Below are 115,343 nucleotides of genomic sequence, written 5' to 3'. Positions count from 1 at the left end.
TCTTTTACAATTATGCCTTTCAATACATTATAAATATCCCCCAGCGTTTTAATCAACCCTTTCTGCATGGATTTGCGCAACAGCAGCAAGGTGCGCACATCGGCTTTTAAGCCATGCGCTCTGAATCGTTCTGGTAGGGAGCTAAACATATCAGTTTAATCGGGATCCGCCAAATGTGTCATCGGCACCTATCATTCTATTTACACGCTCCATATCGGTTTGTGTTTTTATCAGTGCGCCAATGCCTTCTAGTCCTTCAATTTTCTTTACTGCCTCTTTCGGGGCAATGTCACCCATGTATTTTAACCAATTCAGTATTTCACGGGTCGTTGGTGCTCTTTCTAATCCTAGTCTGCGTAAGTGGTAAAAAACATCCAGTGCTACACGCACAACAGCCTCATCTAATTTTGGATGATGCTTTTCAATAATCTGGCTCATCACCTCCTTATCAGGAAAGTCGATATAATGATAGATACATCGGCCTTTGAATGCTGTTGGGAGCTCTTGCTCACGGTTAGAAGTAATGACAATGGCCGGCATTTCTTCTTCAGATATTTCTATGACTTCGCCAGATTCCGGCATGATAAACTTTCGGTGACTTAAGGCATACAACAGGTCATTGGGGAACTCTCTCGGTGCCTTGTCAATCTCATCAATCAACAATACCGAATTAGGTTTACTAAACGCAATGGCTGCGGGACCTTTAACTACATAATCGCCCAAAGCTTCAGGGTTTCTGCCACCATTGGAAAGTTTGGTTTCCAATCCTTTTTCCTCCCGCTGAGCGTTTAGAATTTCAATCTGCGAATCGCGGAGGTATTTTACATGATCGAATCTCGCAACAAACTGCTCCACATTACTTTTAGAACCTACAGGATACACCTCCAAATCTAGGCCTCTATCTTTTGCATAATGAATAGGCAAGTCGGTTTTACCTGTTCCTGGCTCACCTTCAATCAAAAGCGGCATGCCAAGGGTTCGCGCCATGTGAAATGCCTGTGCCAATGCCGGATCACAAAGGTATTTTTCTGATCCTGTCCAATGAGTTGTTTCTGCCATAGTTTTATTAAAACTGTTTGATGCAATAATAGTTCAAAATGGTCAAGAAGGCGTGATCAAGTTGCGCTGCAATAATCAACTTGAAGTTCAGAAAATAAGATTGCTAGCTTTATCTACTTCTGGATGCTGGCTTTTCTCATTTTAAGCAGCGCTTTAATTCTAGATGGAATCTGATATAACGGCATAAATGAGCAGACTAAAATAGCCATTCCCTGACTTGATTGTAATCCGCCTTGTACTTCACCTATTAGGCTTATTATAAATATAGAAACACCTAAACCAAAAATAATAGCAATAATATGTCTTAGCATTGAGAAGTTGATTTAACTTGATTACTGAAAAGATAAAGGTTTTAATCAAAAATTACCACTTAATAGTGGAACGATCGAGAGTGCCCCTTCTGACCTTTAGGGGATTTATCCCTCGTGCCTCAGTCGAAATGACGAAAGATTAAAGATCATCTGACAATCCAAAACTTTCGACCTCCACAACCTCACCAGATTTCATGTCATTAAGATGAATATTGCCAATACGCACACGCACCAAACGTAAAGTGGGAAAGCCAACGGCCGCACTCATTTTTCGTACTTGCCTAAACTTACCTTCATTAACCGTAACTGACATCCAGCTTGTTGGGCCATGGCGTGCATCGCGTATTTTTTGTGTCCTTGGCGGAAAATCTGGTTCGGAATCTAAACGATGCGCTTTGCAAGGTAATGTCTCGTAGGCCTCTCCTTGCAAGGCTATATCTACTCCCTTTTTTAGCGCTTCAATAGCTTCATCAGTAATGATACCATCCACCTGAATATAATATTCCTTTTCTATCTTCTTGCTCAGCACCTGATGACTCACCTTACCATCTGTAGTCAATAGTAATAGGCCTTCTGAATCCTGATCCAGCCTGCCAATAGACATAGTACCTTCAGGAAAATCATGCAGCTCTCCCAATAATTTTCTATTCTTTCGCCTTTTTTCATTGTGCACAAATTGGGAGAGATAACCGTAAGGTTTATGGATAATAAAGTGGCGGTGTTTGGTCATGCACTCTTTGACAGTAATACTAATTCTTGATATAATTTCTCTAGTGTCTCAGCTGCATTAGACGTATAACCCGGGTGCACTTTCGACATTTGGATGATTGTACTTCTGGTAGATGTTATCCATCTGAAGCGGGAAGCAAGATCAAGTTCTGCGATGGCGCCACCCTCCTTTTTGCCCATACAAATTTGCGCTATGGCCTTAAGGTTTTCTTTTACACAATCAAGGTCCAACTCAGGTGAAAATGCCAGTAGCCGTTGAGTATCCAATTGATACTTAGCTTCCAAAAATCGCTCTGCCTTACAATAGAGTATCACACCTACATTAATAAATTCTTCGCGCTCTACCCTGGGCACAACACGAATGACAGCATAGTCAAATAAGCTTTTGTTGTGCATTTTGGGCTTCTTTTATGAATATATCTGAGTGCTTAATACGCTCCATCAAAAATGTAGCATAGGCATTTCGGTACTCATCTTTGGTCTCGAAAAGACTTTCATCATTTAAAAAATCATCGGGAATCAGAGACACAATCTCTTCTATCACCTCCTTAATCAGAATATTTTTAGCAAACTCATCAGCCTCCTCCAGCTTACTTGCCTGTTTCAACAATACATGATTTTGCACTAGTGCAAAAGGTGTTTTAATATGCTCACGCCAATTGCTCCAGTTATGATGAAAATAAAGTGAGGCTCCCGGGTCAATCATCCACAACTCCTTCTTCCACATTAGCATATTGGTATTGCGGTGGGTGCGGTCAATATTTATGAGTAAGCAATCCAGCCAAAGTATCTTTGAAGCCAATAATGGATCAAGTGTGGTAACAGTGGCATCATAAGTAATAGCTCCTGATAAATAATGAACGCCAAGGTTAAGCCCAACACTGAACTTTAGCAGATCCTGAATCTCCTCATCACCTTCGCTGCGACCAAAGCCTTCGGCTAAATTCATAAAAACCAATTCGGGCACTTGCAGTCCAAGGGCACGGGCTAGTTCACCACCTATAAGGTCAGCAATTAGTGCATTGGTACCCTGCCCAGCACCGCGAAACTTAATGACATACAAAAATCCGTCATCGGCTTCAACAATAGCCGGCATTGATCCACCTTCACGAAGAGGCGTAACATAGCGCGTAACATTGACAGTTCTAAGTTCCATTTTGGTTTGGTTCATTTGTGGGCTTAACTGTAAGTTGTAAATATAAGATTAGATATGGTTTTTCGAGTGGAACGTATACAAACAAAAGACCCTGATCCCGGCTAGGCCAGGATCAGGGTCTTCATTCAATTATCTCAATTATTTACTTTATTCTTCGCATCTGTGTTTCTCCAATCAGCCATTTTCTTTCAATTACAGGATTGCCCACGTAGTTGATTCTGCCTTCACCAAAATGAACTACTTCAAGAAAATCAGTGGCGTTGATATTAATAATGTTATCACCAAAGCTTTTGGATTTTACTGCGCTGCTTTCAAAGTTTTCTGCATTGATCTTATTCTCTCCATAAGTGTTATAAATCTGGTTGTAGGTGCTTCCCGAGTTAACGGCAAAGGTGTTTTCTCCATACAGCGCCACTTTGAAGTTGCCTGTGTTTACGCTATTCAACTTAATATCATTTTCTCCATAGGCAATGAACTTCAAATTTCTGGTCGATAATTCACCCTCACAGACCAAATTCTCCTCGCCACGTAAGTCAATTTTCTTAAGTGTCACGTAAGTAATCTTCGCTTTTACCCGAGCCCATTTATACCTTCTGGGCATGTCGAAGTCTCTTTTAAAGAGTCTAAGGTTTATCTCCGCATCTTCCAGGAAGACATGCAAAGTCCGGCCTCTTACTTCTGCTCCCAGCTTATCAGAAGAAATGCCATCGTAGGTAAATTCAATTGCTTCCTTATCTCCTTTTACAAGGGTTACATCTATATAAGGATTGATAATAACCTTTTCGAACCTGCTAAGAGGCAACTCCAGTGTTTGTGCCATTGACGCTGTTGAGAAGCAGATTATGGCAATTAATGTTGTGTAAAGTTTATTCATGATTTTGACCGTTTCCTTCTAAGATGGCATTTGTTATGAAAAGGTTGCATAAGGTAGTAAAAAAATTATCGCTAATTGCTGTATTGTTTCATGAGGACACGAAACAGGGCATTGGATGAGTTAGGGGAACTTTCTGTGAATCTAATTCATCCGAAGACTATCTTCATCATGTCTATAGTCATCGGATGAATGTTTTCTCTAAGGAAAGGTGATATGATTTTAGTGATTGCCATATCAATTACTTATTGCAGGTCATAACAATGAGCACCTTTAGAGATTCAGGCTCAAGGCTGGAAAGACAAAAGAAAAGGCCAGCCTAATAGACTGACCTCTTCACCAATAAGAAAATTTACTGCTCAGGGCTTTCTTATATAGATGTTTCCAAATTCTGATTTTAATTCCTGAAGGGCCCCTCCTCCATTAATGTCGCATGACACCCAGTCCCATTTTCCCGGATGGTCACCAAACTCAAGCGAAGCAAATTTTTGATCCAGATCAGTATATTTCCTTCCGAACTTTGTGCCGGCTTTAATAGTGTTCTTAGCCATTGGTACTTTTATATCCACTCCACCAAACTTGGAGTGCACCTGCAGTTTGCCAGAATATTTCATGATCTCAACCATGCCGTATTTGCTGTAGATATCGAGGTTGATGTTTGATGGCACATAGACCACCAGTTTTATATCCATGATCACCCCATGATTCATAAACTCATACCCATTCGATCCTTTCTCGTCCAAAAACTTGACTACCTCCGGGCTACTTCTGTCATCAGTGTTAAAAAAATACTCTTGTCCTCCTGCTCTTATCATTATCTTCTTTGGCAGGCCTTCAAAGTTTTCAATTTCTGATTTAATTCTAATAGACCCAGCCGCTTCATCAACTTCCAGTTTAAATGCATCATCATTCTGACCTCGATTAATAGTTACCTGAGCTTCAATTTTGATTTCATTTTTTTCCCAACTGCTTACCTGAATAAGCTCTGGCCAGGTAAAATCCAATGACACGTTCTGACCACTTTTGGTAGCTATTGTCTTGTCAACTTTTGTTTGGCATAGGGCAAAGTTTCCCACCCCAGCCAATATTATTAGGCTGATTATGTATTTCATAATTCAATAAGTTAGTGTTCAAATGGTCCCTTCAGACCTGAAGGGCCTTGACTTTATTTCTTTCTCAGGTAGATGCTACCGTGTGTAGAAGATATATTCATATTTACACCACCGCCATTCATCTTGCCATTGACCTTGTTTTGGTTATAGCGTTTCATACTATCAGCGGTCTTCTCAATTTCTATTTCAAGATCAGAATAAATCTCCCCCCAGTTTGTACTAATAGTGAAATTAGCCTTAGTTGCTATAGGAATGCTCAAATCAATATCTCCATGGGAGGAAATTATAGAAATGGGGTTTGACTGATTTATGGTTCCAAAAGCACCATCAATATCTCCATGTACCGTGCTTATTGTCATTGGTCCAGTTACATTTTCCAGTCGCACATCACAGTGTGTAGTTGTTGCTTCTATCTCACTATTTATGTTTTTGAATGAAACAGACTTGCTATAAACAGAACCATTTTCAAAAACTATGGTCACACCTTTAGGTACTTTAATCAGGTATTCTCCTGAACCTGTTCTGGAAATTTGATTAATAGTGGCACCACCAGAAGTTTTTTCAACATTTAATCCTATACCTGTATTATCCTCGAGCCCAAGGCCATTTATTAATCTTAGGCCTTTAGCCCGCTCAGATTTTTCCCGGTCGTTATCACGGTTTGTAATTGTTACAGAACCATTTGAGCTGGCTTCAAATTCAACTTCATCAAGTTCTTTTACTATCAGTTTGCCTGAGCTCATATCGAGCTTATACTCATTCGAATTCTGGGCATTTATCTGCCCAAGTCCTAATGCTATAACCAAACACGTCAGACCTATTAATTTTAACTTTTTCATTTTTTTACTTTTTAGTTGTTCCATTTGATTTTGAGATTGCCTTGGAAGGCTATTGTTATAAACCCGGGTTTCTATGATAATTTGAAGACTCCATAATTGGCCTCATCCCTGACCGCCTCTATATTATCCTCATCTTCAGTGAGCTTTTTAAGTGGCTCAATTGCTCTTTTTTCTTTTAGTTGCACTAACAAATTGATTAATACTATCTGTACTGCTGGCTTATCTTGCGTACTCAACGACTCGATTAATGCCTTGCGCACCTTCTCATCATCTGCATACTTGCTCAATGCCTCTAGCGCTGCCAGGCGCACATTAATATTCTCATCAGTATTCAATGTCTTTACAAAAGCTTGTATAATATCATCATCCATACTGGACATAGCATAACTGGCATTAACAGCACCCAACCTTGAGCTTGCTGACTGGTCATCTAGAGAATTTAAAACAAGTGCCTTAGTGGCAGCCATTTCATTTCTCAGCTTATCCATTTCATCTGTATTTCCTTTATTCATCGAGATGCCAAGAATATACCCTACAGCCAGTATGGCCACCGCAGCGGCTATCTGATACCGCCTTTTATTATTTGATCCGGCATTAATCGGTATCACCTTAGTCTGATTTTCAATTTCATGATCCAGAAACTGCTGAAAATCTTTGCTCAGTTGTGCGGCAGCTTCTAACTCTTTGTCATTATTCATCAGCTTATTCAGCTCCGAATACTTTTCATAAGTAGATTTCCATTCTTGGTCTTCACGTATGTGCTTTTCCACATAAACCTTTAATTCACCCGATAGGTAGCCATCTATATAATCGTTGATTAACTCGGTCATCCTATTTTCCTCCATGATTATATTTTTTCGAGTTCTAAATAATTTTCTTTCAATTGGCCTAAAGCACGGTGCACTTTGGTTTTTATTGCACCCACAGAGGTTTCATAAATGCTTGCTATTTCCTCGTATTTCAGCTTTTGAAATTTGCTCAATATTAATATCTCTTTCTGTTCTGGCTTTAGTTTATAAAGGGCGATGTACAATAATTTCTGCCGCTCATCTTCCACCATTTGATCATCGACTGCTGTCATTTTTTGATCCATTATTTCGAGATTATCATCGCTAAACATCACTTTGTTCTTTCTATAATGGTCGGCATATATATTTCGGGCTATCCTGAAAATCCAGGACTTAAATACCGCTCCGGTTTGATATGTATGCTTATAATGTATCATCCTCATAAAAACATTTTGCGTGAGGTCATGGCCAAGGTCTCTGTCCAAGGTTATCTTCACAAAAAAATTGTACAGGTGCTTATGGTAACGATCAAATAGTTGAGAAGCCTTATTTAGTTCTCCGCCTCTTACCGCTTCCATCAGCTGTTCATCAGTAAGTGTTTTTTCCACTAATTATAATTTTCAGTCTAGAATACCCAGGTCGATACAAATGGTTACAGAGTAATTTAAAAAATATTTTACCAGCCACTGCCCGATCAAATAATTCTTTCCAAATGAGGACTATATATTGCCTATATTGGAGCTATGATGAACCTTTTATAAAATCAAGAATATGATAAAGCACAAAATAATTTTTTCAATTCTTTTCTTCGTTGCTGTTAGCGCCAAGGCTCAAGAAAGGCAAAACCCTGTGGTTTCTCCTTTTGGTGGAATCTATGATATTCCTGAAGCAACTATAAAAGCCGACCCTGAGTTGGAATACAAAGTGGTAATAGATTTAGTAACTGGTAATGAAGATGCCAAAGAATTCAACTGGTCACTGAACAATGTAGCAAGAATGCTGAACCTTCATGCTGTAAGCGGTGCCGATATGAGTAGGATGAAGGTGGTAGTTGCCGTTCATGGCGAAGCAACCTATAGCATCGCCAATGACAAAAGATATAAAGCCAAGTATGGAGTGGAGAATCCCAATAAAGAGTTAATCAAAGCCTTGACCAATGCCGGAGTTACCATTGCGGTTTGTGGCCAGTCGCTTAAAGGTAGAGGAATAGCAACTGATGACGTGTTAGAAGAAGTACAAATTGCTACTTCCATGCTTACTACTGTCACCACCTATCAACTGAAAGGTTATGCTTTATTAAAATTCTAGCTGAATCCTTCCAGTACTTTATCGAGCTTAGGCAGTTGATTTTGTAAAGAGAATTTGTCGGCAAGTTCTCTTGCATTCATTTTACTCTGCTCAAGTTTACCATGGTCTTCTAAATAGGTCGTGAGCCGGTTTAAAAATTCTTTTGGGCTTTTGGGATCATAATAAAACCCACAACCGTGCTCTTCAATAGCCTTTTTTATCCACCCCTTGAAATTGATGACTATCAATTTGCCGCTAGCAAGGCCATCAAAAAACTTATTTGGACTGCCTGTAGCCAATACAGGCACATTTTTAAAAGAAACATAAATGGCATCAGTAATATTTAGAATTTGCCTGACTTCATATTTATCTACCTGATTGGCAAAAGTGATATTCTTCAAGCCCTTGGATTCTGCCAGTGTCCTAATTTTATTAAATCGCGCGCCTCCACCGACAATAAAATAATGAAGATTTTCTACGATCCTGGAAATTTCGGCCACCTCAATAAGATATTCCAGTTCATTGGCCATTCCTACGGTGCCCAAGTATGAAATCACAAACTTATCCTGAACCTGATATTTATTAAGGTAATCACGCTTCTTTTCCTCAGGTTTAAAAAAATCCATATCGGCAAAATTGGTAATGACCTCTACCTCCTTTTCCGGCACCTTTTGTTGGATTGCAGTTTTAATATCTTTGGATAACGCCACAATCTTGGCCGCTTTTCTATAAGCATTGCGCTCTAGCTTTAATGCGATGCTTTTAAGAATTGGATTTTTTATCACCTTAAGCTGAATGGGCGCCTCAGGCCAAAGATCCCCAACCTCAAATACGTAAGGCGTGCCATATCTCTTTTTTGACTTTAAAGCTATTAAGGCGGTACTCAGAGGAGTGGAAATAACATAATTAAGATCAAATTTTGGAAGTTTTCTTATTAACCTGTTGGCTGCCCAGACAAATAAAATGAAGGCGTGAATTCTACTTAAAAAGCTTAAGTGATTTTCATAATAAATAGGCAGGCTATGAACTTCAAAGCCCAAATCGTTTTCAATAGTATATGCCTTATTATTTCTAGCGGTTATAACTGTTACATCATGTCCTTGCTCATGCAGGTGCTTCGCTATGTAGTAGGAACGAATGGCTCCACCAGATTCTGGCGTTTTATAATATTGATGAATAAGACAAACCCTCATTTTTTAGAGACCTTCGCTAGGTTCTTTTCAAAATATCTACAGAAATGAGTGATGTTGCATTCTTCGCACTTGGGAGTTCGGGCCAGACAAACATACCTGCCATGCAATATGAGCCAGTGGTGTGCTCTGGCAATATAATCTTCAGGAATATATTTCACTAACTGCTTTTCTACCTCTAATGGTGTTTTTGCATTTTGTGCGACCAAGCCAAGCCTTTTTGACACTCTAAAAACATGAGTATCAACCGCCATGGCTGGCTGATGGTAAATTACAGAAGCAATAACATTGGCCGTTTTCCTTCCTACACCAGGAAGTTTTTGAAGTTCCTTAATGTCAGCTGGTATTTCAGAGTTGAAATCTTCAACCAGCATTTTGGCCATTCCAATAAGGTGCTTTGATTTATTATTAGGATAGGAAACTGATCTGATGAGTGGAAATACCTCATCAAAATGACTCACTGCCAATAGTTCAGCAGTGGGAAATTTTTCAAACAGAGCCGGTGTAACGGCATTTATTCTCTTATCAGTGCATTGAGCACTCAGAATAACTGCCACAAGCAACTCGAACGGATTACTATAATTTAGTTCCGTTTCTGCCTCAGGCTGGTTTTCAGTAAAATACGCTACAAAATTCTCAAATCTCTCTTTCTTCTGCATTCCTTATTTCTTGGAAAGCAAATTTAGGGATTTTGAGAAATTGAGTATATTATTAATTACCATATCTGATGGAGCCTTTTGGGCTTCATCAAGTCGGTTTTTAACGCCACTGATTTCCTTGTACATAATCTGTAGCTCTGCATCGCAAAGCATTGCTTTTTCTATTTCCTGGCTTTCTTCTTCAGAAGTTTCGTGGTAAACGTACCTGATTACGTCATCTTGGGTAAATGTTCTGATCATAGGCAATATTGTATTGTTTCATTTTCTTCCTAAGATTAATTAAAGCATACCTCATCCTTCCCAATGCCGTGTTGATACTCACACCCGTATTCTCACTAATCTCCTGAAAGCTCATATCCATGTAATGCCTCATAACAAGCACCTCTCGCTGTGCATCGGGCAATTCGTCTATCAACTGCCTAAGCTTTACATGGGTATCCTGCTTTATCTGTGCAGACTCTATGGAGTCTTCAGCAAACTGCAGAGTATTAAATACTGAGCTACCATCTTCGAGTACCACTGTAGGGTAACGCTTTTCTTTTCTAAAATTATCTATCGCCAGATTATGAGCAATTCTCAGAATCCAGGGCAAAAACTTACCTTCCTCGTTATACCGCCCCTCTTTAATCGTGCGTATAGCTTTGATAAAAGTCTCCTGTAGCAAATCTTCGGCTACATAGTTATCCTTTACAATTAAATAAATGGTTGTGAAAACTCTGGACTTGTGCCTGTTAAGCAACTGTTCGAAAGCCTCTTCGCTACCAAGTTTGTAAAGTGACACCAACTTACTATCACTGATCTTATACTTCTCCATTAAGGTTTACAATTTAGTTAACGTAGAGGTCTATATCATATTGTTGCTCCCTGGGGTTTTGGTTAAAATATTTTGGCACTAAGAAGTCAAATCTAAAAAAATATAACTCGAACTTGCAAAACTTTTTAAAAATATTTTCTAATTCGAAGAATATTCACTTGTTTAAAACTTATTAATTGCAAGCTATTTTTTTATCCAAATATTTAATTAGTCTTGCACGTTTTTTTAAATCAAATAAAATTAATTTTTAAATACTCTAATTGGTAATTACTATCTCAATGACATGGAAAAAAAACGAGTCATAAAAAGCCTTGATAATCTCGATCCCGAGCTAAAGACTTTAGTCAAAAAGACTTATCCCGATGGATTTGAAGGTCATCTTATCAGGTTGCAAAATGCAAAAAACGAGCCGTTTTTTTGTGTGCCCCTGGAAACCAGTGATACTATGTATCTGGTTAAAATAGCTGTCACTAAAAATACCGATGGCGGATATGATATTGATGACGAAGAAGACAACGAAAGGGATGAAGACTCAAATGTAGATGAAGCTTCATTCGATGAAGACTTTGAAGACGATTAAGATAACGTTTAGCTGATTTATCTCTCCATTGTATTGTATCTTTGCAGCCGTTTATGCTAGATACACAAGAGAATAGTACCCTTGAATCCCTTGACCCCAAGCAATATATTATTGTAAAAAAGGCAAGGGTTAATAATCTTAAAAACCTTAGTGTAGCCATTCCAAGGAACAAACTAGTGGTTATCACTGGCTTATCAGGCTCTGGAAAATCCTCACTTGCTTTTGATACATTATTTGCTGAAGGGCAGAGAATGTATGTTGAAAGCCTAAGCTCCTATGCCCGACAATTTTTAGGTAGAATGGAGAAGCCGGAGGTAGATTATATCAAAGGGGTTTCTCCTGCCATAGCTATTGAACAAAAAGTAAACACCAGAAATCCCCGGTCTACTGTAGGTACAACAACTGAGATTTTTGATTATTTAAAATTGCTTTTCGCCAGGGTTGGCATAACCTATTCACCAATAAGTGGAAAAAAGGTAACGAAAGACACCGTCACGGATGTGGTCAACTATGTAAATAGCTTTGACAAAGGCACTAAAGTTATGGTGACCTGTCCATTGAAGTTAACCAAGAACAGAACCCTCGATAAAGAGTTTGGAATATTGCTAAGCAAGGGCTACACCCGTGTGCTGATTGATACTGAGACCAGGTTCATTGAAGACCTGATTGAAGAAAAAGTCAAATTGAAAAAGGATGCACAAGTTGAGATTTTAATTGACCGGGCTGTTATTGATGCTGATGATGAAGACACAGTTTACAGAATCTCAGATTCTGTACAAACAGCCTATTTTGAAGGATTAGGTGACTGTTACATTCATGTAGATGGTCATAAAAGGAAAAATTTCTCTGATCGGTTTGAAGCTGATGACATAAAATTTGAAGAGCCCTCGGTTAACTTATTTAGCTTCAACAATCCCTATGGGGCCTGTAGAACATGCGAGGGTTTTGGCAAAGTACTTGGCATAGACAGGGATTTGGTCATTCCTGACAAAAGTCTGTCTGTTTACGAAGGGGCCATCGCTCCCTGGCGAAGCGAAACCATGAAAAAATGGTTAGATCCTTTATTAAAGGATGGTATTCGTTTTGATTTTCCAATCCATCGTCCTTACAACGAGTTAACCGAAGCCCAAAAAGAGCTGTTGTGGGCTGGCAATGAATATTTTAAAGGACTTAATCACTTCTTTCAATTTCTTGAAAGTAAGACCCATAAAATTCAATATAGAGTACTTTTATCAAGATATCGTGGGCGTACGGTCTGCCCTGACTGCCGTGGCACCAGACTCCGTAAGGACGCGAGTTATGTAAAAATAGGAGGTAAGTCAATAACTGATATTGTGCTTATGCCCATTGATAAAGTAGCCATCTTTTTCAATGGGCTGCAACTGGATGAATATGACTTGAAGTTAAGTAACAGGCTGCTTAAAGAAATTAACAACCGACTAGATTATATTCAACAGGTTGGCCTTGGCTACCTTACCCTTAATAGAATGACTTCAACCCTGTCTGGAGGAGAATTTCAGCGTATTAAACTAGCTACTTCTTTGGGAAGCGCATTGGTGGGCTCCATGTACATTTTGGATGAACCGAGTATTGGACTTCACCCCAGGGATACCAGAAGGCTTGTTGAAGTGCTAAAAACACTCAGGGATTTGGGCAACACTGTGATAGTTGTGGAGCACGAAGAGGAAGTGATGAAAGCAGCTGATCAAATCATTGATATTGGTCCTAATGCCGGCATTCATGGTGGCGAATTGATATTTCAAGGAAGAATTGACGAGCTAAACGGTGCCACTGGCCATACTGCTGATTTTCTTCTGGGTAAAGAAGAAATCAATACCCCAGCACAAAGACGGAAATGGAAAGACTCCATTGACATCTATGGCGGTGTTGAAAACAACCTTAAAAATGTAAATGTCAAATTTCCGTTAGGCATATTGACGGCAATAACAGGGGTGAGCGGATCAGGCAAATCAACACTAATCAAAAAATTGCTTTATCCAGCCGTTGGAAAGATTTTAGGCACGGTATCAGAATCAACCGGTAAGTTTGATAAAATGGAAGGTGACTATAGCAAAGTCACACAGATTGAATTCGTTGACCAAAACCCGATTGGCAAATCATCAAGGTCAAACCCAGTCACTTATGTAAAGGCATATGATGCCATCAGGCAACTCTATGCAGACCAGCCTTTATCCAAACAAAGAGGATACAAACCATCTCATTTTTCATTTAATGTGGAAGGCGGTAGATGCGAAACCTGCCAGGGAGAAGGATCCGTTAAAATTGAAATGCAGTTTATGGCTGACATCTATCTTACTTGCGAAAGTTGCCATGGTAAGCGCTTCAAGCAAGAGGTTTTAGACGTGGAATATCACGGTAAGAGCATTGCTGACGTACTTGACTTAACTGTTGAAGAAAGTTTACTTTTCTTCGATGGGAAAACCTCTATAATCAATAAAATCCAGCCATTATATGATGTTGGGTTAGGTTATATCGGGCTTGGCCAGTCATCCAACAGCTTAAGTGGTGGCGAGGCGCAAAGGGTAAAATTGGCCTTTTTCTTAGGCAAGCACAGCAGGGATAGCAAGGAACATATCTTGTTCATTTTCGATGAACCAACTACAGGCCTGCATTTTCATGACATCTCAAAACTAATGGATTCTGTAAATGCCTTAGTAGACCAAGGAAACAGTGTTATTATTATTGAGCACAACATGGAGGTAATAAAATCAGCCGACTGGATTATTGATTTGGGGCCTGAAGGTGGTGAAGCCGGTGGTAACATATCGTTTGCAGGTTTACCGGAAGATTTGGCCAAAGTTCCTAATAATCATACGGCCGAATATTTAGCCCAAAAGCTTTAATTATTAGGATTTAAAACGTTTGCATAACTATCAGAAATAGTATATTTACCGCAAAATTTAACCTATGTCAAGTTTACTAAAATCTATATTTGATAGAAACCCTGGTGAGTCAGAGTTTCATCAGGCCGTTGAAGAAGTTTATGAAACGGTTGAAAAGGTAATTAAGAAAAACCCTAAGTACCAAAAAGCCAAAATCTTTGAAAGAATGACCGAGCCTGAAAGGCTCATCAGTTTCAGGGTGACTTGGATTGATGATAAAGGAGAAGTTCAAGTCAACAAGGGCTATAGAGTTCAAATGAACAGCGCCATTGGGCCATATAAAGGTGGGTTAAGATTCCATCCATCAGTGACTCCTAGCATTTTAAAGTTTCTTGCTTTCGAACAAATCTTCAAAAATGCGTTAACCGGCCTCCCTATGGGTGGTGGTAAAGGTGGTTCTGATTTTGACCCTAAGGGAAAATCTGATGGAGAAGTGATGCGTTTCTGCCAGGCCTTCATGTCTGAACTTTCAAAGCATATCGGCCATAGGTTAGATGTGCCTGCTGGTGACATTGGCGTAGGCGGTCGTGAGATTGGCTACATGTTCGGTGCTTACAAAAAAATGCAGAATGAGTTTACTGGAGTTTTAACTGGTAAAGGCCAGGGTTGGGGTGGAAGCTTAATTCGCCCTGAAGCCACAGGTTATGGCCTGGTGTACTTTGCCCAAAACATGCTTGCCGAACAAAATGACAGCCTCAATGGCAAGACTTGTTTGGTCTCTGGCTCAGGTAATGTTGCTCAGTTTGCAATGAAGAAATTGCTTATTTTGGGTGCTAAACCTGTTACAGCTTCTGATTCTTCAGGCTACATATATGACAAAGATGGTATTTCTTCTGAGAAACTGGATTTCATCATGGAGCTCAAAAATGAGAAAAGAGGCAGGATTTCAGAGTATGCTGATAAGTTTAAGTCTGCCAAATTCATTGCTAATGATGCAAAAGCAGATCACAATTCTCTTTGGGCCATTAAGGCTGATTGTGCTTTCCCTTGTGCTACACAGAATGAGATCAATATCAAAGATGCCAAAAATTTAATAGCTGGTGGTGTTAAACTTCTTGCCGAAGGTGCAAATATGCCAACCATGTCAGATGCCATTGTAGAGTTATTAAAGGCTGGTGTCAACTATGCTCCTGGCAAAGCTTCAAATGCTGGGGGTGTGGCAACTTCAGGCCTTGAAATGGTGCAAAACTATAGCGGAATCTACTGGACAAGAGAAGAAGTAGATACACGTCTCAGAGAGATCATGAAGAGCATCCATGACTCATGTCTACAAGCTTCTAAAGAGTATGGAATGGATGGTAACTATCAGGCTGGCGCCAATATTGCCGGGTTTGTCAAGGTTGCCAATGCTATGGTTGCACAAGGTATTATTTAACGGTAGAACTTACATACTAACAAAAACCTCACATTAACGTGTGGGGTTTTTCTATATTGTAGCTACCTTAAAGACAAAACTACAATAATGCATCCCTCAGGTTGGCTTAGATCGGTTGTTTTTATATTTATTTTAACCTTTTCAGGATCGTTAGTATTTGGTCAAAAAGGTGATTTTTTCCTCACTCACTATTCCCATCAGAGCGAGGCGCTTGATAATATCAACTTTGATATAGCGCAAGATGAAAAAGGAGTGATTTGCATTGCAAACCGCGCTGGAATATTACGTTTTGACGGCAGAAATTGGGAACATATTAATACTCCTTCCGCTGCATTTTCGCTAACCTACAATGCTACAGATAAAACCATATACATTGGCGGCTATGATGGACTGGGCAAATTGGTTCGTAATAAAGAAAATAGCTTTGTTTATGAATCATTAATTGACAGCACCCAGCATATTGGAGAAATTTTCTCAGTAGTAATCAGAGGGGATTTACTTTACGGACTGAGCAACTCAGCCATTGTAAAGTATAACCTCAAGACCAAGAAAACAAGCTCCATAATTTCTAAGTATAGTGGTGAATTATACAAACTTTTTGAGCTTGAAAAAGACGTTTATGTTTCTACGGAGAAAAGTGGTTTACAGAAAGTTGGCGAATCCTCCCTTGAGGAAACAATGTCAAAAAAATTCGACAGAATAAATGTTGAATTTATAGCCAAGCACCCTGAAAAGGAACAATACCTCTTTGGCCTTTTGGATAACACACTTAAACTGTATAATGGAAGCAATGTAGTCAATCTGGATATCAAAGATGATGATGCCTACCTCCAAAATAGCGAGATCACCGATGGGATTTGGATCAATGATTCACTGTCAGCTGTTACTACACTAAAAGGCGGGGTTATCTTTATTAACCACAGAAGAAAAACAATTGAACAGATTGTCAACTATCAATCAGGGCTCCCTGATAACGAGATTTTTGCATTTGCAGAAGATAGCAATGGTGGTATTTGGGTAGCTCATAGTGCAGGTTTTACGAGAATCTCCCCTGGCCTTCCTTTCAGGAATTTTAACAAATTTGAAGGGCTGGAAGGAAATATTTTATCCGTTATAAATCATAATGACAGCTTATATGTTGGCACCAGCATGGGGCTGTATTTTCTTGAAAAGGTTCAGGATTATGAAGACATAGTTTATAAAGAACAACAGGTAATAACTACTACAAAATCAGTGCCCGAGGCTGAAAAACCGAAAAGGAAAAAGGGACTATTTGGTTTTTTGAAAAGTAATAAGGAAGAGGAACCAACCACCAATACTGTCACAACTTCAAGAACAGTTACCCGAAATAAGGTAAGGCAGGAGTTGAAATCCATAAGCTATCGATATAAAAAAGTAGAAGGCCTTAATTCCAAAGTATTCCATTTTATGGCTACAGAAGACAAGTTGTTTTGTGCTGGGCTAGATGGCCTTTATCAAATAAAAAATACTGAAGCCATTGTTATAACCAGAGACCCAATACATACTTTTAGTATCGCCAAAAAAAACCAGAAGGTTTTTGCTGCCACTTATGCTGACGAGCTCAAAGTTTTTGATATAAATACCAATGAACGAGTAATGGCTGATGTGCTCTCTGACTTTAGAGATCATATCCAGCATATATTTGAAGATGACAACGGGCTTATCTGGATTTCTTCAACGGATGAAATTTACTTTCTTGAACTTGATGGCGAAGACATTATTGGCTCTGAACATTACCCTATCACCAACCCTTTCTATTTCAATACATTCGGTGGGGTAAAAGATGAAATGGTTTATTTTATCAACGAGTCAGGCACTTTTTCCATTGACCCTGAAAAAAACACTGTCAACAAAATAGATGACATATCTGCTAAAAAATACTTGACAGGATCTAATGGTGAAGTATGGATATATGACGGTGAGAATTGGACAAAGATTGCGGAAAGTAATTCATCAAAAAAATTAAACCTCTTAAGTGTATTTAAGAATATCAATTACATCTCATCTGACGACAAGGATGACTATTGGGTGGTTACAGAAAATGATGAACTCTACAAGCTCACAGATTCGAACGACAAAATAATCAGCCCTTATGAGCTGTACTTAAAGAGAATAAAAACGCCCTTAGAAAGTCTGCTGCCATATGATAAAATGAAATTTGATCAGGAGAATAGCTCATTGCTTTTTGAGTTTGCTCAGCCAGAGTTTTCTGGAATCTTAGATATAAAATATCAGTATAAACTAGAGGGGCTGAATAAGGACTGGTCCGATTGGTCTGGCAACTATAATATTGTAAACTTCTCATACCTGCCAGAAGGTAACTACACCTTAAAGATGAGGTCTAAAGACATATTAGGGAAGGTGAGCGAAATAGAACCCATTTCATTTGAGATAGTTCCGCCATATTGGAAAAGGCCTTGGTTCTATGCTCTGGAGTTCACCGTGCTAGCCTTATTGCTTTTCATTACAGTAAGGCTAAAGAAGTTAGGTTTCAAATATCGCCTTGTAAGCCGATTGTTAGCTTTGATTACATTAATTATCATTATTGAGTTTATTCAAACAATAGCCGAAAATGAATTTGCTAGTCAAAGCACACCAGTTATCGATTTTTTAATCCAAATTACGATAGCTATTATTGTATTGCCTATCGAAAGTGTTATCCGTAAATTCATATTCAAAGAAAAAAATGTTCAGATTCTCGATTTCATCCAAATTAAAAACAAGAAAGATAAATAGTATCCTTCTGGTAGGTTTAGGTCTTTTTGCTGGTTGTTCTGGTCAGCAAGAAAATAGTGATACAATTAATGAAGAGCCTGACCCCAATCCCGCAGCTGAAGGGTTTAATGAAAAAGAGTCAGATGTAAAAGCCATAGCATGGGCGGATGCTGTAATGACAGCTCAGGGAGGAAGGCAGCAATGGGATAATACTCGTTTTATTCAATGGAATTTTTTCGGAAGAAGAGATTTAATTTGGGATAAACAGACAGGTCGGGTTCGAATTGATGCTCCTAATGACAGCACTACTTTTTTAGTAAATGTTTTGGACGAAACTGGAAAGGTTTTGCTAAGAGGTAAAGAAATAAAAGACCCAGATTCACTGAAAAATCTGGTAAGCACGGCTAAAAGTATCTGGATTAATGACTCTTACTGGCTGGTAATGCCTTTCAAGTTAAAAGATAGTGGAGTAACACTTAAGTACCTTCGCGAAGACACTACCGCTATAGGCGAAATGGCTCATGTGCTGCAGCTTTCATTTCAGGAAGTTGGCGATACCCCTGAAAACAAATATGAAGTATTCATTACCGAAAAAGATTCGCTGGTTAAGCAGTGGGCATACTTTGCCCAGGCAACCCAGGACAGCGCTTCTGCTATCTGGCCATGGGACAATTACAAAGAGTATAATGGTTTGATGCTATCTGCCGATCGTTCTGACAACAAAGGCCCCCATGATGTAAAGATTTTTGATCAGGTGCCGGATGCCGCTTTTGAAGATTTTGAATGGAAAAGCGAATAATTAAAAATCAAAAACTACTTCTAAATTGGACATAAAAGCCTTAAGAAATGAAACTCCCGGAGTAAACGAAGTTATTCATTTTAATAATGCTGGAGCCTCTTTGATTACTCAAAAAACCCTTGATGCACAATTAGGCTATTTAAAAGAAGAAGCGCTTTTCGGAGGTTATGAAACTGCCGCAAAGTATGAAAAACGCATCAATGCCTTTTATACTGAAATAGCTAAACTATTAAATGCCGAACCAGAAGAAATAGCTTATACAGAAAGTGCAACAGTAGCCTGGGAGCGGGCCTTTTTCTCCATTGACTTTAAACCGGGTGATGAGATAGTTTGTGACCATACCTCTTACGCCAGCAACTATATTGCCCACCTTCAGGCTGAACAACGCTATGGAACAAAAACAGTAGTTATTCCAGCCAATCATTTCGGTGAAGTAGATGTTGAAGCACTTAAAACGCTGATCTCTGCCAAAACCAAACTCATTTCTATCACCCATATGCCAACTAATGGCGGACTGGTAAATCCCGCTGAAGCCATAGGCAGGGTTGCTAATGAGCATCACATTTTATATCTATTAGATGCCTGTCAATCTGCTGGTCAATATCCATTGGATGTAAGAAAGATTGGCTGTGATTTCCTGTCCTCCACCGGCAGAAAATACCTTAGGGGCCCCAGGGGCACTGGCTTCCTTTATGCCAGTAAAAAAATACTTAAAAGTATCACACCAATAAATTTAGATTTACACTCTGCGGAATGGAATTCGATAAATAGTTTTAAACAGCTTGACAATGCAAAAAAATTTGAAACCTGGGAGTCAAATATTGCAGCAAAAATCGGGTTAATAACAGCCGTACAGCAAATTAATGAAATCGGTATTGATAAAATTTGTAATAGAGTAACTGAGGTGGCTGACTACCTTAGAGACGAACTATCCAAGATTAAGGAAATAACTGTACAGGATATCGGAAGAGTAAAGAGCGGAATTGTGACTTTCACCTCTTCAAAGTTTACTCCATTAGAGATGAAAAAGTTCTTCTCAGAAAATAAAATCAACACAGTTACCCCTACACTTAGCGGAACTCGTATTGATATGGAGGCTAGAAAACTAGATGCCGTGCTTCGTTCATCAGTTCATTATTACAATACAAAGGAAGAAATTGATACTTTTGCTAGCTTAATCAAGCAGATGCACAGGTAATAATGAGGTTTTCAGTTCCTTTTCTTCTACTACTTATTTCCAATCTTAGTTTGGCTCAGGACGCTGGCCATTCATGGTCCTTTGGCGCTAATCCGTACTATGGTGGGGTGCTGAAATACAAGAAGAACATGAAGCAGCTAGAATATACTAACCTTCATGGTATTGAACTGTATGCCAATAAAATTGCTGATGGAAGTAAAACCTGGCACCATTTATATGGCTACCCACAATGGGGAATTGCGGCTTCATATGTAAACTATGGAGTGCCTGATGAACTTGGGTGGGTAACTTCTCTAACCACCTATCTGGACATGACATCGTCCAAGAAAAAACATAAATGGAGGTTGAACATTGGAACTGGCATAGTCTACAGTTCTGAGAGATTTGATGCTGTCGAAAACAAAGAAAACAAGGCCATTAGCAGTACGATCAGTTATGTGATGCGGGGTACAGTTCATAAAGAGTTTCAGCTAAATGAAAAATGGTTTTTTAATGCTAACCTGGCCTTCAGGCATTATTCAAATGGTAAGCTAAATATGCCAAACAATGGCATGAATTATCCTATGGTTGGTTTTGGCATTAGATACGTCCCACACCCTAAACCGATGCCTGAAAAACAAGATATTCAAATTGACTACAGTCGAAAAATAAGAATTGCTGCTCGAGGGGTTATCTCCTGGCGCGAGGTTTGGCAGGAAGATGTAAAGCACAAAGCCTACAGTTTTGCAGTTTATGCTGGCAAGCAAGTCTCAAAATATAATAGAATCTTAGTTGGTCTTGATGCCACCAAATACGACCAAAAATCTATTGACAATGCCAATAATGTTTATGGACTAAAAAGCAATTTGGGTGAAGATAAAGTGCTGGATAACGGAAATACTCAGGCAGCCGTAACTATTGGCACTGAATTATTAATCAGCAAAGTCTCTGTTATAGTTCAGGGAGCCATATATGTTTATAAACCTCAGGCTTTTTATTCAGGATGGTACCAACGCTATGGGCTCCTATATAATTTCAACGAGCATTTGTTTTCACAAATGACCTTAAAGGCTCATGGCCGAACCGCAGATATGATCGAGTTTGGACTAGGTGTTGCCTTCTGAAAAGCACATTAAACTCGCTGATAACCAAATAATTCGTTATTTTGTACTTTAATGGATTCTCTTGACCTCAGTGCTGCCGATCGAAGATACCGAGCCCTTATGGCAAAGGCTCATGAGGGGATTGTATTATATGACAATCTCGGTGTTATAATTTATGCCTCGGCTTCTGTAAGGAATGTAGGTGGTTTTGAAGACTCCGAGGTTATTGGCATGTCAGGGACAGATTTTGTCCATCCTGACGAAATTGAAGAAACCAGAACAATCTTTGTTAAGGTGCTTCAAACACCTGGCAAAAGCATCACCTTCAAGCAACGGCTCAAACACAAAAAGGGACATTACATTTGGACTGAGACTACACTTTCCAATTTTCTTCATGAACCTGAAGTTGGTGGTATAATATCCAATTTCAGGGATATCACTGATGAAAAAAATGCGGAAGAAAAACTACTTGAAAGCAAAACACTGCTGGAAAGTATTAACCAAAATATTAAGGAGGCTATTTACAGAAGCATTCCAGACCAGTCATTTGAATATGTAAATCAGGCCTTTTTAGATTTATTTGGGTTTAAATCAACGGACGATCTAAATGCCGTTCCAGTTAGCTCCCTTTATGTTGACTCAGTAATAAGAAATCAGATCAAAAATGAGTTGCTCTCAAAAGGGTCAGTAACCAATATGGAAGTAGAGTTTCGCAAAAATGATGGCACAACATTTTGGGGGCTAATTACCAGCACGAGTATGGAAGCTGCTGACGGACACCGGTTTTTTGATGGTGCCATACGGGATATCACCCAGCAGAAAATAGCGGAGGAAAAGCTCCGCCATAGTGAAGAATTTCTTAGCTCTATCAATAGGAATATAAAAGAGGGGCTATATCGTAGCTCAATAGACAAGGGAATGATATTTGTAAACTCTGCCTTTGCAGAAATTTTTGGCTACTCATCTGCTAAAGAGGTACTAGAAACCGATATTAAAGAGTTGTACCTCCACCTTAAAACCAGAAAAGACATTATATCAGAGCTAGTTGAAAAGAAATCTATAAGAAATAAAGAAGTAGAGTTTAAAAGAAAGAATGGCGAAGCATTCTGGGGATTAATGAGTAGCTATTTGATTGTAGATAGTCAGGGAAATGAATACTTTGATGGAGCAGTACGTGACATAACTGAACTAAAAATAGCTGAGCAGAAACTTGTTGAGCTGAACGAAACACTCACCCAACAGAACAAGGCCTTGGCTGAAAGGGAAGATGAGCTCAACAAGGCAATGAAGGAGCTTTCTGATAGAAATTTTGAGCTTGACCAGTTAGTTTATAAAACCTCTCATGACCTAAGATCCCCATTAAGTTCAATTCTTGGCCTGGTCAATGTGGCAAAGATGGATACAGCAACAACCGATAAGTCAGAATATATAGAGCAAATTGGCTTTAGTATCCACCGGCTTGATGAATTTGTAAAATCAATGCTTAATTATGCTAAAGCAAGTCGAATTGATGTACATCTCGAAGCGGTAGATGTTAAGGAAATTATAGAGTCCTGTTTGAAGGATTTAGCATTTTTAGAGACCTACAATAAGGTTAAAACCAAATTTAATATCCAAGGTAAAAGCACTATAAAAACAGACAAACTAAAGCTAAAGATTATCCTTAGCAATATTATTTCCAATGCCTTCAAATACATGGACGATACAAAGCCTGAACCTTACTTAAACATCGACATCAATGCAACAGAAAAGGAAATATTTATCAATATTTCAGACAATGGCATAGGTATAGAGGAAGAGCATCTGCCTAAAATCTTCGATATGTTCTACAGGGCTACGGAGCTATCCCAGGGCTCTGGGTTAGGAATGTATATCGTTAAACAATCAATTGAGAAACTTGAAGGTTCAATTACTATTTCAAGTAAGTTTAAAGAAGGTACAACATTTAATATTTCGTTGCCAAATGGGGATTAATCACTAAGTTGTCGTTTTAAGGTAATCGCACTACCTTTGCCCACTTTCAAAAACACATCAAAATCATGAGCTCAATCGATTACATAAAAGACAATAAGCAAAAATTCTTAGATGAATTATTCGACCTGCTAAGGTTACCATCGGTAAGTGCAGATCCTGCATACAAAAATGATGTTTTAAAAACGGCAGAATTTGTTAAAAACAGCCTTATTTCAGCTGGGGCTGACAATGTTGAGGTTTGTGAGACTGCTGGTTATCCTATTGTTTATGGTGAGAAGATAATTGATCCTAAACTGCCTACTGTTTTAGTTTACGGCCATTATGATGTGCAACCTGCCGACCCGTTGGAGCTTTGGGATTCGCCTGCCTTTGAACCGGTGATAAAAAATGAAAAGATCTATGCGAGGGGTGCATGTGATGACAAAGGCCAAATGTATATGCATGTAAAGGCCTTTGAAACCATGATGAAGACCAATACCCTAACTACCAATGTCAAATTTATGATAGAAGGTGAGGAAGAAGTTGGCTCTGACAATCTGGGAGTATTCGTTAAAAACAATAAAGAAAAACTAGCCGCTGATATCATCCTTATCTCCGACACATCAATGATCTCGTTGGATACACCGTCTATTACCGTAGGACTAAGGGGTCTGAGTTATCTGCAGGTTGAGGTTACTGGCCCTAACAGGGATTTACATTCTGGAGTCTATGGTGGGGCAGTAGCAAATCCTATCAATGAGCTATGCAAAATGATAGCTTCTCTTAAAGATGAAAACAATAAAATCACCATTCCGGGATTTTATGATAAAGTAGTTGAGCTTACAGCCGATGAAAGAAAAGCCTTAAATAGTGCTCCTTTCGACCTTGACGAATACAAAAAGGATCTTAACATTGATGCGATTGAAGGGGAAGATGGGTACACAACATTAGAAAGAGCTGGCATCAGACCAACATTGGATGTTAATGGAATTTGGGGCGGATATATTGGACAGGGTGCGAAAACGGTATTGCCTTCTAAAGCTTTTGCTAAAATTTCTATGCGCTTGGTTCCGAATCAGGTCAGTGGTGAAATAACCGAACTGTTTACCAATCATTTTAAATCAATTGCACCAGATTCTGTTAAAGTAAAAGTAACCCCACACCATGGTGGCGAACCAGCGGTTACCCCTACTGACTCTGTGGCTTATGCAGCAGCAAGTGATGCTTTTGTAGAAGCGTGGGGCAAAGCACCAATACCAACAAGAGATGGTGGTAGTATTCCAATTGTATCATTATTTAAGAAAGAGTTGGGCTTAGACACCGTGTTGATGGGCTTTGGCCTGGATTCAGATGCCATACACTCACCAAACGAGCATTATGGTATAGCGAACTTCATGAAGGGTATAGAAACCATCACGCTGTTTTATAAACACTTCGCTAAAAAGTTTAACTAAAGATAAACCTAAACCCTTTTCAATGTTGAAAAGGGTTTTTTATTTACTGACTATAATCATAAAAATAGCAGCCTTTTTAGTGAATATTTAGAAGTCCAATTGCGTTTACTTAGCATTAAACTATTTGAGATATTAAAATTTTCTCCAATTGATATTGACGTTTTAACCTTTTACTACGTCTATACTTCAAAAGCCCATGGGCTATGTAAACATTCTTAATTACTATGAAATTTTTGTTGACATCAATATTTGTACTCTCACTGCTATTCCCTTCTATGGAAGAGGAAAGTGATATTTGGCTGACCGACTATGAAACTGCCATTGCAAAAGCCAAGGAAGAAAATAAACCAATGCTTTTAAGTTTTGCCGGATCAGATTGGTGCAAGCCTTGCATTATGCTAACCAGGGAAGTTTTTGAAACCCCTGAATTTGAAAAATATGCCAGTGATAATCTAGTGCTTCTGCTGTTGGATTTTCCAAGGCTGAAAAAGAATAAGTTGAGCGATGATCAAACAAAGCATAATGAAAGTCTGGCTGCCAAATACAACAAGACCGGTGAATTTCCATTAGTAGTGTTAGTTGATGCAAATGGTGAAGTAATTGCAAAAACCGGATATCAGAAGGGTGGTGCAGAACATTTCATCGAGTACTTGAACTCTGTATTATAATCAATAAATGCTTAAGTTCTCCACCCTCTTATTAGCCACTATAATTACTTATCTAGCCTCAGCTCAACCCCAGAGTCAGAAGAAAGTATTGCTTTTAATGGGCTCCCGATTTGAACTTACTGCCATTCATGAAAACGCCAATTTGGCCAACGCAGGCATTGAAGCTGCTATTAAAGAAATAACAAGAATTGAGAAATTAATCAGCTCGTGGGATCCTAATTCCCAAACGAGTATGGTGAACCGTATGGCTGGTGTAGAAGCAGTTAAAGTCGATAAGGAACTCTTTGACCTCATTAAACGAGCAAAGAAAATATCGGGACTGACCAATGGTGCATTTGATATCTCCTATGCCTCTATGGACAAAATATGGAAGTTTGATGGCACTATAACTAAACTGCCTAATGAAGAGGAAGTAAAGGCTTCGGTATCCAAGATCAATTATCAGGATATTATACTTAATGAAGAAAAGCTAACCGTTTTTCTTAAAAATGAAGGTATGAAGATTGGTTTTGGAGCCATTGGCAAAGGGTATGCTGCTAACAGAGGACGGAAGATAATGCTTGATTTAGGTATTAAAAGCGGGATAGTAAATGCGGGAGGAGATTTGATTACCTGGGGTAAAGAAACTAATGGAAATGACTGGAGTATTGCCATTGCAGATCCAAAAAACAAAACGCATGTTTTGGCCTGGCTCACTGTTGGCGAAATGGCCGTGGTGACCTCTGGGAATTATGAGAAGTTCATTGACATCAATGGCCAGCGCTACTCGCATATTATAGACCCGGTCTCTGGCTACCCTGTGAAAGGGTTAAAAAGTGTTACCATTATTTGTCCTGATGCAGAGCTCGCTGATGCACTGGCGACCAGCACATTCATATTAGGAAAAGAAAAAGGCCTTGGCCTTATTAATCAGCTCAAAGGAGTTGAGGCATTGCTTGTAGATGACAATGATAACATCTCCACGAGCAGCAATCTGAAGTTGAACTATTATGAAAATAATATATTGCAAGAAACTATAAATCCTACTTTAACAATTGGTAATGAAAAGAATTAGTTGGTTTATGCTCCTGATTTTAGGAGTGGCTGTAACAAGTCAAAGCTGTGTTTCGGTAGCGGCTTATCAAAAAGTGTATCTTAATGACGAAAACATGGAGCTTAACGCAAGGAAAATAGCTGTTTTCGAAACCAATTTTGAAGCATATAGAGAAGGGGCTTCCGGAGCCAATGGGGGTAAAACTGGAGGAGGATGCGGATGCAATTAAGAGTATTAAGTCTCATTTTTTTAATGGGCACCGTGTCGCTTCTTAAAGCTCAAGATGGCGAAACCTTCAAAAAACTTGATGAATCGGAGATCAACTTCCTGTTTAACTATTATGAACAGGACGGTAACAATGCGGCTGTAACTGGCGGCCTGGGCACGGAAGAGTTAAGTAACATTGCCCCCTCATTGATAGTAAACATACCACTGGATACCACCAAAACCTTTATTGGCTATTTTGGCTTTGATAAATATTCATCGGCAAGCACAGATAGAATAGATGATCCAAATTTTCAAGACATCAACCTTTCATCAGCCTCAAGTTCAGACACCAGAAGCTATGCAAACCTCACCTATCAGAAGAAAAATAACTTTAAAAAGGAAACCTATAGCTATAAAGCGGGCATCTCGGTAGAATATGATTACACATCATTTTCTTTGGGTTATGGCTGGGCAAAGTCTTCAAAAGATGAAAACAGGGAGCTTGGCCTAAGCGGAACAGCCTATATTGATACCTGGCAACTGATATTTCCTATCGAGTTAAGGGGAACTCAAGGATTGGACGACAATAAGAAACGACAGTCCTTTAATTTTACAGCCACACTTTCACAAGTCATCAACAAAAAGCTGCAGACTTCCATTTCATCTGAATTGGTCTACCAAACCGGAAGATTGGCAACACCGTTTCATCGGGTATATTTTAATGATGGTTTAACCTTTAATGATCCATCAAAAACCAGAAGAACTGAAAAACTTCCTGATTCAAGATTCAAAATACCGCTTGGAGTACGCCTCAACTATTACCTCAATGACCTGATAGTGTTAAGAGGATATTACCGATACTATTATGATGACTTTGGAATTACCGCAAATACGTTTGAGCTGGAAACGCCCATTAAAATCGTGAGTAGCTTAACGGTTTATCCATTCTATAGATATCATACACAAACAGCTTCAGACTATTTTAAGCCCTTCGGTGAGCATGAGTTAACTGATGAATATTACTCCTCCGACTATGACCTGTCTGCCATCAATTCGTCTGCGTTGGGGTTTGGCTTTAAATTCTCACCTCTTTATGGGCTAGCCAGATTCAAGGGGCCATTTAGTGGCAAAACATCAAGAATTACTAAATTTAAAAGTCTGGAAATTAGATATGCTAACTACGTGAGAGAAGGCAACAATAATAATGATCCCGGAGGTGGAGATTTAGATGCCTATTCCCTTACTTTTAATATGACCTTTACATTCTAATGAAAAAATATTTTCAATCAGTTTTATGTGCTCTTTTAGCACTTGTATTTGTTCAAAACTCATATGCGCAGGTACTTGAACCTTCCAAATGGGAGCATACAACCAGCAAAAAGGAAGTGAACATTGGTGATCAGCTGGACCTGATTTTCACAGCCACCATCGACCCGGATTGGTATTTATATTCTTCAGACTTTGACCCCGACTGTGGGCCTATGGTTACTACTTTTAACTTTGAAGAAGACGCATCCTACGAGCTGGTAGGAGGATTAAAAGCAATTAACCCTATTGAAAAGTTTGATGACATTTTTGAATGCAATGTCAAAATCTTTAAAAAGACAGGCGTTTTCAAACAGACAGTTAAAGTACTTTCAGAGAAAATAAATATTGCCGGAAACTATGAGTTTCAGGTATGCTCAGACATTGATGGTAAGTGCATTCCCTTTGATTATGATTTCGAATTTGATGGCATTAAAGTCTTAGCTAAATCTACTGCGGTTGAACAACCAGCGGCTGAAAAGAAAGAAGAAGTAATAAAGCAGGCATCTGAGCCTGTGATTATACCCGATGCAACGGTAGATGTAGATACAGCTAAAACTATCGAGAAAACCAGTATTGATTACTCAAAAGCAGAAAATCAGGGTCCCATTCTTGATCCAGACCTCGTAATAGAATCGGAGCGTGACAAATCCCTTATCTGGTTTATGATTTTTGCCTTTGTAGCAGGATTGGCGGCATTATTAACACCTTGTGTTTTTCCATTGATACCAATGACCGTAAGCTTCTTTACAGGGCAGGGTAAAAACAAAGGTCAGGCTATTATTTATGGATTATCAATCATTGCTATTTATACCATAATAGGTTCTGCCATTGCGCCTATTATGGGGCCGGAAACAGCCAACCACCTATCAACAGAATGGTTGCCCAACCTTATCTTCTTTCTTGTCTTTGTGGTCTTTGCCATTTCTTTCTTTGGATTGTTCGATATAACATTACCCAGCTCTGTGGTCAACAGCATTGACAGAAAAGCCGACAAAGGGGGGTTAATAGGCATTTTCTTTATGGCTTTCACCTTGGTTTTAGTTTCGTTTTCTTGCACAGGGCCTATTGTGGGTAGCATCCTAGTAAGTTCGGCCGGAGGTGAATTTCTAAAACCAATATTAGGCATGTTTGCCTTCTCCTTGGCCTTTGCCATTCCATTCACATTGTTTGCCATTTTCCCCGGTTGGTTGAGCAACCTTCCTAAATCAGGGGGTTGGCTAAACTCTGTAAAAGTGGTACTTGGATTTGTTGAACTGGCTCTGGCGTTTAAATTCTTAAGCATCGCAGACCAGGCATTCCATTGGGGCATATTGGACAGGGATATCAATATCGCCATCTGGGTGGTAATATTTACGCTGATGGGTTTTTACCTTTTAGGTAAAATCAGGTTGCCGCATGACAGTCCATTGGAAGTAATTTCAGTACCTAGGCTGTTAATGGCTGTTGGCACGTTCACATTTGTTATCTATCTGATTCCTGGTTTATGGGGTGCTCCACTCAAGGCGTTAGCTGGTTATTTGCCTCCAATGTATACTCATGATTTTAACATCTTCGCAAATAAATATAGTGATGACAAATATGAGCTGTGCGAAGAACCAATGTATGGCGACTTCTTGCATCTGCCACATGGCATACAGGGATATTTCGATTATGACCAGGCATTGGCTTGCGCCAGAGCGCAGAAGAAGCCATTGTTTATTGATTTTACTGGTCACGGCTGTACCAACTGCCGTGAAATGGAGGCTGTGGTATGGTCTAATCCTGAGGTACTAAAAAGACTTAAAGAAGACTATGTAGTGGTTGCGCTTTATGTAGATGACAAAACTGAACTACCCGAGGAGCAATGGTACACTTCTACTTACGATAATAAAGTAAAGAAGACCATTGGAAAGCAAAATGCTGATCTTCAAATAAGACGACTAAATAATAATGCCCAGCCATTCTACATTCTTCTCGGTGCTGATGAAAAAGTGATGGTTAGTCCTGTGGCTTATGACAAGGATGTCAACAATTTCATCCAATTTTTAGATGAGGGTGTCAAACAATATAAGGCATTATATTAAGTCCAAGGCAGTCTGTGGGTTAGGATATTTAAATGCATAATTCAGTTTTTTTATAAGTTTACTCGAGTCAACTTTTTTAAAATCCACCTTTTTGTTATTGAATGAGGGTTTTTCCAAGCCTAACTTACTGGCAGCTAGTGTATAATATTCTTCTCTTGACGGATGAATTGGTGCGCATGCGTTAAACACTTCTTCTTTAATCTGCAGAGATAGTATTCTTTTTATAATGCCAATACAATCATCACGGTGAATAAGATTTACAGGGTTTGTAGCACCAGCCAAACCTTGCTTTCCCGCCAAAAATCTCCCTGGATGTCTATCTTTTGAGTACAGTCCACCAAATCTTAAAACAGTTGTTCCAAATTCTGAAACATCAAATACTTGCTCTGCTTCAAGTAGTGCAATCCCTGAATGTGACGACTTAATAATTTCTGCATCTTGTTCTGTGACTACATCATTGTTGTCAAGATAAACTGACGTAGAACTTACAAATATCAGCCAAGGTCGGCTTTTGCTTAATTGCCGTTTTATCTCACTTAATTCAAAAACATATTCTTTTATTCTCGGAGGTATTGTGAAAATTATCAGATCCATTTTCAAAAACTCCGCAGGCAATTGCTCACCTAACTTAAAGAGAAAGGGCTTGATTCCAGCCTTTTCAAGATCTTCAAATTTCTGTGGTTGTGTAGTCGTTCCTATAAGATCGTGGCCATCTTTGGCTAGCTCATTTCCTAAGGGCAAACCGAGCCAGCCGCAGCCTACTATTCCAATTTTCATCAATATTTAAGTGCTATATTATCAGGAAGTTAGCAGCTTGTAGTTATATCTAACTATTAATTTAAATGCTAATCTTAGCATTTTTCTTACTTAATCACTATAATTATCTAATTATTATACTTCTTTGCCCCCGAAATGGGGTAAAGCCATTTTTTAAACTAACCAACATCATGTCAAAAAAGAATATCCCTTTTATTCTTTTGATAGCTTTTTCTGCTATCATTTATTTTACACTCCCATATTTCAACCATAATGTTGAAGTAGCTGAAGCACCAAAAACAACAACCATTGATTCAGCATCGTTAATCAAGCCTGAGCCAAAGATGCTTTATGGAATGGTGGTTGATTCTATGTTTGTTATCGAGGACAAAATCAAGAGAAATCAAAACATTGCAGAAATACTCTTGCCTCACAACGTTACCAATGAAGCCATTTATCAACTGGCTAAAATTTCTAAGGACGTTTTTGACGTGCGCAAACTTGTTGCCAACAAAAAATACACACTTATTTGCGAACGCGACTCTCTTAAAACAGCCAAGGCTTTTGTGTACGAACACAATTCAACAGAATATGTAGTTTTCAATTTAAGAGATTCCATTACTGTAGAAAAGAAGCAAAAGGAAATTCAGATTGTTGAGAAAGGCATAGCCGGAATTATTAGCAGTAATTTATCGATGACCATGGAAGAGCTTGGTTTGTCGCATCAACTGACCAATGACTTTGTAGATGTTTTTGCATGGCAGATAGACTTTTTCAGACTCCAGAAAGGGGATAAATTCAAGTTGATCTATGAAGATCATTTGGTAGAAGGTCAATCTATTGGTAGTGGAAAAATTAAATCAATCTATTTTGAACACTTTGGCAATGGCTTTTATGCCTTTCATTACGATCAGGGTGACGGCATAGATTACTTTGACGAGAAAGGGAATAGTTTAAGAAAAGCATTATTAAAATACCCTTTAGATTTTACGAGGATTAGCTCCAGATATTCTGGCAATAGATATCATCCAGTGCAAAAGCGATACAAAGCACATAGGGGGACAGACTTTGCAGCACCAAAGGGGACACCAATCAGGTCTGTTGGTGATGGTATTGTTGTAGAAGCAAGGTATCAAAAATATAATGGCAATTATGTTAAGGTAAAGCATAACGCCACATACACCACTCAGTATCTTCATATGTCTGCAATCAAATCGGGCATTAAACCCGGCATGAGAATTAGACAAGGTGAAATCATTGGTTTTGTAGGAAGCACTGGTTTAGCAACAGGAAATCACTTATGCTACCGTTTTTGGAAGAATGGCGTTCAGATTGATGCTTTAAAAGTTGACTTGCCCCCTTCTGCACCAATAGAGAAGGAAAATGCTTTAGCATTTAACCTTAAAAAGAACCAAATGCTTAACCAGTTGGAAATGATAAATTTTCCTGAAGAGAACGCAACCGTTTTCGCAAGTGTTAAGTAAATAAAGCTGTCAAAATAGCAAAGGCGAGGCAATTTTGTCTTGCCTTTTTTGTTTAGCTTTAAACTAGTTATTGGTTCTCAATATGCGCCTGCAAAAAATAGTTATCACATTAATTTTTGGACTTAGTGTTAGCCTTGGCTTTAGTCAAAAGGTGGCACTTGTAATGAGTGGTGGCGGAGCCAAGGGCCTTGCTCATGTTGGGGTAATTAAAGCGCTTGAAGAAAATAATATTCCCATTGATTATTTGGTAGGCACATCAATGGGTGGAGTGGTGGCAGGATGCTATGCAGCCGGTTATTCTGCCCAGCAAATAGAAGGAATCATGCTTTCACCACAATTTCAAGATTGGGTAAACGGAGTGTTCGAGAAGGGTTACAATTACTACCTATACAAAGACAAGTCCAATTCTTCCTTTCTAACCATACAGCTGTCTCTCGATTCTATTTTTAATGCAAGTTTGAACAGCAGTTTGGCCAGTGACGTTACACTAAATTTTGCGCTGCCTGAGTTTCTTGCAAAGGCATCAGCAATAGCCAATAACAATTTTGACAGTCTATATGTGCCCACACGAATTATTGCTGCAGATATTTTTACCCAAAACGAAGTTGTTTTAAAAAATGCCAGCCTTGCTTTGGCTTTGAGAACCACATTATCAGTGCCTTTTTTTTACAAACCAATAAAAATTGACAACAAGTATCTTTTTGATGGTGGCATCTACAATAATTTTCCCGTTGACGTTGCCATAAAAGATTTTGACCCTGATGTAATTATTGGATCCAATGTTTCGTCAAAGGTATTCAATGAATATCCGTATGAGAATGATGACAAGTTAATAAACAGCTCACTTTTGTTCATGCTTATTGATAAATCAAACCCAGACGCCATTCCTGATAATGGTGTATACATAGAGCCCAATTTGTCTGAGTATACTGCTTTTGATTTTGCAAAGGCCAAAGATTTGATTGACAGTGGATACAATGCTACCATGAAAAATATGGATAGCATAAAGGCCAAAATTGGGTCAAGACAGACGGCAGCAGAGCTAAAGGTAAAAAGAGAAAATTTTCTGGGCAAAGGTGAGGCGCTCAATTTTTCGCAGATAAATTTTCATGGATATAACTCCAAGCAGAGACAGTATATCAATAAACTATTTAAGTATAAACCTGGTGAGTTACTTAATCTTGAAGAAATAAAAAGAGGCTATTTTAAGCTTGTTTCAGAGGACTACTTCAACACTGTCTATCCTGATATCAGCTTTAATCCTCAATTAAAAAACTACTCGTTAGAATTATTTGGGAGACCAAGAAGTAATTTAAATGTAGAAGTTGGTGGAGCCATTGCTTCCCGAAATATCAGCCAAATCTTTTTAGGAGCTGAATTCTACTACTTCAACAACTATCTACTCAAAACCAGCATGAACTTTTACTCGGGAAGTTTTTATAAATCTGCACAAATGAGGTCCAGGCTATATATGGCTTGGCCTTTTCAATATTATATTGAACCTGAGCTAACTTACAATAATTTTGATTTCCTTAATTCTGATGACATCTTCATTGATGAAGATGCCCCTGCCATACTTGATAGAACAGATAGGAAATACGGTGTAAATGTTGGTATTCCACTTGGCAACAAATTAAAAACTGTATTATCCGGAGCTTTTATCAATAATTCTGATCAGTATGGAAATAATTTAGGCATAACATCTAGTGACACCTTAGATTTATTAAAACTCAGAGGATTCAGAGCAGGAATTTCTTTAGGCAGAAATAACTTTAACCGAAAGCAGTATGCCAATGAAGGTAAAGGCCTCAAAATCTCATTAGATTATTTTGCTATTGAAGAAGATTACAAGCCTGGCACAACATCGTCAGATTATGCTTATACAGATCAAAATGAATGGTTTAAATTCTCAATAAAGTGGGAACAGTTTTTTAAGAAAAACAGATGGAGCACAGGTTACTCTTTTGATGGAGTTTATTCAGGTCAGGGCTATTTTGCCAATTATAATGGCACCCTCATTAACTTACCATCATTTAACCCGCTTCAGGACAGCAAGTCACAATTCTTACCAAATTTTAGGGCCTACAGTTTTGCTGCCCTGGGTATTAAAAATATTCTGTCACTAAAATCAAATCTCGACTTTAGGCTTGAAGGCTATGCATTTAAACCGTTTCAGACACTCGCTCAGGAGAATGACCTGTTGGTCAAAAAAGAAAACACCGAAGATGTTTTTTTTGTAGGATCTTCATCGCTCGTATTACACAGCCCGGTTGGCCCTATTTGTTTAGCACTCAATTATTATGACCAGGAAAACATCAAGTTTGGGGTGTTACTACATGTAGGATTTTTACTATATAATGATTCCTCAATGGGGAGATAAACCCCTTTTACAAACTATTGTGCCATATGCTTTCAAATTAGGTGCCAAATAGGAGGTAAGAAATTGGAATGAAAGTGGTTTTTTTCTATGTTTACCTTCGTAAAATCGACACATTATCATCTCTTATAAAATGAGAAAATTTATACTGTTTTTAAGTCTGGTGTTTTTTGTCCAATTATCTAATGCTCAGGTGGTTCAGTGGGCATCAGAAGTACTGGAATTTTCCTCTGAATTAACACCGGTACAATACTCTGCCCAGCAACTTTTAGGCAAGCCTAATGTATTACCAGCTGGTGGTGAAAACCCCAACGCCTGGACTCCTGAAAGAGCCAACAGGAAGGAGTTTGTAAAAGTTGGATATGCCAATCCTATCCAAATACAGCAAATTGCCATTGCAGAATCATATAATGCAAGCGCCATTTATAAAGTGTTTGCTTATGATGAAGATGGAACGGAGTATTTGATAAATACCTTTAGCCCGAGATCTATTCCTCTTAAGGGGCGTATGCTCAATGTTTTTGTTGAAATGACACCATATAAAGTTACTGCCGTAAAAATAGAATTTGACGGGGCAGCCGTGCCAGAATATTATAGTATAGATGCCATTGCCATTTCTGATTCAAATATTCCAATTATTGCTTCTATTGACATTCCTGAGTTCATCAATCCTGATATTTCAAAAGAACGTCTGGATGAAAATGTAAATAGTAAATACAAAGAATATAAGCCTCTTCTATCTCCTGATGGGCAGACATTGTACTTTTCAAGAAGAAACCATCCGGAAAATGTTGGTGGCACTGAAGATAACGAAGATATCTGGTATTCTGAAAAAGACGCTGATGGCAACTGGCAGCTAGCTAAGAATATGGGTTCTGAACTTAACAATGCAGGCCCTAACTATGTCAGTTCGGTAACACCAGATGGCAAGTCAGTATTGTTGGTTTTAGGCAATCAATATCTTGAAAATGGAAAGATGGCCGCAGGAGTAAGCATAAGTTCAAACGCAAGCGGTAACTGGTCCAAGCCAACGGCCATTCAAATTGAAAATGACTATAACTATTCTGAAAAAGCGAATTTTTATCTTGCCAATAGTCGCAAGGCATTATTAATGTCTGTTATGCGCGAAGATTCAAATGGAGGCAGAGACTTATATGTTAGCTTTCTAAATGCAGATAGCACCTGGACTGAGCCATTAAACCTTTCGAATAAAGTTAATACTGCTGGAGAAGAGTCATCGCCATTCTTGGCATCAGATGATAAAACTTTGTACTTCTCCTCAGATGGCTATAGCGGTTTCGGGTCAAGCGACATTTACATGACCAAAAGACTGGATGATACCTGGACGAACTGGTCTGAACCAGAAAATTTAGGGCCGACCATTAACTCACAATACGAAGACCTCTTTTTCAACATTCCCGGTAATAGTGACTTTGCCTATTACTCACAAGGGGTAAGTGATGATGATTTAGATATTTTCCGAGTTGCCCTGCCGGTATTAAAAAGACCTGAACCTGTTATTTTAGTTAAAGGGAAGCTGATAGATTCCAAGACAGGACTGCCTATTGAAGCCAAAATTATTTATGAAAGATTATCAGATGGCAAGGAAATTGGTATAACAAGCTCAAATGCCACTACGGGAGAGTATGAATTGTTGCTCCCTGCAGGCGAAGTTTATGGTATTAGAGCTGAAGCAGATGGCTTTATAGCAGAAAATATCAAAGTTGACCTGAGGAATTACACTGCTGATGGAGACCACACTTTAGATCATAAAGATCTGAAATTGGTGCCTATAGAGGAGAAAGCCGTGGTAACACTAAATAATGTATTCTTTGACTTTGACAAAGCAGTATTAAAACCAGAGTCGTTTGCCGAGTTAAATAGAGTGGTAGAGTTAATGAAAAAAGAAACTAAGTTGAAAATAGAGGTTGCCGGTCATACTGATAACATAGGTACAAAAGAATATAACCAACAACTATCACTTAGAAGAGCTAATGCCGTTAAAAATTATTTAGTTGAAAAGGATATTGACTCTAGCAGAGTGCCAACTGTAGGTTATGGAGAGGAAAGGCCAATTTCAAGTAATGATGATGAGGAAGAAGGTCGTGCACTGAATAGAAGAGTAGAGTTTAAAATAATTAAGAATGACTAACCATTAATGTTATGAATATGAGGGTTGTAGTATTTTTAATGTTTACAGTACTTAGTTCAGGTGTTTTTGCACAAGGAGATGTAGGTACTGTAGTTGTAAAAGCTACAATAGTAGATGCCAATACTAAGGAGCCTGTTTCTGCTAAAATTAAATACGAGAGCCTTCCATATGGTGGCAACATAGGCGTATTTAGGAGTGATAAGTTTACTTTCAATATGGAAGAAGGAAAGGACTATTTAATAGTTTTAGAAAGCGATGGTTACAGCCCTTATACTGAAACTGTGAAAATTGCTGAAGCTGAAGATGGTGTTATCAACAAAGTAATTGAGCTTCAGCCAAATAGCTTAAACAGACTTATTAGATTGGAGAAACTCATTTTTGCCCTTGGCAAAGCAGCAATTTCACCCGAATCCCATGAAGAGTTAGATGAAATATCTACAATGATGGAAGTAAACCCTACAATGACAATTCAGTTGGAAGGACATACTGATTTTAGAGGGAACGCCAAGCAGAATTTAAAGCTTTCCGAACGAAGAGTAGAGTCGGTTAAGGAATATCTTGTGAGCAAGGGAATTGATAAGAAAAGAATAAAGACCAAAGCTTTTGGGGGAACCCAACCGCTTTCAAGGGCTAACGATGAAGAGTCAAGAACAAATAACAGAAGAGTTGAAGTAAGAATTCTTACAAATTAACGGGAAGCGACAATATCTTTTGCCTTTATAAAGCTACCAACACGGTTAATAGAAACTGATTTTATTTCATCGTCAAGAGATTTATCGTCCATTATTGCCTGAGCCAGGACTATACCAAATTCAACTATTCTTTCCGAATGATAAAAGACCGTTGACTTCTCTAACAAGTCTAAAGTAGGAAGGATATTTCCATTATTAAAGGTGTAAACAGCACGATTATAGTACTGTAAGCCTATAAGTTTATTTAAATCTACGGCATCGTGAATTTTAGCATTAAATGCATATTCTGATGTACTTGCTGAATTGTTCTTAGCATTATATTCCACCAGGCGTTTATCAATCTCTAATTGATTATAAACAAATCCATTGAGTGCATCAGTAGACTCTATTAAGTACTTTGCATCAGCTGTTAATACTTCAAGATAAATATGATAATTGGTTTCAACCACTTTGGTTTTGAAGCCCAACTCATTTAATAACAGCGCATATAACGTAGTTGCAGAAAGGCAGTCATAATCACCTGTCTCAAAAACTTGTGCTAATGGACTGTATTGTACATAATTCTTAAGCACTTTTCTGTGTACTCTGTAAAACAACCAGGAAAGGTATCTTTGATCTGAATTGATCTTATCCAACTTCTCCTTTGCCTCAACCACAAGCGCTTCAAATTTGTTGTGATAATCCTTAGCGGCAGTAGAAGAAACATTCTCGTCTACCATCAATTGTAAATCCAATAGTTGAGCATGCTCACCCTTAACAAATTGATAAAAATTTGTTTTTTCATAATCAGAATGAAAGACGATATTATCAACATTCTGCCCATTTAGCAGAATGCTAAAGGCGAAAATAAATACCGATATGAAAGTAATTCTTCTCATTGTGCTTCCACACTATATACTATTGTTAACATTAAGGTAACATTAAATTAACATTAAAAAAGCTTTAATGTAAGTATTAGTTACAAAATCTTAATTTTTCGAGTAATAATTGGCCTAATATTCATTTTTTGCCAAAATTCAAGAATCCCAAAATCTTTCATCTTACCAGATTGTTAACATTAAATTAACATTGGATGTTCTCACTAAAAAAGTCAAATCAAAAGAGCAATGTTTGACACGGCCTGCCGTTATCTTCCAACATAAATGAAAAAGCTACTCATCTTATCATTGTTAGTTGTTGGTTGTGCAGAGGTTGATATTGATTCAGGCTTAGCTGGCGAATGGCAAATTACCTGGGTAATGGAAGGCGAGTCGAGAACTGGCCTTTTAAGCCTAAAAAACGATCAGACCGGGCTAATAAGTTTGGAGGAAGATATCAATTCAGCCATCCTGCCTGATGCAGAAAATATAAAGGTGAAATGGTCTCACACAAGTAATGCCCTGATTCTTACAAGATTGGACAACGGCTTTGTGCTTAATTATCAGATCAACAATAAAACACCAAATAGTATTGATCTAAGCTTTACAGGTGATATTAACATATTGCTTATCAGGCAATAACACTTAGTTTATCTGCACTTTTAAATATCCAATAATAGTTTATTAAATTTGATTAGGAATTAAACGTTAATCCACACTGTAACCATTATCAAATGAAAAAGCTACTTATCACCTTTGGCGTTATTATAGTTATCATTCTGGCGGCCGCATTTATCATCCCCATTGCATTTAAAGATGATATAAAAGCAGCCATTGACGAGGCCCTTGCAGAATCAGTAAATGCGGATATCGTGTGGGACACCGATGATTTCTCAATTTCACTGTTCACCAATTTTCCTAACGCCACTGCAGGACTAAACAATTTTGGCGTAATTAACAGGGCTCCTTTTGCCGGTGAGATTCTTTTTGCAGTGGAAAAATTTGAGGTAGAGATTGATATCATGAGCCTTTTTGGCGATCAGATTAAGATCAACGGGATAGAGCTCGACAGACCGGAGATTAATGTTATTGTATTAGAAGACGGTTCTGCCAACTATGACATAGCTGTGGCTTCAGAAGAGGTAGAGGTGCCAGAGGAACCTGCCTCCGAGGAGCCCACCAAGTTTAATGTAGGGATTGACCATTGGGCTATAACTAATGGTCATCTGGTTTATGACGATGCCACCCTGCCTTTTAAAATGGAACTGAAAGGATTGAATCATAGTGGTAGTGGGGATTTTAATCAAGATGTTTTTGACCTTTCAACATTAACAGCCATTGACAGTGTTTCTGTAAATTTCGATGGTGTAGAATACCTATCTGACAAAACCTTTAATGCAGATATTGTAATGTCTATAAGCGATAACTATGGTCGCTATACTTTTAAAGAAAACAATGTAGGACTTAATGATTTCACTCTTGGATTCGATGGTTTCCTGGCACTTAATGAGGATGGCAGCATGGATATGGACTTGACCTATGGCACGAAGGAAACGACTTTTAAGAGCCTGTTGTCTCTGGTTCCTGGTATCTATACTGCTGATTTTGGAAGCATCGAAACTGCCGGAAATCTGGCATTTAATGGCTTAGTAAAAGGCAAATACTCTGAAGAGGTAATGCCTGCGTTTAACCTTGCTTTGCAGGTAAATGAAGCCATGTTTAAATACCCCGACTTACCAACTGCCATCTCAAATATAAGTATGGACCTGGCTGTGGTTAATGATGATGGGGTTATTGATAACACAATGGTCAATTTGAAGCAATTCCACATGGATTTTGGCAACAACCCATTTGATGCTAAAATGATAATCAGCAATCTGGTGGATTATAATATGGATGCCAATGTTAAGGGCCAATTGAACCTGGCTGAACTCAGCTCTATGTTCCCGATGGAAGGCATGAGCATGAAAGGCATTTACGCCATTGACCTATCAGCCAAGGGCACCTATGATAGCGTTAGTGGTAAGACTCCTGTTATAAACGCCACCATGAGTATGAAAGATGGTTATGTTAAAACAGCAGAGTTACCTTATGCTCTGGAAGATTTGAAGTTTGCCGCTGAAATTATGAGCCCTACAGGTTTGATGAAAGACTTTAAAGCTGTAGTAAAAGATTTTGGAATGACCATGGATGGCGAACCGTTTGGTGCCAGCCTTGAGTTCTGGAATTTGGATAATTATAATTGGAATGTAGATGCCCATGGTGGTATTGATCTGGAAAAAATAACCAAAGTATTTCCTTTGGACGGCATGACATTAGCAGGTGTTATACGTGCAGACCTTACTACAGCAGGTAATATGACTGACCTTGAGGCAGAGCGTTATGACAAACTACCGACTAGCGGAAATGTGTCTATCAACAATTTCAAATATGTAGATAGCGAACTACCTTACGAAGTGACTATTTCATCTGCAAAGGCATCTTTTGACCCTAAACAAATGGCACTGGAGAATTACTCAGGTACTATTGGGAAAAGTGACATTTCAATGAATGGGTCGATCACCAATTACATTGGCTACCTGTTTGGTGAAAATGAAACGTTAAAAGGAAACCTGAATTTGAGTTCCAATCTGCTAGACCTCAACGAATTTATGTCTGATGAGGAGGTAGCTGCCGAAGAAACGGAAGAGACTCCTGAAGAAAGCATGGGTGTGGTTGAAGTGCCTAAAAATATTGATTTTGTAATGACTTCGGATATTAAAACTGTGGCTGTTATGGACATGTCTATAACCAATGCTAAAGGAAAGATTGTTGTAAGAAATGGCATAGTAAGTCTTGATGGCTTGAATTTCAACTTGCTGGAAGGAGCCTTTGCTATGAGTGGGTCTTATGACCCTACAGACCTTGAAAAGCCTAAATACGATTTCAAGTTTAAGGTTGACGACCTTTCTTCCCAAAAGGCTTTTGAAACCTTCTCAATAGTTCAGTCTTACTTCCCGATTGCGAAAAATGTAAATGGTAAACTTTCAACTGATTTTAAAGTTAGCGGCTTGTTAGATCAGGAAATGTTCCCTGATATGGAGACTGTATCAGGTGGAGGACTTCTAAACCTGGCTCAAGCTAAGGTACTTAACTCTAACCTGCTTAAGGGCATTGGCAATACGGCTAGCATTAGTTCTCTAAGTGCCGATGAGATTAATATTAAGGACATTTTAATGAATGTATCCATTGAGGATGGAAAGGTCAATGTGAAGCCATTTGATCTTGACCTAGGCGGCTATAAAGCCAATATAGGGGGTTCTTCTACCCTAGCTGGTGGTTTGGATTTTAATTTAAAAATGGATGTGCCCGCTGGTAAGTTGGGCAGTGCTGCAAATGACCTGGTTGCTAAATATACGGGAGGTTCAAGTAGTGGCAGCTCTGTTATTCCTTTAACATTCGGTATTGGTGGCACATATGACAACCCAACTTATAAGCTAAAAGGCACCGGCTCAAATGTGAAAGCTACAGATGTTGCCAAGGTAGTGGCAAAAGAGGCCGTTGAAGAGAAGCTCGGTGTTGACCTTGATGAAGAGAAAGAAAAACAGCGTGAGAAAATCATGGCTGATGCCAAAAAGCAGGCAGACCGTCTAATTGCCGAAGGAAAAAGTGCTGCTGACAAAGTTCGTGAAGAAGGTTATAAGCAGGCAGACAATTTAATAAAAGAAGCGGGCAGCAATCCGATTAAAAAGAAAATAGCCGAAGTAGCAGCTAAGAAGTTACGAACAGAAACGGACGAAAAAGCGGCCAAAATAGAGGCTGAGAGTAAAGAAAAGGCAGATAAGCTATTGGCAGAAGCACAGAAGAAGGCGGATGCAGTCTAACCTTAATTTACAACTGATAAAAAAGCATGGCTTCAAACAGTCATGCTTTTTTATTTCTCTTCTTTTTAAAACAAATTATAAATTCTTTTCATCTTAATTGGATAAATCTTTATTCGCAAATATTTATATTATTGTCTAAAATTTCCTACTCAATAAATATTATGAAGTATAGGATCATATTATTGTTTTTGGTTCTCTGTAATCTATCAATTGGACAAGAAAGAATTATAACAGCAAGAGTTATTGAGGCTCAAAACTCATTGCCAATACCTAGTGCCAAAGCAGAAGTTAGAGGATCCTCTGTTAGTAGCATAAGTAATTTTTTGGGGTACTTTCAAATAACAGCTAATGTTGGAGATACTTTAATAATCTCACATCCTAGTTATGTATTTAGCCGGGTAATTATTCCTGATGCAGAATCATTTCAAATTACATTAGAACCAAAATACATTGAGCTAAAATATCTCTCTCTCAATAGTTATCCTTTAGATTCTAACACCACAGAATCCCTAATTCCTGAATTTGTTAGTGATGCTGAAGGAATTGCAACCTATTCGTCTAATTGGGATGGGTTCTATACAGAATTAGGAAATGCAATTCACAATCATCCTTCATTCTCAAAATTTAAAGAACAGTTCGAGTATAAAATTCAATTTACAGTTACCAATAAAGGTAGTATAGATAATGTAAAGTTACTGACCAAGGAATCAACCAGTTCATTTGAATATGAGGTATTTAGCTCTTCACTTAAAAGCCTGAAGCCATGGACTCCTGCTTTTTCTAATAATTTGCCGATTTCACAGCATTTCGAACTGAGTATTTCAAATGGTAACGAATTATTTACAATTGTAGAGCAAGCTGCCGCACCTCCAGGAGGGTATCAAGCATTTTATAATTATGTTGGTCAAGCTCTAAAATATCCAGAACTGGCAAGAAAAAAAGGCATTGAAGGTAAAGTATATATTCAGTTCGTTGTTGACACAGACGGTTCAATAACAGAGGTGGAGGCTGTAAAGAGAATTGGTGGAGGCTGTGATGAAGAAGCCGTAAGAGTTGTAAAGACTGCACCAAAATGGAGTCCCCCAATGCAAAGAGGCAAACCTGTTAAACAAAGAATTATAATGCCCATTACTTTTTCACTTGGCACCCACGTAAAGAGCACTCCTCCTACATTCTACGAACACATTAGTTGGTCTTTAAGGTATCCTAAAGATGGTAGAACTATGGGTGTTGAAGGCACTATGTACGCCATATTTGAGGTCAATGAATTATCAAGTATTGAAAATATTAGCTTCTTCAAAAGCCTAGGGCCAAGTTTTGAAAAAGAAATCTATGCCGCCATTTTACTTGTTCCTCCAGGAGCAATTGCCGAAAGACTTGAAGTTGCTAAACAATACATATTGCCATTTTCATTTGTATTGGGCAGCCAAATGAAGTCACCTAAAGCCGTTGATCTTCCTGACGGAATTAAATTATCTGAAATTGTAGTAACTGCTGTGGGTGTGGACCGCTCACCACCTGGCACGACTATGAGATGGGTTCCTCCTGGGGGTAGGTATGAGTCAATTGAAGATGTGGCAGATAGGAACCCTAATATTGAAAAAATATCTCTGATAAATAAAAATATACATACCATCAGTTCTAAAATTGGTAAACTGCAGCAATTAATCTTTCTCGATTTAGAAGGAAATAGTCTTAGTCAGCTACCAAAAGAGATATCATCACTTAAAAAGCTCAAAGAACTTTACGTTCCAAGTAACAAACTTGTAGCTCTACCAAATAATTTTGGCGCATTATCGAACCTAAAGGTACTGGGTTTAGCAAGCAATAACCTTAATGAATTCCCCTTACAGATAACCCAACTAACCAAATTAGAAATACTAGAATTAAGTTCGAATAATATAACTTCCATTCCCAGTGAAATAACAAACCTCAAAAAGCTGAAAGTATTGTTCTTAAATGACAACAATATTGAAAAGCTTCCAGAGGAGATTTTCACACTAAATAAACTAGAAAAATTGTATCTGGTTGGAACAAAGATCTCTCCTCAAGATCAAAAAAGGCTAAAAGAACACTTCAATAAAACTGAAGTCAGATTTGATTAATCAATTATTTAACAAACCTTACCATCTCCATCTTTTCTAACAACGCAGGCATCTGCACCCATGGATTGGGTATAATTTAGGTCGCTTTTATAAGCTCTTAGGTAGTTAAATATTTGCTCGGCTCCTTTAATCTCTATCTCATTTTCTTTTAGGAATGACTCTCCTTCCTCAATGTCAACTTGCTTGTGAGCCGCAGACATGTCTTGCAATGCGTCTTTTATTTTTTCTCCCAGAGGATCATTCTCATTCTTGTGTAAATACAGCATGTGGTTACATTTCCTTTATTACTAACTCAGTCAGGAGAAAAAATGATCCCAAAACAGAGGTTTTATAAAAAACTAAGATCAATGTACTGATCAAGCATCCAGCCTGTAAGGCTATACCTATTGGCATTACAAACTAAAACCTCATGTTCTACCACATCACTTCTAAAACATACCAAACGGCCAGCAATTGGTGCAATATCCAAAGCTCCATCTGGCAAGAACATTCTTAGCTCTCCACCATCTTCAGGTTGCCAATTTACATTGAGGTAGCATATAAAAGAGATTTTTCTATGTCCACTTTTATTAAACTGGTCAAGATGCTTTTTGTAAAATGCCCCTGGAGGATAAATGGTAAAATGCGTTTCATATTCCTTAATCCCCAAAAAGCATGTTCTATTTAGAAAATCCTTAACTGCATCAATCCTATTAAGAAAAACCTGCGTGGGTGATTTAGCATTATCATTATCAATCCATTTGATAAGGTCCTTTCGCACAGACTGATCCACCGTTTTATTATCCGAATCTCCAATAGCAGCCCTTTTAAATTTTCCATCCTTTTTATGAATGTCAAATACTTCCAAAATAGCATGTATCTCTTCCCCTGATAAGAAATTATCGATAACCGCATAATCCCTGTCGGCCAATTGGTCGGCAATCTGATCCAGGTGTTTCTCTTCAAGCATTGACATTCTGTTAATATCTAAATAAGCTGGCGCGATTTACAAAAAAAATTGGTATGATTATAGTACAACCTTTATTTAATTCTCACGTCAGAAAATAGCATGCAAAGATTAATAATTATTTCGGTATTGGTACTTTTCATATTTTCTTGCACCAGACCGGAAGAGGCTCCTAAATTTAGGAAAGTTGGTGACATAAAAGTAACCAAGGTGACGGGAAAAGAAGCCTTGCTCAATGCCAACGCTTACTTCTACAACCCAAATGATGTTAAGATGACTTTGAGAAAGGTTAATATTGACGTGATTCTGGAAGGCAAAAAAATAGGGACTATCAATCAGTCAAAACGAACAAAAATAGCCGCATTATCTAATTTTACAGTTCCGTTAGATGCCACATTTAATATAGGTGATGTTGGAATGCTTAAGAGCATAATGAGCGTTTTGGGAGGCAAAAAAATGCGTGCTCAATATAAGGGATACATTAAGGCCTCTGTTCATGGCATACCTGTAAGGGTTCCTATTGACTATGAAGAGGATATTCGGTTGCGTTAATTAACTAAAAAGAACTCAACCCTTCGGTTTCTGGCTCTACCATACTCGGTTTTATTATTACTTACAGGAAGGGTTTCCCCATGAAAATTGATAACAATCAAGTTTTCTGGAACACCCAAATCAAGAAGCAACTGTGCTACAGCCTTCGATCTGTTTTCTGAAAGTTCTTCATTATATTCAAGACTGCCCCAGTCATCGGTGTGACCAATTAATTCGAGTTTGGCATTTTTAGCAGCCTTCCACTCGTTAAACATGCCAACAATGGCACTCCGTGCCCGTGGTGTTATCGAATACTTATCAAATTCAAATTCTACCTGACCCAGCAGTGTTTTCTTTGGTATTTTAATTTCCTTTAATTCATATTCAGGAATAAGGTCAGTTTTCTTTGACTCCACTTTTTGTGCAAAATCATTTCTTTGAAAACGCTCCGCCAACTCAACAACAACTTCACCAGTACTTTGAAATGAACCCGCCTCAAGAAATACCCCTGAATCCAAAATAGCGTCACCCACATCAGCTATGGCCAATTTGATATGATACACCTGATTGGGAATGACCTTATAATGAGCCGTTAACACTGTGGTGAACCCATCAAACTGCGTATCATATTTTGGCGGAACTTCCTCTTGAAGGTATTTTTTGTTCAAAATCACGCGCCTATTCCTGACATCCCAGATGTATGGGTCTGTTGTATTGTAATAGGCATTATCGATATAATATTCACTATTCAAACCGCTATTGACTGTATTAACCGTAATGGGTGTTATGCCATCCGGAAGTCTGGCGATATTGGTTTTAGTAATGTTTGTGCCTGAAACAAAAAACCCAAATACATCATTAAACTTAGAACCCACATATTCCAGATATTCTTCAGAGGCAAAGACGTACCTGAATGACAGGTTTTCAGAAATGGTAACAAAATCAAATTCCAAGACTGACGCATCCCAGGTTTTTCCTCTGGCAATAGCCTCCAGGTCCTCGTCCCCCAGAGCTGAACTGGCCCATCCAGATCTCGGGGTTTTATTCGGTCCTATAGCATAGTAAGCATTGCCAGAAGTAAGTAAAATTCCTTTAGAAATGCCTACCTGACTGGTGCTATCTTCATAAATACTTATGGCGTGTTTTTCTCCAGTGTATTTCACATCACCTACTAATACACCATTGCCCAACAGCACTTTTTTAACCATGAAGTCAGCCGTGCGGCTGGTATCAATTACAGTCTGAGCTTTGGTTGCAACTGTGCAAAAAGCACAGAAAATCACCGTTAAGGCGCAATATTTGAATAACCGTTTCAATAAATTTAACTTGGCGGAGACCATCAAGTTAACAAATTATTCTCAGAACTGGTTTCCGAAGGGTTTGAGGAGTCGTTATCTTACCGCAAGTGCATTCATTGTTTTTACAAAATCAATGGTAACTCCATCGGCTTTCACGTGGTTTTGATCCTTTACTATCCAGCCGCCATTTACAATGGTTCCCTTTACCCAGCTACTATCTGAGGCATAGACAATGGTTGACAAACGGTTAGCCGTTGATACAGTGGAAAGTAAAGGTTTCTGCGCATCATAAACCACTGCATCCAATGGTTGTCCTATTTCAAAATAAGCTTGTTTCTGATTACCCATAGCGGCTCTACCGGCCAATTGCGACTGCTTAATGGCATATTCACCACTATCACTTATTTGATGATCAACGAAGGTACTGCGCTGATGAGAGGTTAACCTCTGACCATAATCCAATATTCTCAACTCTTCTAAAGGATTTAATCCTATATGGCTATCTGTACCGATGGACCACCGACCTCCAAGTTTTTGAAATTGCTTTAATGGGAATATGCCATCCCCGAGATTACCTTCAGTGCTCGGGCAAAGCACCACATGGGCGTTGGCATTAGCTATGCCCACCACCTCACTATCAATAAGGTGCGTGGCATGCACCAAATGATAATTTTCTGATACATCAGTATTATGTAAAAGCCACTCAACAGGTCGTTTGCCTAAAAACGCCTTGCAATCTTCAATTTCCTTAAGCTGCTCAGAAATATGGATATGAAAAGGAATAGCCAACTTGTTTTCGGCCAAAAAGGATTTTATCAACGATGGATCAACTGCTCGCAATGAATGGATACCATAGCCTAATGATGCGCCAGCATACCTGTCAGTTGCTTCTCTTGAAGCTTCCAGAAGGTTAAGGTATTCAGCTTCATCCTTTGAAATAAATCGCCTCTGTTTCACTTGTGGCTCCATGCCAAAACCCCCTTTCTGATAAAACATGGGTACGAGGGTAATTTTGATGCCTGCCTTCTCGGCAGCAGCGATTAGCCGCTCTCCATGCTCAGCCAGGTTTTGATATGGCCTTCCTTTAATATCATGATGTAAATAATGAAACTCCGCTACATGAGTGTATCCATGTCTGGCCATCTCGCTGTAAAGCATTGTCGCGACCGATTCCAGATCGTCAGGGCTCATCGTAAGAGCCAACTGGTACATAGCCTCACGCCAGCTCCAAAAATCATCTGCCACAGTTCCAGACTTATGTTTTTCGGCCAAACCAGCCATAGCATACTGAAAAGCATGTGAGTGCGCATTCTGAAAGCCTGGTAATGCATAGCCATTCACAACTTCAGCTCCCTCTATTTTCTCTTGCTGAATGGCAGTTATAATGCCATCATTATCAACACTGACTATGACGTCATCATGCCAGCCATCATTTTGAAGTAATCCAGAAAATTGAAAATGCTTCATTATAGAGAATCCATAACATTTAAAAGTGATGAGAAGGTTGACTTTAGCATGGTTCGCATTTTGTCTGCCCGTGGCTCATTATACTTCATTTCACTATCGTCCATATAGTTGATTTTTGTCATTTCAAGCTGCAAGCCGTGCTGATTCCGTTCTGGTTTGCCAAAATATCGGGTCAAATGGCCTCCTTTAAATGGTGTATTATGATTTACCTGAAGACCACTTTCACTAAGCTCAATTAATGCTGCATTCGACAGTTTTTTATCAGCGCTATTCTGCCCGTTATCACCAAGAATAAGATCAGGAAACTTTTCCTTTCTGATGGTTGGGACGAATTGGCGAATAGAATGTGAGTCCCAAAAAAGCACTTTGCCAAATTCAGATTTTAAGTCATCCAATAAGGCCTGAACTCTATGGTAATAAGGCCAATAATAAGCCTCAAGCCTTCTATCGACTTCCGCCTGATCAGGCTCTTTGCCTTCCAAATAAATATTCTCCCCAGCAAAGGTGGTAGTTGGTGTCAATGCAGTAATAATCCTTCCATCGTCATACAAAGGTTGGCTATCAGGATCACGGTTCAGGTCAATTACCCAGCGACTATAATTTGCATGAATTATGGTAATGCCCATGTCCGAGGCAAAATCATAAAGCTGATGAACAAACCAATCTGTGTCATCAGGAGCAGCAATTAATTCCTGATTGTAATAATCTTTTATTTCATCTGGAAACTGAACACCACAATGCGGTACTGAGATAAGGATAGGAACTCTCTGTGACTTCGGTTGAATTATACTGTAAGGAAGATTTTTCATTTAGCTAATGCGGCCTCCGCAATTTTTCTTTGCTGTTCTGCTTCTATCAAGGCCCTTTGTGCCATTTCATGTGCTAGACGCTCACTTGTCTCAGCGCTTTCTCTCATTCTTTCGGATTGCTCAATAGCTTCCTCTGCCCTTTGACGCCATTCCAATGCTTCCACCAAAGCATTTTCAGCCAATGTCCTTTGATAAAATGCAAATACGATACAGCCTAAACTGACTACCACTAGTAATCCAATTATTATATTCTTACCCATTGTATTTAGCTTTTAGCTTTACAATTCGCTGATAAGATTCATCAATTCTACTCATAGGAATCTTACCTTCTTTTACCAGTTTTTTGATCAGGTTATGCACCGTATCCACCGTCCTGTTTTCGCTCCCCTGTATATTATTTGAGAATATGACTACATCAATACCTGCACTAATGGAAAGCTCCAATGCCTTTTCTAAACCATAATATTTAGTGATGGCATGCATCTGCATGTCATCAGAAAACACCACGCCATAGTAACCCAAATCCTTCCTTAATAATCCTGTAATTATCGATTTAGAAAGTGTTCCTGGCAGTCCGTCCTTATCCAGTTTTTTGTTCACAATGTGGGCAGACATCACGGCATCCACCTGATTGTTCTTCAATAAAGTCTTGTATGGAGTTAATTCCTTTTTATCCCAATATGAAGTAACATCGGCAATGCCTAGGTGCGTGTCTGCCCTTGAACTACCGTGTCCGGGGAAATGTTTCAGCACACTGATTATGCTATATTTGCGCATAACCTCAGTCACTACTTGCGCGTGCATTGCCACGCTATCCGGGTTAGCGGAGTACGATCTTTTTGGCTTTGAGATGACAGGATTACCATCGACTTTAATATCAACTACCGGAGCAAAATTTACATTTATTCCAAGCCCTGCCAAAGTAGTTGCGGTCATTTCAGCATAAAACCTGGTGGTATCTAGGCTCGCTGTTTTACCTAAATATTCTGCATCGACAGATTTGGGGAAACTGTATTTTTCTTTAAGCCTGTTTACTAAGCCCCCCTCCTGATCGATGGCCACAAATAATGGCAATGGAGCATCTGCATTTAAAGCATTGGTGAATTGCTTCAGCTTAACATATGAGTTTTTTGCATCTATGTTTTTTTCAAAATAGATGACGCCCCCGACATTTCCCTTGTTGATATCTTCAATCAGTGCTTTGTTTTCCGAAGGCTGGATTCCACTCACCCCGACCATAAGCATTTGTCCTATCTTAAAATCAAGGCTGTCCTTTAACTGGGCGTTGCCGGTAAAAAATGTGCAGAATAATAGTAATCCTAAAAAATAACGCATGTTAATATTTTTGGTGAATCCCCCACAATATCTGCTCCATTCTTTTCTTTATGGGCGTTGAGCTTGTAGGATAATTGTTATTGATGAAACTAAAAATAAGCATTTTGCCTTTATTGGTAATCAAATAGCCACTAAGACAATGGTTGTTACTCAAAGTACCTGTTTTGCCATAAATATATGGCGGATCAGACTTGTAATAATTTTTTATTGTTCCTGATACTCCACCAGTGGCTAGTAAAGGAAATAACTCTTCCCTGGACTTCATAGTAAGTATTTGCTGCCACAGCCAGACAATACTTCTTGGTGTAATCAAATTATACCTTGAAAGTCCGCTACCATCAACCCACTTGGGCATATCCGGTATTGAATTGAAGTAGGTTTCCTTGATGTAATCAATCCCAATATCTGTGTCTAAAGAATCTGAAACTATGCCTGCTATCGTTAACATTAGCTGTTCAGCAATGAAGTTATCGCTGGCCTGCATCATAACTTTATACAGACTATCAGCAGGCAGGCCCTCTAACGTTTTATAGCTCGCTGGCAAAGGCAAATTAACGTATCTCACAGTTCTATTTAATGTATCTGATAGCAGACCAACGGTTATGAGTGGGTTACTCTTAACTGGCACATTTCGATCCAAAGCTTTATTGATGGCCGGAGTATAAACAAAGGCATTATTTTCATATAGTCTTGAAATTCCGCTTTCCTGAGCCGAATCGCCCATCCAAAAATATTGCTTAAAAAACTTAGGTTCTACTGAAAGATAGATGGATGTTTCTGGCTTGCTCGCCTTAAGGTAATTGCCATATTGAGGCAAAGAAGAGCGCTCAACAGCATAGCTATAGTCATAATCGTCCCAAGCCCAGCCATTACCATAATGCGAACCAGAGAAATTAGCATCTGAGAAGTAAATATCTTTTTTAGAAGACTTTAGAAATTCGTAGGCAGGACTTTCAGGAAGTTCTTCATAAAAAAGTGAAGGGTCTCCACTGCCCCAGAATATCAATGAGTCGCCCTGCTCAAAATAATATAGGGCAGGAACTCTTTCTCCTATTACTTTCAGGCTACTAAATAATGTAAGTATTTTGGTGTTGGATGCCGGAATAAAGTGTTTGTCAGCATTGTGGGAAATTAATGTTTTACCTGTTTCAGCGTCAACAACCAACAGCCCGGCATGATGCCCAAACTCCTGTTCCATAGCATCCATTTCCTTGTAGAATTTGGTGGCTCCGCAGGAACAAAGTGTTAAAAATAAAATTGCCCAGATCCATTTCATCAAGGCAATTTAACAATAGGTTATCAATTAAGAAAAATATCGCTCGTTGAGTATTCTTCTATGGTGCGTTTCATGGCCTACAATTACAAAACCTATGGCGTACACAGACATGGAACTGCCATTGGCCGTACCTGTTCTTTTGAGCATTTCATCAGAAAAGCTGCCGAAAAGGTCAACAGTTGAAGCTCTCAAGTTATTATATTCTTCTATTATCTTATAAATTTTTCGATTTGAGGCATTAGACTCTGGCGCCCACAGCTGTTCGTCAAAACCCGGCAAGTCAGTTTTATCATTTCTTGAAAACCTTAGAGCTCTGTAAGCAAATACTCTCTCAGCGTCTATGATGTGGCTCAAAACTTCCTTGATAGTCCATTTATCCGGGCCGTATTTATAATCCCCAGAGGCCTCAGAAACTGATTTCATCAGCTCTACCATTTCATTGCCACTATTGATCAGTGCTGGAATCAATTCATCATACTGAACTGCCTGAACATACTTTTGATAGAATTCTGGTATTTCTGATAAAGATGGTTTAGACATTTGTATTGTCGGTTTATAGTAAAACAAAAAAAGCCGAATGGTTTCTAATGCCATCCGACTTTTAGATCTTTAATCCTATATTAAGCTTCTTTCCACTTAATAGAGCAGCCTATGGCTTTGGTCTTAGCTGTTTCAGGTTGCTTGCCAGAAAGAAGGGCATCCACAGCATCTTCAAGATATTTCTTGTCTGCTGCACTTGCATCACGGCTGTTATTGTCAATAGCCCCAATGTAGCTTAAGATGAATTTTCCGTTCTCTTTCTTAACCACAAAAACATGAGGAGTATTGGTGGCTCCAAATGCCTTAGCAACGGACTGATCAGCATCCTGCACGTATGCATGCTCATAACCATGCTCCTTTGCATAATCTTTCATGGCTTGAAAGCTATCATCTGGAGATTTCTGTGGATCATTCGCATTAATAGCAATAACTGGGTATCCTTTAGATGCGTACTTTGCATCCAAACCCTTAATTCTGTCACGATAAGCCTTTGAATAAGGACAGGTGTTACAGTCAAAAATCAAGATTGCACCTTTGTCCGCATATTTTGACAATGTAATTGATTCTCCTTTCACACTTTTAAGCGTAAAGTCATTTACTGCATCGCCAAGTTCATAAGTACCCGTAGCAGGTGTTCCGGCAAAGAAGAGTGCCAAAGCAAATACTGATAAAATTTTAGTCTTCATTTTTTTATTGGTTTTATTTAGATATTTCTTCAATTAGTTTTTCAAGTTCTCCTTCCTTTAGCTCATGCTCTACAAAAGCCTTCTCACCTGTCGCATGATTTATAATTAATGTAGCTGGAATAGCCCCAGACCAAGAAGGCTCAACTTTGTCAATCCATGTATTGCCATCTATCTCGTCTAGCAAATAAACCTTAGAAATAATCTCCTTTCGGGCGACAAACTTGTTTACCTTCTCAAGGTCTTGCACGTAATCGATGCTGATCAGGTTTACATTAATTTTATCTTTTAATGCCTTCGCTGTCTGCTCAAAATATGGAAGTTCTTTAACACATGGGCCACACCATGTGGCCCAGAAATTGATCACTTCAATCTTCTCAGATTTGGTTTTTATCAGATTGTCTAGCCCTGCATATTTTATGACTTCTACTGATTGCGCATGGATGCTATAAGATGCGAGGATTAAAAGGAAAATTGTTGAAAATGTTTTAATCATAATAAGAAAACGAAATTTTGTTTTTTATGTTCAGCTAAACAAGTTTAGAATTTAAAAATTGTATTATTTAAAGAATTGTAATTTTGAGATATTTAGTATTGACAAATCTAAAAAAAATTGGTTCATCTGACCATAAAATTAAATTAACATATAATTAACAGTGATTGTAAGCAATTTTTCTTTTCACCACAGGTAGAATTAAAATAATTTAGTGCTCATTCTTCATAATTCATTGGTGTAATATATTCGGCATTTTGTAAAAAAACGGCCAATTAAAAAGTGTCCGTTTAGACAAAATAAAGATTCTAAAAAATCAAAGAAAAGTTTTCCACATTTTGATAAAGTTTTCCACACTCTTTTTTACATGCAACTTATATTTTTGATTATCAAGTAGTTACGTGCCAAAATTTCAATTTTCACTTTGTGGACAACTGGCTACTTGCTTTTTACGATGAAACAAGAATTTCAATTATCAAAACTTTGGAGGTTTTATTTTAGAATAAATATTTTTGGCAAGCATGTAAGTTACTGACAATGACGTTATTCCTTATTAGCCCTTATTAATTTGGTACGATATGTATTAAAAATCCTGGACTTAGATAAAAAACCCTGATACTTTCCATTGTCAATCACCGGAAGGTTCCATGCACCCGTTTGTTCAAACTTATTCATAACAGATTGCATATTTTCATGAGGGTCTACAAAGGCCGGAGGGCTGTGCATTAAGCTACTTACTTTGATGTTTTCTCTTTTCTCAAGATCAAACATAATATGGCGGATGTCATCCAAGGTGATAACTCCTAGCAATTCTTCCTTCTCATTGACAACAGGAAATATGTTTCTAGTCGACACTCGAACAAGGTCAACCAATGCATCAAGGTTTTCTTCAGGGTGTATTGTTAATAAATCATGCTCAATAATTTTTGTCAAGTCGATTTGGCTTAATACCTGGCGGTCTTTATCATATTGAATTAGGTCTCCTCGCTCTATCAAGTGCTTTGTATAAAGCGAATGCTTCTCAAAAAAGGAGCTGGTTGTAAAGGCAATGGCAGAGACCAACATCAAGGGCACAAACAATTCATACCCACTGGTAATTTCCGCAATAAGGAATATAGCAGTCAGGGGAGCATAAAGCACTCCGCTCATTACCCCGCACATACCCACCAATGTGAAGTTGCTCGTACTCACATTGCCCCAGGTAATGATGTTGGTGAACGCAGCAAAAAGGAAGCCGGTAACACCTCCAAGAAATAATGAAGGCGCAAATATTCCACCACTTCCTCCCGAGCCAATAGTTAATGCCGAAGCTACTGGTTTGATTAACACTACACCCAAAATAAATGTCAAAAGCAACCACGCATCCTCTAAATCCCCAAAAAATAGTGACCTGCTAAAAATCTCATTCTCTTTTCCTGCAAGCAAAAGTTTGATGGTATCATAACCCTCTCCGTAAATCGGAGGGAAAACTAAAATAATAAAACCGAGGAGAAGTCCTCCCACTAACGCCTTACCATAAATATCTTTTACCTTGTTTATGAGCGCCTCAATTTTATAGGTCATTCTGGTAAAGTACACAGACACAAGACCACAAACGATCCCTAATAAAATATAGAAGGGTGTATCAGTTGCGGTAAAACTGTCAACAAGCTTAAATGAAAACAGAACATCATCACCTAGCAATGATAAGGAAACCAAAGCCCCAGTTACTGAAGCAATAAGAAGAGGAATGAACATGGCAATAGTCACGTCAGCAAGAATTACCTCCAGACTAAAAATAACCCCTGCCACCGGTGAGTTGAATATGGCAGAGATGGCTCCAGCTGCACCACAGCCAATTAAAAGTGTTCTTTTTTTGTAGTTGAGGTGCATAAACCTGCCCACGTTTGAACCAATGGCAGAACCTGTGACCACAATGGGCGCCTCCAGTCCAACAGAGCCACCAAACCCGACTGTCAGGGCACTGGTGAGCATTCTGGAGTACATCTTTGTCCTGCGAATTATACTCGAATTCTTTGATACGTCATAGAGGATTTGAGTGATGCCATGACCCATTTTTTCCTTTAGTATTACATTGCTCAGTACAACAGTGAGTAGTATACCCAATAAAGGAAATGCAAAGTAGATATAGTTTTGAATAGAGATTAACTCCCTTAACTGATGCTGTATAAAATGAACGGATTCTTTAAGAACAACAGCAGCCAAACCTGAAATTATGCCTATTAACCCAGCCAGAATCAGCACAAAATTCTTGTTGCTGATATGCTTTATTCTCCAAACGAGAAATCGTACTAGTGGCGTTTCATGCTTCAAGAGCCTGCGATTTATTTACAGATTTTTGCAAATTAAAAACAATAGCTTTTATAAGGTAATGTTAGTAGTTTAAAGTTGATCTTTTATTATCAAATGAATAGGATAACCGAACTTTTTAAAATTAAATATCCTGTTATCCAGGCAGGTATGGTATGGTGTAGTGGCTGGAGACTGGCTTCGGCAGTTAGCAATGCCGGTGGCCTTGGCCTTATTGGTGCAGGGTCAATGCACCCTGAATTATTACAGGAACATATTAGAAAATGCAAAGCAGCAACCAGTTCACCTTTTGGCGCAAATGTTCCGCTGCTATATCCGGAAATTGATAAGATAATGGACATCATCGTCAAAGAAGGTGTCAAAATTGTATTTACATCTGCTGGTAACCCTAAAACTTGGACTGCTTTTCTAAAGGAAAAACAAATAACAGTTGTTCATGTGGTGTCCAGCTTAAAGTTTGCACTTAAAAGCCAGGAAGCAGGAGTTGATGCTGTAGTAGCCGAAGGTTTTGAGGCCGGTGGACATAATGGAAGGGAAGAGATTACTACTTTTTGTCTAATTCCTGCTGTGAGCCAAGCCCTAAATATACCAGTGATTGCAGCTGGGGGAATTGCTGATGGACGCGGAATTTTTGGGGCAATGGCCTTAGGTGCAGATGGTGTGCAAATAGGTACCCGGTTTGCCATAAGTGAAGAGTCATCGGCACATCCAAACTTTAAAAGCCGGGTAATTGAAAGTATAGAGGGTGAAACTACCTTAACACTAAAGCAGTTGGCTCCGGTAAGACTGATTAAAAATGATTTTTATGAAGCTATAAATACGGCTGAAAAACACGGTGCTGATGTCGATACTCTGAGATCAATTTTAGGCAAAAGGAGATCAAGGCTTGGGATTTTTGAAGGTGACCTAAAAGAGGGGGAACTTGAAATAGGGCAGGTTTCTGCATATATTAATGACATTAGACCCGCAGCTGAGATTCTTAAAAACATGTGGGTAGAATATGAACAGCTAAAAAGGGACTTCTATGAAAGAAATTCTTAAAATAAAAGAGACTTGTCTCTATATCCATGATCTGGAGGCCGCTAAGTTGTTTTATAATGAGAAGCTTGGATTAGAGATTATACATTATCAACCTGAAAAGCATATTTTCTTTCGGGCAGGCCAATCCGTTCTACTTTGTTTTAATCCAGATGATTCGAAATTAAAAGTATCTCCTCCACCTCATTTTGCAGAAGGAAATCAGCACTTCGCTTTTGAGGTTAAACAATCTGACTACGAAAAATGTAAAGCGAGAATTGAATCGCTGAATATCCACATTATCGATAAGCTAGTATGGAAATCTGGCCAGGAATCATTTTATTTTAATGATCCTGAAGGCAATGTTTTGGAAATAGTGCCCGTAGGCGTTTGGGACTAGTTGTCTATAGCTAACCCAAAACGGTTCATAACACTAGTCTTACTTTTAAATGAAGTTTCATTGGTCGTTTCTTTTGAATAAACATTCTCAATCCAATGTTTATAATCCTTATACTGGACACACTCAGTTAAAAGCTCTTTTTCGGTTTGAATTTTAATGGTGGTATCAAGCGTAAGCCATTCTCTTATGGCCAGTTGCTCATTTAATGGCAAATCACTAATTTTTATGTATTCTATCCCCTTATATACCTTGCCTTGAATCATTCCACTACATTTAGAAATAAAGTAAAGGTAAATATAACTTTACTATTAAAAGGTAACCTGTAAATTAACAAATGGTTAAAACAGGTTATATCTTAATATACAATAAATTGCCCTGAATCCATCGCGCCAATTTATCTTTTTGCCTTCTGCATAAGTACGGCCATAGTATGATATTCCAACCTCATAAATCCTAATACCTTTTATTTTTGAGAGCTTAGCCGTGACTTCGGGCTCGAAACCAAAGCGTTTTTCCTTTAACTTTAAACCCTGGGCAACTGAAGTTTTCATCAGCTTATAGCATGTTTCCATATCTGTCAAATTAAGATTGGTAAACATGTTTGATAAAAATGTAAGTACTGCATTGCCAATTGAGTGCCAGAAAAATAATATACGATGCGGGTTGCCCCCAATAAACCTGCTGCCGTAAACTACATCAGCCATGTCTTCTAAAACAGGCCTTAGCAAGATGTTATACTCTCTGGGATCATACTCCAAATCAGCATCCTGAATTATCAGATATTCACCGGTGGCTTCAGCTATACCTCTATGCAAAGCCGCTCCCTTGCCCATATTTTTAGGTTGGCTGAAATATTTTATCCCAAGCTCTTTATTAGATTCTATGTAGTTTTTTATTGCATCTTCAGAGTTATCGGTTGATGCATCATTAACCATAACAATTTCCTTCTCAATGTTCCCATTGATTTCAACATCCTTTATTTTGTTGAGGATTAGGTGTATGGTTTTCTCCTCGTTGTACACGGGAATTATAATGGACAACTTCTCTACAATCATCTTTTAAATTTTAATAGAAAGGTATCAGGATTTTTGAGGTGCAGTACCTGCTCAAACCTATTAGGATATTGGCGCACTGCGGGCAACAGATATTGTAGAGTGTTTCCATAAACCTGATCAATTACAACATAATCAACTTTCTGCCTTTCCAAATGTGCAAGAAGTTCGGCTGCATCTTGAGTAAATTTGTACCGCATAGTAAAATTATCACCTGCATAGGTGTAGAATAATGACGGTTTACCGCAGCCTACTACTTTGCCTTTTTCATTGTTTTTCATCCATTGAGCCACCTCAAAATATCTTTGCCAGGCCGGTGGAAAAGGTGCTTTGGCTGTTTCATGGAGTTTGACAAATGAGCTTGCGGTTATCAGTAATAAACCCAAACCCAGGTACTGCAAAGCAGGTTTTTCAGCCATTGACCTCTTCAATTGTAGTATTCCGTTGAATAAACCAAAAAACAATATTGGAATTATTGGCACGATGAACCTTACTCCTATCCACACTTCTGGCCAAATCATCAAAATACCAAAAGTGCCAAGCAGGTACCCAACTAATGTCCATCGATATTTATTGGTCTTGTAAATTCCATATCCTATTAAAATCAATAGTATTAACCCAAACACCCACGCTACACCACTGATAGGAGCCCTATAATCCGGGCCGAATGTGAAAATGGAGTCAGGGATCTCTCTTGTTACATATCTTGAAAAGTTGTTTAAAACACGATCGATAAAATCTGACATGGAGGCATCACCTAATCCGGGATTGTACGGGTTAATCAACTTAAGTTGATTCATATAAGATGCCCCTCCCATACTTTGCCCACGGATAAACCAAGGCAAAGCACCTATGACAAAAGCACTTATAAAGGCCCCCATTAGTTTGATTCGCTTATTCAGCAACATATGTAAACAGAATCCTGCCAGTAAGGCTATGCCAAGTGACCGGACATAATAAGCCATTATTGTAGCCAACACAACTATTATCCAATTCTTATCTTTCCAATAATTGCCTTCAAAGTTTATTCTTCCATAAAAATAGATCGCCAGCAACGAAAAAAACATGTACGGTATCTCCGACATGATCAATGATGAATAGAATAACAAGTGGCTATTGAAAATAGCTGTTAAGGTTATAACAAACCCAAGAATATAACTTTCAGAAATTTTGGTGACCAATAAGAAGACCAGCCATAATGAAGCTGCGAGAAAAATTTCATTCAAGACTTTTATAGCCACAATACTTTCTGAAAATATCAGAAAAGTGCTGATGATAACAGGATAGCCCGGAGGGTAATGGTTATTTGGACTTTTAGAGATTTTGGAGATATCAACATATCCTTCGCCTTGAGCGATGGATTTTCCAAGTGAATAATAGCTTGCATTGTCACCCAACAAAGCAAGTTTGTTATCGAAGGAATATGTGGAAGCAAATAGAAAAGCTACTGCCAGCGCACCAAGCAATATCCATCTGCTTTTATATCCTGTGTAGTTACTATTGTTCATTTTAAATTTTAAAGGCGTAAATATAAGGATTTAATCATCTTCCCATTATTCATAAATTGAACTATTAGAATCATATTCAATAGTTTGGTGTTTAGTTGTTTTAACCCAAGAAAATCATGTTATCAATAATACTCAGAGCCGCTCTTATTTCAAGTTTTCTAATGCTTTCAGTCACCAGTTGCCAGAAAAAGGCGAACTCAAACCACAGGGCGATATCATCAGTATCCACTCCTGAGTTTGCTGACTATTGGTATGCCGGAAAAGCCGAGCTCGTTTCATACAATTTGAAACAGTCAAGATATGGTGAGGTGCATGATGGTAAGGCTGTATTAATATTCGTTACCGAGCCCTTTTCTAAGAAGAAGCAAGTAAAGCTTGACAATGGAGAAGCAGCAGGAGAAGACAAGCAGACAGTTTTAAAACTAAATTTTACTAAAAAATTTACAACTGGCATTTATCCTTATTCCATGATGCTGTCTGCTTTCACGCCCGTTGAATTAAATAAATATCCCAACACACCTAAAGTGACTATGAGCTCACAAGAGTGGTGTGGTCATGTGTTTAGTCAGATGAATCTTAAAAAGAATGAATATGAGTTGGCTTCTTACTCTTATTTTGAGCAGGAAGGGGATGCTAATTTTAATTTGGACAAAGCCCTATTGGAAGATGAGCTTTGGAACAGAATAAGGCTAGACTACAAGTCCTTGCCTACTGGAGAATTTGATATTATTCCAGGCCTCTTTCATACCAGGCTACTTCACAAAAATTTAAAGGCTGTAAAAGTGCAAGGTGTTTTAGAAGAGAAGGACACTATCAACTCTTATACAATAATATATCCGGACAGAACGCTTAAAATAGAATTTGAAAGCACATTCCCTTATAAAATATTAGGCTGGGAAGAAACATTCAAAGGTATTGGAAATAAATTACTGACGACTACGGCAACCATAGATAAAACACTTAACACTGACTACTGGAGCAAAAATAATAACAAAGATAAGTACCTGCGAGACTCACTAAATTTGCAGTAGTCATGGCTTTGCTTAAATTTATGAAGTACTAATCTTTATTGAATGTTATCATGCCAAAAGGAGTTGTTTTCATTAGACGGTAAAGCAACTTATATTAATTGTGCCTACATGTCACCACTGTTGAAATCTGTTGAAAATGCAGGCAATATAGGAATAGCAGCTAAGAGAAATCCTGTCCAGGTAACTCCCGATGATTTTTTTAAGGATACAGAGTTATTAAGAGCAGAATATGCAAAACTTATCAATGTTCCTGACCCGAAAAGAATTGTCGTAATCCCTTCCGTGTCTTATGGTATTTCAACAGCAGTAAAAAACATCAAAGTCAAGGCGGGACAAAAAATAATCGTTCTTGCTGAACAGTTTCCCAGCAACTATTACCCTTGGAAAAGACTTTGTGATGAAAATGGTGCTCAGCTAGTGGTCGTAAATGCCCCAAAATCAACTGATCGTGGACAAGCATGGAATGAAGCCATATTAAATTCTATTGATGGCTCAACAGCAGCTGTAGCTATGGCTCATGTTCATTGGGCTGATGGCACAAAATTCGACTTAGAGGCTATTCGTAAAAAAACCAATGAAGTTGGTGCCTTATTAATCATTGACGGTACGCAGTCCATAGGCGCTTTACCTTTTGATATTCAAAAAATTAAACCCGATGCACTAATTTGTGCAGGCTATAAATGGCTACTAGGGCCCTACTCTATTGGACTCGGATATTTTGGTGAAGCCTTTGACAACGGTGTGCCTTTAGAAGAAAACTGGATCAATAGATTTGAGAGTGAAAACTTTGCTGGTCTTGTAAACTATAATGACGACTATCAACACGGAGCATTAAGGTATGAGGTGGGTGAACATAGCAATTTCATTTTGGTTCCTATGCTTCTGGAGTCTATCAGACAAATCAATCAATGGGGTGTTGAAAATATCCAGGAATACTGCAAACAACTTTTGGCTGAAGCAAATACTGCTCTAATGAATCATGGCTATACAATCGAGTCTGAAAAATATCGTGGACACCATTTATTTGGTATCCGATCTGCTGATGCTTCACGAATGGAAAAATTAAAGGTAAAGCTGAGTGAAAACAAAATCTCCGTTTCGGTTCGTGGTGATGCTATCAGAGTATCGCCTCATTTATACAATGATTCAAATGACGTTCAAAAGTTTGTTGATATCCTAACCTCCATATAATTATGAAAACCTTAAAATGGGTCTTGATCAGCATTTCTGTACTAGCTATAGGTTATGCAGCTGGGCCGAGTGTTGATATTGCTCCTCTTACTAAAGACCTACCTACAGTCCCATCGGACCTATATGAACTTGAAAAATTTGTTGATGAAAAAGAAGCGGCCATTCCAAATATTAAACCAGACAATGAAGGGCGGATAATTTGGTACGATTCAGTACCAACAAAAACAGAATATAGCATGGTCTACCTTCATGGCTTTTCAGCCAGTCAAGAAGAGGGTGCCCCTATTCATGAAAACCTGGCAAAAAAATATGGAGCTAATTTATACCTACCGAGAATTACTGGCCATGGGCTTATTGAAGACGAGCCGATGCTCGATTTAACGGCTGAAGAAATGATGGAAAGCGCGAAAGAGGCCATTGCCATAGGTATGCAGCTTGGCGAAAAAGTTATATTGTTAACTACCAGTACAGGTGGTACTTACGGACTCTATCTGGCTGAAGACAATCCTGCTATTGCTGGACTGATCCTTTACTCTCCCAATATTGACATTTATGATGAAAGTTCATTTTTACTAACAAAGCCCTGGGGCTTGCAACTGGCAAGACTAGTCGTTGGCTCAGATTATAATCAGTGGCCGCTTGACAGCATTAGCGCCAACTACTGGACCAACAAATACCGACTTGAAGTGCTTACTGAGTTGCGCGCCTTAGTTGATGAAACCATGACACCAGAAACTTTTGAAACGGTCAACTGCCCTGTGTTTATGGGATACTACTATAAAAATGATGCTGCTCAGGACAACACAGTTTCCGTACCTGCTATGCTCACCATGTATGATCAACTTGCCACACCAGATGATAAAAAAAGAAAGGTGGTTTTTCCAGAGGCAGGGCATCATGTTATTGGGTCACATCTAACATCAGGGGCTGTGGAAGCAGTACAAACTGAAACTGAAAAATTTCTTGAAGAGGTAATTGGACTAAAGCCTGTTGTGAATATGGCCGCTTATGCCCCGCAAACTATTGATGATAAATTGGCAATAGATATCAACAAGTATCTTATTTCAGATTATCTGAAAAGAGAAGCTAAAATAATGACTGAAAAAGACAGAAAGTATCAGTTTTATAAAATTGACCTAAATGAAGATGGTGTGGATGAGATACTACTTCGGTTTGAATCAACTTTCTTTTGCGGAAGCGGTGGATGCACGTATTTGCTACTAGATGCCAATTTTAATACCATTACACAATTTACTGTAATGAATGCCCCCATCTATGTAGAGCCTAAAACTGAAAATGGTTGGAAGTTATTACTGGTAAGAAGCGAAGGTGAATTAAAAGAACTGAAGTTTGAAGGTGGTTCTTACCCTACCAACCCTAGTGTTTTGCCAAAAGCACCATATGATGCTCCTAGTCTAAATGCTCAAGTGCTGTTCGATGATGCCAGTATAAAATCAAAAATTTATACATTCTAAATTTCAACCTGGTTTTACTTTACCGAACTGATCATTGGCATAGTAACCATACATGCAGTGAAGTATACTATACCCGCCCAATCGCTAAGCCAATAGGTTATTGCAAGCGACTGAAGAGTAAAGAAAATAGGAAATAGGAAAATACCTACACAAAACTTTATAGAGGCGACCATGACCGGATCTTTGATGCCTCTTTTTATACTGAACCAAATGCTGAGTGGCAAGATAGCGTTTAAAATAAACGGCAATTTTAACAGCTTTTTGATTCCCGAATCAGATTTAGTCAGAGGCTCAGGTGGATAATTATCCAGATTTTGGAGCCTTAAATTAGTTTCAAATGGATTTAGAAAGTCTGGGTTAGTAGCTGTCAGTCTTTGTAACTGTTCCTTATAAGTACTCTGATCTTCAATATGCGTAATCAGGGTTTTTAACCTTTTAGCAACAGCCTCTTTTAACTTCAGCGAATCTTGTTTGAAATCTCCAGTATAAAGTTTTTTTACATCAATTGGGTCACCAAAATAAAGGCTCACACTACCTCTGTACTTCTGATGATGAGTATAATTAATACCCACAGGCACTACCTTCAAATTCAAATTTCTGTTAACATCAAGTGCCCCTAAGGCTATGCGTGTAAAGCCTTTACTCAATGGTCTGAGCCTTCTGTCAAAGCTGTGGTTTCCTTCCGGGAAAATCATAAACGCCTCTCCCTTCAACAACACCTCCTTGCATCGCTCAAAAATTTCATCATTTAGAAACAGCGAGTGCCTTCCATCCCTGATTCTGTAAATGGGCATCATATATATGAGTGTCAGTAACTTTTTTAAAAAAGGCCTTTTAAAAACATCCGCTCGGGCTACAAAATGTGTTTTGCGCTTATTTTGAGTAACTACCAGCAGCGCATCTACTAATGCATTTTGGTGATTAGCTACAAAAATTACAGGGTCTTTGTCAGGAATATTACTGCTGCCAACCACCTTCAGTTTTTTAAAAAACAGGTTCAACCCAAGGTTGACGTAGTTAAGCAGTAAATAATAGAAAAGGCGATGTATCATGCAGACTGCCAACTTGTTTTGCCAGACCAATAACTACTCAAAATTAGGCCCGATACGATGTGCCAAATGCCCCACCATGCAGTGATCATGGCCATACCGCCAAGTCCATCAAAAAATGTGAAAATGATCAGCAGCCCCAACCCCGAATTTTGAATTCCGGTCTCTATGGTGATTGACTTGCGATCTTCATCTGAGAGTTTAAATAAGGTAGACAGGCCATAACCGCTAATAAATGCCAACCCATTATGAATCAGCACAAGGTATACTATAAGCTGAAAGAACTCCAGGAAAATGGACATGTTGTTTGAAAAGGCGATGACCACAAAAGCCACGAAAATGATGATGGACAATGGCTTGAGCCATTTTTGTAAAAGCGCTGCAGTCTGAGGCTTTTTTTGTCTTAACAGCATTCCAAAAATTAGCGGAAGCACAAGGCTGAGCAATATGACTTTTAATACTTCAGCGCCATCAATACTTACCTGCCGCATGATGGCAGCTGTCGGTTCATATAGACTTGCCCAAAACCCAAAATTGAGTGGGGTAAGCAATAAAGCGGCCAGGGTGGAAAATGCGGTTAGACTTACAGAAAGTGCCACATTACCTTTGGCGAGCGACACCATAAAATTAGAGATATTACCACCAGGGCAAGCCGCCACCAGCATCATACCCAATGCTATGCTCGGCTGTGGCTCCAGCGAAATGATCAAAAGAAAGGTGATTAAGGGCAGCGCTATAAATTGAGAGAAAATACCAATCAGCGCTGATTTAGGTGATTTCAAAAGGCTCGTAAAATCCGCTTTTGTTAAATTGAGCGCTACGCCAAACATGATAATGGCAAGGCACAGGTTAAGCACCCAAAGTGAGCTGTTATTAAAGTTGAGATGAATGCTATCTATGACTCTTACGGTTTTAGTTTATTTTTCGAATATACAATTTTTTAACAAGCGAACGTTTGCGGTTCAATGCGGACAAACTTACCATTTCATGCCCGATATCGGCCAATTTGGGCTCCAATCGCAACTTTTTGGTTTGCAATGCTGTTTAATTATCACTAAATTTTTTAAATTTTCAATTATTTTTAATGCTTGGTTAGTTATGGAGACTGTAGAAACGACATTTAAATTAACATTTACTCCTGAGCAGTATGAGCATGCCGTGGAGTATATTGAAGACATGAAGAAGCACCCGAGAAGAGTGTTTTGGCAGGGTAAAGAAGGTAAAAGTGATCAGGAATTAATCTATTCCCACATTGCGCACAGAATACTTTCTGGTTTTTATAATAACTACGATCCTTCCTTTGCCAGAAGACAGATTGTAGATATGACCAATAGGAAGTCTGCTTGATTCCTTTAATTGCTGCTATATGGCAATTTTAACGCTATCTTATAAACTTTCTGATTTTAATAGAGATCCTATTATATATATGGAGTTAAGCTCTCACAAATCGGAAATATTATCCCCAAGATTAATCCTTCAAGAAACCAGTTCTGATAAAAAATGGATAGGAAAAACAGACAAAAAAAATAACCGTTTTGTCGTGTCTCTTCTTATAAATAAATGGCTTGGTTATAGACGTTCTTTTATTAAGATTTCTGGTGTAGGAAACAAAGAAACTAATGAATTCAAAGTATGCTTTAATCCCTCCATCTATTTCGCAATTAATTACATTGGATTGCCAATATTTATCTTCTTGGTATTATTTGAGTTGTCCTTGGGGTCATTTAGCTACCTTATCCCAATCGGAATAATAGTACTTAATACAATTGTCTTTAATCACGAACTAAGTAAGTCAGAGACTCAAATCGAGTCATTCTTGGAGGATTTGACCAATGCGTCAGAGACTTAATTCACGTTTAAAACTTAATTCCCAAGTCCAGGGCGATATAGTCATTTTTCATTGCTAAATCACCTCCAAGTCCGTCAACGGATTCACTGATTATGTTCACCAATCCGCGGTGGTAGGATATTCCACCAAATACCATGGTGGAAGTGCCTATCTGGTATTCCATACCAAGGCCAGCCAGTAGTGAGGTGTCAAATAACCTGAAGTCCTCCACTATAACATTATCCTTTAATTTCTCTTCTACATTAAACTCCAGTGCGGCACCAAACTGGAAATAAATGCGCTTATCCAACGAAACTTCATTGGTATACAATTTCATCGAAACGGGAATTTGAACGTACTGCAGGTTATACTCCTCTTTGGTTGGTGGTGTGCCTGTGTTTACCTTATCTCTTTGCTCAATTCCTACTCTTTTAGAAGCGTAGAATACTCCAACATTAAAATAATAGTTGTCTGTAAGTTGTATGTCTACAAATGGTCCAGTCGCTATTTTTAGGCCCGTACCATCAGTCTCAAGATCATAAACATCCGAAGTAAAATCAATTCTGTTTGATGATAGTATTGGTGAGAACTGAAAGCCAATTTTGTACTGAGAAAAAGCCGAAAACGATAGTGACAATAAAAGGATAAGAAGCAGATTTTTTCTCATAAGAACATAATTTTTGGTTACTTAGCGAAGTTGTATAAACAATCAATATTAGTCCTACTTTGTCAAGTTACAAAATCAATTTTGATATGTACTTGCCCGGCAGGGAGCAAGGTTTGATTTTCCAACTATGCCACAACTTATTCAGGGATAACGGAAAAAATGACAGCGTAGGATGATACAAAATAAGGGAATAGTTTTGATGATGAAAAAAGCATTTTTGTGTTGTGTGTTTGTGGCTTTGGTTTTATTGTCTTCATGCGGAGATAACGAATATAATGAGTGTGTATTTCAGCCAGATATCAATAATCCTGTTGATATTAAAATTGAACGACTTGAAAACAAATTATTAGATATTGATAACAGGGATTCGCTCCGTGCTTTTTTAATTGCCAACCCCATTATCACCACCTATTTCCTTAATAAAGGCACATACCCTAACGACTCGCTCATGCTTGATGGACTGATGAAGAAATTCAGTAATCCGCATATTGATACACTTCAGATGGAGATTGACCGGGTGTTTGGGGATTTATCTGAACTCACAGCAGAGCTAAATACCGCTTACAGCCATTTGAAACATTATTATCCTGATGTGACTATCCCAAAAGTTAAAACCGTGGCCACTGGTTTTGATTTTGACCTTTATGTTTCCGATACCTTGGTGGTTATTGGCCTTGATTATTACCTTGGCGAGGGGGCAAAGTTTAGGCCTATTGGCATGTATAACTATATATTAAAACGCTATGCCCCCGAATATATAGTACCTTCAATCATGCTGCTAAATGGTATTTCCCCTGATTATAATGCCACCAATGTTAAAGACAAAACCATATTGAGTGACATGATGGCTTATGGTAAGGCCTTTTATTTTACCAAAAGAATGATACCATGCGTGCCTGATAGCACCATAATATGGTATACCCGTGAGGAGATTGAGGGATCAAGAGCAAATGTTGATATTATATGGACACACTTTGTGGAGAATGAACTGCTCTTTGAGACCAACCATATGGTGAAGAAAAAATACATTGAAGACAGGCCTAAAACTTTTGAAATAGGTGAAAAAGCGCCCGGCAGATTAGGTCAGTGGCTCGGCTGGCAGATAGTAAATAAATACATGGAGGAGCATCCTGACACTGATTTTCAGGACATGATGATGATTGAAGACCCTCAGCTAATTTTTAAAAACTCGAAGTTTAAGCCTGATAAGGGTGGGTTGTTTTGACAATGAATAAGGTCATCATTTTATTTTTGTCTTTAATCATTCTTGCCAACTGCCAGACGAGACCAATTCTAGATGGTGTATGGAGTTATTGTGATAATGGCAAGTATTACGAATTTCATTTTTTTGGTAATGAGAGAATGGAATATAATAACCTTCTTGAAATCAATGATGGGTTTAACCAAATTCACAGTTTTTATCATTTTGCTGAAGACTCCATTTTTTTTACTCCCTTAGGTAAACCTGATTTCCTACCAGGTAATAAAATGCAAATCGAGTTTATAAATAAGTACTCATTTGTGCTTAATGGAAAGGACAGGTTTGTAAAGCAAAAACTCAATATTTTTAATCCCTATGAGCAAGAGGACGGCTCCTCTTTTACTGACTTTGTGAATAGATTTAAATTACGAGCTAAAAAATGTAGCAACTGAATTAATTACTCCCCATTATAGAGCTGCTCAATTTTCAATCTATCCTCCTCTGGTATAGCACTGTCGTTCATCAGTTTAAAGGCATCACCTGCTGATTTGATTTTGTATTTCTCTATCACACTGTTCTCACGCTCCTTCTTTTTCTTAGCCCTGATCATGAAAAACATGGCTACTTGAAGGATTAGCACCACAACCACAAAAACAATTAGCATATTCATACTGTCCATCTGCACTTTTAAATTTTATTGGTTAAATAATTATTGTCTATTTTAAAGTGTAACCTAAGAGATTGCAGAGAATTTTCCTTTTTGTGAAATTTAAAAAGAAAATTTCCACAATGACGTAATAAAGTTAGTTAACACCACTTCTGTACAAAACAATAAATTATACGATGACATTCGGAGAAAAGGTTATTGAATTTTATGAACAGCTGAATCCGCCTGATAAACTTCCAAAAAAGGTGGAGACACTTTTCCCGTTCAAAGAAGATAACGTAATGGAAGCTGTCAGAATATATAACCGCAAGTATTTTAATGATACGAATAAGCGCACCTTCTTAATTGGCATAAATCCGGGCAGATTGGGCAGCGGAACCACGGGCATCCCCTTTACTGATCCAATTCGCTTGAAAAGTGAGCTGGATATTGACAATTCATTTGATTCGAAACAAGAGCTGTCTTCCAATTTTATTTACCAGATGATTAATGCATATGGCGGGTCAGATAGTTTTTATAGCAACAACTATTTCACATCTGTTTCTCCTTTGGGCTTTGTTATGGAGGGCAAAAACCTCAACTACTATGACATTAAAGAACTGGAGGAAGCACTTGAGCCTTATATTGTGGCCGAGATGAAAAAACAACTTGAGTTTGGTGCCAAGCCCATCGCTTACAGTTTGGGTATGGGAAAAAATATTGCTTATTTAAAAAAGCTCAATGCCAAACATCACTTTTTCGAAAGCATAGAACCACTACCACACCCCCGCTGGGTGATGCAATACCGTCTCAAAAGAATTCAGGAATTCATCGATTTGTATGTCTCTAAACTGAGTGCTTAGAGCACAAACCTGTAAGTATATTTAAGCAGGAATATATTTCTGGGCTGCTTGTCAAACAATGAATTAGCTAAATGATCAAATGAGTGCCTATCTACTGTTGGGTTTTCAGAGATATTTTGTGTCCATACCAGAAATAGGGTTGAACCCGGCTTATACTCCCAGCGCATTACCATATTTGACTGAAACTGTGTGAAGTTAAAATCAGGATTATCAATAGTGTAGTCAGTAGTGCCATCATTATTTTCATCCACCGCCAGGGTGTTATCAACCATGTCCAGTGAGGTTGAGATTGTGTTAAACCTGTGTTGATACTCATCATGTGTAGAATTAGTGACCCTTTTTAGATTTGAATAAGCTCCAGAAGCAGCAAAAGGCTGTCCCCAGTATTGGATCGACATGTTTGGCGTGAGCACATAAGTGACACGCATAGATAAATTATAGGTTCTTTGATGAATATTGCCAATGATATATCGCGGCTGCCCATTGCTGTCTACAGTGTTAACATACTGCATTTCATTGTCCCTGGAGCTTACACTACCCACAAACCTGACATTTAATGCATTTGAAGGTCTCAGCCCCAATGACCACCACCAACCTGAGTTTTTAGAATAACCATCTTCACCCCAACCCCACCATGGGTTTAACTCAACCACCACCTTTTTCCTATCATCAGAAGAAGCCCAAACCCAGTAATCATAACTTTTTGGATATATGATGGATGGGCCACCTCTAAGGTCTGCATTGGAGGCTTGATAAAGTGTAGCCGATGCTCCGCTACTCATTCGCCAAAAGTTTTTGAATTGCGCATGCCCGTTCCAGTTAACCTCCCGGCCTCTTAATTCCCCACCAAAATCCTGATTTTGGTATATGTTGATATTGGTTCTCGCTGATCGGAATATTCCAAAAGGCTCCAGTTTACGATATTGACCCCACAGCCATTGTGCAACCTGATCTGTTTGGTTTAAAAAACCAATGTCATTTAACTCCAGCCCCGGAGAGCTCCAAGATGACCCCACTTCGTAAACAAAGTTTCCACTGGCTTTTCCAAAAGTCATAGACCCAGCGGTACCACTCATTTCAGTGCGGGTGCTATCCACTTTTCTATAATGGTTATCCTCACGTTGATAAAATCTTGCTGAGGCTTCCTGAAGATTCAATATTGATGCTGTACCTCCTTTTACCTGGCTGGCCAGGACTCTACCACGAACAAAATATTTACGTTCCATCCAAAATTTGGTAAAGTCTGCTCCTGCAGAATATGCTTCTTTTGTAAGTCCATCCAGACCTTTAAGATCACCTCTATTTGTGGCTGTTACCATACCTCCTACAATGGTTTCGCCCTGATTGATCTCCTGCTGCACCCTGCCAACCAGATAGTTGGTCATAGGCTCAACAACTTGCTCTCGTTTAACTCCTAGGCTGTCAATTTCTGCATATTCCTCTTTAGTTACAGACTCCAATACTCCCCATGAAAAGCCATTCCTGTTTTTACCGGTCAGCTTCATAGACCCTAATATTCTTGTGTTATTAGGACTGTTTACATATTCTTCCACACCATCATCACCATCCATATCGGTATCAACATTGCCCTGCGGGCGCCTTCCTACCCTTCTCGAATAAAATAAGTTGTCAAATTCCCGCCCGCCAGTAGGGAAGGTAAGGATGTTACTGCCCTCAATAAAAAATGGGCGCTGCTCGGGAAAAAATAACTGAAATGCGGATAAATTCACCTGTGATGGATCTGCCTCTACCTGCCCAAAATCAGGATTAACAGTAAGGTCTAAAGTGATGTCACTGGTGACACCAATTTTAGCATCAAGACCAACATTGACATCTGAACCTTTACCCGTGGCATATGGGTTGCCTTCTTCCTTTTCATAGGTCTCTGTTTGAGCCACGATATAAGGTTGTATTTCAAGCTGCTTCTGAGGTCTGATCCCATTTATGCCATTGATTTCACCAAACCTGTGTACAAAACCATTCGCATTTTGTGGAATATGCTGCCAGTTAGACCGTTCATCATTCCTAAAATAATAGCGCATCACCTGAAAGCCCCATGTATGCTGAGCTTGATCAGCAAACCTGAGCTGGCTTAAGGGAATTCTCATTTCTGCCACCCAGCCCTCTTCATCTATTGAGGTCATCAAATACCAGATAGGATCCCATTTTTCATCCCAATCATCACCATTGTTGGAAACATATTCCTCTCCCTTTACACCTGCAGAAGTTGCGGTAAATGAAAAGGCCGTTCGTTTATCATTATAGCTGTCAAACAATACAGTTACCCTGTCACCTTCAAACCCATCCCTGCGCGAAAGCCTTTTAACAATATTTGCAGGGTCAGCGTCATAGGCCCTGATGGCTACATAAATATTCTTATCGTCATAAAGTACCTTGAACTTGGTTTGTTCGGTGGGAGGCCCGCCATCATTTGGCTGTCGCTGGGTAAAATCCCCGCCTCCCCATTCTACAGTCTCCCAGATTTCATCATTTAACAGGCCGTCTATTCTGGGCGCTTCACCTTCAATCCTTGCTGTAGTATATAGCTTTCTGTTTATTTCTTCTGTCTGTCCAAAAGCTGCTACTACTGAAAATAGTGAGATTAATAAAGTGAGTTTGCGCCTCATGCATTCGATTGTTACCCTAGCTATTACTGAATCGCAAAGGTATGGTTACAGATATTCGACAAACAACAGGTTCTTATTTATGGACGGTAGGTAATGTGATATTAATACTTATTAGTAATGTCAACGGCAAATTCAGGTTGTTGAAAGTTACATCAGGCGCGCAACGAGCGCGGCCACACCAGTAAAAACGGTTCCTATTATTCCAAGAATAATAATGGCAAACCACCTTTCGGTAATGGTATTGATTATAGCATTATTGGGGTTGTCAGTATCCACATAAACCTCTACTTCCTCACCCATATCATAACTTGGCGGATTGGACTGCACGTCTGAGTGATATTGATAGGTTTCTCCTTTATACTCATACTCAATTGTGGGTTGTGATGGGTTGCTTACCACAGTTCCAATAACCAACTCACTTCTTTCTATTTGCTCAGCATCAGTGTAATATATGTAAATGGCAATGCTCAACATTATTGCGCCAATGGATCCAAAAATTATGGCTATACCCTTACCAGCACAGCCTGCTTTTAATGGTTTAGCAGGTGCTGATCGGGATGCGTTTTTAAACTCCCACGGCTCTATATCAGCTTCAACATGCTCAACCAGCGTTTTGGACTGGAGCAAATCAAGCCCGAAGTTTTCACGAATGTATTTGATGGCTTCGATCTTACGGCCTTCAATGAGTAGTTGACGAACCTCCTGTTTTTGTTTTTCGGTAACAGCCATGGTAATTCAAGTTAATGAATTTGGCAGATTAAAGGAATTTAAATTGGTTTAAACTAATTTAAGACTATGAATTTTCTCCCAACTAGCGCAAGTCTGTGACTAGTGTTTTAAAATGAAAACCAGAGTCTGTGACTCGGTATAAATAGTTGAAGCTAAAACATGAGCATAAAATATAAAATTCGGAACCAGGCCAAGCTGCACTTCGTAACCTTCGCTGTAGTGGAATGGGTTGATTAAAGTTACGGTAGAACGAAAGACGTTAAAAACTTAAACCTCATATCCTGGCTGCAAACGAAGACGAGTTGAGGATCAGAGGAAATCAAGTTTACGGTAATTATAAAATTGATTTAGTAAATTATAAATGAAACAACCTCATATTTGACAAACTATGAAACTATCCTTCCAAAAGTTGTTTTTTATATTAGCGTTCATGTTTGGCCTCATTGCCGTAATGGTGTTTGCCAAATCAATACTCATACCCTTAAGTATGGCTTTGCTCATTTCATTTATTCTGCTCCCCGTTGTTAAAAAATTGGAAAGCTGGGGCTTAAATAAATTACTCGCTGCATTCCTTTCCTTGCTGATCTCTTTCCTTATTATTATTGGAGGCATAACACTGTTTTCAGCAGAGATAGTGAGCCTCTCTGATCAGTTGAATGATTTTACCGGCAAAATCATGAATACATTGTCAGATGCTATAGTCTTCATCAATGGAAATATCAATTTTATAGAAGACTTAAACAGGGAGGAGCTGGTAGAACAAGGGAAGGAATGGGTTAAGGCATCATCGGGGTCATTGATACAAAACACCTTTAGCAGCACAGCGTCATTTTTTACCGGCCTGGTTACCACCATCATCTTTACCTTTTTATTACTTATTTACAGAGAAGGATTGACCAAAGCCTTTGTTGCCTTTGGAGATAACCAAAACAAACTCACAATATTCAGGATGCTCAAAAACATACAGAGTGTCGGTAAAAAATACCTTTCGGGCATGTTTCTCTTGATTATAATATTGGGTTTTGCCAATAGTATAGGATTATGGATTATTGGCATTGACAGCCCGTTTCTCTTCGGATTTCTAGCTGCTATTTTATCTATTGTGCCTTTTATTGGTACTACTATTGGTGCCACTATTCCGGTGCTGTACGCTTTTATGTCCTCAGATTCGTTATGGGTACCAGTAGCTGTAATGATCTTGTTTTGGGTAATTCAGACTATTGAAAGCAACTTTCTAAACCCAAAGATTGTAGGCAGTAGTCTAAATGTAAATGCTTTGGTGGCCATTTTAAGTTTATTGATTGGGGCTTCAGTGTGGGGGGTAGCAGGTATGGTATTATTTCTTCCGTTTGCAGCTATGCTCAAAGTCATATGCGAAGAGTTTGATCAATTGAAGCCTATTGCCATGTTAATCGGTAATGATATTTCTGGTGATGATAACGAGAAACACAAAACTTCTAAATGGACAGAAAAAATGAAGGGTTGGTTAAAGTTAAAATAGTATGAAAGACGTTCAAAACGTGAACCTTATGCATCCCACTTACAAACAACGAAGAGGAGATCTCCAAGAATTCAAAAGATTTGTGGGATTAAATATTGTTTAAACTAAATTAAGACCATGAATTTCCACACACGTAAATGGGTAAAGCCCGAAGACCTAAACCCAAATCAAACATTATTTGGTGGCAGCCTTTTAAAATGGATAGATGAAGAGGCCGCTATTTATGCCATCATCCAGCTAGACACGCAGCGCTGTGTTACCAAATACATTTCGGAGATCAATTTTGTAAGTTCTGCCAAGCAAGGTGATATTATTGAGTTGGGTATGGAGGCCATTCACTTTGGCAATTCCTCCATCACCCTGAAATGTGAGGTGCGGAATAAGTTGACCAGAAAAACAATATTGGCTGTTGATAAGATTGTATTTGTAGCACTAGATGAGCAAGGTCAGCCAATGAAACATGGCAAAACGGAGATCACTTATATAAAGGATAAGTTTGCCGGTGAGAATTAACTGAACTCAGTACCGTTAATTTCCAAAATCAAACCGGAACCATAGGCCATAGCAGGCGTTTGGTAGCCCGCCTTATAATCATCATTAACGATTTTTGAGGCTATAAGCACTGCTGTTTTAGCTGTTAAAGTATAACCATTTGGAGTGGTTAATCTGGATTCAACTGCTGTCTGTCCATTGGAAGCTTGACCCCATAAATACATCTTTCCTGCCCCTCTTTTTTCAGCTGATGGGCCAGGTCTCTTTTTGTCAACCTGTTTTTTGAGAAAATTCTTGACCCAGCGCATTTTTAGCAAAAAGCTAAGCCTTCCCATCCATTTTAGCTGGATGATCTGCTTTGCAGAGCTTCCTGTAAAAACTTCAATATTGGGTATACCTGTACTGAAATAAGCCGTGGCTATATCGCCCCAGGAAATACCTACTGATAGCTGCTTCATAGCGCCAAAGTCAATCTCTCGGAAAGAGGTGCCCAGGGACTTTGTCTCAAGCTTTCCTCCCCTTCTATATTGTTGCCCCTCATGTGAGCCTTCAACCATGGTTTTGGATGTCCCTCTTGATAAGCCACCACCAACACTCGTGAAAGCCAACTTTAAGTCTGTGGCATCTGGCATTTGCTCTTTCAATTTTGCGGCAAGACAATCAGAAGGAACCACATCAAAGCCCGCTCCGGGCATTAGCATAACATTCGCTGTTTTAGCAGCCTCATCCAGATCATGAATCTGTTCAAAGATTTGGTACTCACCTGTAATGTCGAGATAATGGGTGCTTGTTTCCAAACAAGCCTTAACCATAGGCATGGCGGTGTACATAAATGGCCCTGCACAGTGAATGACCACATCATGGGAGTTCAAAACACGAAGCATTTTTTCACGCTCATCCAGGGCAAATACTTCACACGCCACATTGTATTCCTCTGAAAGTTTGAGTATTTCTAATTCGTTTCTTCCGGCTATAGTTATCGATAAATTCCTTGAAAAGGCCTCTTCAAGAATTAGCCTGCCAGTGTAACCATTGGCTCCGTAAATAAGGATTTTCTTCAACCTAGTCGTATGTCGTCTGAAAGTTCATTTGGATTGTCGGCCGGTTTATCGACTCCGGCAGCCACCAACAGCTCACCACATTTTTTTATGCCATCGGCTATTCCTTCTGCTGGGTTTCCTGATTTTATCCCTGTAAGAATAACATCCACCACATGTTGCCAGTCATTTTGATCTACCTTGGCATTAATTCCGCTATCACCCAACACCTCCACCATATGCTCAAAATGGCTTACAAGAATGATGATGCCGGTTCTATTTTTGGTATTAAAAATCTCTTCCGTCAAAAATGCGGTCAAAGCCCTCTGTTCAACCCTTTCCAGCATTGTTTCTGTGGGTGTTAGCCATTTTCTCACCGGGTCAACAAACCTTGACATCAAATAGCCTATGGCGCTTAATGCAATGGTAAAAATGACAACTTCCAATGGTGTTATCACAAATGGCAAACTCCATGAGTAGGAAAGAACACCTGCCAAGCCAAGGGCGACCAAAGCAAAATAAAGTGCTGCCCTTAAATTGGTCTCCTCATATTTATCACTAGCGTTAACAAAATAAGGCACAATCTCCCCAGAGGTGGCTTTTTCTGCCTCACTAACAGCATTTTTGATCAATGCTTTTTCACTTTCGGTAAATTGAAATATTGCCATGTTTTAACCTAAATTTTTACCAACTGCCAGAGGCACCACCTCCGCCAAAGCTTCCACCCCCGCCACTAAAGCCTCCACCTCCAAAACTGCCACCGCTACTGCCTCCACCGAAGCCGCCTCCATAATATCCACCGCCTCCTCGGCCTCCTCCTATTGAAGAAAATATTAGATAAAAGAAGACCAACCCTATTCCTCCAATCAAGCCAAAAATAAGCACACCGCCAACAAACGCAACGATTGAACCTATCCCTTTGCTTTTAGCATTCCCCAATTTTTTCTTCGTTGTGGCTGAAACTATCATTGCCGCTATAAAAACGAAAATAAACCACCCGTCTATGCCATCACCAGAACTGTTATCATTATACGTTGGTTCAGGCAGCTCTTCCCCTGCTATAAGCTGGGCTATGGCCAGCACACCATCGCTAATCCCTCCACCAAAATCACCTTGCTTAAAAGCTGGCGTTATATATTCTTCTATTATTTGTCTTGACTTGGCATCAGTAACCGCACCTTCAAGGCCATAACCAACTTCTATTCTTAATTTTCTATCATCCTTTGCTATTAACAACAGAACACCATCATCAACATCCTTTCTGCCAATCTCATTTTTTTCAACTACTCTAATAGAATAATCTTCAATAGGTTCTGGTTGTGTTGTCGATACAATCAAAACTACAATTTGGCTTCCCTTGGTTTGCTCCAAATTAGCCAGTTCACTTTCAATTCTTGACTTCTCTGAAGTGGAAAGCGTATTGGTTAAATCCGTGACCCGCTCCCATAATTTTGGGATCTCCTGCACATCCTGGCTAAATAGATTAGTGGATATAAACAGTAAAAAGAGTAATGCGAAGTGTCTTCTAAAAAATAACATAGGCCTGATGATGTGTTAAACTTACCAAATAATAGTTAAATTGAAGAGTACATTACTAAAGATATATGAATACAAAAAGGAAAGTGCTTGTGCTGACAGGTGGTGGCGACTGCCCGGGTTTAAATGCTGTAATCAGAGGCATAGTCAAACGTGCCAAAACAGAAAAGGGCTGGTCGGTAATTGGAAGCATAGAAGCGTTTAATGGTGTGCTGAAGGAGCCGATGCAATTGATGAAACTGAACAACAAGACCACCGCTGGCATTCACGTTAAAGGTGGCACTATTTTAAAAACTACTAACAAAGGCAATCCTTTGGATTTTGCAGTAGAGCAGCCTGATGGCTCATGGACTACTTCTGATAGGTCTGACGAACTCATAGAAAAAATTAAATCTATAGGTGTTGAAGCAGTAATCAATATTGGAGGTGACGGCTCACAGCGCATTTCCCAAAAATTGTTTGAGAAGGGGCTGAACATTGTGGGTGTTCCTAAAACCATAGACAATGATGTGTCCTCTACAGATTTCACATTTGGCTTTAGAACAGCGGTGCAAATAGCCACAGATAGTTTCGATAAGTTGGTGACTACTGCTGAGAGTCACCATAGAGTAATGATTATGGAAGTAATGGGTCGTGATGCCGGCTGGATAGCCTTACATACGGCAATGGCCGGGGGAGCGGAAGTGTGTCTTATTCCAGAAATTCCATATGACATCAGGAAGGTAGTTGATCACATTAACAGCAGATATGTAAAAGGTAAAGGGTTTGTAAACATAGTGGTGGCTGAAGGCGCTAAAGCTAAAGACGGGGCTGTAACTTCCGTCATTAGCGATGAGGTGGGTTACGAGCATCAGCGGTTGCGTGGTGTTGCCTTTGCCTTATCCGCACAGTTAAAGGCAGCTGGTTGTAAGGCTGATATCCGTGAGACTGTGCTGGGTCACACACAAAGAGGTGGCACTCCTATAGCCTTTGACAGGATATTGGCCACATTGTTTGGAGTGAAAGCATTTGAAATGGTGCTTGACAAAGAATTTGGCCGCATGGCTTCCTATAGGAACAATGAAATAACAAGTGTGACTCTACAGGATGCGATTAGTGATTATAACCTTATAAAAACAGATAGTTATATGGTAAAGGCTGCTAAAGCCATAGGTATTTCATTTGGCGATTAAACATTAATGAAAGGTATTGTCTATAGTATATTATTGGTACTATGCTGCTATAATTTGGCATCTGCACAATCAGAACTAGTTATTAGTGATGATACTGATGGGCCATATATCAATGGCTTTTTTTCGGAGTACAGAGACAATACCGGAAAGGCAACTATTAATCAAATAAAAACCCTGCCTGGTGCCAAATTTGAAAGACTTAGTAATGAACCTCAAAGGTATGGCCTAACGCAAGATGTAATATGGCTGAAGCTTAAACTTAAGAGTACTCTAACCTACTCCAAAATCTTTGTTTTCAGTTTTACCGATCCTTCCATCTATGGTCTGGAAATGTTTGTTGAGTACAATGGCACCATGGACCACTTCCTATCTGGCACCTCTACAAAACAAAGTGATAAGCAGATTCAAGGCAATAAGAATTGCTTCCAGATAGTGATCCACCCAGAAATGGAGACCACCATCTATTTTAAGATGCATTCGAAAAATAAAATGACATTGGTTTGCCATCTTGTAAAACAGACGGAATTCTTCAATATGGTTTACAGGCAGAGGGCCTATTTGGGCTTTTTTTATGGGTCAATGATTATTTTGTTGGTCTACAATCTCTTGATGCTTGTCACCACCCGTTTTACTGTTTTTGGGTATTATGGATTGTATGTTTTGTTCATTGCGATATTTACTGGTGCGGCTGATGGCTATACTCCTGAGTTTTTACATTTTCTGGTTGTCTGGAAAGACGGCTATCTGGATGCAGCAACAGCCACCATTACCCATGTGCTGGGGCTAATGTTTATGCTCAAATTTTTAGATGTACATAAATGGTCTGTTAAATTTTATTGGACTGTTGCCGGATTTATGCTCTTCACAGGTTTTGCAGGGCTAATACTTCTTTTATTAAGAGAGCAAATCATCTTTGATTTTTTAAGCTATGCAGGGCTAATTCAACTAACTCTAGTGATTATCGGTGGGGTAAGGGGTGTGCTAAATAAAGCCCCACAGGCAGGGTATTTTCTGGGCGCTAATGTAGTCTTTGGGGTTTTTATTGTTCTTTTCATTCTTAACATGTTCCGGCTGGTGCCATATAGCTTTTTGGTACAGTATTCCATCCATTTTGGATACGGACTAAGCGTCATTATTCTTTCTTTTGGCCTTGGCGTTCGTATCTATTCTGTCTATCAGGAGCTGCTTCAAAAAGAGCATGAAAAACAGGAGCTAATAAAACAAAAGAATGAAGAGCTAGAAGAACAGGTTACAATCAGAACAAATTATCTAAGTGAGAAAGAGAGCAATTTAAGGGCTATCCTCGATAACAATAATAACTCTATCTGGTTCGTGGATAATCAATATCAGCTTATTGATTTTAATATCAAATTTCAGGAAAGCTGGAAAGCATTTTATGGCACCGAACTGAAATTGGGTGTGAGCATGTTGGAACAAATACCCGTTCAAAACTTGAAGGGTCAGTGGAAAATAAGGTATGACACAGTATTAGAAGGTAATGGGGCTACCTATCAAGATAGCTTTAATGTTAATGGTAGAATAAAGACCTTTGAGATTAATCTGTATCCAATAATACAAAATGATAAAGTTGCGGGCGTAACAATATTTACAGCAGATATTACTGATCGGATAGAAGCACAAACTATCCTCAAAGATCAAAATGTGATGCTGACCAAAGTCAATCAGGAGCTAGACCGTTTTGTCTATAGTGCCAGCCATGACCTTAAAGCTCCATTGGCATCAATACTTGGATTAATCAATATCGCCAAGGTAGAAAAGGATGACCAAAACCGGCAGAAGTATTTTGAAATGATGGAAATTTCTATTTCGCGACTTGATCAATTTATTAAAGACATCATTGATTACTCCAGAAATGCCAGAATTGAAATTCAAGCTGCTAAAATTGATATAGCAAGTGTTATTGATAGCTGTTTCGAAGATTTAAAGTATGCCATGGTAGAGGGCAAGATTTCGCCAAATATTGAAATCTCTACCACCGCTGATTTTTATTCTGACAACACGCGTCTAAAAATGATAGTCAGAAATTTGATCAGCAATGCTTTAAAATATGGTAGTCCTAAAGAAAAAGACAATCAACTGGACATTATAGCCGATATCAATAAAGAAAGAATTCTGCTTACAGTTAGAGATTATGGCCCGGGAATACCCAAAAAACATCATGATAAACTTTTTGATATGTTCTACAGGGCCAACGCAAGTTCCCTAGGCACAGGGTTAGGACTGTACATTGTTAAAGAAACCGTTCAAAAACTTAGTGGAAAAATTCAGCTGAAATCAGAAAACAGTAAGGGTGCTGAATTTATCATTGAAATACCCAATATGGATAACATGTCCAAAAGCTGACAACTTTGCTTTTTAGATGTAGAAAACGAAACATTCTAACCATCATGTCAGTTATTCAAACAAAATAATAAGGTCAATGAAAGAGGTAGTATTTGGAGCAGGTTGTTTCTGGTGTGTTGAAGCTGTATTCCAGCAGATCAAAGGAGTAGAAAAAATAGAGTCTGGCTATATGGGTGGGAAGACAAAAAACCCGACCTATAGAGAGGTTTGCAGCGGACTAACAGGGCATGCAGAGGTAGTAAGAATGACTTATGACCCGGCTGTAGTTAGTTTTAAAGATATGCTAGAGATTTTCTGGAAAACCCATGACCCAACCACCCTAAACCGGCAAGGAGCAGATACAGGAACTCAATACAGGTCTGTTATTTTTTATCTTGATGAAGAACAGAAAAAACAGGCAACAGAATACAAAGCCAGGTTAAATGAAGAAAATGCTTTTGGCAATCCGGTAGTAACGGAAATTAGTCCTGCATCAGAATTCTATGTAGCCGAAGATAATCACCAGAACTATTATAACGACAATGGAAGCCAGCCCTATTGTGCCTTTGTGGTAAAACCCAAGGTTGACAAGGTAAAAAAAGTATTTGCTGAGAGGTTGAAGTAATCAATAACAGATGCCTGGAGAAATATTTAACCAATGATGTGAGGGCGATACTTAGAATTCCTTACACGTATATTTTTATCATGCTAATCGTCTTCAAACGGCATTAACCATTCGGAATGTTTGAAAAGATGCCAATCAGCTTTTGCTAAATCATAATGAGGATCATATAAAGGTTTGTATTTACTTCCATTCAGACTGACCCTGCTATTGGCATAAATAGAAACATTTGAGTGCCCTTTTTTGGCAAGGTCTTTTTTGAGTATTTGAATAAACTGCCATAACATATCTGGTCGTGTGGCTACTCTTGAGGCCTGTTTATAGGTTATATATTCACTTGGTTTAACTACCCACTTTTTGTTTGTGTTATTATCAATTATGTTAAAACTTACCGTGCCGGTTTTTACCCTAAGCATCATTCTCCACGACAAACGGTGCCCTTCTTCTGTCCAGTTTACATTTCCTTTAAACAACCAATGCCTGAGGGGCAGCAGTATATGGATACTAAGAAACAGGGCCATTAAAAAAACCTTTAAGTTACTTATGCCATATTTGTTTGATTCAAGTGTCAGCTGATCGAGAATAGGCTTTTTCTTGAAAAATATCCTGCGAACAACTTCAGGGTCAAAATAAAACACGCCTAATGCAATGCCTAAAAACGGAAAAATACCAATATGGAATACCGCTGAATTGAACAAATGAAAAAAGATGGTTCCTATAAAGGCATATTTTCTTGTTCTTTTCCAGATCAAACCAAGACCAAATAGCGCATCAACTACAACCCCAGACCAGGAAATAAAATATTGAAACCATTCCTTGCCTAGCAATGGCCCTACGATCCAATAATCAGTTTTACTAGTAAACCATATACCTATGGGCTTAGCAGCCAACCAATCAGGATAGGCTTTGGCTACAGATGCATAAATATAAACAATTGACATAGTAGCAATAAACACCCAATGGCACCATTGAGGACAAGTAGTACTTCTTATTTGAGGGTTATTCTTTGCATCTAAAGAATAATATTCATTTGCCGGCATTAACCACATTAAATAATTGAGAATCATCAACAAGTAATAGTGGTTGTTATAGCTAGACTTCTGCATAAAATATACCCCCGTCCACATAAGTGCATAAAAGCCCATTGCCCACCTATACTTAAAACCCAGCATGACCATAATACCAGCAACACCCATAACCAAATAATAGGCATACATGCCATATCCTGGCAATGGCTGTAGCCACCAAAAGTCCATAAATGGAAAAGTAATTGAAGGGTCAATAAAGACCTTCTTGACCCAACCAGTTGCAATAGCTCCCCAAGCTTCAAGAAAAAGTAAAAGGCCAAAAATCATCCTGAACAGGATTAACGGGCTGTTATCAACCGGGCGAAATAATTTAGATTTTATATTCATTTTCTTTGGTCTGAAGGGTGCATTTCAAATTGTCGCATCCTTGTGGCCATTAAGGATACTTTAATAGACCTCCAACGCATTTGCCTATAGACAGTTTGGTTTATACTGTCTTCATAGGGCTGATAATCGGGATTTTTACAGTAAAAGCCTATGTTTTGCAGAAGCCTCACCCATCTTCAGCTATCGTGTTGGCTCCATAAATGTTCCCTCTCCAAGTTGGAGAGGGCATTCAAACTGTGCGCAAGCTCAGTTTTTTGAGGGGTGAGGCTTCTTTGAATGCAAGACATGTTAAAATCATTAAGCGAGAATTTGAAATGCACCCGGTCTGAATAAAATTTCACAAACCCAATGACATAAATACCATTGTCACCAATTTTAATGAATACCTAAGTTGAATAGAAATGAACTGATAAAAAAAGCACCCAGTAAATACCAGGTGCCTCTTTCATTGCTGCATTGCTTTAGTTAACTGCTGTATTGAATTAGTTGGTTAATACTATTTTTCCATATTTGACACCATAATCTGTCGTCACTTTATAGCTATAAATATCTGCTGGCAAATTGTAGCCATCTATGCTTAATTTAATCGACTCGTTAGCTCTAAGCTGACCGTTGTAAAGGTCTTTAACCTTGATGCCATTTCTATTGTATAACTCGGCTTTCAACTTTGATGAAACCGGTGTATAAAATTCCAAAGTGGCTGTTTCTGTAAATGGGTTTGGATATGCATTCATCGTCATTTCTCCTGACATATCAGCTTCACCGTCTACCAGTTCGTAACTTACACACTGGCCATATTTATATGACACTTCAAAATCAGCAGTGGCCAGTCTGTCCATACACTGATCGTTGTCTGAACAAACGGTAAAGGAATATTCGAAATACTGCTCCAGTTGGCCTTCTCCAAAGCCATTGATATCATCAATTTTAAAGCCTTCTGTACCAGTAGTAGGATCCTTGCCATATTCGATTTTCCAATTTTCTGAGTTAGAGACTTCATCAATCGTTCCACAATCTATACCTACAGACAAGTGAGACAGCCCACGAACATGTTGTCCATCATAAGTAACCACGGCCTGATAAGTATAGCAGCTTCCATTAACCTCGACTAATGAAATCTCTGAAGAGAATGGGTTGTAGCAATCGTCATCATCTGAACCATCATCACCATCGTCCGAATCGTCTCCTCCATCATCTGAATCATCTCCTCCGTCATCTGGGTTATCTCCTCCATCGTCTGGGTTATCTCCTCCGTCATCCGGGTTATCTCCACCATCGTCTGGGTTGTCTCCGCCATCATCCGGGTTATCTCCACCATCGTCTGGATTGTCACCTCCATCATCCGGATTATCTCCTCCGTCATCTGGATTATCTCCTCCGTCACCCGGATCTTCACAATTGGCCGAAGCAAAATCAACAGTCACATCTAAGGCGTTGGTGCATCCATTAATATCTGTAATCACTAATGAATAAGTTCCTTCAATAGCTGCGCTCAAGTTTTGCAGACTACTTCCATCTGACCAATTATAGGTGTATGGAGCTTTTCCTCCAGATACACTGACTGCCACTTCAAAACCATCTGTCAAACAGTTTGGATTAGATACGTTATATGTGGCAGAAATTGGTGTTGCGTCTGGTAAGTAATAGGCCAAACTTTTGGTACATCCGGCAGCATCAGTTATTAACACCGAATACTGACCTGGGGGGAGTCCTGTTATCTTATCAGTATTTTCTCCATTAGACCACTCGAAAGTAAAAGGTGCTGTACCTCCGGTCGTCATAAGTTCTATTTCTCCATCATTTGCACCATTACAAGAAATTTGACTTACAATGCTATTGGCCTGGAAAGTGGCAGCTGTTACATCTACACTTAATGTCGCTGAACACCCACTGGCATCAGTTACATTAACAGTAAATCTGCCGGCTGCAAGGTTACCAATATCTTCTGTAGTTTCACCACTCAACCAGGAGTATGAGTATGGTTCTTCACCACCATTAATGGTAAGGTCTATGGCTCCGCTATTATTCTCAACACAAGCAGTTTGCTGCATGGTTGCCGATAGGGAAATAGGGTTGTTCTCTCTTAAAATAAACGTTCTTGAGCTTAAACAGCCATTTGCATCTGTTGTAGTCAACCTGTATGACCCTGCTGCTAACCCACTTAAATCTTCTGAATCTGAGCCATTACTCCATAAAAAGGTATATGGTGCCACTCCACCTTCAACGGTTACATCTACAGCACCATTGTTAACACTACATCCTGAATTTGTAATAATTCCATTTATATCTATGAAAACTGTGTTTTCTACAATTGCTGTTGCTTTAGCCTCACAGCCATTAGCATCGGTAACTGTCAAGACATAGTATCCCCCACTAACACCTTCAAGGTTTTCAGTTGTAGCACCGTTAGACCATGAGTAAGTGTATGGCGTAACACCACCTTCCACCGTGGTTATTACTGCTCCATCTGATTGCCCCTGGCATGATGCATCAGTAATGTTTGTACTTATGTTGATAGGGGCAGGAGCTTTTACCTCACCTGATAGTTCCATGGTTTCACCTGTAGCATCAGTGATGGTAACTGTGTAAACACCTGCCATTGCATTTTCAATGGTCTGGTTTGTTGTCCCGTTTGACCATGCGTAAGTGATGGGCTCCGTTCCTTCTATAATTGATACCCCTATGCTTCCATTAGCATCATCTGCACATGTGGCATCAACGATATTTAAACCCGCATCAAGTTTCACACATGTAACCTCAGTATCTTCATAGAAAACACATGTGGCCACTTTATAAGCTACCTGTGGTGCCCAACAGCTAAGCGCTTCATCACAGCCATTTTCGCAAATGGTAAATGTAACGGTAAAGTTGCCCGCATTTCGGTTTTCACCAAATCCGCTGATATCATCCACTTTAAATCCGGATATTCCAGACGTAGGATCCGTTCCATATTCAATTTTCCATCCTTCAGAATTTGACACTGAAGACACCTGGGCACAACCAGGTATGGCTACAGAATAATGGGACAAGGCATGAGCACATGAACCATCTGCATTCACCTTGAGGGTATAACTCAAGCACCCTGAAGCCAGCTCTTCCACTGACAAAATTTCTGTGCTAAAGCAGTTATCCTCACAGCCCTGTTTTTGATTCTTGTTTTGAGCTGATGTTAATAATGACGTTAAAAGTAGCCAACCAAATAATAGACATTTCACACTTCTTCTTCTCATTGCTAGTTAGTTTTGGTGCATATAAATCTAACCACAGGAGAAAAGGTGAACGGGCAAATGGGTGAGGTGTATAAATAACCGACAAGAAGTAAAATGTGACGATTAGTTGCAGTGAATTGAGATAAAAAAAGGGTTCAAAACTATAGTTTCGAACCCTCAAAATAATAAACTAACTGCGTTTATAGACTATCAAGAAACTCTTCTATGGCTTCCATCTTATCATCTGTATATTCTCCCAAAGTGGCAAAAGCTATTTTACCTTCTTTATCGATTAGAAAGAAATATGGCACATCCTTTTTATCAAATTCCAGCGCCTCTTTATAAGGCTTAAGTTGGCCTTTGTAAAACAAAATATTTGGTATCAAAAGTGGGTCTAACTTCTCAGCTGCTTTTCGCCTTGCCGGGCCTTCAGCCGCTGCCTTTATTCCTGTAAACATGGGTACAAAATATACATTGATATCATAAGTGAATGAGGCAAAGACACCAGTAGATTTCTTAATAAACTTATTGTAAATAGGGCTGAACCAGGTGTTCAAATCATCCTCTGCCTTTTTAGAGTAAGCCAGGCCAACTAAAGTATATTTGTCCGTTACATCAGCTGGAATGTTAACCTCTTCACCTTCTACGGTAACTGTTTCCATATCTGGAAATTCCGTGCCCTCAATCTGGGCAAATGCTGACGAACTAAAAGCCAATAAACAAATGATTAGACAGTGTTTCATATATGTAGTGTTTGGTTTTTCGATGATCACCTGTCAGTCAGGAGACAAGTAAGTGAAATCGCATTGTTCAAAATTTACCTCGTAACGTGAAATTAACAATTTTATTCTACGGCATCTTTCTTATTCTGGTCTCCACATCCTCCACGTCTTTCATCAACTCTGCGATAATTTTAGTGTCAGTTTTGCCATAATGATAGGGGTACAATATTTTTGGTTTAAATGCTTTAGCTGCATCGGCAACCATTTTGGGGGTCATGGTATAAGGCAGGTTCATAGGCAGGAAAGCCATGTCAATGTCTTTCAAAGCTTTCATTTCAGGGGTATTTTCTGTATCTCCTCCAATAAATATTTTTTTATCACCAATGGTAACAATGTAGCTATTGCAAGTGCCCTTGGCATGAAATGGTTCACCATTATCCCTCTTGTGCACCAGATTGTAGGCAGGAATAGATGAGATTTTCAGCCCTATAGCCTCTGTACTTCCGTCAGAAGCCAGCACATCACCATAACCCAATTGATCAACGGCAAGTTGAGTTGTTATAATTTTGGTCTCCTCCTTTTTAATTGCTTCCACAGCCTTGGCATCACAGTGATCACCATGATGATGGGTAATCAGTACCAAATCAGCATCTGGTAGCTCGTCATAATTTGCCTCTCTTGTTGACGGGTCTACATGGATGATTTTGTCGTTGACCTTCATCATGAAAGATCCATGCCCGATAAAGGTGATCTCAAGAAGACCCGCTGTAGTTTCAAATTTGTCTACTTCAAAGTCTTGTGACCTTGCATTTACAAATACTGATAATAACAGAATTGATAGTAATACTCTCATTTTAACCATTCGTAAAGTTTATAATGTTCTGCCGTCATCCCTAATTTTTCATAGACAGCTTGGGCTTTGGTATTTTCTTTCTCTACATACAATCTTATACCCTTTAATGTTTCATCTCCTTCTACCATGGCTTTGATATAATTGTACAATGCTTTGAAAATCCCTTTGCCACGGTGCTCTTTAACCACATACACAGACTGAATCCACCAAACTGTGCCATTCCTCCACTCACTCCACTCTGGGGTTATCAATAGGCAGGCAATAACCACTTCTTCTTCGGTAGCCACATAATAAGTGCCTTTTCCAGGGTCTTCAAATACGGCTTCTACTCCAGATATCAGTGTTTCCTTATCCAGCTTCATATCCTCTGTTTCGCTGGCCATCAGAATCTGGAAATCAACTATGGTTTCCAGTTCTTTAAATTTTGCTTTTCTAAATTGACTCACTCTTTAAAGATAGCATTATATAAAAAAATAGACCAGAAATATTAACAATCATCCTTTTTGTCATATCTCTGAACCTTTTTAAACTATACTTGTATATATAATTTCGAACTGTAAAAGAGTGATATGCTAGATGTGCTAATTATAGGTGCCGGGCCAATAGGACTGGCGTGTGGAATAGAAGCTAAAAAGAAAGGACTGACTTATCTTATCATTGATAAGGGCTGTTTAGTGAATTCTATCTATAACTATCCGCTTAACATGACTTTTTTCTCCACCTCCGATAAACTTGAGATAGGCGAAGTTCCTTTTATATCACATGGCAGCAAACCCAACAGGTTTGAGGCATTGGAATACTACAGAAGAGTGGCCTCTAGCCAGCAGTTAGAAGTTAAGCTTTACGAGAAAGTAGAGACAGTTAAAAAAGAGGGTGAGCATTTCTCTATTTTTAGCAGTAAGAGTAACTATCAGGCAAAGTCAATTGTCTTGTCTACTGGCTTTTACGACTACCCTTATATGATGAATGTGCCTGGTGAGGAATTGCCAAAAGTAAGACATTACTATGATGAGCCCCACCCTTATTTCAGACAGAAAATAATAGTTGTTGGAGCAGCCAACTCGGCTGTAGATGTAGCGCTGGAAACTTATAGAAAAGGGGCTGATGTAACAATGGTGGTTCGTGAGCCGGCAATACTTGAATCAGTAAAATATTGGGTGCGACCGGACATTGAAAACAGAATTAAGGAAGGTTCCATCAAAGCTTATTTCAATAGCCAGATTACTAATATTGAAGAACATAAGGTGACCGTAAACACCCCTGAAGGTATTATTGAGCTAGAAAATGACTTTGTGCTGGCCATGACTGGCTACGAGCCAAATTTCTCAATGATGGAGTCTATCGGTATTGATTTTCAAGATGATGAGTTTAGAACCCCTGTTTACAGCGAAACAACAAATGAAAGCAATGTGCCGGGAGCATATTTGGCCGGAGTAGTTTGTGGTGGTTTAAAAACCAATAAATGGTTTATTGAAAACTCCAGGGTTCATGCCGTCAACATTATGAATGATATTGCCGAAAAATCCTAAGCCTTTTCGTCCTCCTCATTGGTCATTTGATCAATAACTTTTTCTTCAAATGTCTTATGCTTTTCTTGTTTTGGAATTTCATCAATTTCCTTATCCAGTTCTTGCCAGTACTCCAGCTGCACGGCTTCTACAGGCTCCAAATGTTTACCAGAGGCGATTAAGGCAATGGCCATAGCAGAGCTTGTAATCAGAATAGTATAAAGCAAAATTGCTGAACTAAAAGTCTCTAACTGTAGGTGTGTGGGTATTGAAAAGAACAGCAGTATGGTTATGAGCCCCCTTGGTGCCATAAATAGTTGAGGATTCAGATTTTCTTTCACCACCAATTTTAAGAACAAGGCACGCACCCCAAAAAGTGATATTACTATAATAATGCTGACCAATAGCGCCCAAGTGTCCAGTAGTGAGCTTAAATCTATCGACAAACCAAAAATAACAAAGAAGAAAGTGCGTATAACGAAGGCAGATTCCATTGTCACTAAATGAAAATTACCCAAAATACTGTGCAATGCACTCAAGTTGATCAGCTTGGCCAGCTTACCTCTAAAAAAAACTTTATAGTTATTGATAACAAGCCCAAATATCAATATGATCAATAAAGAGGACAGATGAAAAATCTTACCGATTGAATAAAGCAGCAACAAAACCGCAACCAATAAAAACAGTTTAACCTGTGTTTTGAGTCTTTGAAATATAAGTACCAAAGCATAGCTAATAACAACTGATAAAACTATTGTCATAACAATATTGGAAGCAATATCCCAAACCACATCCCCTACATTTTCATTATCAAGATTGCCTAAAAGGAAATAAAAATACATTATACCCAGTATGTCGGAGAAGGTGCTTTCATAAATCATAAATTCCCTTTTATCCTTAGATAATTCACCAATAGAAGGGATAATAATAGCGCTGCTAATGATGGACAGTGGTATGGCATAGACCAGGGCAACCATGAATTCAGCAACAATGAGGTATTGAATAATTAGCGCTATTACAAAAGAAGAAATAATCAAGCTTGCAAAAGCCACCAAAAAAGATTTTGAAATTACAGGCCATTTGCTTCTGTTCAACTCCAGATCCAATGCAGCTTCAAGCACAATCATTATTAGCCCAACTATGCCCAGTATTTCAAGTGCGTCAAAAAGATAAGTGCCAAACGATATGTCCATGTAGCCGGCTACACCCCTGAATATCATTCCCAAACCAATAAGCAGTAAAACGCTTGGCACACCGGTTTTTGAAGATATGATATTGAACAGGTAGGATACAATAACAATCATTGAGGCTATGATGACTATCGTATAAGAATTAAATATTTCCATAAAAAGGGGTTACTTAGAGCTTATGTTTGAATATTTGTTGAAGTTAATTTCTACGTAATATTACGCAGGTAATTTATGTTAGGGCAACATTCAAAAAAAGTTAATAAAGTATTAAACTACTTTAAAAAAATTCTATTTTAGAAGTCACGAAATAATACGAATGTTAATATACATACTTTTTATAGTTGGTTTTGTTTTTCTAATTAAAGGAGCCGATTTGATGGTCGAGGGTGCTACATCAATCGGTAAAAAATTCAATATCAGTAGTATTATCATTGGTTTAACAATTGTTTCTTTCGGCACGTCATTGCCTGAGCTCTTAGTTAACCTTATTGCCAGTTACAATGACAACCCTGACATCGGGGTTGGTAACGTATTGGGAAGTAACATAGCCAACATCCTTTTAATTCTGGGTATATCAGCTTTAATCAATCCACTACCTATCACTAAAAACACATACTTTATTGAGGTGCCCTTTTCATTAACAGCTACTCTGCTAGTTGGTTTCCTGGCTAATGCTTCACTTTTCCATAAATCCACAGAATTAGCCATTAGTCGAACTGACGGTATTATGTTATTATTCTTTTTCTTTCTTTTCATGGGGTATGTATACATCGTATCCAAGCAAAAGAAGTCAGAATTTAGCGATGCAGAATATAAGGAGATGCCCATGGGCAAATCCATACTTCTTATAGTTATTGGTATTGTTGGGCTGTATTTCGGTGGGGAATGGGTAGTTGGTGGTGCCATTAAAATGGCGCAGTCATTTGGAATGAGTGAAAGGTTTATAGGTTTAACAATTATTGCAGTAGGAACATCATTGCCTGAATTGGTCACCTCAGCGGTTGCAGCCTTTAAAAAAGATACGGACATTGCTGTTGGTAATGTTGTAGGTTCTAATATATTCAACCTATTATGGATTCTGGGGCTGAGTGCTACAATTAAGGATATTCCTTATGATGCCATATCCAACTCTGATATTTTCATGATTATTTCAGCCAGTACAGCACTTATTCTTGCTGTAGTAATTGGAAAAAGGCCTGTAATCAGCAGGTGGGAAGGGTTTTTCTTTCTTGTGGCCTATGCCTGGTATATCATTTTCCTTATTCAAAGAGGATAAAAAAGGCCGGTATTTCTGCCGGCCATGCATTTAACTTCATTTTTGAGTTAGGTCCAGGCAGTAAGAATTGCACCCATAATCAAAAAGCTTACTACAAAGTAGAAGCCATCTATAAACCATAGCATCATAGATTTTCTTGCAAACAGATAGTTGACACCAATGGCCATGGCCACCCATCCAAAACCAGTAGCAAAGCCATACATCAAGCCTTCTTGAACACTTAAACCATTTAGAAAGAACGCCAGGTTAACTGTCATAATAAATTCAAGAACAAAAGCAGTCCCGTAGATTTTTGCCATGTTGGCATTCTTGAGTTCTTCTTCTGTAAAACCATTTTCGGCCATCCATCTTTTCCCGAAAAGAGGGCCATACCAGATTGCGCCAAGTACAAAGGTGAGCAGTGTGGCTACAACAATAGCCAGCCAGTTAATTGATTCCATAGTTATAGTATTTAAGTTATAGGTTTTGGTTATTCACTTTTATATTTTCTCCACCCGCCAATGATGGCACCAAAGATTTGATATTGCATAAGCACGGCAGTCTCATCAAGAATGGTCAGCTCAAAGGGTCTTAATGAGAAATAATTTTGAGTTGTAACTTCCAGAAACCTGAAGCACAGCCAAATTATAAAGGCATATTTCATGCCCTCTACAGCAGAATTGACATTGAGCTTGGTATAAAGCCATGCAAGCCCATAAGCGCCAGCCACGCCTGATACAAGCGCTACTACAAGACCAATAGGTAAGCTAAAGCTGGTAAAGTCCTCTTCAACAAACTCATTAAGTTCCATCCAGCGGATACCGAAAAAAACATAATCATACCACAAAGGGCGGACTAATTGCGCTACAATGACTGAGACCCAAACAGCGGCATGATTTATCTTTAATTGTTTCATATTAGGTTAAGTTGATTAGTTATCTTTTTTGAATTCGATGCCAAAGGAACCTTTGGTGGTGTACCAGGGACGCACCTTTGTGAGCAGGCGGCCAGACTTTACTGCTGGGTCACGGGCGGCCAGTGCTTCTGCTTCTTCAAGCGTTTTAACATTCACGATGAATATGCCTCCACCATTTTCAAATGGACCAGCCAGCATGAGTTGTTTATCAACCACCATCTGATTGATGTTTTTCATATGCTCCCGCTGGATGCTGTCCACCTGTGCTTTCGGAAGCTCTGGCTTATCAGGGTTAGTGATGAGTTCAATAAAATAATATTTTACGATTTCATCCGGTGGGTTTCCTTGTTCATCTTGCGCTTGAGAAAGCAAGGTACCTGTCGCCATTAATAAAGTGAGTAGTAGTGTTTTCATATTTATCATGATTTATAAAATTCTATTGCAGCCATCTTTATGCTATCAGGAGCTTCAAAAAAGACCATCTTCCCTAGGTCATCATTTTCCTTTATTTCTAAAATCCTGCCTCCATTTTGTTCTATTTTATGAACTATGGAAACCAAAGAATCTACCTCTATAATATTTGTAATCTCATTATCTCCTTTCTTTCTCACTGCTCCATTAATTCCTGGAAGTTCATCATCACCAGTTCGCATTAGCCAATAGTTCTGTTTATTATATTGAGAGAATTTCCAGTCAAATACACCCTTGAAAAACTGTATAGTAGTCTCTGGATTTATAGTATCTATCTCAAAAAATACAACTCTTGCCATAATCTCTTCAATTGATTTGAATGTATAATATTTGACATTCAACCATCTGAATTTAGTATTTTTATCAATACGAAAATGAAAATAAGTACCGAACCGACTGAATTGGCAGCTTAACCGGAAAAATATTTGACTTAACAAGATGAGCCAACAAATTAAAATCAATGATAAACTGGTGCGCATCATAGGCGTTCAGTTTTTTGGTTTCATCATTCCGAATGCCACAGGGCTGGTATCAAATGAAAATCGGTCTACGCTGTTTCTTTTAGGAGCCTATGCCTACTTTATGCTCATATCCTTCCTCATCTGGCAGGGCAACCGATGGATACTCTTCAAATTGGAAAGCAAATACAATTGGTTTATTAACCCTGCTCAGAAAATTGTGCTCCTGCTAGGTGCCAATATATTCTACACCGCTCCTTTAGTAGTGGCAATGCTCTGTGCGTGGTACTCTTTTATAGGATCACCTATTAATTGGAGTGTTGTACAGATAACTGCTATTGTGTGTGTGATATGCGTCATTTTTATCACCCATGTCTATGAAACTATTTTTTTGATTAAGCAACGTGAGACTGACATAATAGAAACAGAGCGCTTGGAAAAATCAAGGGTCAAGGCACAGCTTGAAGCATTAAAAAATCAAATTGATCCACATTTTATGTTCAACTCCCTGAACAGCCTTTCATACCTTATTGATGAAAATCCTACTAAGGCCAAGAATTTTACTTCGAGTTTGGCAGAAGTTTATCGCTACATTTTGAGTAATAAAGATGCCCGATTGGTATTGCTGCAAGATGAGCTCATTTTCTTAAATAAGTACATGGAATTGCTACAGTTGCGCTATGGAGATGACCTGAAAGTAGAGTTAAGTATTGATAACCAAATAAGCACCAATTACCTCATCCCTCCGATATCTATATTTATGGCTTTGGAGAACGTGGTGAAGCACAATGAGATCTCTTCACGCTACCCGATGCGTGTAAACGTTGAGAAAAAAGACCATTGGCTAAATGTTTCAAACCAGATAAGAAAGAAAAAATCGTTACAACACTCGTCTAAAATTGGGTTGAAAAACCTTGAAGAGCGATTTAAAATAATTGTTGGCGAAGGCATAAAAACCAGCGATGACCACAGCACATTTTGTATTCAACTTCCTATGCTGGAACTTAATGGCTAGGTATGAGGGTAATCATAATAGAAGACGAAAAGACAGCAGCAGCTAAATTGGCTCAAATGTTATCATCTATTGATTCATCAATAAAGATTGAGGCAGTATTGGAAGGTGTTGAAGAAACGGTTGACTATTTAAAATTAAACGTCCACCCTCAACTGGCTTTTGTTGATATTCAGTTGGCTGATGATGTTTCCTTTGAAATTTTCAAAACCATAGATGTTCAGTTTCCTGTAATATTCACTACCGCGTATGATAACTATATTATAAAAGCGCTGGAATTAAACTCAATAGATTATCTGCTAAAACCAATTGTTGAAGACAGGTTGAAAATGGCCTTAGGGAAAGTTAAAAAGCTGGAGACACATTTTATTCAGCATAAGTTTAATACGTTATTTGATCAGGGAAAACCTTCGAAATCCCGGTTTTTGGTTAAAAAGGGAATAGAATATGTGTCTGTTTCTACACATCAGATTGCTTACTTTTTTACCGAACATAAGATTGTTTTTTTAAAAGATCGTAATGGCGAGAAATATATAATAGATAAGACCATTGCTGAATTGCAGGAGCTTCTTGATCAGCAATTTTTTAGAATCAACAGAAAATACATCGCTCATATTGAGGCCATTAAAAGCTTTAAACCCGATAATGGGAAATTGCAGCTCACACTGGAACCAAATACTAAAGAAGAGGTAATTGTAAGTAAAGAAAATGCCCCTCATTTCCGACAATGGATTGAGGGGCAATAATTCTTGTTTCAAATCAGACCGTAACTGTTTTCCATTTTCCTTTGCGGAAGACCACAATGCTTACAACCGCAAATAGCGATGATGCAATGGCAATGGCAAGAAATATACCTAACGGCCCCAAGTCAAAAGTTCTGGAAAGCACCCATGCCAACGGCACCTCAAACATCCAAAAGCAAAAGAAGTTAATCACTGTTGGGGTTTTAGTATCCCCGGCACCATTAAATGACTGACCGATAACCATACCATAAGCAAAGAATATATAGCCACAGCAAATTACCCTCAATGCAAGTGCCCCATATTTTACTACTTCAGGTTCATTGGCAAAGAGCCTTACAAACCACTCCGCCCAAATACCAAAAACCAGCGATATAACAAATAAGAAAATCATATTATAAAATGCTGATTTCCAAACCGACTGCTCTGCTCTATCAGGAAAACCTGCTCCAAGGTTCTGCCCTACCAAAGTAGCTGCGGCATTGCTCAACCCCCATGATGGCAGTATGGTAAACATAATAATTCTGAAAGCAATGGCATATCCTGCCAAGACCTCACTTCCAAAAACAGCACTTATTCTTACTAAAAACAGCCAGCTTAAAGTTCCTATCATATACTGCCCGATACCGCCAAGTGATATTTTGACTATATTTTTGATAATATCCCATTTTATCTTCAGGTTTTGGACAGTAACCCTGATTACGGAAGTAGTTCCAAATAACGCAACTAGCTGAATAATAACACCTACCCCTCTTCCAATGTTGGTAGCTATCGCTGCCCCTTCAACACCAAATGCAGGTATGGGGCCAAGACCAAAAATAAAAATGGGATCCAGTAAAATATTCAGGCCATTGGCTATCCATAACACTCGCATGGCTATAGACGCATCTCCTGCCCCTCTGAATATGGCATTGATCAAAAACAGGAGCATTACAGTAGCATTGCCACCAAGCATGATCATAGTGTATTTATAGCCCTCTTCCACCAAATCAGGCTCACCACCCATTAGTCTAAGCACATCTTTTGCAAAAAATATCCCCACTAATGAGAAGATAAGAGATATAGCAATTGTGAGAAAAACGGCTTGTATACCGGCAGTAGCAGCTTTTTCAGGCTGTTTTTCACCTATCCTTCTGGCTACAACAGCGGTGGCCGCCATACTAAGCCCAATGGCAATGGCATACACAATCATAATTACAGACTCTGTAAGCGCTACTGTAGCTACAGCATTAACACTTACTTTACCTACGAAGTAGATATCCACAACAGCAAATAGGGATTCCATGACCATTTCCAGAATCATGGGAATGGAAAGCATAAATATTGCTTTGTTAATACTGCCACTAACAAAGTCTTTTTCTTCGCCCTTTACGGCTTTAATAAAATTCTTTAGTAAAGATTTAATACGCATTATATCGGTAGTTAATAAATTAAAAGATGAGACTGCTAAGGGATTAGGTCTACCTTCTAAAGGAACCTAATCTACGCTACCGATATGACTATCATAACTTTAAATTTTCTTCTTACTTGATGTAAGTTTTTGTATTAAATTCGATTGCAATTAACACGAATAAATCTGAAGTTACAAACCAATTTACCCTGACCTATTCGTATGCGATTAAAGGCTTTACTGTTTTTTACACTATTTGGTTACAGTTTTTTGCTATTTTCTCAGAATTCAGAGATTGATAGTCTAAAAAATTTAACAGAAAATGCTGTTTCCGATACAGTAAGAATAGATGCTGCGGGTATACTGGCACGCAAATTCCGCTCTATAGATTTGGAAAAAACCTTTGAATATGCCGAGATGGCATTGTCAATGTCAAAGGAAATTGAAGACCTGCAACGCCAAGCCGGTATTCTAAATTACATCGGTATTGTACATTATGGATTAGGCAATTATGAACAAACCCTGGACTATTTTTATCAGGTGCTTTCAATACATGAACAAACACAAGACAGTGTTCAGTTGGCAATTATTTACAATAATGTGGGCCTTATACTCACCGACCTTGGCCGCATTAAAGAAACGATTGACTACTACAAAAAATCATTAAAGATAAAACTTAGTAAAAGTGACCATTTAGGGGCTGCCAATACTTACAGTAATATGGGTCTGGCTTATGATGAAATCGGAGAGATAGATACTGCCATGTACTACTACAGGCTTTCTTATAAAATTGACAAGCAGGAAAATCATGTTAGCGGAATTTATGCAGACCTCAGCAACATTGGGGACAACTTTATGAAGCGCCAAAACTATGACTCGGCTAAAAAATATTATGAAGGGTCAATGTCATTAATGAACCAGATTGAAGAACCGTACTACAAAGCCGAACTGCTGGAGAAATTTGGCAACTTAAATGTTGCCCAAAAGGAGTATGACCGTGCTAAGGAAAAATATACAATGGCACTCTCCATGGCAGAGGAAATTGGCGCTAAGCAAATAATGGGCAATGCTTACAAAGGGCTTTCGGAGGCATATAAGGCTACTGGCGACTTTAAGGGCTCACTTCAGTATTATGAAAAATATTCGGACATTCAAAGAGAGATTTTTAATGAAGACCAGGCCAGAAAACTGGCACAGGTTGAAAATAATTTTCAAATACAGACACGCGAAAACCAGATCAGCCTGCTCAACAAAGAAGCTGAGCTTAAAGACTTGCGCCTGGAGGGTAACCAGATGCTGATCTACTGGATGGGAGGTATCATTGCCCTGATTATTTTCATTATTATACTCCAGTATCGCAAAAATGCCTACAAGTCAAAAACAAATATGCTTCTGCGCACTCAAAACGATGAAATTAAGGAGAAGAATAAAAACATTATGGACAGCATCTTATGTGCAAAAAATATCCAGCAAGCCATTCTTCCTGATGATGAGAAATTGAAAAATGTCTTTAATGAGGCCTTTGTCTTTAGCAGGGCCAGAGACGTGGTAAGTGGAGATTTTTATTGGTTTGCAGAGCGTGACGAAAAAATTCTGATTGCCGCTGTAGACTGTACCGGCCATGGTGTACCAGCGGCCTTCTTAAATGTATTGGGAAATACATTGCTCAACCAGATCGTTCACGAGTCAAATGTACTTAGCCCATCAAAAATACTGGAGCAGCTTAATGATCATGTAATTGATAGCCTCAAGTCTAACAAGGTATATGTACAGGTTGATGATGGTATGGATATAGCACTTTGCATGTTCGACAGGAATACTAAAAAACTATCTTATGCTGGCGCAAAAAGGCCATTATACTTTATTCATAAAAGTGAACTTAATGTGGTGAAGGGAGATCATTATCCTGTAGGTGGAATGCTTTATGATACTAAAAGAAACTATAATCAGCATGAGCTTCAGCTTCAGCCGAATGACCTAATTTATATGTTTACTGATGGAATAGTAGATCAGTTTGGTGGCGAAAGCAACAAAAAATTTATGTACGGGCGCTTGAAAAAACTACTGACTGATATTGTAGCACTTCCTTTGGAGAAACAAAAAGAGGCCATTGAAAATGAATTAATCAACTGGCAGGGAAACAATGAACAAACTGATGATATGCTATTTATAGGGGTGAAAGTCTAGGTTTTAAATTGTAATAAATTCCAGATAAAGTAACATTTATTTACCCAGACAACTGTAATTGTCATACCTTTAAATTATAAAAGCATCCCTAATGTTCAACGGTTCTTAATGAAGCCATTTTATCTCATATTAATTGCAATTCTCTCATTTGCACAAGTGGCAAGTGGCCAAACGGCTGCAGAAATAGATAGTCTAAAACGGGAGCTAAGAAAAGCAGGCACTAATGACTCTCTTCAAATTGCAATATATCTTGATATAGCCTTTAAATACCGAAATCTTAATCTGGATTCTATGAAACGGTATGCCAACAATGCCCGATTGTTGGGTATTGAGGTATACAATATCAACGGGCAACTACAAGGCTTAAGAAATTTGGCACTGGCTTATATCAATGAAGGCAAACCCGATACTGCAATTGTAATATTGAAAAAAGTAGTGGATGAAGCCCGTGGCTTTGGTGATAAAGCGAAATCCAATCTGGCTGATGGGTTAAACAGTTTGGGAAGAGCCTATTACAGTATCTCAAAATATGATAGTGCCATCTTAATTTTTGAAGAATCAGCAGAAGTGTTTGAAGAACTTGGCAGGCCCATAGACGTGGCGGGAGCATTATTAAATGTGGGTGCAACATTAGAGTCTAAAGACGATGCTGTTAGAGCCATTACTTATCTCAACGATGCGCTATTAGTTTTCGAAAAAGAAAACCATAATTATGGCAAGGCCACTGCAGCATTTTATTTAGCCAATATATTTGAAGATCAACAAGATTATGAAAAGGCACTGAAATACTTCAGCCAGGTTGCTGCAATTGACAGCACGCTTGGAAACCTAAGAGACTTTGCAAATTCACTTAACCGGGTAGCAAGTCTAAGCTTATCAGCTGGAGATACACTTAGCGCAATCAGTAATTACAAAAGATCAGCAAAATTATATGAAACAGTGGGAGCCAACTGCGAAAAGGCGGCACCTATCAATGGCTTGGGAAACCTTTACGTTACTATGAACCGCCTGGACTCAGGTTTCTATTATCTCAGCACGGCATTGGGCATTGCCATCTCTTGTGATAATAAAGGTCAAATTGCTTCATCCAGATCTGCCCTTGGAAAGTACTACCTTGCAACTAATAATATTCAAAAAGCCCTGTCAAACTTTCTTGAAACTTATGAAATTGATACGGCTCTTTCGTCAAAAGAAGGGATGTCCAAGTCTGCATTCGAACTCTATAAGATTTACAAAACTTTAGGCCAGAGTGATAAGGCCCTTTATTATCTGGAGATTTCCAGAAAGTATGAAAACGAGCTTTTCAATCAGGATAGAACAAGAAAAATTGCTCAGATGGAAGGTGAATATGAACTAGAGAAAGAGAGACAAAAATTTGAGTTCGAAAAAGAAAGAGAGAACCTTGCTTATCAGAAAAGTCTTCAGGAAAAAAGAACCACCATCTACATTGTTGTAATAGGCTTGGTCTTGGTTAGTTTTTTATTGATCGTCATGTTTCGGCTATACACTCAAAAAGGAAAAATCAACAAGCAGTTGAATGAGTCAATGGCTGATTTGAAGGAGAGCAATGAAGAGATAAGCCATCAGACTGAAATGCTTTCAAAAAGGTCAGATGAGCTGGAGCGGCTGAATGAAGAAAAAAATACAATCATTGGAATTATAGCTCATGACCTAAAAAGCCCGTTGAACCAGATCAGAGGCTTGGTAAGTCTTATGAAGCATGAGAATGATGCTAAGCAATCTGCAGAATATGTTGAGAAGCTGGAAATTTCTGCCAACCGATCGGTGGAAATGATAGACAGGATACTGGATATTAATGCTGTGGAAAATCAGGGGCTAACGGTTAAGAAAGAAAACACCGACCTGACCGCTCTGATTAATATTGTAGCCGAAGATTATAAACATAGTGCAGATCACAAGAAAATAGATTTGGTAGTACAAAATACTGAGCAAATCAACCTGGAAACGGACCCTCTATTGGTGCGGGAAATTTTGGACAACCTGGTTTCCAATGCGCTGAAATTCTCTCCGGCTGACAGTAAAGTAACCGTTAGCTTAAATGTGTCCCGTGATTATTTTACCATTGCTATAGAAGATCAGGGGCCGGGAGTAAGTGCGAGCGATCAAAAGAAAATTTTTAACAAATACGCACGCGCCACAGCCCAACCAACAGGTGATGAAAAGTCTACAGGACTTGGCCTGGCCATAGTTAAGCGCTATGCGGACGCTTTGGGATATCAGGTAAAATGTGAAAGTGACGGTAAGCTGGGCACTACATTTAGTGTTCTTATACCTGCCTAAAAAATGGTATCTTTCATAAGCAATTACATTTTGATTAATAGAATAAAGATAAAAGCCATGAAAAAATTAATCTACCTACTCATCTGTATTTCCATATCATTTGGAACAAAGGCGCAAAGTATCATTGGCGCCTGGGAAGGCTATCATACCAATGAACAAGGCGTAGAGCTTAAAAGTGTAGTGATATTTGCTGACGGCTATCAGGTGCTTTCTGTTTATGAAGCTAAGACCGGTAAATTCGTTAGTACCAATGGCGGCACCTGGAAACTTGAAGGTGATACCATGACCGAAAAAGTGGAATTTAATACAGTTGATGCAGAGAGTGTTGGCTCAGAAGTCTCCTTCAAAGTTGAAATTACCAATACTACCATCGGAATTGTTGGAAGTGAAACGATACTGACGAGGATTGATAATGGCACTCCAGGGGCACTGCAAGGGGCGTGGCTAATGTCAGGCAGGGTGAGGGATGGTGAGACTCAAACAAGAGATACCGATCAGCCGAGAAAAACAATGAAAATGCTATCAGGCACCCGATTTCAGTGGATTGCTTATAATACTGAGACCAAAGAATTTATGGGAACAGGGGGTGGTAACTACTCTACCATTGACGGAAAGTACACCGAAAACATTGAGTTTTTCTCTCGGGATGACTCCAGAGCAGGGATGAGTTTAGAGTTTAATTATGAATTGATTGATGGTAAATGGCATCATTCAGGATTATCAAGCAAAGGCGATCCGATACATGAGATTTGGAGTGTGAGGGAGCGATAAAGAATAAGAGATAAAATATTAGGCATCTAACTTCGCTTTGCTTCGTACACCTAATATTTAACCCTTTGAGCACCCGTGAAATTCAAAAACAAGCGTAATTGGCAAATCATAAAACAGTTCAGTATTGGCTGGTCTTTGGCGTTCATGTTTATAAGCTTTGTAAGGGGTGAAGGTACTGAGGAGTTAGGCTCTGTTCAGTTTGAATTACTTGACGCATTATTTGTTAGCTTATTCATAGGCAGCATATTAGGAAGTATTTCAGGCTTTGCCCAAGTGCTCACTGAAGAGTACGGATACAAGCAAATCTCATTGCAAAAGTTGCTGCTATTCAGGGTGATTTTTGTCGTCCTCTTTGTGATATTCATGATCTTACTTGCCTATGCAGTATATGGCAAGAATATAACACTTCTGGAATTCGCCTTTGAGCCAGGAAGTTTTGCCATCTACTTTTACATTGTGTTCGTAGATTTTTTTATGGTTGCCCTTAGACAAATAAACCTGTTCTTTGGCAGCAATAATCTATGGAAAATTTTAACAGGTAAATATTATACCCCCCGTGAAGAAGAAAGAGTTTTTATGTTTCTCGATCTCCAATCTTCGACAAAACATGCTGAAAGGCTGGGTCATATCAGCTATAGTAAAATGATTCAGGACTGCTTCAATGATCTGGGAGTGGTGACGGAAAATGATGCGGAAATTTATCAGTACGCTGGAGATGAAGTAATACTGACATGGAAACTAAATGATGGGTTAAAAAATCAGAATTGTATTAATGCATATTATCATTTCCAAAAACAGTTGATAAAAAAGAAGGAATATTATCTCCAAAAATACAATTGCCAACCACATTTTAAAGCCGGTGTAAATGAGGGTCTGGTAACTGTGACTGAAATAGGAAAGTACAAAAAGGAAATCGCCTACCATGGCGACCCAATCAATACTGCGGCTAGAATTCAAGGCAAATGCAATGAGCTGCAGAGAGAACTTTTAATTTCTGAGAATCTAAAAACTAAATTAGCCGAAACTGATTTTACCTTTGAAGAACTGGGTAAAATCGAGCTAAGAGGTAAGGAAAAGCAGGTATCACTCTATGCTGTGCATAGTAATGCCTAAGGTCTGAAAGTAAAGGGGAAAGAGATATATTTTGTAATATAGTAACATCATTAACTGGTTTTAAGATGAACCGCATCGATCGACTTTCTGCCATACTCATTCAGCTTCAAAGTAAGAAGGTAGTACGTGCGCTTGAGATTGCCGAGCGTTTTGATATTAGCTTGCGCACAGTTTATAGAGACATCAGGGCTTTGGAAGAAGCGGGGGTGCCTATTGGGGCAGAAGCAGGTGTTGGTTATTTTATGATGGAAGGGTACAGCCTACCGCCTGTCAAGTTTTCTAAAGATGAGGCCGGAGCTATACTGATGGCCACGAAGTTGGCGGAAAAACAAACTGATGTGTCCATCAGAAATAACCTTAATGATGCGCTCTTCAAAATCCGGTCGGCACTTAAAGTAGAGGAAAAGGATTACCTGGAAAGCATTGAAAATAACATCGAGGTCATACATTCCCCGCAAACCATCAATGCTGATTTTCCAAATAACTTTTTGGCCAACATCCAATCTGCGCTGGCCAATAAAAAGGTGATCAACTTTGATTATTATTCAAATTACAACGATGCCTTTACCAATCGTGATGTAGAACCCATGAGCCTGTGCTATTATGCCAGAAACTGGCATTTGGTGGGGTATTGCAGGCTAAGAAATGACCTTCGCGATTTCCGGTCCGACCGAATAATGAAACTGCGTACGACAGAAACAAGCTTTGATCCTGCCAGGCACGAAGATTACAAAGGCTATCTTGATACGATAGTCAGAGGGACTGATTTGATTGAAGTGAACATCCGCTTTGATGTGAAGGTGAGCCGCTACATTCAGGAGTCACGGTATTTTATGGGCTTTATTGAAAGCGAAGTGCATGATAACTATGTTGACATGAAGTTCATGACCTCCAACCTCAATATTTTTGCCCGATGGCTGTTGCAGTTCACCACTGCGGCTAAAGTAATCTCCCCTTCTTTATTAGAAGATAAAGTCATTGAGTTTTTCCAAGAAGGGCTGACTGCCTATTCTCAGGTTGAAGCAAAGTAATGGCTAATGCCTGTATTTTTATGATCTAATTTGTTGCTTTCTTTGAGTCATCATTAATTACTATAATTCTCTCTCTACTTTTTTTCTTGATAAAAAAAGTAGCAAAAAAATCAAGAAAGTTTGAAGCTGCCTACCCACATTCCGGCCACACCCTCGCCAAACTTTCGTGCCACCCTCCTTTGCGCAAGCTTGATATATATTTTCACGACTGAAAAATAATTGAAATTTATTTTTTACTGCTGACATAGGGTTGTCACTACCCCCTACTTTCTTGCTTAAAAAAAGAAGTTATGAAAGTATTATTCACACTAGTCTTAACCATTATGACAACACTAACAGCAAAAGAAACCACAGTATTTGAACTTGTGGTGTACAAAATCAAAAAGGAATATGCCGACAACTATGATGACATCCTGGATTCGGCCAGGGCATGTATCATGAAATTCCCTGGCATCCTGGAGTATCAGACGTTCAGATCATCAGAAAATGAGCAGGTATTTATGGACCTGGTGAAATGGACATCGCTGGAAAAAGCCGTTCATGCCGCTGCGCAGCTGGAGAAAATCAAAGAGCTGGCGCCCTTTATGGCAGCGTTCGAAGAAATAAAATTTATGGATCATTTTGAATTATTTAATACAGAAACGATGAACAAACTAGACCTTACCAAAACCGACAAAGAATACTATACAGCAAAAAAGACCCCGCAGATTATAGAGGCCACCCCCTACAACTACCTGACAATTAATGGTATTTCTGCACCAGAAGATGATCTTTTTAACAATGCCATTGAAGCCATTTATGCGGTGGCTTACGCGGTCAAATTTTCCAGTAAGGAAGAAGGTAAAGATTTTGTTGTACCGAAAATGGAATGTCAATGGTGGGTAGAAGGTGCGCAGCCTTTTGAGCAAACCCCACGAACCGAATGGCACTGGAACATTGTGATCCCGATGCCCGATTTTGTAAAAAAGCCAGCCGTGGAGATGGCCATTCAGTCGGCCATAGCCAAGAAGGGTGCCTCCCAGATCAGCGAGGTTCAGTTTAGGCCATTGAGTGAAGGTAAATGTGTACAGATTTTGCATCTGGGAAGTTATGATGAGGAGGCACCAACCCTTGAAAAGCTCTTTGCTTTTGTAAGTGAGCAAGGCTTGGAAATCAATGGCCATCATCATGAAATTTACATTTCCGATCCCCGGAAAACCGAGGCTCATAAGCTCAAAACGATATTGAGGTATCCGGTTAAATAGACTTCATTCAATGTAAAAATCCTGTCTTTCAGAAAATATTGGCTTAAGTAGAATTTAAGCCAATATTTTTCACCAGTTATGTCATCCGGCACACAAAAAATTAATTGCAATAAACTGTAATTATCAGCTATCTTATTCCACCTATAGCAAAAGTACTTTTGGTTTGAGCAACAAAACCCCTAATGAGGAGGAGTTTATAAAACTAGTTAGCGCATCGCAGGGCATTATTCATAAGATATGCCGGCTGTATTGTGATGACGAGGAGCACAGAAAGGATCTGCTTCAGGAGATTCTCGTGCAACTGTGGAATTCATTTTCCTCTTTTAGAGGCGATTCCAAATTCTCATCCTGGATGTACAGCGTAGCACTTAATGTAGCTATTCAGGATTTTCGGAAGGAGAAAAAAAGGAAGTTGATACTGTTCGAATCTTATGAGTTTAAAGCGTCAGAACCTGATCATTCTACTTCCGCAGAAAACGAACAGCTAAAAGCTATGTATCAGGCCATTGCTAAACTTGACAAGGTAGAGAAGGCCATCATCCTCCTTTATCTGGAAGGCAGTAGCAATGAAGAAATTGCTGAAATCATCGGTATAACTCAAAACTATGTGCGGGTGAAAATGAATCGCATTAAACAGAAGATTTCAAAAACTGTAAATCAATAATTATGGAATTAGCTGAATTAAAATCTTCCTGGAAAATTGCTGATGCCACATCACAATTTGTTGATGAAACTTTGATCAGTAGGGCAATTTATAAAAAACCAGCAGGGGAACTGGCCAAAATCAAGCGGTCTTTACATTTCAAATTCATTTTTGGTGGATCAGCAGCATTAATATGTACGCTTTTTACATTCCTTTCTATTGCCTATCACCAAAAATTCACTCCGCTGGATGCTCATTTTACACCATTGGAAACTACGCTTTTTTATGGCTCATTAGCGCTATCACTGCTAATTATGATATGGTTTAATTACCGTGCCTACAGACAAATACAAATTGTTCTCACACAGCCAGACAGTATTAAATCAACCTTGAAGAGGTTTATTAAAAGCATGGAAAGCGCCATAAGGTTCAATATTTATTCTGAGGCCTTGATGTCTCCCATTTTCATTACCTGGTTGTATTATGCCTATGTATTTGACAACCGGGCTTTTGACTGGGATGTCTTTGGTTTGGTATTGCTGCTTTTACCATTTGTGATTGGCGCAACTGGCTACTATTTTCAGCGATATGCTCAGAAACTCAAATTTGGAAACTACCTGAACAGGTTGAAAAGCTATTATGAAGGGCTTGATGAAAAAAGTTTTTCTGAAAAAGTGTAATTCCAGTCTGTGATTTTCAACCTACAGATTGATTTCACAAAAAATAAAGAAATATGATTAACAAAAATTGGCTTCGGATTTTAAGAATTTCAGGTGTTGTCATCATGCTTATTGCTTTTCCGCTAATGCGTGATTATCCGTGGTATTATGGCGTATTGCTATTTGACGCTGGACTTGCCCTTATATTCCTGGCTAAATGGATTGATAGAAACAGGCTTGCCATAAACCACAGTAAATCATGACTACAGAGATGAAATACAAAGTTATCAGGTCGGCTAGTGTGACCTTAATAATCATTGGCTTTTTACAGCTATTTGTTGATCATAGTCTCTGGTATTATAAAGTATTGCAAATCATAATGGTGGCTGGTTTAGTGCTCAGCATGATTGCATCACGAATAAAAAGAAAACTCGACAAAACCCATGAGTAGTCAAAGGTCTATTCATCCACATTTTCAATATTATCTGGACTTAAAGGAGCAGCCTTTAATAGATCTTTATGTTGACTTGAGGTCTTTCATTTTAGACAAATACCCAGAAAGCAATGAGCTGCTATATCATACCCATGCACTCACCTCCTTATATTCCATCACAGAAAAAATGGGAGATGCTTTTTGCCTGATACCCATTTACACCAACCACCTTAACCTTGCCTTTGGCTCGGGCACTTTGGTGGCTGACCCTTTTCAATTGCTTCAAGGCACCGGTAAACTAATGCGGCATATCCCCATTAAAACCCCTGCAGATTATAGAAATGAAAAAGTGGCAAGCCTTATTGATGCGGCTTACCAACTGGCTTTAGAAGAGGTAGAAAAACCAATGAAAGTAAAAGGTGAAACCATTTCAAAAATTAAAAAGGTTTAGATTAGAGGAATAGATATTTCATGAAAGCTTTAAAAGCTGAATATATTTATACATTCAAAATGAGAAACATACTTGCCGTTTATATTCTTCTATTCTCCTTTGCGTGTTCACAACCGTCAAAAGGAAACACTCAGCAGGAAATTTCAATACCTGAACCTAAGAAATCTGAACAAGTAGTAAAATCATATAACGTCAACCCTCAAATTGCTGTTGATTTTATCAACGCGTACATTGACAATTTAGAAAAAATGGGAAATGGAGTTGAAATTAGAAAATGGTCTAGGGCATCAGGGCTTGTTACTGCTAATTTCATATCAGATTTAGAAAACCTAATAACTGAAGCTTATGAAAGAGACCCTGATTACGGCCTAGGATTTGATCCAATATTAGATGCACAAGACTATCCAGATGGGGGTTTCAAGCTTCTCAACTTTGACGAAACTTCAGGATTAACAACAGTGATCGGAATGAAGGATGAAAATTTTCAAATCAACCTTCTATTGATTAACCAAAATGGTCAAACAGTTGTAGATGGTTGTGGAGTTGTGAATTTAAAAGAAGAGCAAAGAGCGAAACGATAGCAAATAGATATACTTTAATCCTAGCCTTATTGATTATACTTTCATTATAAAAAGACAAGGCCCCATTCGAACCAACTGCTTATTCCTTCACCTTATCCTCAGCCTCTTTCACCAAAACAAAATCTGCATTTTTGGGGGTTTATGTGTGAGTACTTACCATTGCCTACCTCTGCCATTTTCATTACTGAGAGTTACAAATGATTATTTTAACCCACTATATTGATGCTTGCTGGTAGGAGTTTTCAGTTCGGACATGATTAGTGAGTTATTCGAATAACTATACACTTACAAACGACAAAAAATTGATAAACACCCTTATTGGTTTATAATAAGGGAAAATTATTTGTAAAAGAATGGCAATGGCATATCTTGCTAATAATATATATACGCAATTGCGTACAGCGAATTGTTACAAACCATAATGACTTTCATAACACAATAAAATGACAAGAATAAAATTATCTCTTCTGATAATAATTGCACCCTTGATTGCATTCAGTCAAACTGATAACAATAATCCAAGTGACACAAAGTCACTGATGGTAGGGTTAAAGGTGGGCTTAATTGTGTCCAATATTTATGGTTCTGAAGCCGAACAATTCAAAAGTATTGGAATTAACTACACAGCAAGAAAATCATGGACATTAGGAATAGATTTAAAGAAACCAATTTCGAAAAATGTATATTTTAAAAGTGGTGTTAACTATGCCAATGTAGGTACTGATTTTGGTAATGAGAATGATGAGTTCAAAGTATCACTCTTTAGGCTGCCACTGTTGTTGGGAATTTCACCAGGTAAGGAAAACTCAAATTTTTCCTTAGAATTTGGTTTATCATTCAATAAAATGAGTTCTTCTTCGATAAGTGGTCCTGTTGGTGATAGAGCAAGTTGGACGAAATCTTTACTAACAGGTTTCGTGATTAGACAAGAACTTGAAGATGGAAATTGGGTTTATTTCAACTTTAGGTATTTTCATGATATTAGCCCTTATTTCACACCGCACAGTTTTGTTAGTGGTGTCAACATCGACAGAGAGTTAAATTTCAGAGGTCTTAGTCTAACTATCGGTTTAATGCTCAATCCTCAATAAACCAAGAAATGAAACAAACTGTAATACATACGGCTTGTAACAGTCGCTATGAATGAATGGGATTTTGTCGGTCAGGAAAGTTTGGTGGCACTTGGAAAGTTCGCCACAATTAATAAATTTAAATCAAAGCGTGGCTATGAGAAGCTGGAAAGGTTAGTACTTTCTAATCCCCACTCATCATAGCTATGCGTTAAATCTATTTCAAAAACCTCACTTCTTCACCCTAGCCTTAGCCTCTTTCACCAAAATTAAATCTGCATTTTCGGGGGTTATGTGGGAGTATTTTCCATTGCCAGATTCTGCCATTTTCATCATGTTTTCGGAGGGCTCGCTACCAAAATAAAATACAGACATGGCAATATCTTTAGCGGCCTGTTCTTCTATGAATTTGTACTGCGCACTACCCATATTAAACTGTCCGTCAGTAGCCAATATTATTCTGTTATTGCCATTTTGTATAAAGTATTTATCAGCCACTTCATAGGCCAGCTCCATCCCCTGATTAAAATGTGTTGTGCCTTCAGAGTTCAGCTTATCAAGCTCCTTTACCACTTTGCTGCTTTTGCAAGACTCGCCCTTCAAAATGGACTTGGCCTTTTCAGAATAGATAACAATAGAAATTTTATCCTCCTCACGCATTATGCCCAGCAGTCGCTTTAATGACTCCTTTAATAGTGGAAGTCTGTCGGCACTGTTCATAGACGATGAAACGTCCAAGAGCAAAACCAGGTGGTTTATAGCATAGCCATCCATTGAGGTGTACAAGTCATCCACATTTTGAGCATCTGCTTCAGGTTCAGGTTGCTCAGCTTCTGGCGCCTTATCAGAGGGCGCAGCAAAATCATAGAAAATCATTTTCTTCTGATGTTTCAGCAGAGAAGTAGGTTTAAAGCTGATATAAGGGTTAAAATACTCGAATTCTGAAATTTGTTCATCAGGCACTTCTACCAGGTTAGTAAAATAGAATTCGATCAAATGATTGTACTGATACACAAACTTCTCGTACACCTGGGCTGCAGTGGCTGTTTTGCTGGGGTTAGCGTCAAAGCCCAATTGCGACAGCTCACCTATTTTCTTTGACCCATCAATAATCTCATTATAGTACCTTTCGATAGTGCTGGCAGAGGTTCCATATCTACTTGTGTTAATAGGATCAAGGTTATCATGCTTATTTAAATAAGCCGTTCTGGCTTTGGCATTGAGATCATCAATTGAAGGTAAAACACCTGAACTATCTCTAATATAGCTGTACATCTTTTCTACAATTTCACGGCTTTCATCCATCAAGGCAGTCATGTCCAAGCCAGTTTTTACCCAGGTATCATTCTTATCTTTTGCATAGCTTTCATAAACCAGCCTTAGGTTGTTGTAGAGTGCATCTGTTTGATAGTTAAACTGATCTATCAGATGAGCAATTCTTTTTAACCTCCCAAATATAAATTCATACGTAGGCTCAATATGACTTTTCCCATAGGTGGATAACTCCAGTTGCTTTGTTGATTGCTGAAGCTCATCAAATACCTGCCAGATCTGTTTAGCCTGCTTATTTAATACACTGCGGTATTGCTCAGGCACATATTTGCTATTAAACAAAACGGTTTGATAATACGACAAAGGAATGTCGGGGTAGTCATAATGAAAGCGTGAGGGTTTCCGTCCATTTTCCTGAGCACTAATTACAGACCTGTTGTAACTTTCACACATCCGTGGAATGCTCTTGCTCACCCGAACGGCATTATTCAAAAACTCAATATAGCTGTTTAGTGCAAAAGCCGCTTCTACAGGAATGGTCTTGCTTACAGGCTGTGGGCTGATCGGAGTAATGTCAATTTCTTCATATTCAACAGGTTCGGGTTTTGGAGTTATTGCCTCTTCAGGAAGGATAAATACAGGGCTATATTCAGTTATGGTTACACCTCTAAAATCATCATTGCTACTACAAAACTTATTGAAGAATGATATGGCCGCATTGTTCAGCTCATTAACAAAGGCTTTGTAACCTGAGTTGGCATGCCCATCATTAAGTTGATTCTCATAAATGTTTCTATCCAGCCAGTAGCGCTTACTTTTCTGTGAGCCATGGTACAGCTGAAAGACAAATTGCTTATAAAACAGACTAACCTTTGGTATCTCTGTCCTCTGAAACATAGAATCCATTTGATTGATATTTTGAATCAATTCGGTATTGGGAATTCCTGCAACAGGAATTTTGGGATTCAAATTATACGCCCATTTGTCCATCATTTCGGCCTCCAGCTTGATGGCTTCCCGCATCTTCTGCTCCGCCACATGATCGACATTATTTGGGTTATATTTCTGGTACTTTCTGTAAACAGAATAAATGATTTTATCCATTTCACGTTTAGCAGCTCTAAACTGTATGTATTCTTTTTGAATTTCTGAAAGCTTACTTTTCGCCCACTCCTGCTCAGTATCTTGTTTGTAATCCTGAAGGTTTACATAGGCCTCCATCTCACGGCACTTATCCACAATATTTTTATAGACACTAAGCATAGCGTCATAGGCTTGATCAACTTGCTGGCGTTCACCACTGGCCAGCGCCACAGACCTTTCTTTGGCTGTTTTTAGGTAATAGTCATCTACAAAATCAATGCAGGCCGTTTTATAACTTCTAAAGCCATCTTGTTGATTTTCCTTATAATTTGACGAAGCGGCATTAAACCCTTCAAGACAGCCCATGGCTGTAGTAAGGTTGGCTATGCATTTGTTAGTTACTTCAACATAAGCATCTAAAGCTTTAGCTGTTTTAACTGGGATGGACTGTGCCTGAGTAGTATGAGCACAATATAAAGCAATGAGCAGAAACGCTAAGTTCTTCATAATGGAAAGTTACAAATGATTATTTTAACCCACCATATTGATACTTCATCGAACAGTTAACGTTTATAAATACTATGAGAAAATTTTTTTCGAGTCTATCGCTGATTGTCTTGGTCTATGGGCCAGTACTTGCACAATCAGATTTTTATATTCAACTGGCTGATTCTGCAATGACATTAACCAAGCAAAATGTAAGGTATGACCCTGCATACTTTAGCATTGACTATCCAAATGGCGATGTTCCTGCTGATAAAGGCGTTTGTACTGATGTGGTGATACGAGCATACAGAAAGCTTGGTATTGACTTGCAAAAAGAAGTGCATGAAGACATGTTAGCACATTTCAATGTATACCCTAAAATTTGGGGCCTTTCCAGACCAGATAAAAATATTGATCATAGAAGGGTGCCTAACCTTATGGTCTTTTTTAAAAGACACGGAACAGAAAAAGAGATAACTCATAATGCCGCTGACTATCAACCTGGAGATATTGTTTGCTGGAACCTTGGAGGAGCCATAACCCATATCGGAATTGTGTCGAGGAAAAAATCAAGAGATGGGCAACGATTACAAATTATTCATAACATCGGCTCAGGACAAGTAGTAGAAGATATGCTATTTGATTATAAAATAATTGGGCACTACAGCTACAAAAATTAGAATTTACTGTGCCTAAAACCATTTACATTTTCAGGTTCACCTAAAAGGGATTAGGATTTAATGACCAATACTTTTAAGAATATAGCAGGTAGCAAAAAATCCTGTTATCTTAATATTATAAGTCATTAAGAAAAATTTAGATGAATCTAACAACGCGCCTATTAGCATTTCTATTCCTTGCTTCATTTAGCCAGGTTATGGCTCAAAATAAAGCATCTGAAAACAAAACCAGCCCACTCGCCATTGGAGAAAAAGTTGAACTTCAATCAACGTTACTCAACGAAACCAGAATCCTTAATATTTATTTACCGCAAGGCTACTCAAGTGACTCTTCAAAGACATATCCTGTCATTTACTTATTAGATGGATCCATAGATGAGGATTTTATTCATATATCAGGACTTGTTCAATTTGGTTCATTTTCGTGGATCAATATGATACCAGAATCCATTGTAGTAGGCATATCTAACATTGACCGAAGAAGGGATTTTACCTTTCCCACCAATAACATCCAGGACAAGGAGGACTTTCCAACAACAGGAAAATCTGAGGCATTTATAAACTTCCTTGAAAAGGAGTTGCAGCCCTTTATTGAAAAGAAATACAAAGTAAGCTCAACAAAGACGATAATTGGTCAATCTCTTGGCGGGCTTTTAGCGACAGAAATTTTATTTAAAAGGCCCGCTGTGTTTGACAACTATATTATTGTAAGTCCCAGCTTATGGTGGGATGATGAGTCATTATTAAAATACACACCTAAAGCCTACTCCTCAAAGAAGTCTATTTACATAGCCGTAGGCAAGGAGGGTGATACAATGGAAAGGACTGCCAAAGAATTACACATCAAACTGCAACTACAGGAAAATAAAAATACCCGTCTTTATTTTCAATTCTTCGAAAAACAAGATCATGGCGATGCACTGCATTTAGCTGTCTACGATGCTTTTGAAAAAATATTTAGGGAGGAATGAAAACTCACCTTCAATTAGGCAACCTAGAAAACTATTTGCAAACCAATAGCAATGACATATATTGCTAACAATTCGCTATTGCTCAAAGATTATTAGCTCCAATTTTAAAACCCAATCATGAACAAACCAATATTCAAAATTATTGCATCCACACTCCTGCTTATCATAGGCTTTGTAGCCGGCACTTTCCATAACCCATCTATCGATGAAACAAAAAATGAAATAGTCACTAGTGGTCCTGATTTTGAAATGATTGAAGAAGTAACGAACGAATTTGTAACCGCCTGGATAAAAGGAGACGCTGAAGGTTGTGCTAACACTTACTCAGAAAATGCTGTATTTATGGTGCCAAATCAACCATCATATCACGGAAGAGCAGCCATTAAAGAGCGTTATGAAAAAATGTTTAATCAGAGAAATGATTCCACTCGGATAGAAATGACCGAAACGGTAAAGGAAGTAATTTTTCTTGACGATTGGGCTGTAATTAGAGGTTCTGGCTATGAAACAAGGGATTCAGAAGGAGCCAACGGGACATATAAATGGATAATATTGAGTAAAAAACAACCAAATGGTAAATGGGAATCTGTATGGGATATATTTAATGATGTGGAAGACGTAAAATAACAGTTGCTAAATAACTACTCATAGCCGAGATCGTTCTCAACTTACTCATCATTATAGTCACCTGAAAGGGACTCAGAAAATTAAGTTTCAGTCCTCAGAGTCCTCTCTGATTGACTCTGAGTAAGGTGTAACTACCCAACATTCAGGTTAACTACTTTTAAACCTCCTATACCTCAACCAGCCAATGACAAAAAGCAGCCAGAAGAGTCCTGCAGCAAATCCTGCCAGCACATCGCTGGGATAGTGAGCACCAAGATAAATTCTGCTGATGCCTACAAGCAATACTATCATTGACAATACTACGGCAACGGCATATTTCACCCATTTGGTTTGGCCAAAGTGCATCACCAAATAGATGATGAACCCATAAAATACAATCGCTGTCATACTATGTCCGCTAGGGTAGCTGTATGATTCCATTGACAAGTTTATCAGCCGTAACTCTATATCAGGGCGGGGCCTTACG

At 38.7% G+C, this 115,343-nt stretch carries 113 protein-coding genes (2 of these 113 cut by a window edge); 59 read left to right on the top strand and 54 right to left on the bottom strand.

The window, feature by feature from the left end; translation table 11 throughout:
- From RIB54_RS12205 to RIB54_RS12155, 11 genes are all read right to left on the bottom strand, one after another.
- Positions 1–149, bottom strand: the beginning of a protein-coding gene (locus tag RIB54_RS12205; protein WP_350101163.1) for a hypothetical protein. It extends 1,177 nt beyond the left edge of the window; the window shows 149 of its 1,326 coding nt (coding positions 1–149); it begins with the start codon at positions 147–149; the stop codon falls past the left edge of the window.
- A 1-nt stretch (position 150) separates the two neighbouring features.
- Positions 151–1,059 carry an AAA family ATPase gene (locus RIB54_RS12200; protein ID WP_350101162.1) on the bottom strand — a complete coding sequence of 303 codons (909 nt, stop codon included), beginning with the start codon at positions 1,057–1,059 and terminating at the stop codon, positions 151–153.
- A gap of 113 nt (positions 1,060–1,172) precedes the next feature.
- Positions 1,173–1,370, bottom strand: coding sequence for a hypothetical protein (locus RIB54_RS12195; RefSeq protein ID WP_350101161.1), 198 nt, complete (start codon positions 1,368–1,370; stop codon positions 1,173–1,175).
- 139 nt (positions 1,371–1,509) lie between these two features.
- Positions 1,510–2,100, bottom strand: coding sequence for a pseudouridine synthase (locus RIB54_RS12190; protein ID WP_350101160.1), 591 nt, complete (start codon positions 2,098–2,100; stop codon positions 1,510–1,512).
- On the bottom strand, positions 2,097–2,495 hold the full coding sequence (locus tag RIB54_RS12185; protein WP_350101159.1) for a DUF3037 domain-containing protein: 399 nt from the start codon (positions 2,493–2,495) through the stop codon (positions 2,097–2,099). The genes RIB54_RS12190 and RIB54_RS12185 overlap by 4 nt, the downstream gene beginning before the upstream one ends.
- Positions 2,473–3,270 (bottom strand): HipA family kinase, encoded by a 798-nt coding sequence (locus RIB54_RS12180; RefSeq protein WP_350101158.1) that lies wholly within the window; start codon positions 3,268–3,270, stop codon positions 2,473–2,475. Before RIB54_RS12180 ends, RIB54_RS12185 begins: the two co-directional genes overlap by 23 nt.
- A 127-nt stretch (positions 3,271–3,397) precedes the next feature.
- A complete protein-coding gene (locus RIB54_RS12175) occupies positions 3,398–4,129 on the bottom strand; it encodes a GIN domain-containing protein (RefSeq protein ID WP_350066121.1) in 732 nt (243 codons plus the stop codon).
- A gap of 356 nt (positions 4,130–4,485) precedes the next feature.
- A complete protein-coding gene (locus RIB54_RS12170; RefSeq protein ID WP_350101157.1) occupies positions 4,486–5,238 on the bottom strand; it encodes a hypothetical protein in 753 nt (250 codons plus the stop codon).
- A gap of 53 nt (positions 5,239–5,291) precedes the next feature.
- Complete coding sequence (locus tag RIB54_RS12165; protein WP_350101156.1) at positions 5,292–6,077, bottom strand: DUF4097 family beta strand repeat-containing protein; 786 nt, start codon at positions 6,075–6,077, stop codon at positions 5,292–5,294.
- A gap of 71 nt (positions 6,078–6,148) precedes the next feature.
- Complete coding sequence (locus RIB54_RS12160; protein ID WP_350101155.1) at positions 6,149–6,922, bottom strand: HEAT repeat domain-containing protein; 774 nt, start codon at positions 6,920–6,922, stop codon at positions 6,149–6,151.
- Positions 6,923–6,924: 2 nt separating this feature from the next.
- Positions 6,925–7,473, bottom strand: coding sequence for an RNA polymerase sigma factor (locus tag RIB54_RS12155; protein ID WP_350101154.1), 549 nt, complete (start codon positions 7,471–7,473; stop codon positions 6,925–6,927).
- A 163-nt stretch (positions 7,474–7,636) separates the two neighbouring features.
- Here RIB54_RS12155 and RIB54_RS12150 point away from each other — a divergent pair, with 163 nt between their 5' ends.
- The gene (locus RIB54_RS12150; protein ID WP_350101153.1) at positions 7,637–8,173 is read left to right on the top strand and encodes a DsrE family protein; all 537 of its coding nucleotides are present in this window, start codon (positions 7,637–7,639) and stop codon (positions 8,171–8,173) included.
- On the opposite strand, the gene RIB54_RS12145 is transcribed toward RIB54_RS12150, so the two are convergent.
- From RIB54_RS12145 to RIB54_RS12130, 4 genes are read right to left on the bottom strand one after another with little or no spacing between them, the layout of a single operon-like run.
- Complete coding sequence (locus tag RIB54_RS12145; protein ID WP_350101152.1) at positions 8,170–9,345, bottom strand: glycosyltransferase family 4 protein; 1,176 nt, start codon at positions 9,343–9,345, stop codon at positions 8,170–8,172. The genes RIB54_RS12150 and RIB54_RS12145 overlap by 4 nt on opposite strands.
- Positions 9,342–10,001 (bottom strand): endonuclease III, encoded by a 660-nt coding sequence (gene nth / locus RIB54_RS12140; RefSeq protein ID WP_350101151.1) that lies wholly within the window; start codon positions 9,999–10,001, stop codon positions 9,342–9,344. The genes RIB54_RS12145 and nth overlap by 4 nt, the downstream gene beginning before the upstream one ends.
- A gap of 3 nt (positions 10,002–10,004) precedes the next feature.
- A complete protein-coding gene (locus RIB54_RS12135; protein ID WP_350101150.1) occupies positions 10,005–10,241 on the bottom strand; it encodes a hypothetical protein in 237 nt (78 codons plus the stop codon).
- Positions 10,216–10,815 (bottom strand): RNA polymerase sigma factor, encoded by a 600-nt coding sequence (locus RIB54_RS12130; protein WP_350101149.1) that lies wholly within the window; start codon positions 10,813–10,815, stop codon positions 10,216–10,218. Before RIB54_RS12130 ends, RIB54_RS12135 begins: the two co-directional genes overlap by 26 nt.
- Before the next feature lie 283 nt (positions 10,816–11,098).
- Between RIB54_RS12130 and RIB54_RS12125 the strand changes: the two genes are divergently transcribed.
- The 14 genes from RIB54_RS12125 to RIB54_RS12060 all read left to right on the top strand — a co-directional run bounded on the left by RIB54_RS12125 (position 11,099) and on the right by RIB54_RS12060 (position 30,174).
- Complete coding sequence (locus tag RIB54_RS12125; RefSeq protein ID WP_350066101.1) at positions 11,099–11,395, top strand: hypothetical protein; 297 nt, start codon at positions 11,099–11,101, stop codon at positions 11,393–11,395.
- 53 nt (positions 11,396–11,448) lie between these two features.
- Entirely contained in the window at positions 11,449–14,259 is a 2,811-nt protein-coding gene (gene uvrA / locus RIB54_RS12120; protein WP_350101148.1) for an excinuclease ABC subunit UvrA, read from the top strand.
- Between the two features lie 64 nt (positions 14,260–14,323).
- A complete protein-coding gene (gdhA, locus tag RIB54_RS12115; protein WP_350101147.1) occupies positions 14,324–15,673 on the top strand; it encodes an NADP-specific glutamate dehydrogenase in 1,350 nt (449 codons plus the stop codon).
- 87 nt (positions 15,674–15,760) lie between these two features.
- The gene (locus RIB54_RS12110) at positions 15,761–18,430 is read left to right on the top strand and encodes a triple tyrosine motif-containing protein (protein WP_350101146.1); all 2,670 of its coding nucleotides are present in this window, start codon (positions 15,761–15,763) and stop codon (positions 18,428–18,430) included.
- Positions 18,381–19,208 carry a hypothetical protein gene (locus RIB54_RS12105; protein WP_350101145.1) on the top strand — a complete coding sequence of 276 codons (828 nt, stop codon included), beginning with the start codon at positions 18,381–18,383 and terminating at the stop codon, positions 19,206–19,208. Before RIB54_RS12110 ends, RIB54_RS12105 begins: the two co-directional genes overlap by 50 nt.
- A gap of 25 nt (positions 19,209–19,233) precedes the next feature.
- A complete protein-coding gene (locus RIB54_RS12100) occupies positions 19,234–20,406 on the top strand; it encodes an aminotransferase class V-fold PLP-dependent enzyme (RefSeq protein WP_350101144.1) in 1,173 nt (390 codons plus the stop codon).
- A 2-nt stretch (positions 20,407–20,408) separates the two neighbouring features.
- Positions 20,409–21,509, top strand: a complete 1,101-nt coding sequence (locus RIB54_RS12095) for an acyloxyacyl hydrolase (protein ID WP_350101143.1) — start codon at positions 20,409–20,411, stop codon at positions 21,507–21,509.
- A 51-nt stretch (positions 21,510–21,560) separates the two neighbouring features.
- On the top strand, positions 21,561–23,462 hold the full coding sequence (locus RIB54_RS12090) for a PAS domain-containing sensor histidine kinase (protein ID WP_350101142.1): 1,902 nt from the start codon (positions 21,561–21,563) through the stop codon (positions 23,460–23,462).
- A gap of 65 nt (positions 23,463–23,527) precedes the next feature.
- Entirely contained in the window at positions 23,528–24,895 is a 1,368-nt protein-coding gene (locus RIB54_RS12085) for a dipeptidase (protein ID WP_350069392.1), read from the top strand.
- Between the two features lie 224 nt (positions 24,896–25,119).
- Positions 25,120–25,563, top strand: coding sequence for a thioredoxin family protein (locus tag RIB54_RS12080; RefSeq protein WP_350101141.1), 444 nt, complete (start codon positions 25,120–25,122; stop codon positions 25,561–25,563).
- 7 nt (positions 25,564–25,570) lie between these two features.
- Entirely contained in the window at positions 25,571–26,617 is a 1,047-nt protein-coding gene (locus RIB54_RS12075) for an FAD:protein FMN transferase (RefSeq protein ID WP_350101140.1), read from the top strand.
- Positions 26,604–26,825, top strand: a complete 222-nt coding sequence (locus RIB54_RS12070) for a DUF4266 domain-containing protein (RefSeq protein ID WP_350069401.1) — start codon at positions 26,604–26,606, stop codon at positions 26,823–26,825. Before RIB54_RS12075 ends, RIB54_RS12070 begins: the two co-directional genes overlap by 14 nt.
- On the top strand, positions 26,810–28,072 hold the full coding sequence (locus RIB54_RS12065; RefSeq protein WP_350101139.1) for a DUF3570 domain-containing protein: 1,263 nt from the start codon (positions 26,810–26,812) through the stop codon (positions 28,070–28,072). The genes RIB54_RS12070 and RIB54_RS12065 overlap by 16 nt, the downstream gene beginning before the upstream one ends.
- Entirely contained in the window at positions 28,072–30,174 is a 2,103-nt protein-coding gene (locus tag RIB54_RS12060; protein WP_350101138.1) for a protein-disulfide reductase DsbD family protein, read from the top strand. The genes RIB54_RS12065 and RIB54_RS12060 overlap by 1 nt, the downstream gene beginning before the upstream one ends.
- On the opposite strand, the gene RIB54_RS12055 is transcribed toward RIB54_RS12060, so the two are convergent.
- Entirely contained in the window at positions 30,166–30,951 is a 786-nt protein-coding gene (locus RIB54_RS12055; RefSeq protein WP_350101137.1) for an SDR family oxidoreductase, read from the bottom strand. The two genes, RIB54_RS12060 and RIB54_RS12055, sit on opposite strands and share 9 nt — an antisense overlap.
- A 170-nt stretch (positions 30,952–31,121) precedes the next feature.
- Between RIB54_RS12055 and RIB54_RS12050 the strand changes: the two genes are divergently transcribed.
- From RIB54_RS12050 to RIB54_RS12035, 4 genes are all read left to right on the top strand, one after another.
- On the top strand, positions 31,122–32,414 hold the full coding sequence (locus RIB54_RS12050) for a peptidoglycan DD-metalloendopeptidase family protein (RefSeq protein ID WP_350069414.1): 1,293 nt from the start codon (positions 31,122–31,124) through the stop codon (positions 32,412–32,414).
- Between the two features lie 82 nt (positions 32,415–32,496).
- The gene (locus tag RIB54_RS12045; protein ID WP_350101135.1) at positions 32,497–34,794 is read left to right on the top strand and encodes a patatin-like phospholipase family protein; all 2,298 of its coding nucleotides are present in this window, start codon (positions 32,497–32,499) and stop codon (positions 34,792–34,794) included.
- A gap of 130 nt (positions 34,795–34,924) precedes the next feature.
- A complete protein-coding gene (locus RIB54_RS12040) occupies positions 34,925–36,943 on the top strand; it encodes an OmpA family protein (protein WP_350101134.1) in 2,019 nt (672 codons plus the stop codon).
- A gap of 11 nt (positions 36,944–36,954) precedes the next feature.
- A complete protein-coding gene (locus tag RIB54_RS12035; RefSeq protein WP_350063509.1) occupies positions 36,955–37,635 on the top strand; it encodes an OmpA family protein in 681 nt (226 codons plus the stop codon).
- On the opposite strand, the gene RIB54_RS12030 is transcribed toward RIB54_RS12035, so the two are convergent.
- On the bottom strand, positions 37,632–38,513 hold the full coding sequence (locus tag RIB54_RS12030) for a hypothetical protein (RefSeq protein WP_350101133.1): 882 nt from the start codon (positions 38,511–38,513) through the stop codon (positions 37,632–37,634). The genes RIB54_RS12035 and RIB54_RS12030 overlap by 4 nt on opposite strands.
- Positions 38,514–38,777: 264 nt before the next feature.
- Between RIB54_RS12030 and RIB54_RS12025 the strand changes: the two genes are divergently transcribed.
- The 3 genes from RIB54_RS12025 to RIB54_RS12015 all read left to right on the top strand — a co-directional run bounded on the left by RIB54_RS12025 (position 38,778) and on the right by RIB54_RS12015 (position 44,460).
- Complete coding sequence (locus RIB54_RS12025) at positions 38,778–39,134, top strand: hypothetical protein (RefSeq protein ID WP_350101132.1); 357 nt, start codon at positions 38,778–38,780, stop codon at positions 39,132–39,134.
- A gap of 92 nt (positions 39,135–39,226) precedes the next feature.
- The gene (locus tag RIB54_RS12020) at positions 39,227–42,355 is read left to right on the top strand and encodes an AsmA family protein (protein WP_350101131.1); all 3,129 of its coding nucleotides are present in this window, start codon (positions 39,227–39,229) and stop codon (positions 42,353–42,355) included.
- A gap of 161 nt (positions 42,356–42,516) precedes the next feature.
- Positions 42,517–44,460, top strand: a complete 1,944-nt coding sequence (locus RIB54_RS12015) for a TonB family protein (protein WP_350101130.1) — start codon at positions 42,517–42,519, stop codon at positions 44,458–44,460.
- An 8-nt stretch (positions 44,461–44,468) separates the two neighbouring features.
- On the opposite strand, the gene RIB54_RS12010 is transcribed toward RIB54_RS12015, so the two are convergent.
- Both RIB54_RS12010 and RIB54_RS12005 read right to left on the bottom strand, forming a co-directional pair.
- Positions 44,469–44,726 (bottom strand): hypothetical protein, encoded by a 258-nt coding sequence (locus RIB54_RS12010; protein WP_350101129.1) that lies wholly within the window; start codon positions 44,724–44,726, stop codon positions 44,469–44,471.
- Between the two features lie 62 nt (positions 44,727–44,788).
- Positions 44,789–45,409, bottom strand: a complete 621-nt coding sequence (locus RIB54_RS12005; protein WP_350101128.1) for a 2OG-Fe(II) oxygenase — start codon at positions 45,407–45,409, stop codon at positions 44,789–44,791.
- Positions 45,410–45,508: 99 nt separating this feature from the next.
- Between RIB54_RS12005 and RIB54_RS12000 the strand changes: the two genes are divergently transcribed.
- Positions 45,509–45,958: an LEA/WHy family protein gene (locus tag RIB54_RS12000; RefSeq protein ID WP_350063521.1), complete on the top strand. Its 450-nt coding sequence runs from the start codon at positions 45,509–45,511 to the stop codon at positions 45,956–45,958.
- Here the strand turns inward: RIB54_RS12000 and RIB54_RS11995 are convergent.
- The 10 genes from RIB54_RS11995 to RIB54_RS11950 form a co-directional block, all read right to left on the bottom strand.
- Positions 45,955–47,253: an OmpA family protein gene (locus tag RIB54_RS11995; RefSeq protein WP_350101127.1), complete on the bottom strand. Its 1,299-nt coding sequence runs from the start codon at positions 47,251–47,253 to the stop codon at positions 45,955–45,957. The two genes, RIB54_RS12000 and RIB54_RS11995, sit on opposite strands and share 4 nt — an antisense overlap.
- Before the next feature lie 75 nt (positions 47,254–47,328).
- The gene (hutF, locus tag RIB54_RS11990) at positions 47,329–48,702 is read right to left on the bottom strand and encodes a formimidoylglutamate deiminase (RefSeq protein ID WP_350101125.1); all 1,374 of its coding nucleotides are present in this window, start codon (positions 48,700–48,702) and stop codon (positions 47,329–47,331) included.
- Positions 48,702–49,511, bottom strand: coding sequence for an N-formylglutamate amidohydrolase (locus RIB54_RS11985; RefSeq protein ID WP_350101123.1), 810 nt, complete (start codon positions 49,509–49,511; stop codon positions 48,702–48,704). Before RIB54_RS11985 ends, hutF begins: the two co-directional genes overlap by 1 nt.
- Positions 49,508–49,771 (bottom strand): hypothetical protein, encoded by a 264-nt coding sequence (locus RIB54_RS11980; protein ID WP_350063529.1) that lies wholly within the window; start codon positions 49,769–49,771, stop codon positions 49,508–49,510. Before RIB54_RS11980 ends, RIB54_RS11985 begins: the two co-directional genes overlap by 4 nt.
- On the bottom strand, positions 49,764–50,846 hold the full coding sequence (locus RIB54_RS11975) for a glycoside hydrolase family 3 protein (protein WP_350101121.1): 1,083 nt from the start codon (positions 50,844–50,846) through the stop codon (positions 49,764–49,766). The genes RIB54_RS11980 and RIB54_RS11975 overlap by 8 nt, the downstream gene beginning before the upstream one ends.
- Position 50,847: 1 nt before the next feature.
- Positions 50,848–52,122 (bottom strand): D-alanyl-D-alanine carboxypeptidase/D-alanyl-D-alanine-endopeptidase, encoded by a 1,275-nt coding sequence (locus RIB54_RS11970; protein WP_350101120.1) that lies wholly within the window; start codon positions 52,120–52,122, stop codon positions 50,848–50,850.
- 27 nt (positions 52,123–52,149) lie between these two features.
- Positions 52,150–52,662: a DinB family protein gene (locus RIB54_RS11965; protein WP_350101119.1), complete on the bottom strand. Its 513-nt coding sequence runs from the start codon at positions 52,660–52,662 to the stop codon at positions 52,150–52,152.
- Positions 52,663–52,742: 80 nt separating this feature from the next.
- Complete coding sequence (locus tag RIB54_RS11960) at positions 52,743–53,348, bottom strand: thioredoxin family protein (protein WP_350063537.1); 606 nt, start codon at positions 53,346–53,348, stop codon at positions 52,743–52,745.
- Positions 53,349–53,361: 13 nt separating this feature from the next.
- Positions 53,362–53,841 (bottom strand): TlpA family protein disulfide reductase, encoded by a 480-nt coding sequence (locus tag RIB54_RS11955; RefSeq protein WP_350101118.1) that lies wholly within the window; start codon positions 53,839–53,841, stop codon positions 53,362–53,364.
- Between the two features lie 540 nt (positions 53,842–54,381).
- On the bottom strand, positions 54,382–56,151 hold the full coding sequence (locus RIB54_RS11950; RefSeq protein ID WP_350063541.1) for a chloride channel protein: 1,770 nt from the start codon (positions 56,149–56,151) through the stop codon (positions 54,382–54,384).
- A gap of 93 nt (positions 56,152–56,244) precedes the next feature.
- On the opposite strand from RIB54_RS11950, the gene RIB54_RS11945 reads away from it, so the two are divergent.
- On the top strand, positions 56,245–57,189 hold the full coding sequence (locus RIB54_RS11945; protein ID WP_350101117.1) for an NAD(P)H-dependent flavin oxidoreductase: 945 nt from the start codon (positions 56,245–56,247) through the stop codon (positions 57,187–57,189).
- A complete protein-coding gene (locus RIB54_RS11940; RefSeq protein WP_350101116.1) occupies positions 57,173–57,565 on the top strand; it encodes a VOC family protein in 393 nt (130 codons plus the stop codon). The genes RIB54_RS11945 and RIB54_RS11940 overlap by 17 nt, the downstream gene beginning before the upstream one ends.
- On the opposite strand, the gene RIB54_RS11935 is transcribed toward RIB54_RS11940, so the two are convergent.
- From RIB54_RS11935 to RIB54_RS11925, 3 genes are all read right to left on the bottom strand, one after another.
- Entirely contained in the window at positions 57,562–57,828 is a 267-nt protein-coding gene (locus RIB54_RS11935; RefSeq protein WP_350063547.1) for a hypothetical protein, read from the bottom strand. The genes RIB54_RS11940 and RIB54_RS11935 overlap by 4 nt on opposite strands.
- 75 nt (positions 57,829–57,903) lie before the next feature.
- Complete coding sequence (locus RIB54_RS11930) at positions 57,904–58,620, bottom strand: glycosyltransferase family 2 protein (RefSeq protein ID WP_350101115.1); 717 nt, start codon at positions 58,618–58,620, stop codon at positions 57,904–57,906.
- Positions 58,617–60,125 (bottom strand): ArnT family glycosyltransferase, encoded by a 1,509-nt coding sequence (locus RIB54_RS11925; protein WP_350101114.1) that lies wholly within the window; start codon positions 60,123–60,125, stop codon positions 58,617–58,619. Before RIB54_RS11925 ends, RIB54_RS11930 begins: the two co-directional genes overlap by 4 nt.
- A 116-nt stretch (positions 60,126–60,241) precedes the next feature.
- On the opposite strand from RIB54_RS11925, the gene RIB54_RS11920 reads away from it, so the two are divergent.
- From RIB54_RS11920 to RIB54_RS11910, 3 genes are all read left to right on the top strand, one after another.
- On the top strand, positions 60,242–61,156 hold the full coding sequence (locus RIB54_RS11920; protein WP_350101113.1) for a hypothetical protein: 915 nt from the start codon (positions 60,242–60,244) through the stop codon (positions 61,154–61,156).
- Between the two features lie 108 nt (positions 61,157–61,264).
- Complete coding sequence (locus RIB54_RS11915) at positions 61,265–62,347, top strand: aminotransferase class V-fold PLP-dependent enzyme (protein ID WP_350101112.1); 1,083 nt, start codon at positions 61,265–61,267, stop codon at positions 62,345–62,347.
- A gap of 2 nt (positions 62,348–62,349) precedes the next feature.
- Complete coding sequence (locus RIB54_RS11910; protein ID WP_350101111.1) at positions 62,350–63,822, top strand: alpha/beta hydrolase; 1,473 nt, start codon at positions 62,350–62,352, stop codon at positions 63,820–63,822.
- Positions 63,823–63,836: 14 nt separating this feature from the next.
- Here RIB54_RS11910 and RIB54_RS11905 read toward each other — a convergent pair whose 3' ends face one another.
- Together RIB54_RS11905 and RIB54_RS11900 are read right to left on the bottom strand one after the other, a co-directional pair.
- Positions 63,837–64,874: a lysophospholipid acyltransferase family protein gene (locus tag RIB54_RS11905; protein ID WP_350101110.1), complete on the bottom strand. Its 1,038-nt coding sequence runs from the start codon at positions 64,872–64,874 to the stop codon at positions 63,837–63,839.
- Positions 64,871–65,728, bottom strand: a complete 858-nt coding sequence (locus RIB54_RS11900) for a bile acid:sodium symporter family protein (protein ID WP_350101109.1) — start codon at positions 65,726–65,728, stop codon at positions 64,871–64,873. Before RIB54_RS11900 ends, RIB54_RS11905 begins: the two co-directional genes overlap by 4 nt.
- A gap of 241 nt (positions 65,729–65,969) precedes the next feature.
- On the opposite strand from RIB54_RS11900, the gene RIB54_RS11895 reads away from it, so the two are divergent.
- Both RIB54_RS11895 and RIB54_RS11890 read left to right on the top strand, forming a co-directional pair.
- Entirely contained in the window at positions 65,970–66,218 is a 249-nt protein-coding gene (locus tag RIB54_RS11895) for a hypothetical protein (protein WP_155182425.1), read from the top strand.
- 19 nt (positions 66,219–66,237) lie between these two features.
- Positions 66,238–66,720, top strand: a complete 483-nt coding sequence (locus RIB54_RS11890) for a hypothetical protein (RefSeq protein WP_350101108.1) — start codon at positions 66,238–66,240, stop codon at positions 66,718–66,720.
- Positions 66,721–66,727: 7 nt separating this feature from the next.
- On the opposite strand, the gene RIB54_RS11885 is transcribed toward RIB54_RS11890, so the two are convergent.
- Entirely contained in the window at positions 66,728–67,366 is a 639-nt protein-coding gene (locus tag RIB54_RS11885) for a porin family protein (RefSeq protein ID WP_350101107.1), read from the bottom strand.
- Between the two features lie 202 nt (positions 67,367–67,568).
- Between RIB54_RS11885 and gldB the strand changes: the two genes are divergently transcribed.
- Positions 67,569–68,591, top strand: a complete 1,023-nt coding sequence (gldB, locus tag RIB54_RS11880) for a gliding motility lipoprotein GldB (RefSeq protein ID WP_502879616.1) — start codon at positions 67,569–67,571, stop codon at positions 68,589–68,591.
- A gap of 2 nt (positions 68,592–68,593) precedes the next feature.
- Positions 68,594–69,019 carry a hypothetical protein gene (locus RIB54_RS11875; RefSeq protein WP_350101105.1) on the top strand — a complete coding sequence of 142 codons (426 nt, stop codon included), beginning with the start codon at positions 68,594–68,596 and terminating at the stop codon, positions 69,017–69,019.
- 5 nt (positions 69,020–69,024) lie between these two features.
- On the opposite strand, the gene RIB54_RS11870 is transcribed toward RIB54_RS11875, so the two are convergent.
- On the bottom strand, positions 69,025–69,246 hold the full coding sequence (locus RIB54_RS11870; RefSeq protein WP_350101104.1) for a hypothetical protein: 222 nt from the start codon (positions 69,244–69,246) through the stop codon (positions 69,025–69,027).
- A 164-nt stretch (positions 69,247–69,410) separates the two neighbouring features.
- Between RIB54_RS11870 and RIB54_RS11865 the strand changes: the two genes are divergently transcribed.
- Complete coding sequence (locus RIB54_RS11865; protein WP_350101103.1) at positions 69,411–70,076, top strand: uracil-DNA glycosylase family protein; 666 nt, start codon at positions 69,411–69,413, stop codon at positions 70,074–70,076.
- On the opposite strand, the gene RIB54_RS11860 is transcribed toward RIB54_RS11865, so the two are convergent.
- Both RIB54_RS11860 and RIB54_RS11855 read right to left on the bottom strand, forming a co-directional pair.
- On the bottom strand, positions 70,073–72,703 hold the full coding sequence (locus RIB54_RS11860; protein WP_350101102.1) for a DUF5916 domain-containing protein: 2,631 nt from the start codon (positions 72,701–72,703) through the stop codon (positions 70,073–70,075). The genes RIB54_RS11865 and RIB54_RS11860 overlap by 4 nt on opposite strands.
- A gap of 147 nt (positions 72,704–72,850) precedes the next feature.
- Entirely contained in the window at positions 72,851–73,432 is a 582-nt protein-coding gene (locus RIB54_RS11855; protein WP_350068236.1) for a DUF3592 domain-containing protein, read from the bottom strand.
- A 388-nt stretch (positions 73,433–73,820) separates the two neighbouring features.
- On the opposite strand from RIB54_RS11855, the gene RIB54_RS11850 reads away from it, so the two are divergent.
- Positions 73,821–74,933 carry an AI-2E family transporter gene (locus tag RIB54_RS11850; RefSeq protein ID WP_350101101.1) on the top strand — a complete coding sequence of 371 codons (1,113 nt, stop codon included), beginning with the start codon at positions 73,821–73,823 and terminating at the stop codon, positions 74,931–74,933.
- 117 nt (positions 74,934–75,050) lie between these two features.
- Positions 75,051–75,446 carry an acyl-CoA thioesterase gene (locus RIB54_RS11845; RefSeq protein WP_350068232.1) on the top strand — a complete coding sequence of 132 codons (396 nt, stop codon included), beginning with the start codon at positions 75,051–75,053 and terminating at the stop codon, positions 75,444–75,446.
- Here RIB54_RS11845 and RIB54_RS11840 read toward each other — a convergent pair.
- The 3 genes from RIB54_RS11840 to RIB54_RS11830 are packed head-to-tail and all read right to left on the bottom strand — an operon-like array spanning position 75,443 to position 78,001.
- Positions 75,443–76,486, bottom strand: coding sequence for a saccharopine dehydrogenase family protein (locus RIB54_RS11840; protein WP_350068230.1), 1,044 nt, complete (start codon positions 76,484–76,486; stop codon positions 75,443–75,445). The two genes, RIB54_RS11845 and RIB54_RS11840, sit on opposite strands and share 4 nt — an antisense overlap.
- Positions 76,483–77,130 carry a TPM domain-containing protein gene (locus RIB54_RS11835; protein ID WP_350101100.1) on the bottom strand — a complete coding sequence of 216 codons (648 nt, stop codon included), beginning with the start codon at positions 77,128–77,130 and terminating at the stop codon, positions 76,483–76,485. Before RIB54_RS11835 ends, RIB54_RS11840 begins: the two co-directional genes overlap by 4 nt.
- Before the next feature lie 16 nt (positions 77,131–77,146).
- Entirely contained in the window at positions 77,147–78,001 is an 855-nt protein-coding gene (locus RIB54_RS11830) for a TPM domain-containing protein (RefSeq protein WP_350101099.1), read from the bottom strand.
- Positions 78,002–78,066: 65 nt separating this feature from the next.
- Between RIB54_RS11830 and RIB54_RS11825 the strand changes: the two genes are divergently transcribed.
- The 3 genes from RIB54_RS11825 (at position 78,067) to msrA (ending at position 82,138) form a co-directional block, all read left to right on the top strand.
- The gene (locus RIB54_RS11825; RefSeq protein ID WP_350068225.1) at positions 78,067–79,170 is read left to right on the top strand and encodes a 6-phosphofructokinase; all 1,104 of its coding nucleotides are present in this window, start codon (positions 78,067–78,069) and stop codon (positions 79,168–79,170) included.
- Positions 79,171–79,176: 6 nt separating this feature from the next.
- Positions 79,177–81,534: a 7TM diverse intracellular signaling domain-containing protein gene (locus tag RIB54_RS11820; RefSeq protein ID WP_350101098.1), complete on the top strand. Its 2,358-nt coding sequence runs from the start codon at positions 79,177–79,179 to the stop codon at positions 81,532–81,534.
- Positions 81,535–81,610: 76 nt separating this feature from the next.
- Positions 81,611–82,138 (top strand): peptide-methionine (S)-S-oxide reductase MsrA, encoded by a 528-nt coding sequence (msrA, locus tag RIB54_RS11815; protein ID WP_350101097.1) that lies wholly within the window; start codon positions 81,611–81,613, stop codon positions 82,136–82,138.
- Between the two features lie 83 nt (positions 82,139–82,221).
- Here the strand turns inward: msrA and RIB54_RS11810 are convergent, their stop codons facing one another.
- From RIB54_RS11810 to RIB54_RS11790, 5 genes are all read right to left on the bottom strand, one after another.
- The gene (locus RIB54_RS11810) at positions 82,222–83,550 is read right to left on the bottom strand and encodes an HTTM domain-containing protein (protein ID WP_350101096.1); all 1,329 of its coding nucleotides are present in this window, start codon (positions 83,548–83,550) and stop codon (positions 82,222–82,224) included.
- 482 nt (positions 83,551–84,032) lie between these two features.
- The gene (locus RIB54_RS11805; RefSeq protein ID WP_350101095.1) at positions 84,033–86,780 is read right to left on the bottom strand and encodes a T9SS type A sorting domain-containing protein; all 2,748 of its coding nucleotides are present in this window, start codon (positions 86,778–86,780) and stop codon (positions 84,033–84,035) included.
- Between the two features lie 179 nt (positions 86,781–86,959).
- Positions 86,960–87,502: a TlpA family protein disulfide reductase gene (locus RIB54_RS11800; RefSeq protein WP_350063991.1), complete on the bottom strand. Its 543-nt coding sequence runs from the start codon at positions 87,500–87,502 to the stop codon at positions 86,960–86,962.
- 106 nt (positions 87,503–87,608) lie between these two features.
- The gene (locus RIB54_RS11795) at positions 87,609–88,334 is read right to left on the bottom strand and encodes an MBL fold metallo-hydrolase (protein WP_350101094.1); all 726 of its coding nucleotides are present in this window, start codon (positions 88,332–88,334) and stop codon (positions 87,609–87,611) included.
- A complete protein-coding gene (locus RIB54_RS11790) occupies positions 88,331–88,780 on the bottom strand; it encodes a GNAT family N-acetyltransferase (RefSeq protein ID WP_350063988.1) in 450 nt (149 codons plus the stop codon). The genes RIB54_RS11795 and RIB54_RS11790 overlap by 4 nt, the downstream gene beginning before the upstream one ends.
- 123 nt (positions 88,781–88,903) lie before the next feature.
- Between RIB54_RS11790 and RIB54_RS11785 the strand changes: the two genes are divergently transcribed.
- Positions 88,904–89,863 (top strand): YpdA family putative bacillithiol disulfide reductase, encoded by a 960-nt coding sequence (locus RIB54_RS11785; RefSeq protein WP_350101093.1) that lies wholly within the window; start codon positions 88,904–88,906, stop codon positions 89,861–89,863.
- Here the strand turns inward: RIB54_RS11785 and RIB54_RS11780 are convergent.
- Complete coding sequence (locus RIB54_RS11780) at positions 89,860–91,188, bottom strand: cation:proton antiporter domain-containing protein (RefSeq protein ID WP_350101092.1); 1,329 nt, start codon at positions 91,186–91,188, stop codon at positions 89,860–89,862. The two genes, RIB54_RS11785 and RIB54_RS11780, sit on opposite strands and share 4 nt — an antisense overlap.
- A 160-nt stretch (positions 91,189–91,348) precedes the next feature.
- Between RIB54_RS11780 and RIB54_RS11775 the strand changes: the two genes are divergently transcribed.
- Entirely contained in the window at positions 91,349–92,308 is a 960-nt protein-coding gene (locus RIB54_RS11775; protein ID WP_350101091.1) for a calcium/sodium antiporter, read from the top strand.
- Positions 92,309–92,355: 47 nt separating this feature from the next.
- Here the strand turns inward: RIB54_RS11775 and RIB54_RS11770 are convergent, their stop codons facing one another.
- Genes RIB54_RS11770 through RIB54_RS11755 form a run of 4 tightly spaced genes read right to left on the bottom strand, consistent with a single transcriptional unit; the run spans position 92,356 to position 93,973 of the window.
- Positions 92,356–92,748 carry a DUF1761 domain-containing protein gene (locus RIB54_RS11770; protein ID WP_350101090.1) on the bottom strand — a complete coding sequence of 131 codons (393 nt, stop codon included), beginning with the start codon at positions 92,746–92,748 and terminating at the stop codon, positions 92,356–92,358.
- 29 nt (positions 92,749–92,777) lie between these two features.
- The gene (locus RIB54_RS11765; protein ID WP_350101088.1) at positions 92,778–93,203 is read right to left on the bottom strand and encodes a DUF1761 domain-containing protein; all 426 of its coding nucleotides are present in this window, start codon (positions 93,201–93,203) and stop codon (positions 92,778–92,780) included.
- 15 nt (positions 93,204–93,218) lie between these two features.
- Positions 93,219–93,617: a YciI family protein gene (locus RIB54_RS11760; RefSeq protein WP_350063976.1), complete on the bottom strand. Its 399-nt coding sequence runs from the start codon at positions 93,615–93,617 to the stop codon at positions 93,219–93,221.
- 5 nt (positions 93,618–93,622) lie between these two features.
- On the bottom strand, positions 93,623–93,973 hold the full coding sequence (locus RIB54_RS11755) for a VOC family protein (protein WP_350101086.1): 351 nt from the start codon (positions 93,971–93,973) through the stop codon (positions 93,623–93,625).
- A gap of 139 nt (positions 93,974–94,112) precedes the next feature.
- Between RIB54_RS11755 and RIB54_RS11750 the strand changes: the two genes are divergently transcribed.
- On the top strand, positions 94,113–95,147 hold the full coding sequence (locus RIB54_RS11750) for a sensor histidine kinase (protein ID WP_350101084.1): 1,035 nt from the start codon (positions 94,113–94,115) through the stop codon (positions 95,145–95,147).
- Between the two features lie 2 nt (positions 95,148–95,149).
- Positions 95,150–95,890, top strand: a complete 741-nt coding sequence (locus RIB54_RS11745; RefSeq protein ID WP_350101083.1) for a LytR/AlgR family response regulator transcription factor — start codon at positions 95,150–95,152, stop codon at positions 95,888–95,890.
- 13 nt (positions 95,891–95,903) lie between these two features.
- Here the strand turns inward: RIB54_RS11745 and RIB54_RS11740 are convergent, their stop codons facing one another.
- Positions 95,904–97,295 (bottom strand): MATE family efflux transporter, encoded by a 1,392-nt coding sequence (locus tag RIB54_RS11740; protein WP_350101082.1) that lies wholly within the window; start codon positions 97,293–97,295, stop codon positions 95,904–95,906.
- A 201-nt stretch (positions 97,296–97,496) separates the two neighbouring features.
- Here RIB54_RS11740 and RIB54_RS11735 point away from each other — a divergent pair, with 201 nt between their 5' ends.
- From RIB54_RS11735 to RIB54_RS11670, 14 genes are all read left to right on the top strand, one after another.
- Entirely contained in the window at positions 97,497–99,461 is a 1,965-nt protein-coding gene (locus RIB54_RS11735; protein ID WP_350101081.1) for a tetratricopeptide repeat protein, read from the top strand.
- 108 nt (positions 99,462–99,569) lie between these two features.
- Positions 99,570–101,762 (top strand): tetratricopeptide repeat-containing sensor histidine kinase, encoded by a 2,193-nt coding sequence (locus RIB54_RS11730; protein WP_350101080.1) that lies wholly within the window; start codon positions 99,570–99,572, stop codon positions 101,760–101,762.
- A 57-nt stretch (positions 101,763–101,819) separates the two neighbouring features.
- Positions 101,820–102,533 (top strand): DUF4488 domain-containing protein, encoded by a 714-nt coding sequence (locus tag RIB54_RS11725; protein ID WP_350101079.1) that lies wholly within the window; start codon positions 101,820–101,822, stop codon positions 102,531–102,533.
- A gap of 75 nt (positions 102,534–102,608) precedes the next feature.
- A complete protein-coding gene (locus RIB54_RS11720; RefSeq protein ID WP_350101078.1) occupies positions 102,609–103,646 on the top strand; it encodes an adenylate/guanylate cyclase domain-containing protein in 1,038 nt (345 codons plus the stop codon).
- Positions 103,647–103,711: 65 nt separating this feature from the next.
- Positions 103,712–104,677 carry a helix-turn-helix transcriptional regulator gene (locus RIB54_RS11715; protein WP_350101077.1) on the top strand — a complete coding sequence of 322 codons (966 nt, stop codon included), beginning with the start codon at positions 103,712–103,714 and terminating at the stop codon, positions 104,675–104,677.
- Positions 104,678–104,967: 290 nt separating this feature from the next.
- Positions 104,968–105,921, top strand: a complete 954-nt coding sequence (locus RIB54_RS11710; RefSeq protein WP_350101076.1) for a GyrI-like domain-containing protein — start codon at positions 104,968–104,970, stop codon at positions 105,919–105,921.
- Positions 105,922–106,084: 163 nt separating this feature from the next.
- Positions 106,085–106,585 (top strand): RNA polymerase sigma factor, encoded by a 501-nt coding sequence (locus tag RIB54_RS11705; RefSeq protein ID WP_350064011.1) that lies wholly within the window; start codon positions 106,085–106,087, stop codon positions 106,583–106,585.
- A 2-nt stretch (positions 106,586–106,587) separates the two neighbouring features.
- A complete protein-coding gene (locus RIB54_RS11700) occupies positions 106,588–107,244 on the top strand; it encodes a hypothetical protein (protein WP_350101075.1) in 657 nt (218 codons plus the stop codon).
- A 53-nt stretch (positions 107,245–107,297) separates the two neighbouring features.
- Complete coding sequence (locus RIB54_RS11695) at positions 107,298–107,486, top strand: hypothetical protein (RefSeq protein ID WP_350101074.1); 189 nt, start codon at positions 107,298–107,300, stop codon at positions 107,484–107,486.
- Positions 107,483–107,674, top strand: coding sequence for a hypothetical protein (locus tag RIB54_RS11690; protein ID WP_350101073.1), 192 nt, complete (start codon positions 107,483–107,485; stop codon positions 107,672–107,674). Before RIB54_RS11695 ends, RIB54_RS11690 begins: the two co-directional genes overlap by 4 nt.
- Positions 107,667–108,107, top strand: coding sequence for a DUF1801 domain-containing protein (locus RIB54_RS11685; RefSeq protein WP_350101072.1), 441 nt, complete (start codon positions 107,667–107,669; stop codon positions 108,105–108,107). The genes RIB54_RS11690 and RIB54_RS11685 overlap by 8 nt, the downstream gene beginning before the upstream one ends.
- A 20-nt stretch (positions 108,108–108,127) precedes the next feature.
- Complete coding sequence (locus RIB54_RS11680; RefSeq protein WP_350101071.1) at positions 108,128–108,688, top strand: hypothetical protein; 561 nt, start codon at positions 108,128–108,130, stop codon at positions 108,686–108,688.
- A gap of 443 nt (positions 108,689–109,131) precedes the next feature.
- Positions 109,132–109,779, top strand: a complete 648-nt coding sequence (locus tag RIB54_RS11675) for a hypothetical protein (protein WP_350101070.1) — start codon at positions 109,132–109,134, stop codon at positions 109,777–109,779.
- A 48-nt stretch (positions 109,780–109,827) separates the two neighbouring features.
- Positions 109,828–109,962, top strand: a complete 135-nt coding sequence (locus RIB54_RS11670) for a hypothetical protein (protein WP_350101069.1) — start codon at positions 109,828–109,830, stop codon at positions 109,960–109,962.
- A gap of 27 nt (positions 109,963–109,989) precedes the next feature.
- Here the strand turns inward: RIB54_RS11670 and RIB54_RS11665 are convergent, their stop codons facing one another.
- Positions 109,990–112,620: a vWA domain-containing protein gene (locus RIB54_RS11665; protein WP_350101068.1), complete on the bottom strand. Its 2,631-nt coding sequence runs from the start codon at positions 112,618–112,620 to the stop codon at positions 109,990–109,992.
- Between the two features lie 74 nt (positions 112,621–112,694).
- Between RIB54_RS11665 and RIB54_RS11660 the strand changes: the two genes are divergently transcribed.
- From RIB54_RS11660 to RIB54_RS11650, 3 genes are all read left to right on the top strand, one after another.
- A complete protein-coding gene (locus RIB54_RS11660) occupies positions 112,695–113,279 on the top strand; it encodes a DUF1287 domain-containing protein (protein WP_350101067.1) in 585 nt (194 codons plus the stop codon).
- Positions 113,280–113,419: 140 nt separating this feature from the next.
- Positions 113,420–114,250, top strand: coding sequence for an alpha/beta hydrolase (locus tag RIB54_RS11655; RefSeq protein ID WP_350101066.1), 831 nt, complete (start codon positions 113,420–113,422; stop codon positions 114,248–114,250).
- Positions 114,251–114,367: 117 nt separating this feature from the next.
- Positions 114,368–114,877, top strand: a complete 510-nt coding sequence (locus RIB54_RS11650) for a YybH family protein (RefSeq protein WP_350066536.1) — start codon at positions 114,368–114,370, stop codon at positions 114,875–114,877.
- Positions 114,878–115,024: 147 nt separating this feature from the next.
- On the opposite strand, the gene RIB54_RS11645 is transcribed toward RIB54_RS11650, so the two are convergent.
- On the bottom strand, positions 115,025–115,343 hold the end of the coding sequence (locus RIB54_RS11645; protein WP_350101065.1) for a phosphatase PAP2 family protein. 365 nt of this gene lie beyond the right edge of the window; only the last 319 of its 684 coding nucleotides appear in the window; its start codon lies off the right edge, out of view; the stop codon is at positions 115,025–115,027.

Source organism: Fulvivirga sp., from assembly GCF_040218215.1.
Taxonomy (GTDB): Bacteria; Bacteroidota; Bacteroidia; order Cytophagales; family Cyclobacteriaceae; genus Fulvivirga.
This window is presented reverse-complemented; position numbering and strand designations above follow the sequence as displayed.

Coding starts and splice junctions, on each gene's coding strand:
- RIB54_RS12200 (WP_350101162.1), bottom strand. CDS start 1,059: ATGGCAGAAACAACTCATTGGACAGGATCAGAAAAATACCTTTGTGAT.
- RIB54_RS12195 (WP_350101161.1), bottom strand. CDS start 1,370: ATGCTAAGACATATTATTGCTATTATTTTTGGTTTAGGTGTTTCTATA.
- RIB54_RS12190 (WP_350101160.1), bottom strand. CDS start 2,100: ATGACCAAACACCGCCACTTTATTATCCATAAACCTTACGGTTATCTC.
- RIB54_RS12185 (WP_350101159.1), bottom strand. CDS start 2,495: ATGCACAACAAAAGCTTATTTGACTATGCTGTCATTCGTGTTGTGCCC.
- RIB54_RS12180 (WP_350101158.1), bottom strand. CDS start 3,270: ATGAACCAAACCAAAATGGAACTTAGAACTGTCAATGTTACGCGCTAT.
- RIB54_RS12175 (WP_350066121.1), bottom strand. CDS start 4,129: ATGAATAAACTTTACACAACATTAATTGCCATAATCTGCTTCTCAACA.
- RIB54_RS12170 (WP_350101157.1), bottom strand. CDS start 5,238: ATGAAATACATAATCAGCCTAATAATATTGGCTGGGGTGGGAAACTTT.
- RIB54_RS12165 (WP_350101156.1), bottom strand. CDS start 6,077: ATGAAAAAGTTAAAATTAATAGGTCTGACGTGTTTGGTTATAGCATTA.
- RIB54_RS12160 (WP_350101155.1), bottom strand. CDS start 6,922: ATGGAGGAAAATAGGATGACCGAGTTAATCAACGATTATATAGATGGC.
- RIB54_RS12150 (WP_350101153.1), top strand. CDS start 7,637: ATGATAAAGCACAAAATAATTTTTTCAATTCTTTTCTTCGTTGCTGTT.
- RIB54_RS12145 (WP_350101152.1), bottom strand. CDS start 9,345: ATGAGGGTTTGTCTTATTCATCAATATTATAAAACGCCAGAATCTGGT.
- nth (WP_350101151.1), bottom strand. CDS start 10,001: ATGCAGAAGAAAGAGAGATTTGAGAATTTTGTAGCGTATTTTACTGAA.
- RIB54_RS12135 (WP_350101150.1), bottom strand. CDS start 10,241: ATGATCAGAACATTTACCCAAGATGACGTAATCAGGTACGTTTACCAC.
- RIB54_RS12130 (WP_350101149.1), bottom strand. CDS start 10,815: ATGGAGAAGTATAAGATCAGTGATAGTAAGTTGGTGTCACTTTACAAA.
- RIB54_RS12125 (WP_350066101.1), top strand. CDS start 11,099: ATGGAAAAAAAACGAGTCATAAAAAGCCTTGATAATCTCGATCCCGAG.
- uvrA (WP_350101148.1), top strand. CDS start 11,449: ATGCTAGATACACAAGAGAATAGTACCCTTGAATCCCTTGACCCCAAG.
- gdhA (WP_350101147.1), top strand. CDS start 14,324: ATGTCAAGTTTACTAAAATCTATATTTGATAGAAACCCTGGTGAGTCA.
- RIB54_RS12110 (WP_350101146.1), top strand. CDS start 15,761: ATGCATCCCTCAGGTTGGCTTAGATCGGTTGTTTTTATATTTATTTTA.
- RIB54_RS12105 (WP_350101145.1), top strand. CDS start 18,381: ATGTTCAGATTCTCGATTTCATCCAAATTAAAAACAAGAAAGATAAAT.
- RIB54_RS12095 (WP_350101143.1), top strand. CDS start 20,409: ATGAGGTTTTCAGTTCCTTTTCTTCTACTACTTATTTCCAATCTTAGT.
- RIB54_RS12090 (WP_350101142.1), top strand. CDS start 21,561: ATGGATTCTCTTGACCTCAGTGCTGCCGATCGAAGATACCGAGCCCTT.
- RIB54_RS12085 (WP_350069392.1), top strand. CDS start 23,528: ATGAGCTCAATCGATTACATAAAAGACAATAAGCAAAAATTCTTAGAT.
- RIB54_RS12080 (WP_350101141.1), top strand. CDS start 25,120: ATGAAATTTTTGTTGACATCAATATTTGTACTCTCACTGCTATTCCCT.
- RIB54_RS12075 (WP_350101140.1), top strand. CDS start 25,571: ATGCTTAAGTTCTCCACCCTCTTATTAGCCACTATAATTACTTATCTA.
- RIB54_RS12070 (WP_350069401.1), top strand. CDS start 26,604: ATGAAAAGAATTAGTTGGTTTATGCTCCTGATTTTAGGAGTGGCTGTA.
- RIB54_RS12065 (WP_350101139.1), top strand. CDS start 26,810: ATGCGGATGCAATTAAGAGTATTAAGTCTCATTTTTTTAATGGGCACC.
- RIB54_RS12060 (WP_350101138.1), top strand. CDS start 28,072: ATGAAAAAATATTTTCAATCAGTTTTATGTGCTCTTTTAGCACTTGTA.
- RIB54_RS12055 (WP_350101137.1), bottom strand. CDS start 30,951: ATGAAAATTGGAATAGTAGGCTGCGGCTGGCTCGGTTTGCCCTTAGGA.
- RIB54_RS12050 (WP_350069414.1), top strand. CDS start 31,122: ATGTCAAAAAAGAATATCCCTTTTATTCTTTTGATAGCTTTTTCTGCT.
- RIB54_RS12045 (WP_350101135.1), top strand. CDS start 32,497: ATGCGCCTGCAAAAAATAGTTATCACATTAATTTTTGGACTTAGTGTT.
- RIB54_RS12040 (WP_350101134.1), top strand. CDS start 34,925: ATGAGAAAATTTATACTGTTTTTAAGTCTGGTGTTTTTTGTCCAATTA.
- RIB54_RS12035 (WP_350063509.1), top strand. CDS start 36,955: ATGAATATGAGGGTTGTAGTATTTTTAATGTTTACAGTACTTAGTTCA.
- RIB54_RS12030 (WP_350101133.1), bottom strand. CDS start 38,513: ATGAGAAGAATTACTTTCATATCGGTATTTATTTTCGCCTTTAGCATT.
- RIB54_RS12025 (WP_350101132.1), top strand. CDS start 38,778: ATGAAAAAGCTACTCATCTTATCATTGTTAGTTGTTGGTTGTGCAGAG.
- RIB54_RS12020 (WP_350101131.1), top strand. CDS start 39,227: ATGAAAAAGCTACTTATCACCTTTGGCGTTATTATAGTTATCATTCTG.
- RIB54_RS12015 (WP_350101130.1), top strand. CDS start 42,517: ATGAAGTATAGGATCATATTATTGTTTTTGGTTCTCTGTAATCTATCA.
- RIB54_RS12010 (WP_350101129.1), bottom strand. CDS start 44,726: ATGCTGTATTTACACAAGAATGAGAATGATCCTCTGGGAGAAAAAATA.
- RIB54_RS12005 (WP_350101128.1), bottom strand. CDS start 45,409: ATGCTTGAAGAGAAACACCTGGATCAGATTGCCGACCAATTGGCCGAC.
- RIB54_RS12000 (WP_350063521.1), top strand. CDS start 45,509: ATGCAAAGATTAATAATTATTTCGGTATTGGTACTTTTCATATTTTCT.
- hutF (WP_350101125.1), bottom strand. CDS start 48,702: ATGAAGCATTTTCAATTTTCTGGATTACTTCAAAATGATGGCTGGCAT.
- RIB54_RS11985 (WP_350101123.1), bottom strand. CDS start 49,511: ATGAAAAATCTTCCTTACAGTATAATTCAACCGAAGTCACAGAGAGTT.
- RIB54_RS11980 (WP_350063529.1), bottom strand. CDS start 49,771: ATGGGTAAGAATATAATAATTGGATTACTAGTGGTAGTCAGTTTAGGC.
- RIB54_RS11975 (WP_350101121.1), bottom strand. CDS start 50,846: ATGCGTTATTTTTTAGGATTACTATTATTCTGCACATTTTTTACCGGC.
- RIB54_RS11970 (WP_350101120.1), bottom strand. CDS start 52,122: ATGAAATGGATCTGGGCAATTTTATTTTTAACACTTTGTTCCTGCGGA.
- RIB54_RS11965 (WP_350101119.1), bottom strand. CDS start 52,662: ATGTCTAAACCATCTTTATCAGAAATACCAGAATTCTATCAAAAGTAT.
- RIB54_RS11960 (WP_350063537.1), bottom strand. CDS start 53,348: ATGAAGACTAAAATTTTATCAGTATTTGCTTTGGCACTCTTCTTTGCC.
- RIB54_RS11955 (WP_350101118.1), bottom strand. CDS start 53,841: ATGATTAAAACATTTTCAACAATTTTCCTTTTAATCCTCGCATCTTAT.
- RIB54_RS11945 (WP_350101117.1), top strand. CDS start 56,245: ATGAATAGGATAACCGAACTTTTTAAAATTAAATATCCTGTTATCCAG.
- RIB54_RS11940 (WP_350101116.1), top strand. CDS start 57,173: ATGAAAGAAATTCTTAAAATAAAAGAGACTTGTCTCTATATCCATGAT.
- RIB54_RS11935 (WP_350063547.1), bottom strand. CDS start 57,828: ATGATTCAAGGCAAGGTATATAAGGGGATAGAATACATAAAAATTAGT.
- RIB54_RS11930 (WP_350101115.1), bottom strand. CDS start 58,620: ATGATTGTAGAGAAGTTGTCCATTATAATTCCCGTGTACAACGAGGAG.
- RIB54_RS11925 (WP_350101114.1), bottom strand. CDS start 60,125: ATGAACAATAGTAACTACACAGGATATAAAAGCAGATGGATATTGCTT.
- RIB54_RS11920 (WP_350101113.1), top strand. CDS start 60,242: ATGTTATCAATAATACTCAGAGCCGCTCTTATTTCAAGTTTTCTAATG.
- RIB54_RS11915 (WP_350101112.1), top strand. CDS start 61,265: ATGTCACCACTGTTGAAATCTGTTGAAAATGCAGGCAATATAGGAATA.
- RIB54_RS11910 (WP_350101111.1), top strand. CDS start 62,350: ATGAAAACCTTAAAATGGGTCTTGATCAGCATTTCTGTACTAGCTATA.
- RIB54_RS11905 (WP_350101110.1), bottom strand. CDS start 64,874: ATGATACATCGCCTTTTCTATTATTTACTGCTTAACTACGTCAACCTT.
- RIB54_RS11895 (WP_155182425.1), top strand. CDS start 65,970: ATGGAGACTGTAGAAACGACATTTAAATTAACATTTACTCCTGAGCAG.
- RIB54_RS11890 (WP_350101108.1), top strand. CDS start 66,238: ATGGCAATTTTAACGCTATCTTATAAACTTTCTGATTTTAATAGAGAT.
- RIB54_RS11885 (WP_350101107.1), bottom strand. CDS start 67,366: ATGAGAAAAAATCTGCTTCTTATCCTTTTATTGTCACTATCGTTTTCG.
- gldB (WP_502879616.1), top strand. CDS start 67,569: ATGAAAAAAGCATTTTTGTGTTGTGTGTTTGTGGCTTTGGTTTTATTG.
- RIB54_RS11875 (WP_350101105.1), top strand. CDS start 68,594: ATGAATAAGGTCATCATTTTATTTTTGTCTTTAATCATTCTTGCCAAC.
- RIB54_RS11870 (WP_350101104.1), bottom strand. CDS start 69,246: ATGGACAGTATGAATATGCTAATTGTTTTTGTGGTTGTGGTGCTAATC.
- RIB54_RS11865 (WP_350101103.1), top strand. CDS start 69,411: ATGACATTCGGAGAAAAGGTTATTGAATTTTATGAACAGCTGAATCCG.
- RIB54_RS11860 (WP_350101102.1), bottom strand. CDS start 72,703: ATGAGGCGCAAACTCACTTTATTAATCTCACTATTTTCAGTAGTAGCA.
- RIB54_RS11855 (WP_350068236.1), bottom strand. CDS start 73,432: ATGGCTGTTACCGAAAAACAAAAACAGGAGGTTCGTCAACTACTCATT.
- RIB54_RS11850 (WP_350101101.1), top strand. CDS start 73,821: ATGAAACTATCCTTCCAAAAGTTGTTTTTTATATTAGCGTTCATGTTT.
- RIB54_RS11845 (WP_350068232.1), top strand. CDS start 75,051: ATGAATTTCCACACACGTAAATGGGTAAAGCCCGAAGACCTAAACCCA.
- RIB54_RS11835 (WP_350101100.1), bottom strand. CDS start 77,130: ATGGCAATATTTCAATTTACCGAAAGTGAAAAAGCATTGATCAAAAAT.
- RIB54_RS11830 (WP_350101099.1), bottom strand. CDS start 78,001: ATGTTATTTTTTAGAAGACACTTCGCATTACTCTTTTTACTGTTTATA.
- RIB54_RS11825 (WP_350068225.1), top strand. CDS start 78,067: ATGAATACAAAAAGGAAAGTGCTTGTGCTGACAGGTGGTGGCGACTGC.
- RIB54_RS11820 (WP_350101098.1), top strand. CDS start 79,177: ATGAAAGGTATTGTCTATAGTATATTATTGGTACTATGCTGCTATAAT.
- msrA (WP_350101097.1), top strand. CDS start 81,611: ATGAAAGAGGTAGTATTTGGAGCAGGTTGTTTCTGGTGTGTTGAAGCT.
- RIB54_RS11810 (WP_350101096.1), bottom strand. CDS start 83,550: ATGAATATAAAATCTAAATTATTTCGCCCGGTTGATAACAGCCCGTTA.
- RIB54_RS11805 (WP_350101095.1), bottom strand. CDS start 86,780: ATGAGAAGAAGAAGTGTGAAATGTCTATTATTTGGTTGGCTACTTTTA.
- RIB54_RS11800 (WP_350063991.1), bottom strand. CDS start 87,502: ATGAAACACTGTCTAATCATTTGTTTATTGGCTTTTAGTTCGTCAGCA.
- RIB54_RS11795 (WP_350101094.1), bottom strand. CDS start 88,334: ATGAGAGTATTACTATCAATTCTGTTATTATCAGTATTTGTAAATGCA.
- RIB54_RS11785 (WP_350101093.1), top strand. CDS start 88,904: ATGCTAGATGTGCTAATTATAGGTGCCGGGCCAATAGGACTGGCGTGT.
- RIB54_RS11780 (WP_350101092.1), bottom strand. CDS start 91,188: ATGGAAATATTTAATTCTTATACGATAGTCATCATAGCCTCAATGATT.
- RIB54_RS11775 (WP_350101091.1), top strand. CDS start 91,349: ATGTTAATATACATACTTTTTATAGTTGGTTTTGTTTTTCTAATTAAA.
- RIB54_RS11770 (WP_350101090.1), bottom strand. CDS start 92,748: ATGGAATCAATTAACTGGCTGGCTATTGTTGTAGCCACACTGCTCACC.
- RIB54_RS11765 (WP_350101088.1), bottom strand. CDS start 93,203: ATGAAACAATTAAAGATAAATCATGCCGCTGTTTGGGTCTCAGTCATT.
- RIB54_RS11760 (WP_350063976.1), bottom strand. CDS start 93,617: ATGAAAACACTACTACTCACTTTATTAATGGCGACAGGTACCTTGCTT.
- RIB54_RS11755 (WP_350101086.1), bottom strand. CDS start 93,973: ATGGCAAGAGTTGTATTTTTTGAGATAGATACTATAAATCCAGAGACT.
- RIB54_RS11750 (WP_350101084.1), top strand. CDS start 94,113: ATGAGCCAACAAATTAAAATCAATGATAAACTGGTGCGCATCATAGGC.
- RIB54_RS11745 (WP_350101083.1), top strand. CDS start 95,150: ATGAGGGTAATCATAATAGAAGACGAAAAGACAGCAGCAGCTAAATTG.
- RIB54_RS11740 (WP_350101082.1), bottom strand. CDS start 97,295: ATGCGTATTAAATCTTTACTAAAGAATTTTATTAAAGCCGTAAAGGGC.
- RIB54_RS11735 (WP_350101081.1), top strand. CDS start 97,497: ATGCGATTAAAGGCTTTACTGTTTTTTACACTATTTGGTTACAGTTTT.
- RIB54_RS11730 (WP_350101080.1), top strand. CDS start 99,570: ATGAAGCCATTTTATCTCATATTAATTGCAATTCTCTCATTTGCACAA.
- RIB54_RS11725 (WP_350101079.1), top strand. CDS start 101,820: ATGAAAAAATTAATCTACCTACTCATCTGTATTTCCATATCATTTGGA.
- RIB54_RS11715 (WP_350101077.1), top strand. CDS start 103,712: ATGAACCGCATCGATCGACTTTCTGCCATACTCATTCAGCTTCAAAGT.
- RIB54_RS11710 (WP_350101076.1), top strand. CDS start 104,968: ATGAAAGTATTATTCACACTAGTCTTAACCATTATGACAACACTAACA.
- RIB54_RS11700 (WP_350101075.1), top strand. CDS start 106,588: ATGGAATTAGCTGAATTAAAATCTTCCTGGAAAATTGCTGATGCCACA.
- RIB54_RS11695 (WP_350101074.1), top strand. CDS start 107,298: ATGATTAACAAAAATTGGCTTCGGATTTTAAGAATTTCAGGTGTTGTC.
- RIB54_RS11690 (WP_350101073.1), top strand. CDS start 107,483: ATGACTACAGAGATGAAATACAAAGTTATCAGGTCGGCTAGTGTGACC.
- RIB54_RS11685 (WP_350101072.1), top strand. CDS start 107,667: ATGAGTAGTCAAAGGTCTATTCATCCACATTTTCAATATTATCTGGAC.
- RIB54_RS11680 (WP_350101071.1), top strand. CDS start 108,128: ATGAAAGCTTTAAAAGCTGAATATATTTATACATTCAAAATGAGAAAC.
- RIB54_RS11675 (WP_350101070.1), top strand. CDS start 109,132: ATGACAAGAATAAAATTATCTCTTCTGATAATAATTGCACCCTTGATT.
- RIB54_RS11670 (WP_350101069.1), top strand. CDS start 109,828: ATGAATGAATGGGATTTTGTCGGTCAGGAAAGTTTGGTGGCACTTGGA.
- RIB54_RS11665 (WP_350101068.1), bottom strand. CDS start 112,620: ATGAAGAACTTAGCGTTTCTGCTCATTGCTTTATATTGTGCTCATACT.
- RIB54_RS11660 (WP_350101067.1), top strand. CDS start 112,695: ATGAGAAAATTTTTTTCGAGTCTATCGCTGATTGTCTTGGTCTATGGG.
- RIB54_RS11655 (WP_350101066.1), top strand. CDS start 113,420: ATGAATCTAACAACGCGCCTATTAGCATTTCTATTCCTTGCTTCATTT.
- RIB54_RS11650 (WP_350066536.1), top strand. CDS start 114,368: ATGAACAAACCAATATTCAAAATTATTGCATCCACACTCCTGCTTATC.